A 112619-nucleotide genomic window follows, 5' to 3' on the forward strand; every position below is an offset into this window, starting at 1 on the left:
TTTGACCGTGACGTTTTCGGGAGCGACGTCTTTGCTGTCGACCTGGAGCAGGTATTTGGTGCCTGCTTTTGCCTTGATCTTATCGCCAGACTTGAGCGCAATTTTCTTCGACGCGCTCTCGGTTGCGGCGATAACACCGATATTTTCAATTGCCATTTGACCCACCTCGGGTACACGCTTTGTGAGGTGAGCAGCTTAAATTTTCGCCACAGCCCGGCAGATCAGAATGTCCTGACAAAGCACTTGGCTTTTCTGATCGGCGCCGTAGGCCGCCAGGAATGGCGAATGACGAAAGCAGGTCAGGGCGGATGAGCCACTTTCATAAAGGATCCACGACCGGGAAGTCGAAGCGAATCGATACCAAGCCGCCATGCCAATTAGTGCAATGGTGAAGAATTGAGAGCAAAAAAAAGCCCACCATCAGGTGGGCTTTTTTTGAAACGGTTTAACGCGCTTCCAGCATCTACAAGTAGACGCCTTGAATATGGTGGGTCGTGTAGGATTCGAACCTACGACCAATTGGTTAAAAGCCAACTGCTCTACCGACTGAGCTAACGACCCAAAATTTGGTCGGGGTAGGGGGATTCGAACTCCCGACATCTTGCTCCCAAAGCAAGCGCGCTACCGGACTGCGCTATACCCCGTTTGAAAGTTGGCTCCGCGACCTGGACTCGAACCAGGGACCCAATGATTAACAGTCATTTGCTCTACCGACTGAGCTATCGCGGAACGACGAACCTTTCAATCTCCTCCACTTCGCTTCCGGCTTCACCGGAATCCCGTATCAGAGGCGCGCCATTTTACGTATATCGAAACGCCTGTCAACACTCTGATCCAAAAAGTTTTTCTCTGCTTTGCAGGTGGCCGGGCTGGTTGCTATATGTGCATGGAAAAGCCCAAGTGATCCACCGCGGGTGTAAACGGAACGATCACGCACAGGATGGCCATGAGCAACAAGGACACCCCACCGCCCTCCCCTGTCGCCAGCCGGGTAATCCAGCCCCGCTTCGGTGAACTGGTACAGGGCTGCCGCCAATTGGCGATGAACCACCTCGCCGAGCTCCTGGGGAATGTCTTCGCCCAGGTGGACGACACGCTCTTCGAGTGCGCCGAGAAGGCCGAGAACAATCAGGTCCAGGCACTCTTCTTCGACGCCATGCGCGAAGTCCGCCGAGAGCGGCCAAATCTCGAGCGCTTCTATCACCAGCGCATAGCCCAGGGGCTGAGCGACTTCCTCGAGGGCAGACTGCCACTCGCAGCGCCGCTGGAAGATCTCGATATGGACCAGTTGACCTTGGTCGGCAACGATGAGTATGAAGAGACGCTGCTGGTGACCAACATGGTCAACCAGGTGCGGGCCCACTGCGCCCAGCCGCTGTTCGCCCTGGATCAGCGCCTGGCGCTGCTCAACAATGGCAGCAAGCTGGGGGAAGATCGCAACCCCTTCGGCCCCCAGGCAATTGCCCAGGCCTTCCGCGACACCCTGGCACGCAGTGACTTCCCGCTGCGGATCAAGACCATTCTTTATGTCCTGTTCGACCAGCAGGTGATGCAGCACCTGCTGCCTTTGTATGAACAGTTGAACAAGCGCCTGGCCGACGGCGGCATCCTGCCAAACCTGAAGTACCGCCCACAGGGGCAGCGTTCGGCGCCAACACCCCGCTCGGCCCCGCCCGAGAAGAACACCGTGACGACCGAGGGCGGGCCAGCGGCATCTGCGCCCTACACGGCGGGCGAATTGCCGGACATGCCCCCCGGCGACCGCAATGCCCTGTTCGGCGGACTCGCGGTGCTGCTCGCCGAGCATCGCCGACGCGGCAACAAGGCGACGCTGTTCGGCAACACCCAGAGCATCGTCAGCTTCGGCCCGAGCTCGGCCACGACAACCTACAGCGCCAACGAACTGCTGGAGGCACTGAATCGCCTGCAGCGCGAATCCGCCCAGGAGCTGGCACATCGCCTGCGCCAACCGCAACCGGTCGACGCCCTGAAGGCCAATCTGCAGCGCCAGCTGGAAGCCGGCAGCGCGCAACCGAACAACACCCGACTGACCGACCAGGAAGCCGATGTCATCGACCTGGTGGGCATGGTCTTCGACTTCATCCTTGACGACGAAAACCTGCCTGACAGCTGCAAGACCACGCTTTCCCACCTGCACACGCCCTTCCTCAAGGTGGCGCTGCTGGACAAGCAATTGTTCACCCAGCACCACCATCCCGCGCGCAAGCTGCTCAACGCCATGGCCCAGGCCGGCGTGCTTTACGGCGGAGAGGGTGAGGAGCGCGCCCTGCTGGCCAAGATGCACTGGGTGGTCGAGCGGGTGATCCAGGACTTCGTTGGCGACCTTGCACTGTTCGATAACCTGCTGGGCGACTTCAACGAGTACGTCACCAACCTGCGGCAGAAGGTCGAGTTGCGCGAACGACGCGCCATGGAAGCCGCCCGTGGCCGCGACCGTCTGCTGGCGGCACGGGAGCAGGCACTGGATGCCATCGCCAAGGTGACCCGCGACCGCGAACTGCCGGAGCTGGTACGTAACTTCCTCGAAATGAGCTGGTGCGATGCTCTCACCTTTATTGTCTTGCGCAGCGGCGAACACAGCGATGAATGGCGGCGCGCCTGCGAAGTCGGCGAGCAACTGGCGTGGAGCGTGACGCCATTGGACGCCGCCGGCCGTGAACACCTGCAGGCCATCCGTCTGGCGCTGCTGGAAGAACTGCGCAAGGGCCTGGAAGTCCTGGGCGGATACCACGAGGACGGCATTCGTCGCCTGCTGCAGGACCTGGTCGCCTGCCAGCACGCGATCCAGGCCCAGCAGCCGCAGATTGCCGCGCAGCTCAAGCAGGAGCTGCCGGAAAGCCCGCTGGGCGCCATGCTCGGTGCCGAAGGCCATACGCTCAGCAAACCCAGCGCCGAGCCCCTGTCCGAACGCGTGCGGGTACTGATGAAGGAACTGAGCCACCTGGAGTTCGGCACCTGGTTCGAGTTCAGCGACACCACACCGGCACGCCGGCTCAAGCTTTCGTGGTTCAGCCCGACCACGCGCAACTATATGTTCGTCGACCACACCGGGCAGCGGGTAGCGGTCAAACCGATAGTGCAGTTGGCCCAGGAAATGGAAGCGGGCAAGGTCCGCCTGGTACCGACGGAACAGTCCGCCCCGCTGATGGATCGTGCGCTGAACGCGATCTACCGGGTCCTGCAACGCTTTACTTCCGGGCGCAGCCCGGCACAGACCTGAAGGAGCAGTCGATGGGAGAACGTCGCCAGCACAGCCGGCAGCAGACCGGGCTGACCGTGGAAGTCTTCGACCGCCATTCCGGGCGCAGCCTGGGCCGCCTTGCCGATCTTTCCGCAGAGGGTTTCATGCTCTGCGGCGTGGAGGTTCCGGAAGCTGACTCCGTCTGGGACTGCCAGCTCGTGCCAGCACCGCCGCTGGACGAAATCGGCGAAATCCAACTCGGTGCCGACTGCCTGTGGAGCCGTGCCGGCACCGATGGCCAACTGGGCTGGGCCGGTTTCCACATCATCGATATCGCCGAAGACCAGGCCGAGCTGCTCGAGCAACTGCTGGTCATGCTCGGTGGTGCCCGCGAGACCGGCTGACGCTCAGGACTCTGCATGCAGGAGCGAGCTTGCTCGCGAACTATCGGCCCGGCAGCGGGGGGTGTTCGCGAGCAAGCTCGCCCCTACAGGGAGCCATGAAAAAGCCCGCCAATTGGCGGGCTTTTTGCTGGTTTGTCGATCAGGAGAAGACGATCTCGTCGTTCTCTACCTTGGCGCTGATCTTCGCCCCCGGGTTGAACCTGCCGGCCAGGATCAGTTGCGCCAGCGGGTTCTCGATCCAGCGCTGGATCGCGCGCTTGAGCGGTCGCGCGCCATACACCGGGTCGAAACCGACGGCGATCAGCTTGTCCATTGCCTCGTCGCTCAGCTCCAGGCTCAGCTCGCGCTCGGCCAGGCGCTTGCGCAGACGCCCCATCTGGATCTGGGCGATACCGGCGATCTGCTCGCGGGCCAGCGGCTCGAAGACCACGACTTCGTCGATCCGGTTGATGAATTCCGGACGGAAGTGCGCATTCACCGCATCCATGACCGCAGCGTGTTGCGCCTCGCGGTCACCCACCAGCTCCTGGATCTGCGCCGAACCGAGGTTGGAGGTCATCACCACCACGGTGTTGCGGAAGTCCACGGTACGCCCATGGCTGTCGGTCAGGCGGCCGTCTTCCAGCACCTGCAGCAGGACGTTGAAGACGTCCGGATGGGCCTTCTCGACCTCGTCCAGCAACACCACCGAATAAGGCTTGCGGCGCACGGCTTCGGTCAGGTAACCGCCCTCTTCGTAACCCACGTAGCCCGGCGGTGCGCCGATCAGGCGGGCCACGGAGTGCTTCTCCATGAACTCGGACATGTCGATGCGCACCAGCGCTTCCTCGGTGTCAAAGAGGAACTCGGCCAGCGCCTTGCACAGCTCGGTCTTGCCCACCCCGGTCGGGCCGAGGAAGAGGAACGAGCCGCTGGGGCGGTTCGGGTCGGCCAGGCCGGCGCGGGAACGCCGCACGGCATTGGAGACGGCAACCACGGCTTCGTGCTGGCCGATGACGCGCTTGTGCAGCTCGTCTTCCATGCGCAGCAGCTTCTCGCGTTCACCCTCGAGCATCTTGGACACCGGAATACCGGTCCACTTGGCGACGACTTCGGCGATTTCCTCGTCGGTCACCTTGTTGCGCAGCAACTGCTTCTCGGTCTGACCGTGCTGGTCGACCATCTGCAGGCTGCGCTCCAGGTCCGGAATGGTCTGGTACTGGATGCGCGCCATGGTTTCCAGGTCGCCCTTGCGCCGCGCGGCCTCCATTTCCTGCTTGGCCTGCTCGATCTTCTGCTGAATCTGCGCGGAACCCTGAACCTCGGCTTTCTCCGATTTCCAGATTTCCTCGAGGTCGGCGTACTCGCGCTCGAGCTTGGCGATGTCTTCTTCGAGCTTGGCGAGGCGCTTCTTGGTGGCCTCGTCGTCTTCCTTCTTCAGCGCCTCGCGCTCGATCTTCAGCTGGATCAGGCGGCGATCCAGGCGATCGAGCTCCTCCGGCTTGGAGTCGATCTCCATGCGGATGCGGCTGGCAGCCTCGTCGATCAGGTCGATGGCCTTGTCCGGCAACTGGCGGTCGGTGATGTAGCGGTGGCTGAGCTTGGCCGCGGCGATGATCGCGCCGTCGGTGATGGTGACACCGTGGTGCACCTCGTAGCGCTCTTTCAGGCCACGCAGGATGGCAATGGTGTCTTCCTCGCTCGGCTCATCCACCAGGACTTTCTGGAAGCGGCGCTCCAGTGCGGCGTCCTTCTCGATGTACTGGCGGTATTCGTCCAGGGTGGTGGCGCCCACACAGTGCAACTCGCCGCGGGCCAGGGCCGGCTTGAGCATGTTGCCGGCGTCCATGGCGCCCTCGGCCTTGCCTGCGCCGACCATGGTGTGCAGTTCGTCGATGAACAGGATGATCCGGCCTTCCTGCTTGGACAGCTCGTTGAGCACGGCTTTCAGGCGCTCCTCGAACTCGCCACGGAACTTGGCGCCGGCGATCAGCGAGCCCATATCCAGCGCCAGCAGGCGCTTGTCCTTCAGGCCGTCAGGCACTTCGCCGTTGACGATGCGCTGGGCCAGGCCTTCGACGATAGCGGTCTTGCCGACGCCTGGTTCGCCGATCAGCACGGGGTTGTTCTTGGTGCGGCGCTGCAGGACCTGGATGGTCCGGCGGATTTCATCGTCGCGGCCGATCACCGGGTCAAGCTTGCCGTCCTCGGCACGCTTGGTCATGTCGACGGTGTACTTGTCCAGAGCCTGGCGCGAGTCTTCGGCGTTGGGATCGTTTACCGCCTCGCCGCCGCGCAGGTTGGCCACGGCGTTCTCCAGGGCCTTCTTGGAGACACCCTGGCTGGTCAGCAGTTTGCCCAGCTTGGTGCTGTCGTCCATGGCGGCGAGCAGTACGAGTTCGCTGGAGATGAACTGATCGCCCTTCTGCTGGGCCAGGCGGTCGGCCTGGTTGAGCAGGCGCGCCAGGTCCTGCGACAGGTTCACGTCGCCAGTGGGGTTCTGGATCTTCGGCAGCGTGTCCATCTCCTTATTAAGAGAGGAGCGCAGCGCGGGAATGTCGAAGCCGACCTGCATCAGCAGGGGCTTGATGGAGCCGCCCTGCTGCTCGATGAGCGCGGACAGCAGGTGCACCGGCTCGATGGCCGGGTGGTCATGTCCAACGGCCAGGGACTGGGCGTCGGAGAGGGCAAGCTGGAGCTTGCTGGTCAAACGGTCGATTCGCATGAGGGTCGTCCTTCCTGTCTAGAGCGGGCCGGAGCGATGAGTGCCCCTGGTCACGACTAACCCGCCGGGATGCCAGATAGATAAGGACGATTTTGGTCGGTTCAAGCCATTTGGCCATGACACCCGTCAGATGATGCTCTCGAAATGATCGTAGGAGCGGACTCTGTCCGCGATAGGCCTGCATCGCGCCTGAGACCATCGCGGACAGAGTCCGCTCCTACGAATAGGGCGTCAGGCGAGCCAGATCAGGCTGGCCAGGCGGCCGGTGCGCGAGCTGCGGCGGTAGGAATAGAAGCGTTCGGCGTCTGTGAAGGTGCAGAAGTCTCCACCGTAGACCGCGGTGACGCCTTTTGCGGCGAGGCGGATGCGCGCCAGCTCATAGATGTCAGCCATGTACTTGCCGGCGTTGGCGCTGGGCAGGAAGGCGCGCTCGGCTTCGGCATGTTCGGCCAGAAATGCCTCACGCACTTCCGGACCGACTTCAAAGGCCTGCGGGCCGATGGACGGACCCAGCCAGGCCAGCAGTTCTGCCGGCGCGACGCCCATGGCATCCACGGTCGCCTCCAGCACGCCACCGGCCAGCCCGCGCCAACCGGCATGGGCCGCGGCGACGCGAGTGCCGGCGCGGTCGCAGAACAGCGCTGGCAGGCAATCGGCGGTCATGATGGTGCAGGCGATGCCAGGGGTATCGCTCCAGCTGGCATCCGCGGTGGCGACAGCGGACGGATCAGCCTCGACCACCTCGATGCCATGCACCTGGCTCAACCAGGCCGGCTGGCAGCCCAGCTCGGCGGTCAGGCGGCGACGGTTCTCGGCGACGGCGGCGGGCTCGTCGCCGACGTGCTCACCGAGGTTGAAGCTGTCGAAAGGCAAGGCGCTGACGCCGCCGGCACGGGTAGTCACGCAGGAGCGGACATTCGCCGGAGCCGGCCAGTCGGGCGTCAGCCAGGGGCTCATACGAACGACTCGTTGTCCTGCCGCAGCAGGCTCAGCAGCCAGGTGAAGTCGTCCGGCAGCGGTGATTCCCATTTCATGCGCACGTTGGTAGCCGGGTGGTCCAGCTCCAGGAAGCGCGCGTGCAGGGCCTGGCGCGGGAAGTCGCGCAGGGATTCGATGAGTGTCGGGCTGGCACCCGGCGGAATCCGGAAGCGCCCGCCGTAGGTGGGATCGCCCACCAGCGGGTGGCCGATGTGCGTCATATGGACGCGGATCTGATGGGTGCGCCCAGTCTCCAGCTTCACCCGCGTGTGGGTGTGCGCGCGGAAGCGCTCCAGTACGCGGTAATGGCTGATGGCGACCTTGCCGGTCTCGATCACTGCCATTTTCTGCCGTTGCACACCGTGGCGGCCGATGGGCGCATCGACGGTGCCGCCAGCGACGATCACGCCGGTGACGATGGCTTCATAGATGCGGCTGACGCTGCGCGCCTGCAACTGGGCGACCAGATTGGTGTGGGCTTCCAGAGTCTTGGCCACCACCATCAGGCCGGTGGTGTCCTTGTCCAGGCGATGCACGATGCCGGCGCGCGGCACGTTGGCCAGGTGCGGCACATGGTGCAGCAGCGCGTTGAGCAGGGTGCCGTCCTGGTGGCCGGCGGCGGGGTGAACCACCAGGCCGGTCGGCTTGTCGATGACCAGGATGTGCTCGTCTTCGTAGACGATGTCCAGCTCGATGTCCTGGGCGACCCATTCACCCTGGGCCTCCAGCTCGACATCCAGTTCCAGGCGCGAGCCGGCATGGACGATATCGCGCGGACGCAGCACGGCGCCGTCGACCTTGAGACGGCCGTCCTTGATCCAGCCAGCCAGGCGGGAACGGGAGTGGTCGGAGAAGAGCTGGGCGGCGACCTGGTCGAGACGCTGACCACCGAGGTCGAACGGCACTTCTGCCGCGAGTTGGATCATATTGGACATGACGGGACACGAAGGGCGCGCGGCCTTTTGGTTCAGCGGCACGCTGTGGTTAAATACGGGGCCTTTGTCCCAGGGGTACCCCTGGGGCGCCAATCATAACAGACGGTTGCGGCCGCGACAGCCGACCGTCCAGGGACGCAAGCCGCCATGCAAGTGAAACACCTGCTGCTGATCGCCATCCTAGCCTTCGTCACCGCTTGCTCCTCCAAGGGTGAGAAGGTGGATGAGAACCTGAGCGAAAGCCAGCTGTACCAGCAGGCCCAGGACGACCTCAATAACAAGAGCTATACCAACGCCGTCGCCAAGCTGAAGGCGCTGGAGTCCCGCTATCCGTTCGGCCGCTACGCCGAGCAGGCCCAGTTGGAGCTGATCTACGCCAACTACAAGAACATGGAGCCCGAGGCCGCCCGTGCCGCTGCCGAGCGCTTCATCCGCCTGCACCCGCAGCATCCGAACGTCGACTACGCCTATTACCTCAAGGGCCTGGCGTCCTTCGACCAGGACCGAGGCCTGCTGGCGCGCTTCCTGCCGCTGGACATGACCAAGCGTGACCCGGGCGCCGCCCGCGACTCCTTCAACGAGTTCGCCCAACTGGTCAGCCGCTACCCGAACAGCCGCTACGCCCCGGACGCCAAGGCGCGCATGATCTACCTGCGCAACCTGCTGGCCGCCTACGAAGTGCACGTCGGCCACTACTACCTCAAGCGCCAGGCCTACGTCGCCGCCGCCAACCGTGGTCGCTACGTGGTCGAGAACTTCCAGGAAACCCCGGCCGTCGGCGATGGCCTGGCGATCATGGTCGAGGCCTACCAACGCCTGGGCCTGAACGACCTGGCCGACTCCAGCCTGGAGACCCTGAAAGCGAACTACCCGGACAACCCCAGCCTCAAGGATGGCCAGTTCGTTCCGCGTGAAGACGAAGCCGACAATCGTTCCTGGCTGGCCAAGGCCACTCTGGGCCTGATCGAGACCAACGATGCCCCGCCGCACATGGAAACCCAGGCATCCAAGGACGTGATCAAGCAGTACGAGGACGCCGAACAGCAGATCCCCGCCGAGCTCAAGCCCGAGAATCAGAGCGACGTGGAAGAGGAACAGCACGAGTCCGAAGGCAACGCCGGCGGCAGCGACCGTTCCTGGTTCAGCTACATGACCTTCGGTATCTTCGACTGATACCGTCGGGCTCGACGAAAAAGGGAGGCTTCGGCCTCCCTTTTTTCATCCCGGCTGGCCATGGCAGCTCTTTCACCCAGGATCGAAGGGTGCGCGCGCAAGCTCACTGTCCGGCATCGCGCGGCTTGGATAAACTGCCGGTCTTTATGTTCAAGGGATTGCCATGACTCGTCTGCTGTTCTGGATCGCCCTCTTCGCCCTGGGCTGGTGGTTGTGGCGCAAGGCCACCCGGCCGGCGCGCCCCGTGGAGAAACCCAAGGGTGACGACCAGGCTGCGCCGATGGTTCGCTGCGCGCAGTGCGGCGTGCATGTGCCACAGAGCCATGCCCTCAAGGATGAGAGCAAGTGGTACTGCAGCCGGGCGCACCTCGAACAGGACCACACCGACCGTGGTCGCTGAAGGCATCTCCCTCACGGGCCAGGGCCTGCGGGTCCTGCGCCTGTACCATCTGTACCGCCTGACCATCGGGCTGGTGCTGGTGCTGCTGATCTCCAGCAGCCTGGACGATGAACTCCTCAAGCTCGCCCACCCCGAACTCTTTCACATCGGCTGCTGGGTCTACCTGGTCCTCAACATCCTGATCGCGGTGCTGATGCCAACACCGCGCCAGCTGCTGCCCATCTTCCTCCTGGCGGCACTGGATATACTCCTGCTCAGTGCGCTGTTCTATACCGCCGGCGGCATTCCCAGCGGCATCGGCAACCTGATGGTGGTCGCCGTCGCCATTGCCAATATCCTCCTGCGCGGTCGCGTCGGCCTGCTCATCGCGGCCATCGCCGCCATCGGCCTGATCTACCTGACCTTCTATCTGAGCCTCAGCCAGCCCACGGCGATCAACCACTACGTGCAGGCCGGCGGCCTGGGGGCCCTGAGCTTTGCCTCGGCCCTGCTGATCCAGGCCCTGGCCCGGCGCCAGCAGATCGTCGAGAGCATCGCCGAACAGCGAGCGACCACGGTAGCCAACCTCGAAGAGCTCAATGCGCTGATCCTCCAGCGCATGCGCACCGGCATCCTGGTACTGGGCGACCGTCACCGCGTGCTGCTGGCCAACCAGAGTGCGACGACCCTGCTGGGGGGCCACGACCTGCCCGGCCACTCGCTGGCCGAGTACAGTCCGCAACTGGTCTCCAGCCTCCAGCAATGGCAACAGAACCCCGCCCTGCGCCCGCCAAGCCTGCAACCGCTGGAATCCGGCCCTACCGTGCAGCCGAGCTTCATCCCGCTGCGCCGGGGCAATGAACAGCACATCCTGATGTTTCTCGAGGACATCTCGCAGATCGCCCAGCAGGCGCAACAGCTCAAGCTCGCCGCCCTCGGCCGGCTGACCGCCGGCATCGCCCACGAAATCCGCAATCCGCTGGGGGCGATCAGCCACGCAGCGCAACTGCTGCTGGAATCGGAAGAACTGGACAAGCCCGACAGGCGCCTGACGCAGATCATCCAGGACCAGTCGCGACGCATGAACCTGGTCATCGAGAACGTCCTCCAGCTGTCGCGCCGGCGCCAGGCCGAGCCGCAGTTGCTCGACCTGAAATACTGGCTTCACCGTTACGCCGGAGAACTGCGCGAAAGCCTGCGCGATGGCCAGCAGATCCATGTCGAAACTGGCTCGGGCACAGTGCAGACGCGCATGGACCCCCACCAGTTGACGCAGGTACTGACCAACCTCGTGCAGAATGGGTTACGGTACAGCACTCAGAAAAACGGCACCGGACAGGTCTGGCTGCGTCTGTTCCGCGACAGCGAGACCGACCTGCCGGTACTCGAAGTGCTCGATGACGGCCCCGGCATTGCCGCCGAACAGCGGGGGAAGCTGTTCGAGCCGTTCTTCACCACCGAAAGCAAGGGCACAGGCCTTGGCCTGTACATCTCCCGCGAGCTGTGCGAAAGCAACCAGGCTCGACTGGACTACAAGACGCGTGACGAAGGCGGTAGTTGCTTCCGCATCACCTTCGCCCACCCGCGCAAACAAAGCTAAGAAGACGCAAAGAACATGAGCCGTCAAAAAGCCCTGATCGTCGACGACGAACCCGATATCCGCGAACTGCTGGAAATCACCCTCGGCCGCATGAAGCTGGATACCCGCAGCGCCCGCAACGTCAAGGAAGCCCGCGACTTCCTGGCCCGCGAGCCGTTCGACTTCTGCCTCACCGACATGCGCCTGCCCGATGGCACCGGCCTGGACCTGGTGCAATACATCCAGCAGCGCCATCCGCAGATGCCGGTGGCGATGATCACCGCGTTCGGCAGCCTGGACACCGCCGTACAGGCGCTCAAGGCTGGCGCCTTCGACTTCCTGACCAAGCCGGTGGACCTCGCCCGCCTGCGCGAGCTGGTGAACTCCGCCCTGCGCCTGCGCGCGCCGGAAGCCGAGGAAGCCCCGGTGGACAGCCGCCTGCTCGGCGACTCCCCGCCCATGCGCACACTGCGCAACCAGGTGGCCAAGCTGGCCCGTAGCCAGGCACCGGTGTACATCAGCGGCGAGTCCGGCAGCGGCAAGGAGTTGGTGGCGCGGCTGATCCACGAGCAGGGCCCACGGGAGGTGCAGACCTTCGTGCCGGTCAACTGCGGCGCCATTCCCTCCGAGCTGATGGAAAGCGAGTTCTTCGGCCACAAGAAAGGCAGCTTCACCGGTGCCGTGGAAGACAAGCTCGGCCTGTTCCAGGCGGCTAACGGCGGCACCCTGTTCCTCGACGAGGTTGCCGACCTGCCGCTGCCGATGCAGGTCAAGCTGCTGCGGGTCATCCAGGAAAAGGCCGTGCGCGCCGTGGGTGGCCAGCAGGAAGTCGCGGTGGACGTGCGCATTCTCTGCGCGACCCACAAGGACCTGGCCGCTGAAGTGGCCGCCGGGCGCTTCCGCCAGGACCTCTACTATCGCCTGAACGTCATCGAGCTGCGGGTTCCGCCCCTGCGCGAGCGTCGGGAAGACATCCCGTTGCTGACCGATCGCGTACTCAAACGCCTCGCCGGGGACAGCGGGCTGGCGGCGGCCTCGGTCAGCGCCGACGCGCTGGAGAAGCTCAAGAGCTATCGCTTCCCAGGCAACGTGCGGGAGCTGGAGAACATGCTGGAGCGCGCCTACACGCTCTGCGAGGACGACGTCATCCAGCCCCACGACCTGCGACTGGCCGAGACCAGCACTGCGGACAGCGGTGGCGAAGCGAGCCTCGCGCAGATCGACAACCTCGAGGACTACCTCGAGGACATCGAGCGCAAGCTGATCATGCAGGCTCTGGAAGAGACTCGCTGGAACCGCACTGCGGCGGCGCAGCGCCTGGGCCTGACCTTCCGCTCCATGCGCTATCGCCTGAAGAAACTGGGGATCGACTGATCCCCAGCCGCCCCTAGACGATGGGCGTCGCCACCAGGCGCCCTTCTGGCGCGTACGGCGCCGCCTCGATGATCGGCGAGCGCTTCTGCATCAGATCCGCCAGCAACTGGCAGGACGCCGGCGCCAGCACCAGGCCGTTACGGTAGTGGCCGGTGTTCAGCCACAGCCCCGGATGACCGGGCACCTCGCCAATGAAGGGAATACCCTGCGGCGAGCCCGGGCGCAATCCGGCCCAGTGATTCACCGGCTCCCTGGCCGCCAGCGCGGGAATCAGTTCTTCCGCCGAGGCGCGCAGGCTGCTCAAGGCATCGCCCGTCGGAGTCTTGTCAAAACCGGCATGCTCCAGCGTGCTGCCCACCAGGATATGCCCGTCGCGGCGCGGAATCGCGTAGCGACCCTTGGCCAGCACCATGCTGGAGAGGAAATCCGCGGCGCAGCGATAGAGGATCATCTGCCCCTTCACCGGCTCGACCGGCAGCACCAGGCCCAGTTTCGCCAGCAGCTCACCGCTCCAGGCGCCAGCAGCCAGCACCACCGCATCAGCAGCGAAATCGCCCTGCTCGGTGCGCACGCCTTTCACCTGTTCACCCTCGCGGAGGAAGCCGACCACCTCGACCTGCTCGCGTACGCTGACGTTCGGCAGTCGCAGCAGCGCCTCGCGCAGCGACTTGGCCAGGCGCGGGTTACGGACGTTGGCCACGCCCGACATGTACACGGCGCGCTCGAACCCCTGCCCCAGCACCGGGACGGCTTCCCGCACGGCGCCGATGTTCACTTCCGCAAGCGGGCGGCCATTGGCCTTGGCCCATGCCAGGGCTTCGGCCTGGTCATCGAGGTCCAGCCAGTAGAGACCGGTGACATGCACTTCCGGATCAAGCCCGGTGTCGGCGAGCAGCCGTTCGCCCAGTCGCGGGTAGAAGTCCTGCGACCAGTGGGCCAGGTTGGCAACTGCCGCGCTGTAACGCCACGGATAGAGCGGCGAAACGATACCGCCGCCGGCCCAGGAGGCCTCGCGACCAGTCTCGCCTTTTTCCAGCAGCACCACTTCGGCGCCCGCCTGCCCCAGAGTCCAGGCAGTCAGCATCCCGACTACGCCACCGCCCACTACGATCATGTCCGGCATACCACGCCCCACATCACAGGAAATTCAACGGCCCATCGCCGGCCGCACACTATACCGGGCATGAGTCGCTGACGGAGCCAGACAGAAGTCGGTGCGGCATCGGACCACTCCTACACAGCGTGTCCAACTCGACGACAAGCGCCAACTGGGTCGCCGCCAATACTTCCCCCATCTCGGTCGTGCGGAAATGAACCATGCCCAGGGGAAAAGGCTTCACCCTCATCGAACTGCTTTTCACGCTCGCAATCCTTGCCATCGCCCTGTCCATCGCAGCACCGTCATTCAGCGAAATGCTGAAGAACCAGCGCGCCAGTACTGCCGCCCTGGAGCTGCGCAACGCCCTGGACTACACCCGTGAGTCCGCCGCACACAGCGGGCAAGCGACCAGCATCGCCGCAATCAGCGGCGACTGGGCCGCCGGCTGGGAGGTCTTCGCCGATTCCGGCAACCGCGGAACACGAGAGTCGTCGCTATCACCGCTCGCCGCCCACGGCCCACTGAACGGCATCAGCATCCGCACCGACAACACCTCGCGCCGCTACATTCACTTCACCCCACGCGGCAACGCCATCCAGCCCAATGGCGCGTTTCACTCGAGCACACTGACCATCTGCGGTGAGGGTCAGTCGAGCTTTCGCGTCGTGTTCAACAAGGTGGGGCGCATTCGCACGGAATCAGGAAGCACCGAGGAGTTCTGCTCCCGCTGATCGACTTCGCAGTCCCCCAGCGACACAGTTCACACAACCCTGGCGCACATGACCGGATATCGCCCTATCGCGAACGGTCATCCATAGAAAAAGGACATTTCCCACAAGACAAGGCAGCATTGCCGCTATCTAAAAAGCGAGGAATGCGCCATGTCGCGCCGTAAGGCATCGGCGGGGTTTACCGTTATCGAGCTGATGATGGTGGTGTTTGTCGCGGCGATCTTCGTCGCCGTTGCACTACCAAGCTTCAGCACCGCCATCACCAACTCCCGCCTTCAATCAGCCAGCAACGAACTGGCCAGTCTGATTCAGTACGCGCGAAGCGCCGCGGTACAGAACAATCAGAGCATGAACATCTGTGCCAGCAGCGGCGTATGGAGCGTTCGCAAGAGTTGTACCGACGCCAGTGCAACTGTCCTGCGTTCATTTACCCCACCCACCGGCGTCACGGTGTCGGCATCGGTAACCAGCCTGACTTTCCGCTCGAATGGTACCGCCAGCGGCTCCGCGGATCTCATCGCCTGCGCGAACAGCACGGCCTCGTCCGGCTACAAGCTGAGCATTCAGGCCAGCGGTTTCGTGAAACTCAACGCCCAGGGCAAGGACGGTAGCGCCGCCCTGAGCTCCTGCACCCCTTCGTGAGATCCACGATGAAGAATATTCGCGGCTTCAGCATGATCGAAGTACTCATCACGTTGGTGCTGGTCTGCATCGGCGTGCTCGGCATGGTCGCCCTGCAGGGACGGACCGTGAGCTACACCCAGGACTCAGTGCAGCGCAACACTGCCGCCGCGCTGGCCAATGATCTGGTCGAAATGATTCGTGCCAACCCGACCGGCCTGCCAGCAAGCTCGGGGTTCTACAAGGCTGCCAACAGCGCCTTCCCCGACGCCCCTACCGCCGGTTGCAGCACCCCCACCAACGTTCCGTCAGAACAGTTGGCCTGCTGGGGACAGAAGGCCGGAAAGCTGCTGCCCGGTGCCAGCTCGCTGCTCACCAGCGACTTTTACGTTTGCCGATCGCTTAACGCCAACAGCTGCGGCAACGGCTCGGCCGTAGAGATCCAGCTGGCATGGACCGTCAAGCCCGGAGAGTGCATGGATAACAGTACGGCAACCACCTGTTATTACCGCCTGCGCACCGAAATCTAGGAATTCGAGATGAACAACCGACACCTGCAGCGCGGCCTCTCGATGATCGAACTGATGGTCGCGCTGGCCATCAGCAGCTTTCTCATCGTAGGGGTTACTCAGATCTACATTGATAACAAGCGCAGCTATACCTTCCAGCAGAGCCAGTCGGAGAATCAGGAAGGGTCTCGCTATTCCCTGATCTTCCTGCAGCAGGAGCTGGCGAAGGCAGGTTACCGCCGCCGCCCGGATGAGCCGATCGATTCGGCATTCAAGGCGGAAAACCTGTCAGGCTGCAACTTCGCCGCTGGCCAGACCGTGATGCGCATCAGCGCCAGTTCGGTCTGCATCCGCTACCAGCCGCGCGATAGCAATGATCGAGACTGCCAGGGCAACGCAGTCGCAACCGCCGCCGACTTCACATCGCCCTACACCAAGTCGACCGAGAACTTCGTAGAGCGGATCTGGTTCGACAGTGCCAACAACAATCTGGTGTGCACACGCCAGGCCGGCACCACCACCAAGGACGCGATCATGATGAGCGGCCTGGCAGACCTTCGCTTCGTTTTCGGCGTCGGTAGCGCCGCCAGCCCGCGCAACATCACTCAATACACGGCGAGCCCCACTACGACCCAGCCGATTCTTGCTGTGCGATTCATCACGCTGACTCGCAGCAGCTCCAACTATGTGCGCGATGCCAGCACTGCCGACAACGCCCTGCAGAACTGGAAGGATTACAGCGGCGCTACAGCCGCCGAAGTCACCGCGCTGAAAAACGCCGACAAGAGCCAGCTTTATCAATTCAGCCAGAACACCGTCACTCTCAGGAACCTGACGCCATGATGACCGCAAAGCCCCTCAGCAAGTCTTACGGCTCGCGGAACAAGCAAACCGGCGCCTCGCTGTTCATCGCGCTGGTTATCCTGCTGCTGGTCACCTTGCTGGCTCTCTCCAGCACTCGAGAAGTGGCGCTGGAGTCGCGCATTACTGCCAACTTCGTGGAACAGCAGCGCCTGTCGAACGGTGCCGAGGCAGGTCTGCGCGATGGCGAATACTCGATGATCAACCGCTTGCGTCCGCTGGAGCCGACAGCGTCCTGCGCAACAGCCGCCGCCGGCACCGTGCCGGACCCGTGCCTGCTCAAGCTGCGCAATAACACCGCCACCTATTCGCTGCTGTTCGCAACCGCAGGTCTGTCGCGCGCGTACTACCCCAAGGACGGTACGCAAGCCGATAGCAGAATGCCCATCGTCTGGTACGCACTACCTGCGCCAGGCGGTGCGGAATCCGGCGAAGCCGAGAACCCCGAGTACGGCAACATGATGAACCAGACGGGCACGTTCCGTTACGAAGTCAATGCCAAGGCTTCGACGACCACCACGAGCAATGCCGCTTACCTGCGTTCGACCACCGCCAAACTTTTCGACAACGGTGACCGTTGATGAAACTGACGACTTTCTCTCGCAAAGCAGCGATCAGCCTGCTGACCTGCTCGGCACTGTTCGGCGGCACTCAACAAGCTCAGGCAACGTTGCTCAACGTCGCGCAGTCGCCGTTGATCCTTTCCGAATCGGTTGCCCCCAACCTCGTCCTCACCCTGGATGACTCGGGCAGTATGCGTTACGCCTTCGCGCCGGACAGCATGGGTGACAATGGCGCCTACCGGCGCTTCAAGGCAGCTGTATTCAACCCGATGTACTACAACCCGGCAGTGACCTATCTGATCCCGACCAAGGTGAACAGTGACGGTTCGCGGGCAAATCCGGGCTACTCGACTTCCTTCACGGCGGCCTATTCCAACGGCCTGAAGACCAGTACTGGCACCACGGACCTGAGCACCTCCTACTGGGTCACACGCAACTCTGACCCAGCCAGCGCCCCCGGTTCCAACTTCACCTCCACCGACCCCACTTACGGCTGGCGTCAGTATGTCCAGAACCCCGACGCCGACTTCGGCCCCAGGGTCCTGAGCCAGACCACCACGACGGGCAATCCGCAAGTCACCAACAACTACACCTACAGTACCAACCTGCGTAGCTGCCCCAGCAACAACACGGTGGACCCCGACACCTCGACGAACTCCAACTCGACCACGGGGAGCGACGGCAACATCACCAAGGTCGACACCAGCACGACCACCACCTACGCCTATGTCAGTTGCAAGAAGAACAGCGGCAGTAGCAACCGTTACACACTCATCGTCAACGCGACGACCACCACCACCACCACCACCACAGTCAGCAGCCCAGATCGTACCCAGAGCAGAGTACCGGCGTACTACTACGTCTATGACTCGACCCTGACTGGCTGTACCTCCAGCACTGCCGACGACAACTGCTATCGACTGGTTACGGTATCCGCCACCTCCGGTGTAGGAAATACGGACGAACGCCAGAACTTCGCCATCTGGTATTCGTTCTATCGTACTCGCGCCCTCGCCACCCTCAGCGCGGCAAACCTGGCCTTCAACAGCCTGCCCACCAGCATCCGCCTGACCTGGCAGACACTGAACAGCTGCACCACTCTGAACTCCAGCGGCTGCGGCACGAACTACTTCCGCAAGTTTTCCGATCAGCACCGGGGCAATTTCTTCACCTGGCTGACGGGTGTTCCCTTCGTGGACGGCACCTCGTTGCGCCTGGCCATGAGCCGTGCCGGCGAGTTCCTGAAGACCTCGGACGCCTGGGCATATGACCCCAACCCGTTCACCTCCAGTGGGGGCCGCGGCACCACGGTGCAAAGTCCGACCTACGCCTGCCGTCCCAGCTATCAGATCATGATGACTGACGGTATGTGGAACGGTGACAACGGTTCCACCAGCGCCACCCTCAAGCCTGACCAGAACAACACGACCCTGCCCGACAGCAAGACCTACAGCAAGCAGGCACCGTTCAACGACGCGACCCAGAACACCCTGGCCGACCTGGCCTTCCACTACTGGGCGACTGACGCCAATACCAGTCTCGACAACGATGTGAAGCCGCTTCTGGTCGCCCCCAACACCAGCGATGCGACCGCCGAGTACTGGGACCCGCGTAACGACCCGGCCACCTGGCAACACCTGGTGAACTACACCATCGGCCTGGGCCTGACCAGCGCCCTCGACAAGCCGGGCATTCCGTGGAGTGGCGACACCTATGGTGGCGCAGGCTATACCGCGCTGAAGAATGGCACCGCCTGGCCGGCAGCCAGTGCGGACAGCGCCAACAACGTCTACGACCTCTGGCACACCGCAATCAACTCCCGCGGCGAGTTCTTCAGCGCCGACAGCCCGGACAAGATCGTCGAAGCCTTCCGCACGATCATCAACCGCATCAGTAACCGCACCGCATCGGCCAGCGCCCCGGGCGTAACTGCCTCGGTGGTAGAGGACACCATTACTCGCGAGGTCTACGAGACCCAGTTCAACAGCGAAGACTGGTCCGGCAACCTGATCAAATACACCATCGACAGCAATGGGGCTCGCACCCAATCCTGGGACCTGGCAACGACCCTCAATGGCGTGCAGGCCTCGACCCGCAATATCAAGATGTTCAGCAGCTCGGGCACCAGCAAGCTGAAGGACTTCACCTGGGCGAACCTCAGCACAGCCCAGCAGACCTTGCTGAACCGCGACTACGACACCACCAACTCCACTGCCGATACCAAGGGTGCGCAGCGCGTCGCCTACGTACGTGGCGACCAGAGCAACGAAGGCAGTGCCTCCGGCCAGTTCCGCGAGCGCAGCAGCGTCGTTGGCGACATCATCAACTCGTCGCCGGTACTCGTCGGTACACCGAAGTATCTGGCCTACCTTGCCGACGCAATCGATGGCGCCACCACGGATGGAAGCAGCAAGTACGCGGCGTTCCGTACCGCCAATAGCGCGGAAGGCGCCAACCCGGCCCGCCGTCCGATGGTCTACGTCGGCAGTAACGACGGCATGCTGCATGGTTTCGACACCCGCACCGGCGCCGAAGTCTTCTCCTACGTGCCCAGCGCCGTGATCGAGAACCTCTACAAGCTGCCCGCCAAGAAGTACAAGGGCGGCGCTCACCAGTTCTTTGTCGACGGCACGCCTGTGGTATCGGATGTCTATTACGGCGATGCCTGGCATACCGTGCTGGTCGGCACCCTCCGCGCTGGCGGCCGCTCGATGTTCGCGCTGGACATTACCAATCCGGATGCCATCACCCTGCTCTGGGAAAAGAGCTTCGATACCAGCAGCACCTACACCAACATGGGCTACACCTTCCCCACGCCGTCCATTGCCCGCCTGCACAACGGCAAATGGGCGGTAGTCACCGGCAACGGCTACGGAAACCAGAGCGCAACCGACGCCGACAAGGCATCGCTGATGATCCTGGACGTGCAAACCGGCGACATGATCAAGGAGCTGGTCGTCACCGGCGACAATACCAAGGCCAACGGCATGTCCAGCGTGAAGCTGGCCGATAACAACAGCGATGGCGTGGCCGACTACGCCTACGCGGGCGACCTGCAAGGCAACCTCTGGCGCTTCGATCTGTTCCCCGCCAGCGCCCGCGACAACAGCGGAACCGATCCCTTCAAGCGCGGCACCGGGGGGATTGTGGACTCCACAAGCAATGCCAATGACTTTGCCGTCTCCTACGGTGGAAAGCCGCTCTACACCGCCAAGGACAGCCGCGCTACGGGCGCGACTGCACAGACCATCATGGCGGCACCGTCGCTGGTACGGCATCCGACGACCCTGGGCTACCTCGTGATCTTCGGAACCGGTAAATACTTCGAAACCACTGACGGCAACGTCGATTCGACCCGAGCCCAGAGCATCTACGGCATCTGGGACCGCAAGACCCGCGCGCAAAGCACTTCGGCCCCGAACCCGGCACTGGCGCGCAGCAATCTTGTTACCCAGACCATCACCGAGGAAGCTGCGAACAATCCGTTCGCCAGCAATACCAACGTAGAGGGTATTCGCACAGTCAGTCAGACCTCGATCCAGTGGTACACCACCAACGCCACCGACACGACGGACAGCAGCGTGAACAAGTGGGGTTGGGTCCTGGACCTGAAGATCGATGGCTCGAGCACCCTGAGCGGCGAAATGATGATCAACCCGATGTCGACTCGCGGCACGACACTACTGGTCAACACGCTGACTCCCAATGCCGACCCATGCAAGGAAGGTGTCGACTCGTGGATCTATGGTCTCGACCCGTACACAGGTGGTCGGACCAAGTACAACGTGTTCGACTTGAACAATGACAAGACCATTAATGATGGTGACACCTACGGTAGTGGTAACAGCGTGGTGTCGGGTTACAAGAAACCCGGCGCAGGCGGTTTCACTACCAACAATGGTGAGATTTACACCTCTCCAGGTCTGGGCAGCGGCATGATGTACAGCTCTGGCCCGACCTCCACCGGGCGCCAGACTTGGCGAGCCATCCCTGAGGAAGCACGATGAAAACCTCTGCAAGCATGTCCGCAGGCTTCACGCTGATGGAGTTGATGATCGTGGTCGCGGTTATCGGCGTCCTGGCGGGCATCGCCTACCCAAGCTATTCGAACTATGTTCTGCGCGCGAATCGCAGTGAAGCTCAGTCAATGCTCAATGACGCTGCCGCGCGGCAGGAGCGCTACTACGCGCAGAACTACGCCTATGTCGTCAGCGCTACCGATCTGGGCAAGCTCGGTATGCGCAACACCACGGGCACCGGTAGCTCGACAGCAGTCAAGTCGGACACCGGGAAGTACACCTTGAGCGTTGGCACCGATAACAGCGGCTACATCCTGACAGCCACTCGAGCAGGCTCCCAGGTTGCTGATACAGCCTGCGGCAACCTCACGCTCAACGGTGCTGGAGTCAAAGGCGTAAGCGCTACAGGCGCCAGCGTCACAGACTGCTGGAAGTAAGTGCCCAACAAAAAAGCCCGATCAACTGATCGGGCTTTTTTATTGCCAGGACTAATCCGCGCTCAGAGCGCCTTGACGCGCAGTTCCTTGGGCATGGAGAAGGTAATGTTCTCCTCCCGCCCGTCGAGCTCCACTTCAGGCTCCGCACCCCAGTCGCGCAGTTGCTGGATCACGCCACGCACCAGCACTTCCGGAGCCGAGGCGCCGGCGGTGATGCCGATGCGCTGCACGCCATCGAACCATTCCTTCTGCATGTCCTCGGCACCGTCGATCAGGTAGCCGGGAGTGCCCATGCGCTCGGCCAGTTCGCGCAGGCGGTTGGAGTTGGAGCTGTTCGGGCTGCCCACTACCAGCACCAGGTCGCACTGGTCAGCCAGCTCCTTTACCGCGTCCTGGCGGTTCTGGGTGGCGTAGCAGATATCGTTCTTGCGCGGGCCCTGGATGTGCGGGAATTTCGCGCGCAGTGCATCGATCACCTTGGAAGTGTCGTCCATCGACAGGGTGGTCTGGGTGACAAAATGCAGCGCTTCGGCGTTGCGCACTTCCAGCGCGGTGACGTCGTCTTCGTCTTCCACCAGGTAGATGGCACCGCCGTTGGAGGCATCGTACTGGCCCATGGTGCCTTCCACTTCCGGATGACCTTCGTGGCCGATCAGGATGCACTCGTGGCCGTCACGGCTGTAGCGCACGACTTCCATGTGCACCTTGGTCACCAGCGGACAGGTCGCGTCGAAGACCTTCAGACCACGGTTCTCGGCCTCCTTGCGCACGGCCTGGGAAACCCCGTGGGCACTGAAGATGACGATGGTGTCGTCCGGCACCTGGTCGAGCTCCTCGACGAACACGGCGCCGCGGTCGCGCAGATTCTCCACCACGAACTTGTTGTGCACCACTTCATGGCGCACGTAGATCGGCGGGCCGAAGACGTCGAGGGCGCGGTTGACGATCTCGATCGCCCGGTCGACGCCGGCGCAGAAGCCGCGGGGATTGGCGAGTTTGATTTGCATGGTGGCCTCGGGTGCTACGCAAGCCGGCCCACGAGGGGCCGGTAGGAATACATCGCCTGATGCGAAACGGCCCACTGAATCCGGGCCGGCCGCACGATCAGGCTGATTTCACATCAATGATATCGACTTCGAAGGCGAGCGTTTTGCCAGCCAGCGGATGGTTGAAGTCGATGGTGACGTGTTGCTCGTCGAACTCTTTGACGACGCCCGGCAGCTCGGTCTTGGCGGCATCGTTGAAGATCACCAGCAGGCCTTCGGCCAGTTCCATGTCCTGGAACTGGTCGCGCGGCATCACCTGCACATTGGCCGGGTTAGGCTGGCCGAAGCCCGCCTCCGGCTCGATGGTCAGGGTGCGCTTGTCGCCAGCCTTGAGGCCGAACAGCGCCTGCTCGAAGCCCGGCAGCAGGTTGCCGTCACCGACCTTGAAGGTGGCCGGTTGCTTGTCGAAGGTGCTGTCGACGACGTTGCCGTCTTCGAGTTTCAGGGCGAAATGCAGGGTGACTTGGGAATCACCACCAATACGGACATCAACCATTGGCGGTCTCTCCGGAATTTTTCGATTTGAACATGTCCAGCGCCAGCATGATGGCGCCGACGGTGATGGCGCTGTCGGCCAGGTTGAAGGCCGGGAAGCGCCAGCGGTCCTGCCAGTGGACGAGGATGAAGTCCACCACGTGGCCCAGGACCATGCGGTCGTACAGGTTGCCCAGCGCGCCGCCCAGCACCAGGGCCAGGGCGATGGCCAGCCAGGTCTCGCCGCGCTTGAGGCGTTTGAGCCAGACCACCAGCACGACGCTGACCACGATGGCGATCAGGGCAAACAGCCAGCGCTGCCAGCCGGAGCTGTCGGCGAGGAAGCTGAACGCGGCGCCGGTGTTGTAGGCCAGGGTCCAGCTGAACAGGTCGGGGATGACCACGATCTGCTGGTACATGGTCAGCTCAGCCTGGAAGAAGGCCTTGGAGACCTGATCCAGGACGAACACCAGCACGGTGATCCACAGCCAGGGCAGGCGACCGAAGCGATCGGCGTTAGGCATAGTGACGCACCTCGCCCGCGCCTTCGATGTTCTCGACGCAGCGACCGCACAGTTCCGGATGAGCGGCATTGCTGCCGACATCCGCGCGGAAGTGCCAGCAACGGCCGCACTTGGCGTGGGAGGACTTCACCACCTGCAGCTTCAGGCCCGGCAGTTCACTCGCTACCGCATCGGCGGGCGCGGCGGACAGCGGCGCGACGGTGGCGGCGGAGGTAATCAGCACGAAGCGCAGCTCGTTGCCCAGCTTCTCCAGGCGCTTGGCCAGGGAGTCTTCGGCGTAGAGGGTGATCTCGGCCTGCAGGTTGCCGCCGATGGTCTTGGCGCTGCGCAGGTTCTCCAGTTCCTTGTTCACGGCGGCCTTGGCAGCCATGACTTCGTCCCAGTAGGCGCGATCCAGCTCGGCGTCGGCCGGCAGTTCCGCGAGACCGTCGTACCAGGTGGTCAGCATCACCGACTCGGCGCGCTCGCCCGGCATGAAGCTCCAGATTTCCTCGGCCGTGAAGGCCATGATCGGCGCGATCCAGCGCACCAGGGCCTCGGCGATGTGGAACAGCGCGGTCTGGCAGGAACGGCGGGCAACGCTGTTGGCCTGGGTGGTGTACTGGCGGTCCTTGATGATGTCCAGGTAGAAGCCGCCCAGCTCCTGCACGCAGAAGTTGTGCACCTTGGAGTAGACGTTCCAGAAGCGGTAGTCGCGGTAGGCCTCTTCCAGCTCGCGCTGCAGCTGCAGCGCGCGGTCGATGGCCCAGCGGTCCAGGGCCAGCAGCTGGTCGTTGGGCAGCAGGTCCTTGGCCGGGTCGAAGCCGGACAGGTTGGACAGCAGGAAGCGCGTGGTATTGCGGATACGACGGTAGGCGTCGGCGCTGCGCTGGAGGATCTGCTGGGAAACGGCGATCTCACCGGAGTAGTCGGTGGACGCAACCCACAGGCGCAGGATGTCGGCGCCCATGCTGTCGATCACGGTCTGCGGCACCACGGTGTTGCCCAGGGACTTGGACATCTTGCGGCCGGACTCGTCCACGGTGAAGCCGTGGGTCAGCAGTTGGCGGTACGGCGCATGGCCGTCGATCGCGCAGCCGGTCAGCAGCGACGAGTGGAACCAGCCGCGGTGCTGGTCGGAACCTTCCAGGTAGAGATCGGCGGCCGGACCGCTGGCATGGCCCAGCTCGGCGTGGGAGCCGCGCAGCACGTGCCAGTGGGTGGTGCCGGAGTCGAACCAGACGTCCAAGGTGTCGTTGATCTTGTCGTACTGCGCGGCTTCATCGCCCAGCAGTTCGGCGGCGTCGAGCTTGAACCAGGCTTCGATGCCCTCTTTCTCGACGCGCAGGGCCACTTCTTCCATCAGCTCGACGGTGCGCGGGTGCAGCTCGCCGGTGGCCTTGTGCAGGAAGAACGGAATCGGTACGCCCCAGTTGCGCTGGCGCGAGATGCACCAGTCCGGACGGCCGGCGATCATGCCGTGCAGGCGCGCCTGGCCCCAGTTGGGCACGAATTCGGTCTGCGTGATGGCCTCCAGCGCGCGCTCGCGCAGGGTTGCGCCGGTCTGCGGCTGCTTGTCCATGCCGACGAACCACTGCGCGGTGGCGCGGTAGATCAGCGGGGTCTTGTGGCGCCAGCAGTGCATGTAGCTGTGGTTGATGGCCGCGTGCTTGAGCAGCGCGCCAACTTCGTCGAGCTTGTCGACGATATTCGGGTTGGCCTTCCAGATGAACTGGCCGCCGAAGAACGGCAGGTCGGCCACGTACACGCCGTTGCTCTGCACCGGGCTGAGGATGTCGTCGTTGACCATGCCGTACTGCTTGCAGGTACGGAAGTCGTCCTCACCGTAGGCCGGGGCGGAGTGAACCACGCCGGTGCCGGCGCCCAGTTCGACGTACTCGGCCAGGTAGACCGGCGACAGGCGCTCGTAGAACGGATGACGGAAACGGATCAGGTCCAGCGCTTCGCCTTGTGCGGTAGCGATGACCTTGCCTTCCAGGCCATAACGCTGCAGGCAGGACTCGACCAGCTCCTCGGCCAGCACCAGCAGGCGCTCGCCGGTATCGACCAGGGCGTAGGTGAATTCAGGGTGAACGTTCAGCGCCTGGTTGGCCGGAATGGTCCAGGGGGTGGTGGTCCAGATGACGATGGCGGCCGGCTTGGGCAGGCTGGCCAGGCCGAAGGCGGCAGCCAGCTTGCCTTCGTCTTCCACCGGGAAGGCGACGTCGATGGCGTCGGACTTCTTGTCGGCATACTCGACTTCCGCCTCGGCCAGGGCCGAACCGCAGTCGAAGCACCAGTTCACCGGCTTCAGGCCCTTGAACACGAAGCCCTGCTTGACCATCTCGGCGAGGGCGCGGATTTCGCCAGCCTCGTTGGAGAAGTTCATGGTCTTGTAGGGGTTGTCCCAGTCACCCAGCACACCCAGACGGATGAAGTCGGCCTTCTGCCCTTCGATCTGCTCGGCGGCGTATTCACGGCACAGTTCGCGGGTCTTGTCCGCCGGCAGGTTCTTGCCGTGGGTGGTCTCGACCTTGTGCTCGATCGGCAGGCCGTGGCAGTCCCAACCCGGCACATAAGGGGCGTCGTAGCCGGCCAGGGTCTTGGAGCGGACGATGATGTCCTTGAGGATCTTGTTGACCGCGTGACCGATATGGATGCTGCCGTTGGCGTAGGGCGGGCCATCGTGCAGGATGAATTTCGGGCGACCTTCGCCAATCTTCCGCAGCTTCTGGTACAGGCCAATGTCGTTCCAGAGCTTCAGGGTCTGCGGCTCGCGCTGCGGCAGGCCGGCTTTCATCGGGAAGTCGGTTTCGGGAAGGTTCAGAGTGGCTTTGTAATCGGTCATCTCAGGGCCTGTTCAGGATCTTCAATCAAGCGGTTGGCCCAGCCAGTAGGCTCGGGCGGCGGCGATGTCGGCGAGGATGGCCGCCTTGAGTGCCTCGAGCGAGGCAAAACGCTGCTCATCACGCAGCTTCTGGTGGAACGTGATATCCAGGTGCTGGCCGTACAGATCGCCGGCGAAATCCAGCAGATGCACTTCCAGATGGGGCCGACCGTCGCCATTCACGGACGGCCGGGTGCCGATGTTGGCAACCCCGTTCTGGCGCTGGCCAGCCACCATCGTGCTGACCAGGTAAACGCCATTGAGCGGCGCCTTGCGGCGCTTGAGCTGGATGTTCGCGGTGGGCGAACCCAGCGTGCGCCCCAGCTTCTGCCCGTGCAGCACGCGGCCGCTCAGGCGATACGGGCGCCCCAGCAGGCGTTCGACCATGTGCAGGTCGCCGTCGGCCAGGTCCTTGCGGATACGCGAGCTGCTCACACGCATGCCGTCGACTTCCACGGTGGTCGCGGCTTCGACGGTGAAGCCCTGCTCCGCACTGGCGTTGACCAGGAAAGCGAAGTCGCCGGAACGGTCGCAGCCGAAGCGAAAATCATCGCCCACTTCCAGATGGCGAACGCGCAGGCCCTCCACCAGCACCTGGCGAACGAACTCGGCGGCCGACAGCTCGCGCAGACGGCGGTTGAACGCCAGGCAGAGGACAAAGTCGACGCCGTACTGGCGCAGCAGTTCGAGCTTCTCGCGCAGGCGGCTCAGGCGCACCGGCGCGGCATCGGGCGCGAAATATTCGCGCGGCTGCGGCTCGAAGATCACCACGCAGCTGGGCACGCCCAGCTCCAGCGAACGCTCGCGCAGACGCCCCAGGATCGCCTGGTGGCCGAGATGGACGCCGTCGAAATTACCGATGGTGGCGACACAGCCCCCGGACAGGGGCCGCAGGTTGTGAAGGCCTCGAAGCAGCTGCATAGCGCGCGTATTGCTCAGAAAGTGGTCGATTATACCCACACCCGCCGCCGCGCGACAGGCAAAATGCCGTCGCCGCAAACGGATGCAATGCTTTGCCCGGCGAAGGCTACAGCACCGCGCGGCGGGAGAAGTCCCGCAGGCGGAAGCCGAGAAGCGCCAGCATACCGAAATAGGCGACCACACCGGCCACCACCAGCGCACCCAGGCGCACCAGGCGAATCGGCATGCCGCCCTGATCCCAGGCCGGCATGAAGTGCATCATGCCAATCAGCACCGCGCACATCACCAGTACAGCTACGACTAATTTGCCGATGAACTTGCCCCAGCCCGACTGCGGCTCGAACAGTTGCTGCTTGCGCAACTGCCAGAACAGCAAGCCCGCGTTCAGGCAGGCCGCCAGGCTGATGGCCAGGGCCAGGCCCGCGTGCTTGAGCGAGCCAATGAACACCAGGTTCATCAGTTGGGTGGAAACCAGGGTGAACAGCGCGATTTTCACCGGTGTCTTGATGTTCTGCCGCGCATAAAAGCCCGGCGCCAGCACCTTCACCAGGATGATGCCGAGCAGGCCGACCGCATAAGCGATCAGCGCGTGCTGGGTCATCAGGGCGTCGTGGGCGCTGAACTTGCCGTACTGGAACAGCGCGACGGTCAGCGGCTCGGCGATCACGGCCAGCGCCAGGGAGCACGGCAACACCAGCAGGAAGCACAGGCGCAAGCCCCAGTCCATCAGCCGCGAATACTCGTGGCGGTCATCGCTGGCGTAGGTCTTGGCCAGCGACGGCAGCAGGATGGTGCCCAGCGCCACGCCGAGCACGCCGGACGGCAGCTCCATCAGACGATCCGCGTAGTACATCCAGGACACGGAACCGGCAACCAGGAACGAGGCGAAGATAGTGTTGATGATCAGCGAAATCTGGCTGACCGAGACACCGAGGATCGCCGGCCCCATCTGTTTCATCACGCGCCAGACGCCGGAATCGCGCAGGTTGATGCGCGGCAGCACCAGCATGCCGATCTTCTTCAGGTGCGGCAGCTGATAAAGAAGCTGCGCCAGACCGCCAGCCAGTACCGCCCAGCCCAGCGCCATGATCGGCGGGTCGAAGTACGGCGTCAGGAACAGCGCGAAGAGGATCATGCTGACGTTCAGCAGGGTCGGCACGAAGGCCGGCACCGAGAAGCGGTTCCAGGTATTGAGGATCGCCCCCGCCAGGGAGGCCAGCGAGATCAGCAGGATATAAGGGAAGGTCACCCGCAGCAGGGAGCTGGTGAGTTCGAACTTCTCCGGCGAATCGACAAAGCCGGGCGCCGTCACCCAGATCACCCAGGGTGCAGCCAGCATTCCCAGTGCGGTGACCAGCGCCAGGATCAGCGTCAGCAGACCGGACACATAGGCGATGAAGGTGCGCGTCGCCTCCTCGCCCTGCTGGGTTTTGTACTCCGCCAGGATCGGCACGAAAGCCTGGGAGAAGGCGCCCTCGGCGAATATGCGGCGCAGCAGGTTGGGCAGCTTGAAGGCGACGAAGAAGGCGTCGGTGGCCATGCCGGCGCCGAACATGCGCGCGACGATCGTGTCACGCACGAAGCCGAGCACCCGCGAGATCATGGTCATCGAGCTGACCGCGGCCAGCGATTTGAGTAGGTTCATAGCGTCCAAAACAGGTAGAATGGCCGCCCCTGCCGGGCGCGGCACTGGCTTCGAGCGACTGCTCGAGCGCCAGGCGAAGCGCAGCAGTGTAGGGCCGCGGTGCGAATAAATCACCCCGTCCACCGGCCAGTGTGCGCCCGTCGCACCACTCGTCGGAGGTTGCCCATACCCTTGACAAGGCCTTGATGCAACGGCATTATTCGCGGCCTTAATTTATTCGCAACATCCCAAGTTTTTTTCGAGGAGCTCGACGGTGGCCAACACACCTTCCGCCAAAAAACGCGCCAAACAGGCTGAGAAGCGTCGCAGCCACAACGCCAGCCTGCGTTCCATGGTTCGTACCTACATCAAGAACGTAGTCAAAGCAGTCGACGCCAAGGACCTGCCGAAGGCCCAGGCCGCTCTGGTTGCTGCCGTACCGGTCATCGACCGCATGGCTGACAAAGGCATCATCCACAAGAACAAGGCCGCTCGCCACAAGAGCCGCCTGAACGCCCACGTGAAGGCCCTGGCCACCGCGTAAGCGTTCCGTTCTTGAAAAACCGGCCCCAGGGCCGGTTTTTTATTGCCTGCGATTTGCTTGCCGGACACTTATCCATAGGGCTGTTTTTCTGCAGGCAAAAAGAAAGGGCGGTCAACCCGCCCTTTTCTTTCTTACTTCTCAGGCCACGGCATGATCGGGATCGCCGTCACCGCATTCTGCGGACTGCCCTCGATCACCCGGTCGCTGTAGACCAGATAGACCAGCGCATTGCGCTTCTTGTCGAAGAAACGCACCACCTGCATGGTCTTGAACACCAGAGAGGTACGCTGCTGGAACACCACCTCGCCGTCCTTGAGCTCACCTGCAAAGCGGATCGGCCCCACCTGGCGACAGGAGATCGATGCCTCGGCACGATCTTCCGCCAGCCCCAGACCACCCTTCACACCGCCAGTCTTGGCTCGCGACAGGTAGCAACTGACACCCTCCACCTTGGGATCATCGAAAGCCTCAACGACGATCTTGTCGTTAGGCCCGACCCATTTGAAAACAGTGGACACCTCACCGACCACATCGGCGCGGGCCAATGCCGGCAGCAACAGCAGTGCAGCGATCAATCCCTTGCGCATGCGAACGCTCCTCAGACCAGAACCAGGTTGTCGCGGTGCACCAGCTCCGGACCATCGACATAACCCAACAGACCTTCGATCGCGTCGGTCGGCTGGCCGATGATCTTTTGCGCCTCGAGCGCACTGTAGTTGGCCAGCCCACGGGCGATCTCGCGACCCTGCTGATCCACACAGACCACCATCTCACCGCGCCGGAAGCTGCCCTGCACAGCCTTCACACCGACCGGCAGCAGGCTCTTGTGATCCTGCGACAGCGCCTTCACCGCACCATCGTCGAGCACCAGGGTGCCGCGCATCTGCAGGTGGCCGGCCAGCCACTGCTTGCGCGCGGCCTTGCGGCTCCGCTCGGGAGTCAGCAGCGTACCGAGACGCTCACCCACACGCAGACGATCCAGCACGCGCTCGATACGACCACCAACGATGACCGTATGCGCACCGGAACGCGCCGCGAGACGGGCCGCGCGCAGCTTGGTCTGCATGCCGCCGCGCCCCAGCGCGCCGCCCGTACCGCCAGCCACGGCATCCAGCGCCGCATCATCGGCACGAGCCTCGAAGATCAGTTGGGCATCGGGGTTATTGCGCGGATCGGCATCGAACATGCCGTCGCGATCGGTGAGGATCACCAGCAGGTCAGCCTCGACCAGGTTGGCCACCAGCGCCGCCAGGGTGTCGTTGTCGCCGAAGCGGATCTCGTCGGTGACCACGGTGTCGTTCTCGTTGATCACCGGGATCACGCCGAGATCCACCAGCGTGCGCAAGGTGTTGCGCCCGTTCAGGTAGCGCTTGCGATCGGACAGGTCGTCATGGGTCAACAGCACCTGAGCGGTCTGCAAGCCGTGCACGCCGAAGCTCGACTCCCAGGCCTGCACCAGGCCCATCTGCCCCACCGCGGCGGCCGCCTGCAGCTCGTGCATGTCACTAGGTCGAGCAACCCAACCCAGGCGACTCATGCCCGCCGCCACAGCACCGGAAGACACCAGCACCAGCTCGACGCCCGCGCAATGCAGCGCGACCATCTGCTCGACCCAGACCGCCATGGCGTCGCGATCCAGACCGCGACCATCGGCGGTCAGCAACGCACTGCCAATCTTGACTACCCAGCGCTTGGCGCCAGTTACCTTCTCACGCATACCCTCAACCTTAGAACCTGTCCAATGTCTGCCTGCGCTTGCCCATGCTGCGTTAAAAGCAGGCTCAAAATGCTCATTTACCACTCGTAAACTGCGCTTTTTCACCTGCTTTTGCCTTGCCTGAGCTGCGCTCGGCGAGACTTTGAACAGGCTCTAGAAGTCAGGCTTCACACGTTTCATCCGGACCGGCGGGCGCAGCTCCGATCAAGGCACGTAGAAGATTTCCGGCCCATCGCCGTCGTCTTCGTCATCCTCGAAATCATCGTCATCCACATCGTCGACATTCTTCAGACCAGAGCGACGCAGTGCACGGGCGTCGTCCAGAGCCTGCAGACGGGCGCGAGCCTCGTCTTCGATGCGCTGATCCAGGGCCGCCAGGGCTTCGCCATAGGCCGGCTCTTCCTCGATCCGCAGAGTGCGCTCGTCGAGGTACTTCATGATGTCCTGGCTCAGCTTCTCGGTGCCTTCGCGCTCCAGAGCAGAAATCACGTAGACCGGCCCCTCCCAACCGAGGCGCTCGACCACAGCCTGCTTGCGACGCTCCTGCTCCTCGGGCTCGAGGATCTGGTCCATCTTGTTCAGCACCAGCCAGCGATCACGCTCGGTCAGCGCCGGGCTGAATTTTTCCAGCTCGTGGACGATGGTTTCCGCAGCATCGGCCGGGTCACTCTCATCCAGCGGCGCCATGTCGACGATATGCAGCAGCAGGCGAGTACGCGCCAGGTGCTTGAGGAAGCGGATACCCAGGCCGGCACCTTCGGCGGCACCTTCGATCAGGCCGGGAATGTCGGCGACCACGAAGCTCTTGAAGCGACCGACGCTGACCACGCCCAGGTTTGGCACCAGGGTGGTGAAGGGATAGTCGGCAACCTTCGGCTTGGCGGCAGACACCGCACGGATAAAGGTGCTCTTGCCGGCGTTGGGCAGGCCGAGCAGACCGACGTCCGCCAGCACCTTCAGCTCCAGCTTGAGATCACGTGCATCGCCAGGCTTGCCTGGAGTGGTCTGGCGCGGCGCACGGTTGGTGCTGGACTTGAAGCGGGTATTGCCCAGACCGTGCCAACCACCCTGCGCAACCATGATGCGCTGACCGGCAACGGTCAGGTCGCCGATGATCTCCTGGGTATTGGCATCGATGATGGTGGTGCCGACCGGCACGGGCAGGACGAGATCGTCGCCCTTGGCGCCCGTGCAGTCCTTGCTGCCGCCGTTCTCGCCGCGCTGGGCGTCGAAACGACGGGTGTAGCGGTAGTCCACCAGGGTATTCAGGTTCTCGTCGGCCTCGAGATACACCGAGCCGCCGTCGCCACCGTCACCGCCGTTGGGACCGCCTTTCTCGATGAACTTCTCGCGGCGGAAGCTCATGAGGCCGTTGCCGCCGTCACCGGCTTTCACGTGGATGGATACTTCGTCGACGAATTTCATTGCGAACGCCTCCCGCCGAGCCGGCGGGTTGAAAATAAGAAAAGGAGCATAGGATACAGCCAAGTCCGCGCAAACGCCCGAACCGACAGCACCTCGCCTGGAAACGCCAGAAACAAAAAAGCCCCGTCGCGAGACAGGGCTTTTTCAGTGAGAGCTCGCTTAGGCAGCGACGACGCTTACATAGCGACGGCCAAAGGCGCCTTTCACTTCGAACTTGATCACGCCGTCGACTTTAGCGAACAGGGTGTGATCCTTGCCCATGCCAACGCCGTAGCCAGCGTGGAACTGGGTACCGCGCTGACGCACGATGATGTTGCCTGCTTTCACAGCCTGGCTACCGAACAGCTTCACGCCAAGGCGTTTGCTTTCTGAGTCGCGGCCGTTGCGGGTACTACCGCCAGCTTTTTTGTGTGCCATGAGTCAATTCTCCTGAAGAGGAATTAGGCCTGGATGCCGGTGATCTTGATTTCAGTGAACCACTGGCGGTGGCCCTGACGCTTCATGTGGTGCTTGCGGCGGCGGAACTTGATGATGCGCACTTTGTCGTGACGACCGTGGGAAACCACTTCTGCGGTCACTTTCGCGCCTTCTACCACCGGCAGGCCGATCTTGACGTCATCGCCGTTGGCGACCAGCAGGATGCGATCCAGGTTGATCGCTTCGCCGGTGGCAACGTCGAGTTTCTCGACCTTGAGGAATTCGCCTTCGGTGACTTTGTATTGCTTGCCACCAGTAACAATTACTGCGTACATCTGGATGTCTCCGTTAGACCTGCTCACCCGACGCTTTATAGAAAGAGGAATCGGTCGGCATGGCTGCATGGGGCCGGAAAGGACGCCCGTGCAATTGCGTAAGGCAGGATATGCCAGGGAAGTTCGGGGCCGCGATTCTACGCAAACACTCGGCGCGGATCAAGCCCCATGGGGCCTTGCCTTGACAGGCCTTCCCCCCGCCACCTAGCATGCCGCGCAATCTACGAGGAGCGCTGTCTTTAATGCAACCCCAGGCTTTCTATCGCGTGGTGGCGGACGACTTCACCGCCGTCGACGGCATCATCCGTCGCCAACTCACTTCCCGCGTTCCCCTGGTGGAAAAGATCGGCGACTACATCATCTCCGCCGGCGGCAAGCGCCTTCGCCCGCTGCTGGTGCTTCTCTCGGGCAAGGCCCTGGGCTATTCGGGCGATGACCTGAAGCTGCTGGCCGCCACCATCGAATTCCTGCACACCTCCACCCTGCTGCACGACGACGTGGTCGACGCTTCCGGCCTGCGCCGCGGCCGCGCCACTGCCAATGCCCAATGGGGCAACGCGCCGAGCGTGCTGGTGGGCGACTTCCTTTATGCGCGCTCCTTCGAAATGATGGTCGAGCTGGGCTCCATGCCGGTCATGCGCATCATTTCCCAGGCCACCCGCGTGATCGCCGAGGGCGAAGTACTGCAGCTGTCCAAGGTTCGCGACGCCAGTACTACCGAAGAAACCTACATGGAAGTCATCCGCGGCAAGACCGCGATGCTCTTCGAAGCGTCCACCCACAGCGCCGCTGCGCTGGCCGAAGCGCCGGCCGAGCAGGCCGAGGCGCTGCGCCTGTTCGGCGACGCCCTGGGCATCGCCTTCCAGTTGGTGGACGACCTGCTCGACTACCGCGGCGACGCTGCCAGCCTGGGCAAGAACGTCGGCGATGACCTCGCCGAAGGCAAGCCTACCCTGCCGCTGATCGCCACCATGCGCGACGGCACCCCGGAACAGGCCGCGCTGGTGCGCAAGGCCATCCAGCAGGGCGGCAGCCAGGATCTGGAAGGCATCCGCGCCGCCGTCGAGGCTGCCGGCGCCCTGGACTACACCGCCAACCTGGCTCGTGACTATGCCGCCCGCGCCATCGAGCACCTCAAGTCACTGCCGGACAACGAATACCGCGCCGCGCTGATCGAACTGGCCGAGTTCTCGGTCGCCCGCACACACTGATCCGCCGCTTCGCCAAAGCCCGCCCCGGTTCGCCGCGGCGGGCTTTTTATTGCCTAGCCGTTGACCGGGAACAACAGATCGTCGCCTGCGTGAAAATTTTTCCAATTCAGGCTTGCTATTGAGATAATAAGAATTATTCTCATTAAACGGTCTGCACGGAGGAACACGCCATGACCTACATGATCGACGCCTGGCTGGATCGCCCACATCCCTACCTGCGCATCCTGCATCGGGACACCGGGGAAGTCTGCGCGGTACTCGAAGAAGAAGCCCTGGATGAACTGCGTGAACAGGGTGGCCTGGAGCTGTCCGAACTGAGCACCAGCGAGCCACTGGTACTCAAGGAGCTGGTGCGCAACCTGTTCCTGTTCTGTTATGCCCGCGCACTGCGCTAGTCGACCACAACCACGGCTGCAAACAACCCTTGCAGCGGTGCCGAGAGGTTCGCGAGCAATGGCTGGGCGCCCCCCCTCGGTCCTACAAAAAGCGGGTGCAGTGTGAAGATTGCGGCGGTGCAGGACGCGCCGCCGGTGCTCCGCCGCCCGGGAGGCGGATGCACAAAGGGGCGCCGAAGCGCCCCTTTTCCTGCGGAGCGGCCAGGGATGGCGCTCCGCAGCGAACCCTCGGGAATCAGAGGATTTCCAGCAGCTCGACATCGAACACCAGCACACTGTGCGGCGGGATGCTGCCGACGGCCTGGCCGCCGTAGGCCAGCTCGCTCGGCACGTGCAGACGCCATTTGCTGCCAGCGTTCATCAGTTGCAGGGCCTCGACCCAACCGGCGATTACACCACCCACCGGGAATTCTGCCGGCTGGCCGCGCTCGTAGGAGCTGTCGAAGACGGTGCCGTCGACCAGGGTGCCGTGGTAGTGGGTACGCACGGTGTCTTCGCGGGACGGCTTGGCACCTTCGCCGCTGACCAGTACTTCGTACTGCAGACCGGACGGCAGGACAGTCACGCCTTCGCGCTTGGCGTTGTCCACCAGGTACTCGCGGCCAACGGCGGCGGCAGCTTCGGCTTTGGCCTGGGCTTCAGCCTGCATGCGCTCGCGGATCACCTGGAAGCTGGCGGACAGGGCCTCGCCCGGAACGCGGCTTTCGGCGCCGGCGTAGGCGTCGGACAGGCCAGCCAGGATGGCGTCGAGGGTCATGCCCGGAACCGGGTTCTCGCGCAGCTGGTCGCCCAGCTGACGGCCAATGCCGTAGCTGACGCGGGCTTCGTCGGTGGAAAGGTTGAGTTCGCTCATGGCGGCGCTCCGCTGGGGGTTCAAAAAAGGGCCGCCAGCCTAGCACAGATGCACCGCCGCCCCCACCGCGCGAGCCTCGCGCAGCGGGACGGGCCCAGCGCCCGGAACCTAATGCAACGGGATGGTCACGCCCGCGCCGATGTCGCGCTCATCGTCCATGCCGCACATCTCGTCGTGCACCACGGCATGTACCAGATGGAAGGGAACATTGGGCAACGCACGGAGCACTTCTCGCGCATGGGCAACGGAGCGCACGCTGATGACATGCCCGGCCTCGTCCTGGACTGGATAGAAGCGCGCGCCCATGCGTGCCTCCAACACGTAGATATCACCCTCCAGCGACACCAGGTTGATCTCGTCGATGTCGCCGGCGACGGAGCGGCTGGTCAGTTCCTGCAGATTCATGTGCTGCACCTCCTGCGGATTGATCCCCGCGGAAAGTCTTGACCAGCAGGCGCTCACCGCAAGCCGAAAACGCAACCGCCCGTCCGTTTTGCAACGGCCGGGCGGTTCGGATGACGCGGAATACCGTCAGTGATCGTGGCGCGTGGCCTTGTCCAGATAGCCCATGGCGAAGGCCGAGAGGACGAAGGTCAGGTGCATGATCACGTACCACATCAGCTTGTTGTCTTCGATGTTCTTGGCGTCCATGAAGATGCGCAGCAGATGGATCGAAGAGATCGCCACGATGGAAGCCGCCACCTTGTTCTTCAGCGAACTGGCGTCCATCTTGCCGAGCCAGCTGAGCTTTTCCTTGCCTTCGTCGATATCCAGCTGCGACACGAAGTTTTCGTAGCCGGAGAACATCACCATCACCAGCAGCCCGCCGACCAGGGCCATGTCGATCAGCGACAGCAGCACCAGGATCAGGTCCGCCTCGGCGATGCTGAAGATGCTGGGCAGGATGTGGAAGATTTCCTGGAAGAATTTGATGGTCAGCGCCAGCAGGGCCAGCGACAGGCCGATGTAGATCGGCGCCAGCAGCCAGCGCGCGGCGTACAGGGAGTTTTCGACGAATCGTTCCATGGTGCTCGCAGGGAGGTCGTGGGAAAAGGGCGGCCGCAGTATAGCGGATGACCTTTGCGAGTTATCCCGGCTTTCTATAGATAAATATGTCTGTGGATAAATAGGTGGGCGGCCACGGTATGAAACCGTAGCAGCCAAGCGCCCCGCGGCCTTCAGCGGATCGTGCAGGGACTGCCCAATCGCTCTCTGAGCCTTGAGAGCCTCAACCTTCGGGGCGGAACTGGAAGTTGCCGACATGGCGCGAGCGTTCGCCGTTCAGGCGGCGCAGTTCGCCTTGCAGGTGCAACTGCCAGATGGGGGGATCGTCTGCCACGATGTAGCCCTGCTGGGCCAGGCAGTCGGAGATCGCCTCGAGCACGCCTTCGGCCACGAAAGGCCCGCAGAACGGGCCCTGCGCCTTGATGGCGGTGGGCTGCGCACCGGACATGCCGGCGGCGCACAACAAGGTCCAGAGTCCATTCTCTCCGGCCAGCGGCCTGATCTCGCACTCGATGCGCGTGGTCAGCCCCAGACAGGGGCGGATAAGGCAGAGGTTACGCGGCATGGCGGCACCCTCGCGGTTGTCCTGGGATTGAGACTACACCCAGGTTCTGACACGCGAAAGTGCGGATTTATCCGGCCATCTTGCGGGCAACGGCATGAAAATGGCGCCGGTGGAATGTCCCCACCGGCGCCCTGCCCTGGCCGCACTCAGTCGGCGTCTTTCTTCTTGCGGGCACGTTCCTTTTTCACTGGAGCCTGGTCGACAGGAGCTTTGTCCACAGGGGCCTTTTCCACCGGCGCCTTCGGCTTGCTGGCGGGCTTGGCTGCGGCTGGCTCCTTGGCCGGCTTTTCCTTTTCCTCTTCGTCCATGCCCAGTTCGGAGATTTCCTTCAGGCGCTCGACGACACGGGCATTGACGCTGCCCTTGGGGAAATGACCCTTGGCATCCGGCGCACCGGCCGGTTCGCCGACCAGCAGGCTCAGCGCCTCGTCGGCCTGGCGCACGGCGTAGATATGGAACTCGCCGTTGCGCACCGCCTGCAGCACGCGCTCGTCGAGCATCAGGGTGGCAACGTTGGCGCGCGGGATAATCACACCCTGCTCCCCGGTCAGGCCACGCGCCTCGCAGAGACGGAAGAAGCCCTCGATCTTCTCGTTGACCCCGCCGACTGCCTGCACCTCGCCGAACTGGTTGATCGAGCCGGTGATGGCGAAGCATTGCCGCAGCGGCGTGCGCGACAGGGCGGAGATCAGCGTGCAGACCTCGCCCAGCGAAGCACTGTCGCCGTCCACGTAGCCGTAGGACTGCTCCAGGGCGATGCTCGCGGAAATTTCCAGGGGGAATTCCTGGGCATAGCGGCTGCCGAGGTAGCCGGTGAGGATCATCACACCCTTGGAGTGGATCGGCTGGCCGAGGTTGACCTCGCGCTCGATGTCGACGATGCCGCTGCCACCGGGATAGACCGTCGCGGAAATGCGCGCCGGCATGCCGAACGCCGAGTCGCCGACTTCCAGCACGGTCAGGCCGTTGCACTTGCCCACGGCGGCGCCTTCGCTGTCGATCAGGATGATGCCGGCGAGAATGTCGTCGAGGATTCGCGCCGACACGCGGCCGGTGCGGGTTTCCTTGGCCTTCAGGGCGCGCTCGATGTGACCCAGGTCGGTCACTTCCTGGCCGGCAAGCTGGCGGATGAAGTCCGCTTCGCTGACCAGTTGGAACAGGTCGCCGATGCGCGCCGAGAGCCGCCCCTGGTGCTCTGCCAGGCGGGCGCTGTAGGTGGCCAGGCGCGCGACGGCCTCGCGGGTCAGCGGCGCCAGTCCCTCTTCCGAGGTGCGGGTCTTGAGCAACTGGGCGAACTGTTCGAGGCTGTCTTCGGCGAGCGGGATGTCCTCGTCGAAGTCCACCAGCACGCGGAACATCTCCTGGAAGTCCGGGTCCAGGTCCTGCAGCGTGTAGTAGATCTGCCGCGAGCCGATGATGATCACCTTGATGTTCAGCGGGATCACCTGGGGCGTCAGGCTCATCGCGGTCAGGCGGCCGAGTTCGGCCAGTGGCGATTCCATCTTCAATTGACGCGACTGCAGCGCACGCTTGAGGGCGTCCCAGACGAACGGCTCGCTGAGCAGCTTCTCCGCTTCCAATACCAGGAAGCCGCCGTTGGCACGGTGCAGCGCACCGGGGCGCAGCTGGCGGTAGCTGGTGTACAGCGCGCCCTGATCGGAGGCGTACTCGATGCGGCCGAACAGGTTGTCATAGGTCGGGTGCGATTCGAACACTACCGGCGCGCCGCTGGTGGCGTGGTGGGCAATCGCCTGGTTCGGCGCGTACTGCTCCTCCAGGCTCTGCTTGCGCTGCGGATCGGTGCGCTCGGCGTCGACCAGCTGATCGACCACGGTCTTCAGCAGGTTGAGCTGCATGGCCTGCAGGTAGGCGCTGACCCCGGAGTTGTTGTTGTACTTCTCCACCAGCGGCGCCAGCAGCGGCTGCAGCGCCAGGGTGATGGTTTCCTCATTGAGCTGACGCAGCTGGTTGCTGGACTCGCGCTTCCATTGCGGCAGGCTGGAAAGCTCCTCGTTGAGATGCTCCTCGAGGTCGGCGATGTCGGCGTGGAAGCGCTCGCGCTCCTCTTCCGGCAGTTGGGCGAACTCGGCTTCATCCAGCGCCTTGCCGTCCTTCATCGGGGTGAAGGCGATGTTGGCGCTGTCGCGGTAGAGGGCGACTTCCTTCTCCAGCGCCAGGCGCTCGACGGTATCCAGGGCCTTGTCATAGCGCTGGTTGAAGGCGCGGTCGATGGCGCTCTTCTTCTGCTGGTACGCCGGGTTCTCGAACACCGAGGGGAAGGTGGAGAGCAGGTTGTCGATCAGATGGTCGATGTCGGTGCCGAACTCGGCGGCGCTGCCCGGCGGCAGCTCGATCACCCGCGGCTCGCGCGAGTCATCGAAATTGTTGACGTAGACCCAGTCGGCCGGCGTCGGCAGGCGCTTGCCCTCGGCCTTCAGGTAACGCTGCACGAAGGAAAAACGGCCGGTGCCCGGCTCGCCCATGACGAACACGTTGTACCCCGGACGCGGCATCGCCACGCCGAACTGCAGCGCCTCGACCGCACGCTCCTGTCCGAGCACGCCCAGGAAAGGCTCCAGTTCTTCGGTGGTCTTGAAGGGAAACTGTTCGGGGGTGAAGGGGCGGGTCAGTTCATCGGGCGCCAGGCGCAGGCCGGCAGCAACGGAATCGGGCATTGGAGGTCCTTGCTTCGGGCGGCGCGAGGCCGCGGAGATTCGTCCGCATTCTCGCGCCGCCCGCGCGCCACTGGCAAGGCAGTATTGGTGACAGTTTCAGTCCACTGCATCGGCGCAGCGCAGACAGTGCTCGGCGGCCGGCAAGGCATGCAACCGGCGCTCCTCGATGGCTTCGCCACAGCGTGCGCATTCACCATAGGTGCCGTCGGCCAAACGCAGCCGCGCCAGCCCCACCAGGCGCATGCCAGCCTCGGCTTCGGCCAGCAGGGCGCGCAACACATCGTCGTTCTGCCGCTGCTGGGCCTGTTCGGCGAAGTCCGGCGAATGGCTGCGGCCCAGGTCGCGGCGGATGGCCTCGGCGCGTTTGGAATATTCGGCTGCCAACTGGTCCAGCGCTGGCCGTGGATCGAAATCGACCATGACTACTTCCTCGCAAGGGAACTGATTCAAGTGTGGTCGGTTCCAAGCCTTCCGCCGCTGATACCGATCAACTGCCGGTCATCCGAGCCTTTCCAGTCGAGTCCGGCCATACTCGCTGCGGCAGCGGTTGCCTTGACACCTGCAAGGCATTGGAGAAAAGCTCTGGCCAGGCGCTGTTTCGCTGTCAGCGACTGATCAACGGTCCCCGACCTCAAAAAGAGAGAAAAAAGATGAAAAGGATTCTGCTCGGTACCCTCCTCGCCACCGCGTCCCTCAGTGCCCTCGCCGATGCTCCAGGCAGCGACGGCTGCGGCTGGGGCAACATGCTGTTCAAGGGCCAGCGCGGCACCGCTACCCACGTCCTGGCCGCCACCACCAACGGCACCAGCGGCAACAACACCTTCGGCATGACCACCGGCACCAACGGCTGCCACACCAATGGCGCGCTGACCTACGGCGGCAAGCCGATGATCGTGCTCAGCAGCATGATGGACGAGCTGTCCGAAGACATGGCCAAGGGTGACGGCGAAGCGCTGACCACCTACGCCGTGGTGCTGGGCGTCAAGCCCGAGGATCGCGCGCACTTCGCCCAGGTCACCCACGAGCACTTCGCTCAGATCTTCAACAAGTCCGACGTGACTGCCGAGGACGTCTACGCCAACACCCAGGCCGTCCTGAAACAGGACAGCACCCTGGCCAAGTACGCCGAACAGGCCTGACGGCCAACGCGAGCCCGCCCGCTCCGGGCGGGCTCACCTTTCCCTTCCAGTAGCCCACTCGATGCCCAAACGCCTGTTGCCCTGGATGGCGCTGTGCGCCTGCACCCCACTGCTGGCTTCGCCGGCGATCGATCCACAACGTCTGCAGACACTGGCCGACGAACCCTACTGGCTGGCCCTGGGTCACTATGAACACGCCAAGCTCGGCGGCTGGCGCAGCTTCGTCGACGACCCGAAGTTCTTCCTCGCCAAGGACGGAGAGCGCCATCCGCAATCCGAACTGGCCGCCACCGTGAAGGCCCTGTACGCCCCCGCGAGCCTTGGTGACAAGCATGCCCAGTGCGCCTACCCGGCGCGCACCCGCTGGCTGCGCCAGCAGTTGCAGCTCGACGACCTGCCGGCGGTCGAGTGCAAGGAATTCACCACCTGGTACCAGGACATCAACCCGCACAGCGCCGTGCTGGTGTTCCCGGCCGCCTACCTGAACAGCCCGTCCTCGATGTTCGGCCACACCCTGCTGCGCATCGACCAGGCCGACGTCGACTCCGACAACACCGCCCTGCTCAGCTACGCGCTCAACTTCGGCGCCTACATCGAGGGAATGGACAACAGCATCCTCTACGCCTGGAAGGGCCTGATGGGCGGCTACCCCGGCCTGTTCGCCCTGGTGCCCTACCGCGAGAAGCTCGCCGAATACAGCCGCCTGGAGAACCGAGACCTCTGGGAATACCGCCTGAACCTGACGCCGGAAGAAACCGCGCGCATGGTCGAGCACGTCTGGGAGCTGAAGCAGATCCGCTTCAAGTACTACTTCTTCGACGAGAACTGCTCCTTCCGCCTGCTGGAGCTGCTGGAGATCGCCCGCCCAGGCACCGAACTCACCGACCACTTCCCGCTCACCGCCATCCCCACCGACACGGTGCGCGCGGTGAAGGACGCCGGGCTGATCGACCGGGTGGACTACCGGCCATCCCGCGAGCGCGAGCTGCTGGCCCGTGGCCAGCCGCTGAGCCACGACGAGAAAGTGCTGGCACGGCGCATCGCCGATGACGACGGCCAGTTGCAGAGCCCCGAGTTCGCCGCCCTGCCTGCCGACCGCCAGGCCCTGGTGCAGGACACCGCTTTCCGCCTGGTACGCTACCGCGCCACCGGCCAGGAGCGCGACCAATCCACCGCCTCACGCAGCTACAACCTGCTCAAGGCGATCAACCAGAACCCGCCGCCGACACTGGACGTGGAGCGCCCCGGCCAACCGGAGAACGGCCACGAATCGCGTACCTGGCAGGTCGGCGCCGGCAGCCGCGACGGCGAAGCCTTTGCCCAGTACGGGCTGCGCATGGCCTACCACGACCTCGACGACAACGCCTACGGCTTCCCGCTGGGCGCACAGATCGAGATCGGCCAGCTCAAGCTGCGCCAGTACGAGGGCAACCGCTGGCAACTGCAGCAACTGGACCTGGTCACCATCCGCTCCATGACACCGCGCAACGAGCTGCTCAAGCCATTGTCCTGGCAGGTCGCCGGCGGCTGGGAGCGGGTAATCGGCAAACACAGCGACAACGACCACGACACCCTGGTCGGCCACCTCAATGGCGGCGCCGGCGGCAGCTGGAAGCTGACCGACGACCTGCAGGCCTACGCCCTGGGTACCGCGCGCATCGAGAACAACCAGGACTTCGCCGCCACCATCGCCCCGGCCATGGGCTTCGACACCGGCGTGCTATGGAGCAACCCACTGGGCAATCTAAGCCTCGAAGGCAAGGGCGACTACTTCCACAACGGCGAAGTACGCCGCACCCTGAGCTTCGGCCAGCAGGTGGAACTGGGCCGCAACCTCGGCCTGCGCCTGTCGGCCCAGCGTGAGTTCAGCCATGAGGCCAGCCCCCGCAGCGAAGTGATGCTGGAGCTGCGCTGGTACCACTACTGATCCAGTTGGCGCTCCGCGATGCCCTGCTCGGCAAACCACCGCACCAGGGCTTCGCGCTGCATCACCCGCGCGTGCACCGGCGCATTTCCACCGCCGGTCAACAGCCGGCCAAGGTCGCAACCCTGGTCGCGCAGCTGTTCCAGCAACGCGATATCGTTGCTGCGCACCGCGTGCATCAGGGCCAGGCGCTGCAGCTCCGCTTCCCCGGCGATGTGCCCCCGCTCAAGCGCCGCGCGCCAGTCGCGCAGCAGCAGCCGCAGCGAATCCTGCAGCCGTTGCGCCAGCGCTTCACCCTCGGCGCCCGAGGCGGCCAGCTCATCCAGTGCCTCGAGCAGTTCCTGCCCGCAGTCCGCGCCCTCGACGAACGGGTCCTCATCGAAGCCCAGCAGCGCAAACAGACCGGTTAGATCGTCGGCCACCCGGGTCAGCGCATCCTCGTGCAGGCGCAGCGGCCAGGCTGGCGGCAATGCGCGGCTCCAGGCGTAGACAGCACCGAACTCTTCCGCCTCGACGCAAACGTAGACCCGCTCCAGGTACTCGAAACCGCCGATGGGCAGGAAGCCCACGCGCCCATCCCATTGCTGGCCATTCTCGTCGGCGACTTCCGCCGCGCATTCCTGTTCATGCTCCAGCCAGCCCCACAGGTCGTGGTAGCCGTCGCTGTCCGGATAGAACAACTCGTTGAAGGAATAGGGATGCAGATGACCGCCGTAGTCCACGCACAGCTCGTAGTCCAGGCGACCACCGAAGGCGCAGCGCCACAGGGCGACCAGCTCGGGCGGCAGCGAGCTGCCCAGGCGTCGTTCGATTTCGGCCAACTGGGCAGCACTGATCGGCGGCTGCGCGTCGTGGATGATGCGCCCGGCGAACCAGGCCAGGCCAGGCGATGCTCGCGCAGCAGTTGCTGCTGCGCCGGTGTGAACTCAGGCATCTCGCCCTTCCTCGCGCAGTGTGGCGCGCGCGCCCATCAAGGCGAAGCCCAGCAGGTTCAGCCCGCGCCAGCGTCTCGGATTGCCCGCATCAGGGTGATCGGCCGCCAGGCCAATGCCCCAGATCGCATCCACCGGGCTGGCCTCGACCAGCACGCGATCGCCCGTGCCCAGCAGGAACTCGCGCAAGGCAGGGTTCTGCCCGAACTTCGCGACGTTGGCGCGGGTCACGATATCCAGGCGTACAGCGTTCCAGGCTACGTCGTCGAAGCCGAGGATCTCGCGGCCGATGGACTTCGCCTCGGCCGGCGTACGTGCCGCGAGAATCCGCGCCAGCGCCGCCTCGTCGCCGAACAGCCGGGCCTTGCCGGCCATCATGTAGTGCTCGGCGCTGCTGTAGGTCACGCCGTCGATCTCGAAGTCTGCCTCGAACCACTGGCTGAAGCAGCTCTTGTCGACTTCCACGGAGCGCTTGGGACGATGCCCCCAGAAGCACAGGTACTTGAACGCTTCGCCCGCCTCGATGCGCCGGCACAGCTGCTCGACATTCATCGGCTCATCCATGATCGGCTCCTTGCCGTCAGCGCAAAACGCCGATTCTAGCGCACCCCGCCGGTGATTCCGGGCCAATCCAGGCCGAAGCGCGCCAGGTACTTGCGCAGGCGGTCGGCGTCGTTGGGATTCTGCTTTTCCTGGCGCGAGACGGCGAACAGCTGGCGACCGGCGTCGGACAGGCTGCGCGCCTGCCGGCAGACATCGATCACCGCTTCCAGTTGCAGGCGGTCGAACAGGTCCAGCGCTGCGCCGCGCTCTCCCAGCAGGCCGTCCAGCGGGCTCTGCGCCTGGGCAGCACCCCAGGAGCGGCGTAGTCGACCGATCTCTTCTTCCACCAGCGTCTCGTCGATGCGCCCGCTGTCGGCCAGGGTCGCCATGCGTGTGACGGACGCCGACAGCTCGCGGAAGTTGCCGCTCCACAAGGCCTGCGCCGAGTTGGCGAAGGCCAGGTAACGCGTGCGTGCCTCGCGGTTGAAACGCACCAGGCGACCCTGCTCGCGGGCGTGGCGCTCCAGTTCGAAGTCGATGTTCGGCTCGATGTCCTCACGACGTCCGGCCAGCCCCGGCAGATCGAAGGTCCAGAGGTTGATACGGGCGAACAGGTCCTCGCGGAAAAGCCCCTGCGCCACCCTCTCGCGCAGATCCCGGTGGGTCCCGGCGATCAGTTGGAAGTCGCTGCCCACCTCGCGATCCGAACCCAGCGGGAAGAAGCGCTTCTCTTCAATCGCCTTGAGCAGCATGGCCTGCTCGTCGAGACCCAGCTCGCCGATTTCGTCAAGGAACAGCATGCCGCCATCCGCCGCGCGCAGCAGGCCTTCACGGGCGTTCTGCGCGCCGGTGAAGGCCCCCTTGATATGGCCGAACAACGCCGACATGGCACCGTCGCCGCGCAATGTCGCGCAGTTCACTTCGACGAAGCGTCCCTGGAACTGGTGACGTGCGCGCTTGAGTTCGTACACCCGGCGGGCAAGGAACGACTTGCCCGCACCGGTCGGACCGATCAGCAGCATCGGCGCGCGGGAGCGCCCGGCAACCCGCTCGATCTGTTCGATGGAACGGTTGAATTCGGCGTTGCGCGTGGCAATGCCGGACTTCAGGAAAGCCAGGCTCTCCTCCTGCTCACGACGGAAGCGCGTGGCGATGCGGTCATAGCGCGACAGGTCGAGATCAATGATCGCGACTGTCCCTTCCGGCTGCCGCGCCTCGTCCTTGCGCCGCGACGGCGAGGCCTGCACCAGCCGCGCCGGCAGGTAACGCGCTTCAGTCAGGAGGAACCAGCAGATTTGCGCGACGTGAGTCCCGGTGGTGATGTGCACCAGGTAATCCTCGCGTTCGGTGTCGAAGCTGTAGCCAGCGACGAAATCGTGCAACGCGCCGTATACCTCCTCGAAATCCCACGGATTGCGCAGCGCCATGGGCTGCAGGCGCACCTCGGTTTCCGGGGAGATGTGCCGCACGTCAGCGGCGATGCGTTCGGCCAGGCTGGCATCCCGTGCATCCACGCCGTGGATCAGCTCCAGGCGGTCGATCAGCAAGTCCTGCTGCTGGCACAACCCGACCGTCGGCCGCCACTTCTGCCAGCGCGCGGCACCCTTGCCGACGCGATCCAGGGTCGAACCGAGGAAGCCGATGGCGACGGTTTTCTTGGCTTTCATCTTTTATCCATCAAGATAAACAACGATTCCAGAGTATCCATAAATAGCCACTTCAGCCAATCGACGAAATCGAAAAGTCGCCCGATAAAAACAATTAAATGCTTATTTATCAAATAGTTATAAATATTTCGCAGCCATCGAAAACAAACCTGGCACGCCCCTCGCTATATCTCCCTCGACCGCATCACTGATGCAGCCCACGGGCAGGGACTTCAACTCCCGCCGGTGCCCGAGCCCACCCCTGGTGTCGGCTTCGTGCATGCCGCTGCAGCAGTCACGGTCGATGGCGCGGTAGCTCAGCCCGGTAGAGCACTCCCCTTCGAGGGAGCCGTCGCAGGTTCGAATCCTGCCCGCGCCGTTCGATAGCTCAGTCCGGTAGAGCAGCCATTTTCGGATGGCCTGTCGCGGGTTCGACTCCCGCTCGAACACTGCCCTGTCAAGGCAGCTATTCATGAAAGCAACACCCCGCCGTTGGGCGACGGGATAGGCGCAAAGAGGCCAGGAAGGCCAGATACGCCAGGGACCCGAAGCCACCGCCGGCCCGCCCGGTACGAGGACCGGGCCCGCGACAAGGCAGGTGCTGGCCGATGGATTCGGCGCAATGGACAGGACGTCCGCAGTACCTGGCTCTCGCAGGCCCCCGCCTCGCCACCCGACGGGCCGGCGAACACCGGCACCCAAGGACAAAGAGAAGAAGGAAGACAACGAGATGAAACTGCTGAAGCGCTTTACCGTGAAGAAGAACGAACGCGGCCTGCTGTACTCCGAGGGCGATTTCCTGGCGATCCTCGAGCCGGGCATCCACCGCCACCTGGACCTGTACAACCGCCTGAGCGTGGAAACCTTCAGCCTGAACACCCCGCTGTTCGAACACCGCCTGGCCGGCTACCTGCGCCAGTCGGAGCCTGCGCTGGTCGAACGCTACTTCAGCCGCATGGACCTGGCCGAGAACGAGGTCGGCCTGCGCTTCGAGGACGGTGTACTGGCGGAAATCCTCGCGCCGGGCAGCCGCCGGCTGTACTGGAAAGGCCAGACCGAGCAGCGCCTGGAGCGCATCGACCTGAGCCAGGAGTACCGCGTCGCTGCGTCGCTGTTGCAGCAGCTGCAAGGCAACCTGCGCGGCCGCAGCGTGATCGGTGTCGAGGCACTGCTGGTAACCCTGGTGCCGGCCTACCAGGTCGGTGTGCTGAAGGTCGATGGCGCGGTGGTCGAGCTGCTGCCGGCGGGCCAGTACGGCTTCTGGCGCTATAACCGCCAGGTCAGCGTGGAACTGATCGATACGCGGATCCAGGCGCTGGAGGTCAGCGGCCAGGAAATCCTCACCCGCGACAAGGTGAGCCTGCGCCTGAATCTGGCCGCCAACTGGCGTTACAGCGACGTGCTGACGGCGTTTTCCAGCCTGTCCAAGCCACTGGAGCACCTCTACCGCGAACTGCAGTTCGGCCTGCGCGCAGCGGTGGGCACCCGCTCGCTGGATGAGCTGCTGGAGAACAAGCAGTTCATCGACGACTCGGTCAGCGCCTACCTGAAGGAGCGGCTGCCGGGCACCGGCATCGAGGTCAGCGGCCTGGGCGTTCGCGACATCATCCTGCCGGGCGAGATGAAGACCCTGCTGGCCCAGGTGGTGGAGGCGGAGAAGGCCGCGCAGGCGAACGTGATCCGTCGTCGTGAAGAAACCTCGGCGACCCGCTCGCTGCTGAACACGGCCAAGGTGATGGAAGACAACCCCACCGCCCTGCGCCTGAAGGAACTGGAAACCCTGGAACGGGTGGCCGAACGAATCGACCGCATCTCGGTATTCGGCGGCCTGGATCAGGTATTGAATGGACTGGTTACGCTGAAGCAGGCCTGACGAGGGCCTGCCAGGCGCAGGAGTCGGCACCGTGAAAAGCAACAAGCAGCGCCGCCAGGAAATCCGCCAGAAGCGCGAGCGACGCAAGGCCTGGAAGGCCGAGCACGCCAGGCACCCCGAAAGCCGCCTGGCACCGCCCGGCAGCCTGCCGGTCACGCGTTCGAACCTGGCGCCCTATAACAGCTACGGCGACCCGTTATTCGTGCGCCGCGGCTGGTACGAGGACCAACACTTCATCTGCCACGACTGCGGCGCCGAACAGACCTGGACCGCCGCCCAGCAGAAGTGGTGGTACGAAGACTGTCAGGGACAGGTGTTTGCCACGGCGATACGCTGCCGCGCCTGCCGACTGAACAAACGAATTCGCGATGGCCGGGCACAACCCGCTTCCGGCCTCAACAAACAGAGAATCGAAGCATGAGCAACAAGACCTTCCAACTGCTGGAAGTCGCCAACGGCAAACCGATCAAGCTCTGGACCCAGGGCGTACCGGTGGAAGAAGACGCCAAGCAGCAACTGATGAACACCGCAAGGATGCCTTTCATCTTCAAGCACCTGGCCGTGATGCCGGACGTACACCTGGGCAAGGGCTCGACCATCGGCAGCGTGATCCCCACTAAAGGCGCCATCATCCCGGCCGCCGTTGGCGTGGACATCGGCTGCGGGATGATCGCGGCGCGCACCTCGCTGGTGGCCTCGGACCTGCCGGACAACCTGCACGGCCTGCGCACTGCCATCGAGAAGGCCGTGCCCCACGGCAAGACCTTCGGCCGCCGCGACCAGGGCGCCTGGGAGGACGTGCCCGAGCACGCCGATGGTGCCTGGAAGGCGCTGGCCGGGCGCTTCAAGGTGATCACCGACAAGCACCCGAAGCTGGAGAAAACCAACAACCGCAAGCACCTGGGAACCCTCGGCACCGGCAACCACTTCATCGAAGTCTGCCTCGACGAGGCCAACCGTGTCTGGTTCATGCTGCACAGCGGATCGCGCGGCGTAGGTAACGCCATCGGCAACCTGTTCATCGAACTGGCCCAGGCCGATATGCGCCAGCACATCGCCAACCTGCCGGACCGCGACCTGGCCTACTTCGAGGAAGGCAGCCAGCACTTCGACGACTACGTGGAAGCCGTGGGCTGGGCCCAGGACTTCGCCCGGCAGAACCGCGAGCTGATGATGCGCGCAGTGATCGCAGCGGCGCGGCAAGTCATTCGCAAGCCGTTCGAGGCCAGCCTGGAAGCGGTGAACTGCCACCACAACTATGTGCAGAAGGAACGCCACTTCGGTGAAGAGGTATTGGTAACGCGTAAAGGCGCGGTGTCCGCGCAGAAGGGCCAGCTCGGCATAATTCCGGGGTCGATGGGCGCCAAGAGCTTCATCGTCCGCGGCCTGGGTAACGAGGAAGCCTTCTGCTCGTGCAGCCACGGCGCCGGGCGGACCATGAGCCGCACCAAGGCCAAGAAGCTGTTCAGCGTCGAGGACCAGGTGCGCGCCACCGCCCACGTCGAATGCCGCAAGGACAAAGACGTGATCGATGAGATCCCGATGGCTTACAAGGACATCGATGCCGTGATGGACGCCCAGCGCGAGCTGGTGGAAGTGCTGCATACCCTGCGTCAGGTGGTGTGTGTGAAGGGATAAAGCGAGTCGGGCGCAAACCGCCCGCCTCCACTGCAAGACAAGGAACAAGGACATGAACAGGGAAGACCGCCATCCACTACCCGCCGCCATGCGTGAGCGCGTCCTGGAGGAACTGGAAAGACTGGAACAGGAGCACAACGTCACCGTGCTCTACGCCTGCGAATCGGGCAGCCGCGCCTGGGGCTTCGCCTCTCCGGACAGCGACTACGACGTACGCTTCGTCTATGTGCAGCAACCGGACTGGTACCTGTGTGTGGACGAGCCGCGCGACGTTCTGGAGCGCCCGCTGACCGACGAGCTGGACCTCAGCGGTTGGGAATTGCGCAAGGCGCTGCGCCTGCTGCGCAAATCCAACCCGACGCTGCTGGAATGGCTGGACTCGCCGCTGGTGTATCGCAGCGAATCCGCGGCAACCCAAGGCCTGCGCCAACTCGCACGGGACTTTTACTCGCCCGCTGCCGCACGGGCGCACTACCTGTCGATGGCGAAGAAGAACTTCCGTGGCTACCTGCAGGGCGAGGAGGTTCGCTACAAGAAGTACCTCTACGTGTTGCGCCCGCTGCTGGCAGTGCGCTGGATCGACCAGGGCCTGGGCATGCCGCCCATGGTCTTCGAGACACTGATGGAGGCAACTCTCGACGATGTCGCGCAGCGCGCCGAAGTCGAGGAACTGCTGGCGCTCAAGCGCCAGGCGGTCGAGGCCGAATACGGCCCGGCGCGCGCGGCCCTGCATCGGCTGATCGAGGACGAGCTGCAACGCGCGGAAAATCTTGGCGCGCCCCGAGGCGGTTGCCACGACACGGAGCGCCTGGATCGCTTCCTGCGCGAACAAGTTAGGGAACACGCAAGATGAAAACGGACCTGATCGAACTCGACGGCGCCGACGGCGGCGGGCAGATACTGCGCAGCGCGCTGAGCCTGTCGATGATCACCGGCAAGCCGCTGCGCATCGTCAATATCCGCGGCCGGCGCTCGCGGCCGGGGTTGCTGCGCCAGCACCTGACGGCGGTGCGCGCGGCGGCGGAAATCTGTGGCGCGGCGGTGCAAGGCGACGAGCTGGGCTCGCGCAGCCTGACCTTCCGCCCCGGCGCGATTCGCGGCGGTGACTACCGCTTCGCCATCGGCAGCGCGGGTAGCGCCGTGCTGGTGCTGCAGACGCTGCTGCCGGCCCTGCTGTTCGCCGATGAGCCGAGCAGCCTGGCGATCAGCGGCGGTACGCACAACCCGCTGGCTCCGCCGGCGGACTTCATCGAGCGCAGCTGGCTGCCGCTGCTGCGGCGCATGGGCGCGAAGGTCGACTTCGAGCTGCTGCGCCATGGCTTCATGCCCGCTGGAGGCGGTGAGCTGCGAGTGCGAATGGAGCCAGCCGAGTTGCAGCCGCTGCACCTGCCGGAAGCCGGTGCCGAACGCTCACGCTCGGCCCGTGCCCTGCTGGCCGCCATCCCCGGTCATGTGGCGGATCGCGAACTGGAGAAAGTGAAGCGACATAAGGATTGGCACGCCGCTTCCGTTCAGGTCGTCCGCCTGCCGGAGGACCAGGGCCCGGGCAATGCCCTGCTGCTGGAGATTGAGTGCGAGCAACTGAGCCTGGTGTTCTGCGCCTTCGGCCAAGCCGGCGTCAGCGCCGAGCGCGTCGCCAGCCAGGCGTTGCGCCAGGCCGAAGACTGGCGCAGCAGCGGCACCAGCGTAGAGGAACACCTCGCCGACCAGTTGCTGCTACCGATGGCACTGGCCGGCGGCGGCAGCTTCACCACGCCAGCATTGAGCGATCATCTGCTGAGCAGCCGCGCAGTAGTCGAAGCCTTCCTGCCGGTGCGCATCGAGTGCCAGGCACGCGTGGCAGGCGGCCAGCACATCCGTATCACGCCCGCTTGACGCTTTCCTCACCAAACGCTGGATAGAGTGCCGTCCAGTCACCCTATCCGGCGCGTGTGCCCGCCTACCCGGCACACGGGAGTCTCCATGGCGCCGCGCGCCACCCTCATCCTGCTTTGCGCCGCGCTGCTCGGCGGCTGCGCAACGACCCATGAAACCCTCATCGCCCAAGGCTACCCACCCGCCTACGCCGACGGCTATGACGACGGCTGCGGCAGCGGGCGCCAGGCAGCCGGTGCCATCACCGGCGAGTTCCGCAAGGACGTGCCGCGCTACCTGGACGAACCGAAGTACGCGCTGGGCTGGAACGACGGCTTCCAGCAATGCCAGGCCATGCGCGTGAGCCAGGAGCGCCAGCAGTACGAGGAACAGCGCAACAGCGACCGGGACCGCGACTGGGAGGAACAGAAGGACCGCGCGCTGGGACGGGCCCTGCGCGGCAACTGACCGCTGCGGCAACCGTCCGCACCCGCTCAGGGACGCCCGCTTGACTTCGGTCAAGCCGGGCCTTGCCCGCCTGGCCTCTCCTTGAACTCAGAAGAAATCAAAAGCCTGAGACAAGGAGACTCCACATGCAGCCCCTCAAACTGGCCCTGGGCAGCTTGCTGCTGGCCGTGAGCACGGCAGCGGCACAAGCACATGCCGACACCCTGCGCGACAGCGCCAACAGCATCTTCAAACCCATCCCGGAGCAGGCCAGCGACAAGCTCGATCCCAACCAGATCGAACTGGGGCGGCAACTGTTCTTCGAGCCACGCCTGTCCTCCAGCCATGTGATCAGCTGCAACACCTGCCACAACATCGGCACCGGCGGCGCCGACAACGTGCCCGCCTCCAGCGGCCACGCCTGGCAGAAAGGTGCACGCAACTCGCCTACCGTGTTCAACGCGGTATTCAACGTCGCGCAGTTCTGGGACGGCCGCGCCAAGGACCTGGAGGAACAGGCCAAGGGCCCGGTGCAGAACCCGGTGGAGATGCACAACACACCGAAGAACGTCGAGGCCACCCTGCGCAGCATGCCGGAATATGTCGCCTCCTTCGAAAAGGCCTTCCCCGGCGACAAGCAAGCGGTCAGCTTCGACAACATGGCCCGCGCACTGCAGGCTTTCGAGTCGACCCTGATCACTCCGGACTCGCGTTTCGACCTCTATCTCAAGGGCGATGACAACGCCCTCGACGCCAAGGAGAAGAAAGGCCTGCAGACCTTCATGAGCGCCGGCTGCATCAGTTGCCACAACGGCGTGAACCTGGGCGGCCAGGCCTACTTCCCGTTCGGGCTGGTGAAGAAGCCCGATGGCAGGATCCTCCCCACCGGCGACAAGGGTCGCTTCGAAGTGACCAAGACGCAGAATGACCAGTACGTGTTCCGCGCCGCGCCGCTGCGCAACATCGCCCTGACCGCACCGTATTTCCATAGCGGACAGGTGTGGGATCTGGAAGAAGCGGTAGCGATCATGGGCACCGCGCAACTGGGCAAGCAGCTCAACACGGAAGAAGTCGGCGACATCGTCGCCTTCCTCAAGACCGCCACCGGCAAGCAGCCGAAGGTGGAGTACCCGCTGCTGCCGCCAAGCACGGCAACTACGCCGAAGCCGGTGGATTGATCGGTTCGACGCCGAACCTGTAGGAGCGAGCTTGCTCGCGAACAGCCCCACGCCGGCGTCGAGAGGTTCGCGAGCAAGCTCGCTCCTGCAAGTACGTTCTGCGCTCTGGTCGGCCCTCTCCCCAAGGGAGAGGGAACTATTCGGTGCGGGAGGTAACCATGCGTCAGCCGGCACGGGCAGCTCCCTCTCCCTATGGGAGAGGGCTGGGGTGAGGGGAAGTATCGGCACAGATTTCCCGGATCGCGCCGGGGACTGTTCGCGAGCAAGCTCGCTCCTACAAGTACGCTCTGCGCTCTGGTCGGCCTTCACCCCAGCTCTCAGATAGACCGCAAAAAAAACGGGCCCTTCGGGCCCGTTTTTCATAGCCGGGGAACGGTCAGACCACGCCCTGGGCCAGCATCGCGTCGGCAACCTTGACGAAGCCGGCGATGTTGGCGCCCTTCACGTAGTTGATCCGGCCATTCTCCTCGCCGTAGGCGACGCAGGCATGGTGGATATTCTGCATGATGCCATGCAGGCGCTGGTCCACTTCACCGGCGGTCCACAGCAGGCGCATGGCGTTCTGGCTCATCTCCAGGCCGCTGGTGGCGACGCCGCCGGCGTTGGAAGCCTTGCCCGGCGCGTAGAGGATGCCGGCCTCGAGGAAGATATCCACAGCCTCCAGGGTCGACGGCATGTTCGCGCCTTCGGCCACACAGATGCAGCCGTTGGCCAGCAAGGTGCGCGCGTCGTTGGCGTCCAGCTCGTTCTGGGTGGCGCAGGGCAGCGCGATATCGCAGGCCAGCGACCAGGGGCGTTCGCCGGCAATGAAGCGCAGGCCGGGGCCAGCCATCTCGCTGAGGCGGCCGCGACGGACGTTCTTCAGCTCCATGACTTCCTCCCACTGCTCCAGGGTCAGGCCAGCTTCAAAGAACAGCGTGCCTTCGGAGTCGGACAGGGAAATCACCTTGCCGCCCAGTTCCATGACCTTCTGCGCAGCGTACTGAGCCACGTTGCCGGAACCGGAGATTGCCACGCGCTGGCCGTCGAAGCCGCTCTCGCGGGCCTTGAGCATCTCCTGGGCGAAGTACACGCAGCCGTAGCCGGTGGCTTCCGGACGGATCAGGCTGCCGCCGTAGGACATGCCCTTGCCGGTCAGCACCGAGGTGAACTCGTTGGACAGGCGCTTGTACTGGCCGAATAGATAGCCGATCTCGCGGGCGCCCACACCAATGTCGCCGGCCGGCACGTCGAGGTCCGCGCCGACGTGGCGGAACAGCTCGCTCATGAACGACTGGCAGAAGCGCATGACTTCGGCGTCACTCTTGCCCTTCGGATCGAAGTCCGAGCCGCCCTTGCCGCCGCCCATGGGCAGGGAGGTCAGGGAGTTCTTGAACACCTGCTCGAAGGCCAGGAACTTCAGCACCCCCAGGTTCACCGAGGGATGGAAGCGCAGGCCGCCCTTGTACGGGCCGATGGCGCTGCTCATCTGGATGCGGAAACCACGGTTGACCCGCACTCGCCCGGCGTCATCCACCCACGGTACGCGGAACAGGATCGCCCGTTCGGGCTCGACAATGCGTTCGACGATGCCGGCTTGCAGGTAGTGCGGATTGGCTTCGAGGAAGGGCCAGAGGGAGCGCAGCACCTCTTCCACCGCCTGGTGGAACTCGGGCTGATCGGGGTCGCGCCGCTTGAGGCGCTCGAGGAACGAGTCAACGGATTGCGTCATGTCTACACCGGTACTTTTCTGGTTATGTGATGCTTTTTGCCGGCAGACTCTAGCAATCCACGCCGCCCCGAGATAGTGCAGCGTGACGCTTTTATGAATCTTTATGGTGCAAAAATATAAATCCCACTTCTGCCGGACCCGCAGAAAAACAGATTCTTGTATACAAAATCAATAGACAGTTGCACTCAAACAACCTCCCATCAGGATGCTTCCGATGCCCGCACGCCCGCTCGCGCTTCTCGTCGCTCTCACCTGTGCCTTCGCCCTGCCCGCCCAGGCGGCCATGAAACTGGGCAACTTCACCGAGTCCGGCGCCCTGGTGGTAGCGGATACATTCGACAGCGAAGTGATCCACAAGTCGAACTTCAGCACCGACGACCTGCAACGCATGTCGCGGCAGCTGGAAGAGCAGCAGCGCACGCTGCAGGACCAGGCGCGGCAAATCGACACACTGCAGCGCCAGCTGGAGGAGCAGCGGCGCACCCTGGACGATCTCAAGCGCAGTCGCTGACCCGCTCCGGAAAAGACGCAAAAAAAACGGGGCCCGAAGGCCCCGTTTTCATGGCGAAGTGGCTTACGCCAGCTTCTTGTAGCGCACGCGGTGCGGCTGCGAGGCCGCGTCGCCCAGGCGCTTCTTGCGATCGGCTTCGAACTCGGTGTAGTTGCCTTCGAAGAAGACCACCTTGCCGTCGTCCTCGTAGGAGAGGATGTGGGTCGCGATGCGGTCCAGGAACCAGCGATCGTGGGAAATCACGATGGCGGCGCCGGGGAAGTCCAGCAGCGCTTCTTCCAGCGCACGCAGGGTTTCCACGTCGAGGTCGTTGGACGGTTCGTCGAGCAGCAGCACGTTGCCGCCCTGCTTCAGGGTCAGGGCCAGGTGCAGACGGCCACGCTCACCACCGGAGAGGTCCTTGACGAACTTCTGCTGGTCGCCGCCCTTGAAGTTGAAGCGACCGACGTAGCTGCGCGACGGGACTTCATAGTTGCCGATCTTGATCTGCTCGAAGCCGTCGGACACCTGTTCCCATACGGTCTTGTTGCCGTCGAGGATTTCGCGGCTCTGGTCAACGCTGGCGATCTGCACGGTTTCACCGATCTCGATGGTGCCCGAGTCTGGTTGCTCCTTGCCGGTCAGCATGCGGAACAGGGTCGATTTACCCGCGCCGTTGCCGCCGATCACGCCGACGATGGCGCCCTTGGGAATGCTCAGCGACAGATCATCGATCAGCTGGCGATCACCGTAGCCCTTGCTGACGTTGTGCAGCTCGATGACCTTGTCGCCCAGGCGCGGACCGGCCGGGATATAGATCTCGTTGGTCTCGCTGCGCTTCTGGAATTCCTGCGATTGCATTTCCTCGAAGCGCTGCAGACGGGCCTTGGACTTCGACTGGCGAGCCTTGGCGCCCTGGCGCACCCACTCCAGTTCGGCCTTCATGGCCTTGGCGTGGGAAGCCTCCTGCTTGGCTTCCTGAGCCAGGCGGTTGGCCTTGGATTCCAGCCAGCCGGAGTAGTTGCCTTCGAACGGAATGCCCTGGCCACGGTCCAGCTCGAGGATCCAGCCAGCGACGTTGTCGAGGAAGTAACGGTCGTGGGTGATCGCTACCACAGTGCCCGGGAAGTCGTGGAGGAAGTGTTCCAGCCAGGCGACCGAGTCGGCGTCCAGGTGGTTGGTCGGTTCGTCCAGCAGCAGCATGTCCGGGGCGGACAGCAGCAGGCGGCACAGGGCCACACGGCGCTTCTCACCACCGGAGAGGTGTTCGATCTTGGCGTCCCACGGCGGCAGACGCAGGGCGTCGGCGGCGACTTCCAGCTGGCGCTCGAGGTTGTGGCCGTCGGAAGCCTGGAGGATGGCCTCCAGCTTGGCCTGCTCGGCGGCCAGGGCGTCGAAGTCGGCGTCCGGCTCGGCGTAGGCGGCGTAGACCTCGTCCAGGCGGGCCTGGGCCTGCTTGATCTGGCCAACGGCCTCTTCGACGATCTCGCGCACGGTAGCCTGCGGGTCGAGCTTGGGCTCCTGCGGCAGGTAACCGACGTTGATACCGGGCATCGGACGGGCTTCACCTTCGATCTCGGTGTCGACGCCGGCCATGATGCGCAGCAGGGTGGATTTACCCGCGCCGTTCAGGCCGAGCACGCCGATCTTGGCGCCGGGGAAGAACGACAGGGAAATGTTCTTGAGGATTTCACGCTTGGGCGGCACGACCTTGCCGACCCGGTGCATGGTGTAGACGTATTGAGCCATGGATACCTGACTTCTGGGATGAATTGTGATCGGGATGGCCGGAACTGACGACGGCACCGCCGGCACTTGGGGCCGGAACGGCGGCACTGCGGGCCACCGAAGGGCGCGAACGGCCGATGGACGGCCCTTCGCGCGAGACTCTGCGGGGATGTACTTTATGCCCCGAACTTTGGCCGTACATCACGCGCGCGTGCGGCAAAGCTACCGGAATGAATCGGGAAGGGCAAACGACGCTCGTCGGCCATACTGGCACTTCGCCGCCTTTCCGGGCATCCTAGCCTGCGCCGAATTCAGCCGTATCGCCCCGGGTCCTTAAGTCCTTGTCTATTTTCCCCCGTCTTCCTCCGGACGCCCTGGCCAGGCCTGGCCGCGTGGCGACCCGGACCGCGCTGGTGCTGCTGGTGCTGTTCATGCTCGGCCTGCTGGGCTGGCAACTGCATCAGGAGTTCCGCAGCCAGGAACGCTTCGAGCGTGAGCGGGTGGTGCTGCACGGCGAACAGATGGCCCAGCGGATTTCCCTGACCCTGGAGCTCAAGGCGGTGGCGGCCCAGGCCCTGCTGCAGCAGGAACAGGACCGCGAACACGGTGATCGCCACGCACCGCTGATCGCCGGCCTCAAGCACATCTACCCGTCCTTCCACAGCCTGGTGCGGCTGGACGCCAACGGCGTATCCGTGCAGGACTCCGCCAGCGGTCTCAAGGACGGCGCGTTCATCGAGGCCCTGCGCCAGCGCAGCGCACGGCAGGCCTATCACTATGCGTTCAGCGAGGAAAACGGCGGCCACTTCTATGTCTGGCTGAAGGCCACCGAACCGGGCGAAGGCGACAGCATCATCCGTCTCGACGAAAAGGTCGCCCGGCGCGGCTGGGCGGAACAGATCCGCCCCGAGTCGCCGGACTGGATTCTGCTGGACGATGTCCAGCAGAAGGTCCTCGGCCGCTCCAGTGGCCTGCGCCCCGGCCCGCTGTCCGCGGCTTCGCCGCTGGAGCAGGCGCAGAGCCTGGATGGCCTGGAGATCCAGAACACCGACTGGCGATTGCTCCCGCAATTCGACGACCGGCAGATCCGCGCCACCCTGCTCCCGCGTCTGGGCGGCGAGCTGGCGCTGTTGCTGGTGCTGGCGGGCATTGCCGGCGCCGCCCTGCTGCGCCTGCAACGCGAGCAGCAGAACCTGCGGGCGCTGACGGTGGAGTCGCAGCAGAGCCTGCGCCAGGCCGCGCAAGCCCTCGGCGCCATCGACGAGCGCGTGCTGGTGACCCGCGCCGACGGCCGCCTCGCCTACCTCAATCCGCAGGCCGAGCAACTGTTCGGCATCAGCGCCGACAAGGCCGGCGAGCATCACCTGCTGGAGCTGCTGCCCGGCCTGGGCGGTCTGCTGCATGGCAGCGATACCTCCGCGGACAGCAGCTCCGAACTGGTCCGCGTCAACGATACCGGTCAGGCTCGCTTGTTCGCCGTCAGCCACCATTCGCTGGACGACAGCCCGCTGGCGCCGGAGCAGACCTGGGTGCTGCGCGGCAACCTGCCCCAGGGCGGACAGGTCTGGGTGCTGCGCGACGTCACCGAGGAGCAGCAGGCGCTGCACATCCTCGAGGAGACCCGCCGGCGCTACCAGGACATCTTCGATGGCGTTGGCGTCGCACTCTGTGTGCTCGACCTCTCCGCCCTGCGCCAGAGCCTGGTGGACCTCAACCTGCGCCGGCAGAGCGACCTGCGCGAGTGGATCGCCTCGCAGCCCGAGCGCCTGCCCTGGCTGCTGCGCCAGGTGCGCATCACCGAGATCAACAACGTTGCCAAGCGCCTGATGGGCGTGAGCACCACCGAGCAGGCCTGGCAGATCCTCGTCGGCAGTGCCGGCATGCGCCCCGACGGCGTGCGCAGCAAGGTGCTCGAAGCCGTGCTGCACGGCCAGGGCATGGTCGAGCTGGAAGCCTGCATCCACACCCGCCAGGGCGAGCAGCGCCACCTGTGGCTGCAGTTGCGCGTGCCGGAGATGATCCAGGACTTCCACGCCGTGACCCTGAGCCTGTCGGACATCACCAGCCGCAAACAGGTCGAGCTGTCGCTGATCGAACGCGAGAAGTTCTGGTCCGACGCGGTGCGCGCGGTACCCGACACACTCTATATCCACGACATCGCCGCGCGCCGGGTGATTTTCAGCAACCACAACCTTGGCCACCAGCTCGGCTACAGCGGCGACGAACTGCGCGAGATGGGCGAGCGCTTCTGGGAGAAGGTGCTGCACCCGGACGACGTCGAGTACTACTGGCGCGTGCGCAACCTGCAGCAGGTGGTGGGCGACGGCCTGTTGCTGGACAGCCAGTTGCGCTGGCGCCACCGCGACGGCAACTGGCACTGGTTCGATATCCGCGAGCAGGCCTTCACCCGCGACGTTTCCGGCCGTGTGGCGCGGCTCATCGGCGTGGCCAAGGACATCACCGACACGGTCGAGGCGCACAACTCCCTGCGCGAGAGCGGCCGCCGCTACCGCATGCTCGCCGAGAGCATCAGCGACGTGATCCTCTCCACCGACGCCCAGGTCAAGCTCAATTACATCAGCCCGTCGATCCAGCAAGTGTTCGGCTACAGCCCCGAGTGGGTGCTGGCCAACGGCTTCCAGCCGATAGCCGCCAACCCGGCGCAGCTGGAGCGCCTGGAGGAACTGCTGAACCGTGTGCAGGGCGCCATCGGCGAGCCCAAGCGCCTGGCCGAACTGCGCGAGAGCGCCGAGCCGCAGCTGTTCAGCCTCGACTGCCTGCACGCCGACGGCCACAAGATTCCCGTGGAGCTGCGCATTGCCCTGATGTGGGACGACCACGGCCGCTTCGAAGGCCTGCTCGGCGTCGCCCGCGACGTCAGCCAGCAACGCCGCGCCGAGCGCGAAATGCGCATGGCCGCAACGGTGTTCGAGCACTCCACGGCGGCGATCATGGTCACCGACCCCGCCGGCTACATCGTGCAGATCAATGACTCCTTCAGCCGTCTCACCGGTTATTCCGCCGAGGAAGTGCTCGACCAGCTGCCGCGCCTGCTCACCGCCGACCGCCAGGAAGCCAACCAGCTCAAGCACGTGTTGGAAAGCCTGCGCAAGAGCGGCAGCTGGGAAGGCGAGATCCTGCAGAAGCGCAAGAGCGGCGAGCTGTACCCGAGCTGGGTCGGCATCACCGCGGTGCACGACGAGGAAGGCGACCTGGTCAGCTTCGTCTGCTTCTTCAGCGACATCAGCGAACGCAAGGCCAGTGAGCGACGCATCCACCGCCTGGCCTACTACGACGCCCTGACCCACCTGCCCAACCGCACGCTGTTCCAGGACCGCCTGCACACCGCCCTGCTGCAGGCCGAACGGCACCAGCAGTGGGTCGTGCTGATGTTCCTCGACCTCGACCGCTTCAAGCCGATCAACGACTCCCTCGGCCACGCCGCGGGGGACCGCATGCTCAAGGAAGTGGCCGAGCGCCTGAGCCATTGCGTCAGCGATGACGACACCGTGGCGCGCATGGGCGGCGACGAGTTCACCCTGCTGCTGCCAGGCCAGAAGGACCGCGAGAAGGCGCTCCGCCAGGCCATCCAGGTGGCCGAGCAGATTCTCTCCAGCCTCGCCCGCCCATTCACCCTGGAAGGCCGCGAGTTCTTCGTCACCGCCAGCATCGGCGTGGCGCTCTCCCCGCAGGACGGCGCCGAGCTCAGCCAACTGATGAAGAACGCCGACACGGCGATGTACCACGCCAAGGAAATGGGCAAGAACAACTTCCAGTTCTACCAGGCCGAGATGAACGCCCGCGCCCTGGAGCGCCTGGAACTGGAAAGCGACCTGCGCCGCGCCATCGAACTGCACGAATTCGTCCTGCACTACCAGCCGCAGTTCACCGGCGACGGCCGCCGCCTGACCGGCGCCGAGGCGCTGCTGCGCTGGCAGCATCCCAAGCGCGGGCTGATCCCACCGGCGGAATTCATTCCGGTGCTGGAAGAGCTCGGCCTGGTTGCCCAGGTCGGCGACTGGCTGCTGGAGCAGGCCTGCCTGCAACTGCGCGCCTGGCACCGCGACAAGGTGCGGGTGCCGAAGATTTCCGTGAACCTCTCGGCCCGGCAGTTCGCCGACGGCCAGTTGGGCGAGCGCATCGCCGGCATCCTCGAAGACACCGGGATCGCCCCGGCGTGCCTGGAACTGGAACTGACCGAAAGCATCCTGATGAGCGACGTTTCCCAGGCGATGCAGATACTTTCCGGGCTGAAACGCTTGGGCCTGGCGATTGCGGTGGACGACTTCGGCACCGGCTACTCCTCGCTCAACTACCTCAAGCAGTTCCCCATCGATGTGCTGAAGATCGACCGCAGCTTCGTCGACGGCCTGCCCCACGGCGAGCAGGACGCGCAGATCGCCCGCGCCATCATCGCCATGGCCCACAGCCTGAACCTGATGGTGATCGCCGAGGGCGTGGAGAGCCACGAACAGCTGGAGTTCCTGCGCGAGCACGGCTGCGACGAGGTGCAGGGCTTCCTCTTCGGCCGCCCGGTGCCTGCCGACCAGTTCGCCGCGCTGTTCGCCAGCAACGCGTTGTTCCTGTTGGGCTGATCCATCGACTCGATGTTCGGCTTTGCGTAGGAGCGGACTCCGTCCGCGATGTGCCACCGGCCGGTTCGGAGCTGCCGGGAAGCGATCGCGGACGAAGTCCGCTCCTACATCCAACCCACCATCGGCGTTACACCCATTTCCGCACGCCAGTTGGCCTTGAACCCCGCTTGTCAGCCACATGACCGCCTTTCATGTGCCAGCACCAGCGCCTTGGGTTAGAATGCGCGCCTTTCCCCCAGCACCCGATCCTTAAGAGGACCGCCATGTTCAGCCGTGATTTGACCCTCGCCCGCTACGATGCAGAACTCTTCGCCGCGATGGAGCAGGAAGCCCAGCGCCAGGAAGAGCACATCGAGCTCATCGCCTCCGAGAACTACACCAGCCCGGCGGTGATGGAAGCCCAGGGTTCGGTGCTGACCAACAAGTACGCCGAAGGCTACCCGGGCAAGCGCTACTACGGTGGTTGCGAGTACGTCGACGTCGTCGAGCAACTGGCCATCGACCGTGCCAAGGAGCTGTTCGGTGCCGACTACGCCAACGTCCAGCCGCACGCCGGTTCCCAGGCCAACGCCGCTGTCTACCTGGCCCTGCTGTCGGCCGGTGACACCATCCTGGGCATGAGCCTGGCCCACGGCGGTCACCTGACCCACGGCGCCAGCGTTTCCTCCTCCGGCAAGCTGTACAACGCCGTGCAGTACGGCATCACCGACGCCGGCCTGATCGACTACGACGAAGTCGAGCGCCTGGCCGTCGAGCACAAGCCGAAGATGATCGTCGCCGGCTTCTCCGCCTACTCCCAGGTCCTGGACTTCGCCCGCTTCCGCGCCATCGCGGACAAGGTCGGTGCCTACCTGTTCGTCGACATGGCCCACGTGGCCGGTCTGGTCGCCGCTGGCGTCTACCCGAACCCGGTACCGTTCGCCGACGTGGTCACCACCACCACCCACAAGACCCTGCGCGGCCCGCGCGGCGGCCTGATCCTCGCTCGCAAGAACGAAGAGATCGAGAAGAAGCTGAACTCCGCTGTCTTCCCGGGTGCCCAGGGTGGCCCGCTGGAGCACGTGATCGCCGCCAAGGCCGTGTGCTTCAAGGAAGCCCTGCAGCCCGAGTTCAAGGCCTACCAGCAGCAGGTTCTGAAGAACGCCCAGACCATGGCCAGCGTGTTCATCGAGCGCGGCTTCGACGTGGTTTCCGGCGGCACCCAGAACCACCTGTTCCTGCTCTCCCTGATCAAGCAGGACATCACCGGTAAGGACGCCGACGCCGCCCTGGGTCGCGCCTTCATTACCGTGAACAAGAACAGCGTGCCGAACGACCCGCGCTCCCCGTTCGTTACCTCCGGCCTGCGTATCGGCACCCCGGCCGTCACCACCCGCGGCTTCAAGGAAGCCGAGTGCCGCGAACTGGCCGGCTGGATCTGCGACATCCTCACCAACATGGGCGATGAGTCCGTGGTGGACGGCGTGCGCGAGAAGGTCAAGGCCATCTGCGCCAAGTTCCCGGTCTACGGCGCCTAAGCCCAAACCGCGAACCGCGATTAAAAAAGCCCGGCAGATGCCGGGCTTTTTCATGTCTGTCGCTCGCGGAACGCAGGCTGAACCTGTAGGAGCGAGCTTGCTCGCGAACAGGCTCCAGTCTGGCCCCCGCGTTGTGCGGTTCGCGAGCAAGCTCGCTCCTACGAAAAATCCGCTGCGCGCCGGTAGCACCAATAAAGATTCGTAGGGCGCATGACGCGCCAGCGTTATCAGCCTCCGGGCCGACGGCGGATAACCTGTTCCAGGTTATTCGCCCTGCACTGGGATACGCCCCATAAAGGACGGGCTATGGCTGCCCGCCTGATTTCTGCTCCGGCTGCACCGGCACATCGCGCAGTTCATTGAGCCGGCGCACCAGCGTCTCCGCCTCGGCCTGGCTGGCAAATCCCTTGAGCATCACCTGCCCATCCGTCACCACACGCGTCACCTTGGGTAGCAGGCGCAGTTGCCCATCGATCACCACCGCCAGGGCCTTGCCTTGCTCTTCCTCGGTCAGCTTCGCCAGGCGCTGGCTGGCTTCGGGCGTGAAGCGCACTCGCACTGCCGGCTTGCCGTCGGCGACGCTGGCCAGCTCGGCTCGCTGCACGTCGTGCTGGGTCAGCACCGGGTGGGTTTCCAGTAGCACGGCCTTGCCCTGCGGGTCAGCCAGGGTGCGGGTGCTGGCCGTGGGCTTCTCGGCCACCGCATGGACGTCGAATGTGTGTTGCGGGGCCGACGGCAGCGCACCGGCGCAGGCGCCCAACAATGAGGCGAGGAGGATCGGAATAGAGCGTTTCATCGAGTACGAATCGGACAGGACGACCCGGTCGGGCCAGGGTTATGGAGAGTCAGACCACAGCAGTTGCACAAGTTGCACTCCCTTGGTCGGCACCCGCGACTAAGCTTGCAGACGAACGGATGCTGGCGGTCCGGTCAGAAATTCTCCGGCTCAGGGCAAGCTGGTATCATGCGCGCCTTTTGCCGGTCACAAGAAAAGGCGCACGGCCCACCTGGGCACGCACCTTGCTTTTCCCGGCCAGAACGATAACGGCGCAAGAGCGTCACGGGGAGCCAAACATGCTGGAAAAGCTGTTCCAACTCAAGGCGCACAATACCAATGTGCGCACCGAGATCCTGGCGGGTATCACTACCTTCCTGACCATGGCCTACATCCTCTTCGTCAACCCGAGCATCCTCGGCGAGACGGGCATGGACAAGGGCGCGATCTTCGTCGCTACCTGCCTGGCCGCAGCCATTGGTTCGGCCATCATGGGCCTGATCGCCAACTACCCGATTGCCCTGGCTCCCGGCATGGGCCTGAACGCCTTCTTCACCTACACCGTGGTCCTGCACATGGGCCACACCTGGCAAGTGGCGCTCGGTGCGGTGTTCCTCTCCGCATGCATGTTCTTCATCATTTCGATCTTCCGCATCCGCGAGTGGATCATCAACAGCATCCCGCTGGCCCTGCGCTCGGCGATCGCCGCCGGCATCGGCCTGTTCCTCGCGCTGATCGCGCTGAAGGAATCGGGCATCGTCGTCGCCAACCAGGCCACCCTGGTGGGCATGGGTGACCTGGCCAAGCCCGCGCCGCTGCTGGCGATCCTCGGCTTCATCCTGATCGTCGCCCTGGAAGCCCGCCGCGTGACCGGCGCGGTGATGATCGGCATTCTGGTCGTCACCTTCATCTCCATCGCCATCGGCGTCTCCCAGTTCGGCGGCGTGGTATCGATGCCGCCGTCGCTGGCGCCGACCTTCCTGCAGCTGGATATCAAGGGCGCGCTGGACATCGGCCTGTTCAGCGTGATCTTCGCCTTCCTCTTCGTCGACCTGTTCGACAACTCCGGCACCCTGATCGGCGTGGCCAAGCGCGCCGGCCTGATGGGCAAGGACGGGCACATGCCGAAGATGGGCCGCGCGCTGATCGCCGACAGCTCCGCCGCCATGGTCGGCTCGCTGCTGGGCACCTCTACCACCACCAGCTACATCGAGTCGGCGGCGGGCGTTTCCGCTGGCGGCCGCACCGGCCTGACCGCCATCGTGGTCGCCCTGCTGTTCCTGCTGGCGCTGTTCTTCGCGCCGCTGGCGGGCAACGTCCCGGCCTTCGCCACCGCGCCGGCCCTGTTCTTCGTCGCCGTGCTGATGGCCTCGGGCCTGGCCGAGATCGACTGGGACGACCTGACCGTCGCCGCCCCGGTGGTAGTGACCGCCCTGGCCATGCCGCTGACCTTCTCCATCGCCAACGGCATTGCCTTCGGCTTCATCACCTGGACCGCCTGCAAGCTGCTGTCCGGCCGCTTCCGCGAGCTGAATCCGGCGCTGGTGATCCTGTCGATTCTGTTCGTGATCAAGCTGGGCTGGTTCAACGCCTGATTTTACTTTCGCGGCATGGGTATCGCTGCGCTCCACCCATCCTACAAATGGCAACAACGTAGGATGGCGTGGAGCGCAGCGATACCCATCAAATGCCGCCGACTACACGAGTTACCCGTCCCATGAGCAGTCCGCGTTTCGATCCCTCCCAATACGACAGTCAACTGGCCGACAAGGCCGCGCGCCTGCGCGAGCTGCTGGCGCCATTCGCCGCGCCGGAACCGGAGGTGTTCGATTCGCCCCGCGAGCATTACCGCCTGCGCGCCGAGTTCCGCCTGTGGCGCGAGGGCGAGGCGCGTCACTACGCAATGTTCGAGCAGGGCGACAAGCACACGCCGATCCTGATCGAGGAATTCCCCATCGCCAGCCAGCGCATCAACGAGCTGATGCCGCGCCTGAAGGCCGCCTGGGCCGAGCCGACGCTGGGCCACAAGCTGTTCCAGGTGGAATTCCTTACCACCCTGGCGGGCGATGCGCTGATCACCCTGTGCTACCACCGCCCGGTGGATGCAGCCTGGCAAGTCGCCGCCGAGAAGCTGGCGGCCGAACTGGGTGTAAGCATCGTTGGCCGCTCCCGCGGCAAGCGCCTGGTGGTGGGCCGTGACTATGTGAGTGAGGAACTGACCGTTGCTGGCCGCACCTTCCGCTACCGCCAACCGGAGGGCGCCTTCACCCAGCCCAACGGCGAGGTCTGCCAGAAGATGCTCAACTGGGCTTACCAAGCCCTGGGCCAGCGTGACGACGACCTGCTGGAGCTGTACTGCGGCAATGGCAACTTCACCCTGCCGCTGGCCACCCGCGTGCGCAAGGTGCTGGCCACCGAGATCAGCAAGACCTCGGTGAACGCCGCCCTGGCCAATCTGGCCGACAATGCTGTGGATAACGTTACCCTGGTGCGACTCTCCGCCGAGGAGCTGACCCAGGCGCTCAACGACGTACGCCCGTTCCGCCGCCTGGCCGATGTCGATCTGAAGTCCTACGAGTTCGGCAGCGTGTTCGTCGATCCGCCGCGCGCCGGCATGGACCCGGACACCTGCGAGCTGACCCGGCGCTTCGACAACATCCTCTATATCTCCTGCAACCCGGAGACCCTGGCGCAGAACATCGCCCAGTTGCACGACACCCACCAGGTGAGCCGCTGCGCCCTGTTCGACCAGTTCCCCTACACCCACCACATGGAAGCCGGCGTGCTGCTGACCCGCCGCTGAGCACCGACCTCGAGCACGGGCCGCCCAACCTAGGGTTGGGCGGCGCCTCGGTTTTCTGCAGCTAGGCTTGCGGAACAACGACAAGAGGCACGCCCATGTCCCGCCTGATCCTTCCCCTGCTGTTCCTGCTGCTGAGTGCCTGCGCCGGTAGCGACCCTGCCGATATCAGCGTCTCCCCCGCCGCCAATGGCCGGCAAAGCACCTTCTTCATCCAGGCCGTGCGCGCGCAGGGCCACCGCGAAGACCTCGAAGATCGCTTCGATCTCGCCGTGCGCCGCGCGCTGGAAGCCAAGGGCTACCACTACCAGGAAAACTCGGCAGAGCTGCGGGTGATCTATGCCGTCGGCCTGGACAGCCAGACCGGCATCGTCCAGCGGCCGGTGGCGACCAGTGCAGGCGTGATGACCCAGACCCAGTTCACCGATCAGGAACAGGCGCGCCTGGCGCTGAGGATTCTCGACGAGGCTACCGGCCAGGTGCTGTACCAGGCGCAAGTGGCGCGTCAGCTGCACGACCCGAAGATCACCCAGCAGGCCGTGGACGAAGGCATCGCCCGCCTGCTGAAGGATTTCCCCGCGCACCAATGAATGGGCCGGGGAACTGAGGATCAGCTGAAGTTCGACGGCGACTTGCGCACGAACTTGATGCTGTACTTGAAGTCGGCCTTGCGCGTGACACTGATGGCACGGCGGGTGACGGTGTCGATGGTGATGTTCCAGTTGCCGGTGCTGGGCACCTTGATCTTGGCCGGGAACCGGTCGAACGCGCCGCCGTGGTAGGAGTGACGGCCGCCATTCTTGAAGCTGCGGAAGTTCGCGTCGGTCATCAGGCGGATGTTGCAGGTCATGGAGCACTCGATGACGACTAGGTCGCCTTCGTTGAGGTGTTCACGCTGATGGACGAACTTCATGCTGACTCCGCTGCTACTACCGCAAAATCAATACGATAGCACGGAGCGGGGGCGGCCCGGCAGCGGCGCTGCATCTGGGCGTCGCCACTCATCCGAAGCTCAGAGCCCTTCGAAGTCCGCCTTGCGTTCCTCCGGCTCCTGCTCCTCACGCACCACCACCTGGCGATTGCGCGACTGCCGCTCGAGCCAATAGAGGGCGAAGATCGCCAGCACCGAGATCACCCCGCGGTAGACCACGCCGGCCAGTTGCGCGTCCCATTCCATGCCGCCTTCGGTCCAGGCGATGAGCAGGCGCGACAGGGTCAGGGTGAGTTGCACCAGGATCACCAGGATCAGCGCCGGCCGCACCAGCAGGCGCCGACGCAGGGCGAAGACCAGGAACAGCGCGAGGGCGAACTGGTGGCCGCCGTAGAAGACTCGGGCATCGCTCACCGAGGACGGCTCCATCAGCAGCATGCCGCTGAGGTTGGCCATTTCGTAGGGGCGAATCCAGTAGAGCAGTCCCAGGCCACCCCAGACCAGAGCCTGGACCAGCAGGACGAGACGGGCGAAGAGCATCCGATTTCTCCTTGGCCATGCAGCCATTGCCGAGCGTCCGTACCTGCGACCGGGAGTCGCGGACGCACCACCGATCAGCTAGAGACCCCGCACGGCACGGCAAGTTCGACGCCCGCGTCATATGGGGAAACAAACCGCGGGTGGGGCCGCGACACCCGCGGGAGTATGCTCGGTCGCGTTCGAATTTCGAGGTTCCAACCATGCGCACCCTGCTTCTGCTCACTGCCCTTGTCGCCGGCGCCGCCCAGGCCGCCGAGCCGCTGAGCATCGACGTGCACCGCGATGCCAATTGCGGCTGCTGCAAGGACTGGATCAAGCATCTGGAAAGCAACGGCTTCACCGTCAACGACCACGTCGAGGCGGACATGAGTGCAGTGAAGACCAAACTCGGCGTCCCGCACAGCATGGGCTCGTGCCACACCGGCGTGATCGACGGCAAATTCGTCGAAGGCCACGTGCCGGCGGCCGACGTCCTCAAGCTGCGCGAGCGAGCCGACCTGATCGGCGCCGCCGTACCGGGCATGCCGATGGGCTCGCCGGGCATGGAAATGGGCGACCGGCATGACGCCTACCAGGTCGTGGGCCTGAACAAGGCCGGTCAGCGCGAAGTGATCGCCGACTACCCGGCACACTGACGCCAGGGCTATCCCTCACCCCTGAGCGCTGGTGCGCCGGCGCGCGGGGCACTCTCCAGGTTCCCGCGCGGCAATGCTCCGCGAGCACGAAGGGGTGAGGGACTCCAAATGAAAAGGGCGACCGTCGGGTCGCCCTTTTCATTCATGCGGCTTTCACTCGGCCTTGGCCGGCAACAGGCCGTCGGCGCGGAACATCGCCTTGATCCCACGCACGGCCTGACGCAGGCGGTCGCGGTTCTCGATCAGGGCAAAGCGCACGTGGTCGTCGCCGTAGTCACCAAAGCCGATGCCGGGCGACACCGAGACCTTGGCATCCTTGAGCAGCTTCTTGGCGAACTCCAGCGAGCCCAGGTGGGCGTAGGGCTCGGGGATCTTTGCCCAGATATACATCGAGGCCTTGGGGTTCTCCACCATCCAGCCAGCCTCGTGCAGCCCTTTGACCAGCACATCGCGGCGCTTCTGGTACTGCTCGGCGATGTCGCGCACGCACTGCTGGTCGCCTTCCAGCGCGGCAATGGCAGCTACCTGCAGCGGGGTGAAGGTGCCGTAGTCGTGGTAGCTCTTGATCCGCGCCAGGGCCGAGACCAGTTCCGGGTTGCCGACCATGAAGCCGATGCGCCAGCCCGCCATGTTGTAGCTCTTGGACAGGGTGAAGAACTCCACCGCGATGTCCTTGGCGCCGGGCACCTGCATGATCGACGGGGCTTTCCAGCCGTCGAAGGTGATGTCCGCGTAGGCCAGGTCGTGCACCACCAGCACGTCGTAGCGCTTGGCGAGATCGACCACGCGCTCGAAGAAGTCCAGCTCCACGCACTGCGCGGTGGGGTTGGAGGGGAAGCCGAGGATCATCATCTTCGGCTTGGGAATCGACTCGCGGATCGCCCGCTCCAGCTCGTTGAAGAAGTCGATTCCCGGCACCAGCGGCACCGAGCGCACCTGGGCGCCGGCGATCACCGCGCCGTAGATGTGGATCGGGTAGCTGGGGTTGGGCACAAGAATGGTGTCGCCGTGGTCCAGGGTCGCCAGCATCAGGTGCGCCAGGCCCTCCTTGGAGCCAATGGTCACGATGGCTTCGGACTCCGGGTCGATCTCGACCTCGTAGCGGTCGCGGTACCAGTGCGAGATGGCGCGACGCAGGCGCGGAATGCCACGGGAGGTGGAGTAGCCGTGGGTGTCTTCGCGCTGGGCGACCTGGCAGAGTTTCTCGACGATGTGCGGCGGCGTGGCCCCGTCCGGGTTGCCCATGGACAGGTCGATGATGTCCTCGCCACGGCGGCGGGCGGCCATCTTCAGCTCGGCGGTGATGTTGAAAACGTAGGGGGGCAGGCGATCGATGCGCGCAAAGCGACGAGCTGAACGGGGTTCAGTCATGGTGTCCTCTGATTAACGTAGGCGCCCGGAACCGTCCGAGCGACGCCGGCCACTGCGGTGGCCTGGAAAGCGCGGCGCTGTGACCTGCGCTTTCTTGTCGGCGAACATATAGCTCGCTAGGCTGGCTGTCGAGTTTTTCTTTGCGCCGCTCAAGGGCGGCATCTGGAGGCCCATGTCCGCGCAACAGTACTGGCAACTCGACGTCTTCGCCGACCAGCCGCTCACCGGCAATGGCCTGGCGGTGTTCCCCGACGCCCGCGGCATCCCCGCCCAGACCCTGCTGGCGCTGACCCAGGAGCTGCGCCAGTTCGAGTCGATCTTCCTATTCCCCTCGGCCACGCTGGACACCTATTCGGCGCGCATCTTCACCGTCGACGAGGAACTGCCCTTCGCCGGCCATCCGGTACTGGGCGCCGCGGCGCTGCTGCACCACCTGCACCAGCGCGGCGAAGAGGAACACTGGACACTGGAGCTGCCGGCAAAGGCGGTGAAGGTGGTCACGCGCCGCCGCGGAACGGGCTTCCACGCCGAGATGAATCAGGGCCCTGCCGACTTCGGCACTGTGCTGGACGATGACGCGCGCCGCTGGTTCGCCGAGGCCTTCTCGCTGTCTGCTGCCGACCTTGCCGACTATCCGGCCGCGGTGGTCAGTACCGGCCTGCCCTATCTGCTGCTGCCGGTCCGCGCAGAAGCCCTGGGACGCGTGCGCCAGTGCACAGATCTGACGGCCGAACTGGCCAGACTCAATGCCGCCTTCGTTTTCGTCCTGGATGTGGATAATCGCGAAGGCCGTACCTGGGACGGCGCCGGGATCATCGAGGATATCGCCACCGGCAGTGCCGCCGGCCCCGTCGCCGCCTACCTGGTGGAGCTGGGCAAGGCACGCCGCGGTGAGCTGTTCCACCTCACCCAGGGGCGCTTTGTCGGCCGCCCGAGCCGACTCGACGTACAGGTCGGCCAGGACGATGACGTCCGCGTCGGCGGCGACGTCCAGCTACTGGCCCGCGCAGAGCTGCTGCACCGTTTCGCCTGACGACCGGGCTGGCGGCCTGCCCCACCCGAGACAACACTGAACCCACCTGTTCGATGGAGATGCCGCCATGCAATGGCGCAAAGGACGACGCAGCGACAACGTAGTGGATGCCCGCGATGAAACCGGTGGCGGCATGGGCGGCGGCGGAGGCATGCGCATCGGCGGCCGCGGCCTGAGCCTGGGTGGCGTGGCCATCGTGGTGGTGATCGGCCTGCTTTCCGGGCAAGACCCGATGACCATACTCGGCTCTCTGCTGGGGCAGATGGACGTTTCCCAGCAGCAGGCACCGAGCCGTCCGACCCAGGGCAAGCCAGCCACTGGCAGCGACCCGCAGGTCGAGTTCGTCCAGTCGATCCTCGGCGACACCGAGGACACCTGGGGCGAGATCTTCGCCCGCAGCAACCAGCAGTACGAACAGCCCAAGCTGATCCTCTTCAACGGTGGGGTGAACTCCGCGTGCGGCTTCGCCTCCTCGGCCGTGGGCCCGTTCTACTGCCCCGGCGACCACCGCGTGTACCTCGACCTGGGCTTCTTCCGCGAGATGGAACAGAAGTTCTCCGCCGCTGGCGACTTCGCCCAGGCCTACGTGATCGCCCACGAAGTCGGCCACCACGTACAGAACCTGCTGGGCATCTCCGCCAAGATCAACGCCGCACGCCAGCGCGGTGCGCGCATGGAGGGCGCCAACGGGCTTTCGGTGCGCCAGGAATTGCAGGCCGACTGCTTCGCCGGTGTCTGGGCCAACCACGCCCAGCAGCGCCTGAACTGGCTGGAGCCGGGCGACGTGGAAGAGGCGCTGAACGCCGCCAACGCCATTGGCGATGACCACCTGCAACGCCAGGCGCGCGGTACGGTGATGCCGGACTCCTTCACCCATGGCTCGTCCGCACAGCGTGTGCGCTGGTTCAAGCTCGGCTTCGAAAGCGGCTCACCGGGCAAGTGCGACACCTTCAAGGCACAGACGCTGTAGCGCACCGCTCCGGCGCCATCGCCGCTGGATCAACCTCTTGCAGTAGCACGCCATGCACGCACCGCGGGCATGGCGCGCTCCTACAGGCTATGGCTGAGCGCATGCAGGAAACTGGCTGGATCAACGGGTTTCGACAGGAAACTCAGCACGTTCAGCGGTGTATCGCAGAGAGAGTCCCCAAGATCGCTGCGCGCGGACAGCACGATGATCGGCAGGAAGGTGCCGGCCCTGTTCAGCTCGCGGATGAACGCCAGCCCCGGCCCGTCGCTCTCCAGCGCCAGGCCGCTGACCAGCAGGTCGATGGTCGCTTCTTCCCGATGGATACGCCGCAACGCCAATGCTGCGCTGCTGGCGGTGAGACACCGCAGGTTGGCCCCTTCGATCAACCGGCGTGTGCGGGCCAGCACGACGCGGTCATCGTCCACCAGCAGCACCACGGGCCGCCTGGGTGCGCGCGCAGTGATCTCGCGCAGAGCCTGGAGCTCCTCGTCATCGAGGACAACGCGCTTGGACATGGGCGCAATACTACCGATAGAGGCCAGATGACATCATTCTAGATGGCAAACGTCTGGCATTCCTGCCGGACCAAGGTTTGGCGATAGACGGAATAAAAAAGGGCCGCAACGAGTGCGGCCCTGGAAATACGCCGGCCAGGCCGGCGTCGTGGGATATCAGCCAGCCTTGGCCAGACCTGCCTGGCCAAGGCGCTCGGCGATCTCGCCGAGAATAGCCGGATCGTCGATGGTGGACGGCGGCGCGTAAGCCTCGCCATCGGCAATCTTGCGCAGCACGGCGCGGAGGATCTTGCCGGAGCGTGTCTTGGGCAGGCGCTTCACCACCAGCGCCCGCTGGAAGCAGGCCAGTGCGCCGATACGCTCGCGCACCAGCGCCACCAGTTCGCGCTGCAGGTTGCCTTCGGTCACCTGCGTACCATCCTTGAGCACCACCAGCCCCAGCGGCACATGTCCCTTGAGGTCGTCCTGCACGGCGATCACCGCGCATTCGGCGACGGCTTCGTGCAGCGCCAGCAGCTCCTCCATCTCGCCAGTGGAAAGGCGGTGGCCGGAGACGTTTATCACGTCATCGGTACGCCCCATGATGTAGACGAAGCCCTCCTCGTCCAGGTAGCCGCCGTCACCGGTGTGGTAGTAGCCGGGATAGGTCTTCAGGTAGGCCTGTAGGTAGCGCGGATGATCGTTCCAAAGCGTCTGCGCACAACCGGGGGGCAACGGCAGGGCGATGACGATGGAGCCCTGTTCGTTCGGCCCCAGCAGCCGGCCTTCGCCATCCACTACCCTCACGTCATAACCGGGTACCGCGCGGTTGGTGGAGCCGGCGCGCAGGTCATGGCCGCCCAGGCCGGTGCAAGGCGCGGTCACCGGCCAGCCGGTCTCGGTCTGCCACCAGTGATCGTGCACAGGCTTGCCGGTGAGTTCCTCGAGCCAGTGCTGCGTGCTGCTGTCGAGCTTCTCGCCGGCCAGGAACAGGTGCCGCAGCGAACTCAGGTCGTAACGTTTGAGCAGATCACCCTGGGGATCTTCCTTGCGAATAGCGCGGATCGCCGTGGGCGCACAGAACAGGCTGTTGACCCGGTGCTCCTCGATCACCCGCCAGTAGCTGCCGGCATCCGGTGTACGCACCGGCTTGCCCTCGTAGAACACCGTGGTGCAGCCGTGCATCAACGGACCGTAGACGATCAGCGAGTGACCGACCACCCAGCCAACGTCGGAAACGCCCCACCAGACGTCCCCCGGCTGCAGTCCGAAGATGCTCGGCAGCGCGTAACTCAGCGCCACCGCATGGCCACCGTTGTCACGCACGATGCCCTTGGGTTTCCCGGTCGTGCCGGAGGTATACATGATGTACAGCGGGTCGCCGCTGGCGACTTCCACCGGGTCGACCGGTTGCGCGTGGGCCAGGGTTTCACGCCAGTCCAGGTCGCGACCGGCGCACAGCTCAGCCATCGCCTGCGGACGTTGCAACAGCAGTACGTGAGCCGGCTGGTGGCTGGCCAGCTCCAGGGCCTTGTCCACCAGCGGCTTGTATTCGATCACCCGTTCGAACTCCAGGCCGCAGGAGGCGGTGAGCACCAGCTTGGGCTTGGCATCGTCGATGCGCAGCGCCAGCTCGTGGGGCGCGAAGCCGCCGAAGACCACCGAGTGCACGGCGCCAAGGCGCGCGCAGGCCAGCATGGCCATGGCCGCCTGGGGCACCATCGGCATGTAGATGATCACTCCGTCGCCCTTCTCCACCCCCAGCGCTCGCAGGGCGCCAGCCAGACGCGCCACTTCATCGCGCAGTTCCAGGTAGCTGAAGCGCTGCTGGGTGTTGGTCACGGGGGAGTCGTAGATCAGTGCGGCCTGGTTGCCACGGCCGAGCTCGATCTGCCGGTCGAGGGCCAAGTAGCAAGTGTTCAGGCGGCCATCGGCGAACCAGCGATGGCTGCCATCAGGCAAGGCTTGCAGGGTGTCCTGCGGGGCGCGGTACCAGGCCACGCGGCCGGCCTGCTCGGCCCAGAAGGCGGAAGGCTCGGCGATGGAGCGCTCATGGGACTGCCGGTAACTCATCGTCACTGCCTCTTATTGTTGTTATCGAGGTCGAACAACGAGTATGGACGGGGATCGCCACCCCACCATCAACCTTTGGTCGTAGTCCTCCCGCACGATGCGCAGGCGGCCGGGCACTATTGCTTTGCAGGATTTTTCAGCGAAGCGGCGCGACAATCGACGCAGCGCTCTGGAACGGAGGTTGGAGGGCTTTCCAGCGGAGCCGCCACCGCATGTCGGCGACCACGGGTCGCACCCGCTACCGCCATCTGGCGGGACTACACTGAGAGTCCCTTTTCACCTGACAGCACAGGGGTGCGCACCGTGAACATCCTCGTCCGTCCGTCCAGCCTCCGCAAAGACCAGCCGTGGGAAGTCTGCCTCGATCAGCAGGCCGTGCGCTTCCGCAGCGAGCGGGAGGCGCGCAGTTTCGTCGCTACCCTCGAAGCCCGCCTGAAAGCGCCGCACCGACTGCCAGAACTGGTGCAACGCGCCGCCAGTTGATCAGGCCGCGCGCTCGCTGATCTGCCCGCTCAGCCAGCCGAGCACCGCGGCCACCAGGCCGCAGACAGTAATGACCACGGCCATCGGCAGCGCCGAGCCGTCGTGCAAGGCACCGACCAGCGCAGAAGCACCGGCCGCGACGGTGAACTGCAGGCTGCCCATCAGCGCCGATGCGCTCCCGGCGTGCCGGCCCTGGCTGGCCATCGCGCAAGCCGATGAGTTGGGCATCAGGAAGCCAAGGCTGGCGATGGCGCCGAACAGCGGTACCAGCAGCGGCCACAGGTGCTCGGGCTTGGCCAGGGTGATGGCTAGCAGCGCCACGCCGCAGCCGAAGTACACCCATACCGCCCGGCGCAGCCAGAACCCGGGCCCGCGATAGCGCAGCAGCCGCGCGTTGACCTGCGCCATCAGGATGAAGCCTGCCGCGTTGCTGCCGAAGATCCAGCCGTAGTGCTCCGCCGGCACCCCGTAGAGTTCGATGAACACGAAGGGCGAGCCGGCGATGTAGGAGAACATCCCGGCAATGGCAACCCCGCCGGTGAGTGCATAGGTGATGAAGGAGCGGTCGCGGAACAGCGCACGGTACTGCTTCAGCGCCCCTCGCAGTGGCGCGCGCGGCCCGGCCGGAATGGTCTCCGGCAACCACAGCGCGATGGCCCCGCCCGCCAGTGCGCTGAACAGCGTCAGGCAATAGAAGATCGATTGCCAGCCGGACAGGCTGAGCAGCAACCCGCCTCCCAGCGGAGCGAGGATCGGCGCCAGCCCCATCACCAGCATCAGTTGCGAGAAAGCCTTGGCGGCTGCGATGGGATCGCACAGGTCACGCACCACTGCCCGCGAAATCACCATCCCCGCACAGCCCCCGAGCGCCTGCACGAAACGCGCACCAATCAGCCATTCCAGGCTCGGCGCAAAGGCACAGGCCAGGGATGCCGCGGTGAAGATACTCACACCCAGCAGCAACGGAATACGCCGCCCGATTCGATCGGCCAATGGGCCATAGAGCAATTGGCCAATGGCGAGGCCAGCGAAGTAGGCCGAGAGACTCAACTGCACATGTTCGACATCGGTGCCGAACGCCAGCGCCAGCGCCGGGAAGCTGGGCAGGTAGAAATCGATGGCCATGGGCCCGAAGGCGCTGAGGGCGCCGAGGATCAGCAGGATGCGGAGGTTCATGGATCACCTGGTCACACGCGACCGCCGAAAAGCGGTGGGGACCGCGGGCAGGCAGATGTGGATATCTTGTTGGCCCGCACGGGTGGCGCGGCGAAGCCATGCATTGTGGCTTGGCCCGAAAAATTAGCAAGCTCCCTAAGCACTTCCCGAGGCAACTCCCAAAATAGTGGGAGAGTCAGGTCCGGCCGCGCAGGCCGGACCTGTCGCAATATCAGACCTCGTGCGTCCCCTCTGCGCCGGGCTTGGCCTTGTTCTTGCGCCCGCTGAGCTTGTCGGCCGCCGACTCCACCAGCATGTAGAACATCGGGATGAGGAAGGTCGCCAGCAGGGTCGCGGCGAGCATGCCGCCGATCACGCCGGTACCGATCGAGTGCCGGCTGGCGGAGCCGGCGCCGGTGCTGATGGCCAAGGGCACGCAACCCAGGATGAAGGCCAGCGAGGTCATCACGATGGGGCGGAAACGCAGCTTGGCCGCCTCGAGTGCCGCTTCCACCGGCCCCATGCCCTGCTCTTCGCGGCACAGCACGGCGAATTCGATGATCAGGATGGCGTTCTTTGCCGCCAGGCCGATCAGGGTTACCAGGCCGACCTGGAAGTACACGTCGTTATCCAGCCCGCGCAGCCAGATCGCCAGGATCGCGCCGAAAACCGCGAACGGCACGGCGGTAACCACCGCCAGCGGCAAGGTCCAGCGCTCGTACTGCGCAGCGAGGATGAGGAACACCAGGATCAGGCCGAAGATGAATGCGGTGCTGCCCGAACCCTGGGTCGCCAGTTCCTGGTACGCCGAGCCGATCCAGGCCAGGGTGTAGTTCTCCCCCAGCACCTGGTTGGCCACTTCCTGCATCGCCGCCAGCGACTGCCCGGAGCTGTAGCCCGGCGCCGGGCCACCGAGCAGCTTGGCCGCCGGGAAGACGTTGAAGCGTGCATAGGAGTCGGGGCCAAGGATGCGCTTGACCGAGATCAGCGTGGAAAGCGGCACCAGATCACCGGTGGATGAGCGCACGAAGACCTGGCTCAGGTCATCCGGTTTGCGGCGGAACTCCGGCTCCGATTCCAGGGTGACCTGCCAGGTCCGGCCATAGAGGGTGAAGTCGTTGACGTAGTAGCTGCCAAAGGTCGACTGCATGGCGGTGAACACGTCGTTGATCGCCACCCCCAGCGAGCGCGCCTTGGTACGGTCCAGGTCTATGTAGTACTGCGGCACGTTGGCGTTGAAGGTGGTGTTGACCCCCGCCAGTTCCGGGCGCTTGGCCGCGGCTGCGAGAAACTTCATGGTCACCTCTTCCAACTGCTCGGAGGTGCCGCCGCTACGATCCTGGATATACGCCTCGAAGCCGCCGGTGGTACTCATGCCGGTGATCGGTGGGGGGTTGAAGGACATCACCACGCCATCTTCCTGACCCGCGCCCATCTTCATGAATTCATGGGTCAGGTTGCGCGCGTCCAGTTCGGGCGTGGTGCGCTCCTTCCAATCCTTCAGCGGCACGAAGGACACCCCGGCGTTGCTGCGGGTGCCGAAGGTGAGAATGTCGAAGCCGGCGAAGGTCACCACGTCCTGCACCGCGGGGTGCTTCATCAGCTGATGGGTGACGTCGCTGGTGAGCTTCTCGGTCCGCGTCAGCGACGCCGCCGGCGGCAGGAAGTAGGCGTTGAGCACGTAGCCCTGGTCCTCGTCCGGCACCAGCGAGCCCGGTACCCGGCCGAAGAGGATGACCAGCAAGGCGATCATCCCGCCGAACAGCAGCAGGCCGAGCGCAGCGCGCTTGAGGAAGAACTGCACGCCGGCGCCGTAGCCATTGGTGGCCTTCTCGAACATGCGGTTGAACCAGCGGAACGGTGCCGCCGGCTCCTTGTGTTCGGGCTTGAGAATCAGTGCGCAGAGCGCTGGTGACAATGTCAGCGCGACGATGCCGGAGATCACCACCGACACCGCGATGGTGATCGCGAACTGCTTGTACATCTGCCCGGCCAGGCCACCGAGGAAACCGACAGGGATGAACACCGCGCACAGCACCAGCACGATGGCAACGATCGGCCCGGTCACCTCCTCCATGGCCTTGATCGCCGCTTCCTTGGGCCCGAGCTTCTCGGTGCGCATCACCCGCTCGACGTTTTCCAGCACCACGATGGCGTCGTCCACCACGATGCCGATTGCCAGCACCATGCCGAACAATGACAGCAGGTTGATGGAGAACCCCATCAGGTACATGCCGGCGAAGGTGCCGACCAGCGAGACGGGAATCGCCAGGACCGGGATCAGCGTGGCGCGGATGCTCTGCAGGAACACGAAGACCACGATCATCACCAGGATCAGTGCCTCGATGAAGGTATGGATCACCTCCTCGATGGAGACCTGCACGAAGATGGTCGTGTCGTAGGGAATCTTGTAGGTGATGCCCTCGGGGAAGCGCTTTGCCATGGCGTCCATGTGGTCGCGCACGGCCTGGGCGGTATCCAGTGCGTTGGCGCCCGGCTGCAGGTAGATACCGAAGGCGGCGTTCTGCTGGCCGTTGAGCGAGGTCACCAGGGAGTAGTCCTGGGCCCCCAGCTCGACTCGCGCCACATCCTTGAGCAACAGGCTGGCACCTGTTGGATCGCTGCGCAGGATGATGCTCTCGAACTCCTTGGGATCGGTGAACCGCCCCTGGGCGGTCGCCATGTAGGTGAAATCCTGCGGCTCCTTCATGGGCTGCTGGCCGAAGCTGCCGGCGGCGAACTGCGAGTTCTGCTCGCGGATCGCGCTGGCGACGTCCGAGGGAGTCATGTTGTATTGCGCCAGCTTGTCCGGCCGCAGCCAGATGCGCATGGAGTAATCCTTGGAGCCGAACTGGCTGACGTCACCCACCCCGGGAATCCGCTTGAGGTCGTCGATCACGTTGATCAGCGCGTAGTTGCTGATGAAGATCGGGTCGCGGGAGTTGTCCGGCGAGAACAGGGTCACCACCTGCAGGATGTCGGAGGATTTCTTCTCCACCTGCACCCCCTGCCGACGAACTTCTTCAGGCAGCTTGGCGAGCGCAGCCTGCACCTTGTTGTTGACGTCGATGGTGGCCTGGTCCGGGTCGGTGCCTACCTCGAAGTACACGGTCAGGCTCATGGCACCGCTGCTGTCGGAGTTCGACAGCTGGTAGATCATGCCCTCTACGCCGTTGATTTCCTGTTCAAGAGGCGCCGCCACGGTTTCGGCGATCACCTGCGAGCTGGCGCCGGGATAGGAGGCCGACACCGACACCTGCGGCGGCACGATCTCGGGGTACTGGGCGATGGGCAGTGCGCGCATGGCAACGAGGCCGGCGAGCAGGATCACGATGGATATCACCATCGCGAACACGGGACGTTCGATGAAGAAGCGCGAGATCACGATGGGCGCTCCTTAGGACTTGGCCTGGGCGGGTTGCGTCGCGGGGGGCTGCGGTGGTGCCTCGCTGGCCTTGACCGGCTGGTCCGGCCTTACCTTGGGAATGCCCTCGACGATGACGTGGTCGCCATCGTCTACGCCGGCATCGATGATCCAGCGACCGTCCACGGTCTTGGACGTGGTGACCTGGCGCACGCGGGCGAAGCCGTCCTTGTCCACCACGTAGACGAAGGTGCCACGCGGCCCCTGGGCCAGCGCACGCTCGGGCAGGGTGACCGCATTGTTCTGGGTAATGCCGGTGATCAGGATGCGCACGAACTGGCCGGGGATCAGCTGGTTGTGCGGATTGGGCACCACCGCACGGGCATTCACGGTGCCGGTGCCGGTGTTGACGAAGCTGTCGGTGAAGTCGACGACACCCTCGATCGGGTACTTGCTGCCGTCGCCGAAGCGCAACTCGGCGGTCAGCTTGCCGTCCTTGGGCAGGATATAACGACCACTCTTCACCCCGTCGTTCATCTGCGCGGCCTGGGTGTCCGGGTAGGCGAAGTTGACGTACACCGGGTCGAGCTGGGTGAGTTTGGTCAACAGGCTGGAGTTGGGGTCGCTGGCCACTACCAGGCTACCCTCGGAGCGCACTTCCTTGCTCGCCATGCCGGAGATCGGCGCGGTCACCGTGGTGTAGTTGAGGTCGATCTGCTTGGCCTGGACGTTGGCGCGGGCGGCCTCGACGTCGGCCTTGGCCTGTTCGAAATCGGAGGTGTAGCGGTCCAGTTCGCTTTCGCTGGCGAAGCCCTTGGCCTGGAGCTCACGGATGCGCTTGAGGTCACGCTCGGTCTGGCGATAGCGCGCCTGGGTCTGCGCCAGCGAACCCTTGGCCTGGCCCAGCGCGGCCTGGTAGGGGCGCGGGTCGATACGGAACAGCACCTGGCCTTCCTTCACCGGCCGGCCTTCCTCATAGGTGCGACGCTGGAGGATACCGCTGACCTGGGCGCGCACTTCCACTTCGCGGTAGCCGGCAGTACGTGCGGCGTACTCGAAGGTCAGCGGCACCGGGGCGCTCCTGGCCACTTCGACCGTCACCGCCGGGGGCGGAGGCGCTGGCGCCGCTGCTTTGTCCTCGGCCTGGGCCCAGGCAACGAACAGGGCTGGCAACCCAACGACAGCAAGCGCGACGGGCAAACGACGGGCAAACGGCATGTAACCTCTCCATGGAAATGACTGACGGCGAAACCCGAGGGACGAAGACAGTGCGACTTTTACCTACGCCAGTGTCTGTAAAGCACTGTTAGCGCAATAAAATCAGTAAACTGCCTGTCACTCAGTGATCCTAGCCTGTATACCAACAAGCGCCATGCGAAGAACTAAAGAAGATTCGGAACGTACACGTCAGACGATTCTTGACTCGGCTGAAGGCCTTTTTTTTGCCAAAGGCGTCTCCAATACCAGCCTGGAAGAGATCGCCCGCGCGGCCGGCGTCACCCGTGGAGCGGTCTACTGGCACTTCCAGAACAAGGCCCATCTGTTCAACGACATGCTCAACCAGGTTCGCCTGCCACCCGAGCAACTGGCGCAGCGCTTGTCTGGCTGCGACGGCCACGATCCGATCGAATCGCTGTTCCAGCTCAGCGTGGAGGTGGTCGAGAACCTCGCCCGCGACGAGCAGCGGCGGCGCATCCTCACCATCCTCCTGCAACGCTGCGAATTCACCGATGAACTGCGCGACGCCGAGGAGCGCCACAACCAGTTCGTCCGGCAGTTCATCGAACTTTGCGAGCAGCTGTTCAACCGCGCGGATTGCCTCACGCGGCTCATGCCAGGCGTGACGCCCAAGGTGGCCTCGCGCGCCGTGCATGCAATGATTTTCGGCCTGCTCAGCGACTGGCTGCGCGACCCGGCCCTGTTCGATCCGCTGCAGGAAACCCGCGAGCTGTTCGATGCGGTGTTCCGCGGCCTGGTGCGCGACTGGCACCCCGCGCAGGCATGAGGGCCGGCAGGGCGCCGGCCCGCAAGGGATGAAGCGTCAGGCCGCCTCGGCCTCGTAGCCTTCCTCGCGAATCGCCGCGAGGATCGCTGAATCGTCCAGCCGGCTGGCGACGCGGACTTCGCCGGCGCCCAGGTCGACCTGCACGTCCGCCGCGGCGTCCAGCGCCTGTACCGCCTGGGTGATGGCCCGCACGCAGTGGCCGCAGCTCATGCCTTTGACAGTGAAGGTATGCATGGAATGTCTCCTCAGATGGGTTGAAACACTGGGTGCAGTCTCGACCTTGCCACCATGGCAAGGTCAAGCCTCTCGCGTTGCCATCGCCTTGCACTTGTCCTACGTCAGCCTCTCAGCCAAGCTGCGGAAACAGCTGACTCATCGGAGAAGGCCCATGCGCCGTTCCCTTCTGCTCGCCGCCAGCCTCGCCGCCGCCCTGCCCTTCCATGCCTGGGCCGACGGCATGCCCGAAGAACCCTCGGCGCCGCCGGCGCCCAGCATGCCAGCGGCTCCGCCCCCGAGCACGCCCGGTTCCTGGCCGGTGCCCGACGCGCAGCCGGTGACCTACGCCGTGCTGATCGTCAGCCGCGAACGCGTGGATACCGGCACCGCCTGCGACATCGACCTCTACGTGCAGGACCAGAAGGTCTCGCGCCTGCAACCCGAAGGTGAAATCGCCCTCAACCTGCCGCCGGGCGAAGTCTCCCTGCGCCTGCAGGCCGCCAATTCCGGCCTCTGCCGCAGCGGCATGCAGCCGCTGCGCGCCCAGTCCGTGCAGTTGCACGCGGGTGAAGTCCGCAAGTTCCGCATCGCCAACAGCGAAAGCGGCCTCTACCTGATGCCCGTTTCGAGCGGCAGCTGACGGTCCCTCCGCCCAGCGGTTTGACCTGCGACAAGATGGCAACAGACGAGGGTTGACCTTACCCTCGTGTCAAGGTTGATGCTACCGGGGAACTTCAGGGAGAAAGCCCCATGAGCAGCGCCAACCCCATTGAACTCGACCTGCCCGTCTCCGGGATGACCTGCGCCAGCTGCGCCGGCCGGGTCGAGCGCGCCCTGCGCAAAGTGCCCGGTGTGCAGGATGCCAGCGTCAACCTCGCCAGCGAACAGGCTCGCGTACAGCTCGCCGCCCCCTCAACCGGCGAGACCCTGCCGGCACTGGTCGCCGCCGTCGAGCAGGCCGGTTACCAGGTGCCGGCCCACAGTCTGGAACTGGCCATCGAGGGCATGACCTGCGCCAGCTGCGTCGGCCGCGTCGAGCGCGCCTTGCACAAGGTTCCCGGCGTGCGCTCGGCCAGCGTCAACCTGGCCAGCGAGCGCGCCCACGTCGAACTGCTCGGCGCGGTGGATGCCGCCACGCTGATCGCCGCAATCGACAAGGCTGGCTACAAGGCCCGGCCGATCGAACCCGACCAGCCCACCGTGGACCCGGCGGTGGCGCGCCTGGCGCGCGAGCGCTGGTGGCTGGCCGCTGCCATCCTGCTGTCGCTGCCGCTGGTGCTGCCGATGGTCGGTGACTGGTTCGGCCAGCACTGGATGCTGCCGGCCTGGGCGCAATTCCTCCTCGCCACACCCGTGCAGTTCATCATCGGCGCGCGCTTCTACGTGTCGGCCTACAAGGCCGTGCGCGCCCGCAGTGGCAATATGGACCTGCTGGTCGCCCTCGGCACCAGCGCCGGCTACGGCCTGAGCCTGTACCTCTGGTACGCCGCCCTGCCGGGGCAGATGCCGCACCTGTACTTCGAAGCCAGCGCCGTGGTCATCACCCTGATCCTGCTCGGCAAGTACCTGGAAAGCCGCGCCAAGCGCCAGACCGCCGCCGCCATCCGGGCGCTGGAAGCCCTGCGCCCCGAGCGCGCCACCCGCGTGCGCGATGGCGTGGAAGAAAACGTCGCCATCGCCGAACTGCGCCTGGGTGACGAAGTGCTGGTGCGCCCCGGCGAGCGCTTCCCGGTGGACGGCGAAGTCCTTTCCGGGCAGAGCCACGCCGACGAGGCACTGATCACTGGCGAGAGCCTGCCGGTGCCCAAGGACATTGGCGACCCGGTCACCGGCGGCGCCATCAACGGCGAAGGCGTGCTGCGCGTGAAAACCACCGCGCTCGGCGGCGAAACCGTGCTGGCACGGATCATCCGCCTGGTGGAAGACGCCCAGGCCGCCAAGGCGCCGATCCAGAAGCTGGTGGACAAGGTCAGCAATGTCTTCGTCCCGGTGGTGATCGGCGTTGCGCTGGTCACCCTGGTCGGCTGGCTGATCGCTGGCGCCGGCTGGGAACAGGCGCTGATCAACGCCGTGGCCGTGCTGGTCATCGCCTGCCCCTGCGCCCTCGGCCTTGCCACACCGACCGCGATCATGGCCGGCACCGGCGTGGCGGCCAAGCACGGCATCCTGATCAAGGATGCCGAGGCCCTGGAAATCGCCCACGCTGTGACTGCAGTGGCCTTCGACAAGACCGGCACTCTCACCTCCGGTCAGCCGCGCATCACCAACCTCGCGGCCACCGAAGACGAAGCGCAGGCACTGGCACTGGCCGGAGCACTGCAACGCGGCAGCGAGCATCCATTGGCTAAAGCCGTGCTGGATGAATGCGCCGAACGCGGGTTCAACCCGGCCGCCGCCGAGGCTACCCAAGCACTTACCGGACGAGGTATCCAAGGCCGCATCGGTGACCGCCTGTTTGCCCTGGGCAACCGGCGGATGCTCGACGAAGCGCAGTTGCCACCCGGCGCGCTGGCCGACTCCGCCGCGCAATGGGAAGCAGAGGGCCGCACCTTGTCCTGGCTCATCGAACGCGAGCCGCAGGCTCGCGTGATCGCCCTGTTCGCCTTCGGCGACAGCCTCAAGGAAGGCGCGAAGACCGCCATCGACGCCCTGCGCGAACGCGGTATCGGCAGCCACCTGATCACCGGCGACAACCGTGGCAGCGCCAAGGTCGTGGCCGACGCGCTGGGCCTGGACGACGTGCACGCCGAGGTACTGCCCGGCGACAAGTCCGCCGTGGTTGGCGCGCTGCGCCAGGAAGGCAAAGTCGTGGCGATGGTCGGCGACGGCATCAACGACGCCCCGGCGCTGGCCGCGGCGGACGTCGGCATCGCCATGGGCGGCGGCACCGACGTGGCCATGCACGCCGCCGGCATCACCCTGATGCGCGGCGACCCGCGCCTGGTCCCCGCAGCGCTGGATATCTCGCGGCGCACCTACGCGAAAATCCGCCAGAACCTGTTCTGGGCCTTCATCTACAACCTGGTGGGCATCCCGCTGGCCGCCTTCGGCCTGCTCAACCCCATGGTCGCCGGCGCGGCAATGGCCGCCTCCAGCGTCAGCGTGGTGAGCAACGCCCTGCTGCTCAAGCGCTGGAAGCCACAGGATCACCAATAAGACACGCGCCCTCACGCTGAAGGCGGGGGCGTTCGCTCAGGAGAAATCGGCATGAACATCGGCGAAGCGGCGAAGAAGAGCGGCCTGACCGCGAAGATGATCCGCTACTACGAATCCACCGGCCTGCTCGCCCCCGCCGGTCGCAGCGCCAGCGGCTACCGCCACTACAGCGAGCAGGATCTGCACACCCTGGCCTTCATCCGCCGCTCGCGGGATTTCGGCTTCTCACTGGAAGAAGTCGGCCAACTGCTCGCCCTCTGGCAGGACCGCCAGCGCGCCAGCGCCGACGTCAAGGCCCTGGCCGCCCGGCATATCGACGAACTGAACCGCAAGATCGCCGAGCTCAGCAGCCTGCGCGACACCCTGCAGGAGTTGAGCGACCACTGCCAGGGCGACCACCGCCCGGACTGCCCGATCCTCAAGGACCTGGAGTCGGGGACGTGCTGTCACTGAGGACAATTCAGGCGGCGCTCGGCGATCTGTCCGACATCTGGCTCACGACGTTAATTGGTAGCATAATCTGATACCAATTGGCGGAGCACGGGATGAATGCCCGGCAACGCAGGACACTGGAGCTGATCTACTCCCTCCCCGTCCCGGCATCACTGGAATGGCTGCGCATCGAGTCGCTGCTGATCGCGCTCGGCGCCCAGATGATCGAGGGCAATGGCGCACGGGTGCGTTTCGAACTGAACGGCATAGTCGCCACCTTCCATCGCCCGCATCCAGCCAAGGAAGCCAAGCCCTATCAGGTCCGTGATACACGCACCTTGCTCGAACAGGCAGGAATCCATCCATGACTCCCATGAAGTACCAAGGCTACGCGGCGCGCATCGAATACAGCGACGATGACGGGCTGTTCATTGGTCATGTTGCCGGGATCCGCGACGTGATCGGATTCCATGGTGAATCGGTCAACGAATTGCGCGAAGCGTTCGAAGAAGCGATAGATGACTATCTGGCGACCTGCGAGAAACTCGGCCGCGAACCGCAGCGGCCGTTCTCCGGCAAGCTCAGCCTGCGCCTGGACCCACAACTGCACGCACAGGTGGCGATCAAGGCTGAATTGAGCAACCAGAGCATCAATCAGTGGGTAGTCGACCGTCTCGGCGAGGCAGTCTGACAACCCAACCGTACGCGTTCCGTTTTATCCACCCTACGCACTGGCTTTTCGTAGGAGCGAGCTTGCTCGCGAACAGGTCGGTTCCCGATGTCGACCAGTGTTCGCGAGCGAGCTCGCTCCTACAGGTAAGGCATGATCCCTAGGCGCTGGCCACCGCACGGCGGCGCCAGATCGACGCCGGCAGTACGGTCACGGCGAGCCCGACGAAGACCAGCACGCAGGCCATCCAGTCCTGGGTGGTGAGGTCTTCACCCAGGAACAACCAGCCCGACAGCAACCCGGACACCGGCACGGCCAGCGCGAAGGGCGTTACCTGGCTGGCCGGGTAACGGCGCAGCAGGAAGCTCCACAGACCGAAGCCCACGGTGGTGGCGAGGAAGGCGATGTAGAGCAGCGCGCCAGCGCCGGTCCAGTTGATATTGAGCACGGCGCGCTCGATGGCTTCCGGACCTTCGAAGATCCACGAAAGCACCAGCAGCGGCAATGGCGGGATCAGGCTGACCCAACTGATCAGGCGCAGCATGTCGCTGGCACCGGAGCGCTTGGTGGCGATGTTGGAGAAGGCCCAGGCCAGTGCTGCGGCGATCACCAGCAGGAAGGCCACCAGGCTGTCGCCCATGGGACGCTCCAGGCCGATCAGCAGCAGCCCGCCGGCAGCCAGCGCCAGCCCCAGCAGGGCGCGAGCGCTGGGACGCTCGCCGAGGAAGGCAGCGGCGATCAGCACGGTGAAGAACACCTGGCTCTGCAGCACCAGAGACGACAGGCCGGCAGGCATGCCGATGTGCATGCCGACAAACAGCAGGCCGAACTTGACCACCCCCAGTAGCACGCCGATCTGCACGATACGCCAGAACGGCGCCGGCAGCGGGCCGCGCAGGAAGATCAGTGGCAGCGCCGCCAGGGCGAAGCGCAAGGCGCAGAACAGCAGCGGCGGAAAGTCATGCAGACCGACCTTGATCACGACGAAGTTGACGCCCCAGATCAGCGTGACCAGCAGGGCGAGGAGAATGTGGCGGAGGGGCATGGCAGAGCGCTCGGGGTGGGATAGGGAAAAATTACCAGTCCACGCCTGAAATGTATGGATACAGTTGCGGGCTTACAGTTTTTTCACATGACCGGGCGGGAACCCAGATAGCCCACGCCCAAGCCACAGTGGGAACTGTTTGTAGGATGGCGTGGAGCGCAGCGATACCCATCGAGTCCGGCGAACGGCAGCATGGGTATCGCTGCGCTCCACCCATCCTACGCCGAGGGGGTCGGCGAGAAGGATTTCAGAGTGGTTCGATGCGCAGTTTCGGCCAGCGCGCCGGCCAGTGCTTGGCGGCGATTCGTTCGCGGTAGAGGTGCGGCTTGCCGCGGAAGTGTTCGGTCGGCCGGACGCGCAGTTCCCAGAGGTCGTCGGTGCCCAATGGCGCCAGCAACTCCAGGGCTTCACCACACAGGCGCACAGCAGCTGCCGTGCAGACTTCCGGCCAGTGGCGCATGGCGTCAGCGCAATCACGGTAGGCTGAATCGCCATTGCGCAGGTGCATCCGTGCCTGGTTGCGGACGGACCACGGCACGTCCGGGCAAACGTCCAGCAGCCGGCGCTCCCAGGCGTAATCCGCCTCGGGCTCCAGGCTGTCGGCCGCGAAATGCAGCACGTCGATATCACTGAGTGGCGTGGGCTCGCCGTAGCCATGCAAGGCATCCCACACTGCGTTGCGCACGAAACCGGCGGCGACCCAGGCACCTGGCGGGCCGTGATCGCGCACGCCCCGCAGCAGGTGCATGCGTTGAGGCTGCCCGGCGATCAGCGCGAGAAGCGCTGCCTCGCCAGGCATCTGGCTCAGGCTTGTTCCCACGGTGGGGGGGGCGGCTCGTCGCGCTGCTGCGGGCCGTCCTGGGCGGCGCGGCCGGCCTCACGGCGTTCCTGCTCGCGCATCGCCTCGGCGATTTCGCGCAGCACGGAGTCCACGTCCGCCTCGTCTTCCGGATCATCGAAGTGCCCGGTCAGCGGGGTGTCCGGCTGCAGCTTGCCGTCCTCGTAGAGCGCCCACATTTCCTTGGCGTAGTGGGTGTACTTGAGCTCCGGGGCGAAGCGGCCGAAGTAGGCAGCCATGTTGCCCACGTCGCGCTCCAACATGCGGAAAGCGTGGTTGTTGCCGGCGGCGTCAACGGCTTGCGGCAGGTCGATGATCACCGGGCCATCCGGGCCGACCAGCACGTTGAACTCCGACAGGTCACCGTGCACAAGGCCCGCGCAGAGCATCATGACGATCTGGCGGATGAGGAATTCGTGGAAGTCACGAGCCAGCTCCGGCTCCATCACCACGTCGTTCAGCCGCGGTGCGGCGTCGCCGTCTTCGTCGGCGACCATCTCCATCAGCAGCACACCGTCGAGGAAGTCGTACGGCTTGGGCACACGCACACCGGCGCTGGCCAGGCGGAACAGCGCGGCCACCTCGGCATTCTGCCAGGCCTCTTCCTGCTCCTTGCGGCCATACTTGGTGCCCTTGGCCATGGCACGGGCCTGGCGGCTGTTGCGCACCTTGCGGCCTTCCTGGTACTCGGCGGCCTGGCGGAAGCTGCGTTTGTTGGCTTCCTTGTAGACTTTGGCGCAGCGCAGCTCTTCGCCGCAGCGCACCACGTAGACCGCTGCTTCCTTGCCGCTCATCAGCGGCCGCAATACTTCATCGATCAGGCCGTCTTCGATCAACGGCTCTAGGCGTTTCGGGGTCTTCATCGGGCTTCCTGGCGTACCTCTCTGGGGCGCTGCGCTCCTTATACGGCAATCGTCGACAACCGCCCAGCGCGATCAGGGTTCCGGGGGCATCAGCTCGATGCTTTCGGTCACCGCATCTTCCAGCCGCTGCAGCTCCAGGCCCAGCGCCGCATCGCTGTCGGCGTAGCGCTGGGCAATGCTGGCGAAGCCTTCGGCGACCTCGACGAAGGCTTCCACCACCCGCGGGTCGAACTGGCTGCCAGCGGCGGCCTTGATGCGTTCGGCGGCTTCATCGGTGGTCAGCGAGGTGCGGTAGGCGTGGCGGCAGGTGAGCTCGTCATAGCAGTCGATCAGCGAGAGCATCCGCGCGCCCAGGGGAATCTGCTCGCCAGCCAGGCCCTCGGGGAAGCCGTTGCCGTCCCAGTGTTCGTGGTGGCTGTAGGCGATTTCCTTGGCGAAACGCAGGAAATCCACCGGCGAGCCCAATTTGCGCTCGGCCGCCGCCAGGGCGTCACGCCCCACGGTGGTGTGGCCTTCGAGGATCAGCCGATCGGCTTCCTCGAGCTGCCCGGGGCTGTGCAGGATGCGATCAGGCACGGCAACCTTGCCGATGTCGTGCAACTGCGCCGAGCGCACCAGCAGCTCGATGTTCTCTACCGACAGCTCGGCGGCGAACTCGTCGTGCAGCGACAGCGAACTGCCCAGCAGGCGCATGTAGTGTTCGATGCGCACCAGGTGGTTGCTGTGCGGGTTGTCGCGCAGGTCGCAGAGCGTCGCCATGGCTTCCAGGGTGGCGTCCTGGATGGCCTGCAACTCGCGGGCGCGTCGGCGCACCTCGAGTTCCAGGTACTCGCTCTTGTCGCGCAGGAAGTCGGCGTTGGCCTTGAGATTGAGGTGAGCACGGATGCGCGCCAGGGTCACCGGCGGGCTGATCGGCTTGGTCAGATAGTCCACCGCGCCCAGGTCCAGGCCCTTCTGCTCGTCGGCGGAACTGACCATGCCGGTGAGGAAGATCACCGGGATGTCGCGGGTCAGCGGATCGGCCTTGAGCTGGCGGCAGACCTCGTAGCCGTCCATCTCCGGCATCATGATGTCGAGCAGCACCAGGTCCGGGCGCGGGTCGCTCTGCATCAGGCGCAGCGCCTTCGGCCCGCTGGAGGCGACACGCACCTGGTAACGGTCCATGAGCAGCTCGCTCATGAGCATCAGGTTGTCGGGCTGATCGTCCACCACCAGGATCATTTCCTGTTCCGGCCGGTCCAGCATGCTGTCCATCGCAACTCCTCGCATCGGTCAGATTCGTGACATGCCATGGGTGATCGGACCACGGCCCTGTCCGCGTGTTCATAGCCCGCTTCTCTATATGCGGATGTCGCGCTCCCTCGCGAGGTTCACCAGACTTTCCAGGGCCCGTTCGAACTCGAAGCGTCGCACGCTGGTAGCGATACCTTCGTAGCCCTCATTGAAGACGCTGCGCAGCAGGCTTGCACGCTCGCCAAGCAACCGTCCGGCGCGCGGATCGTCTGCCGCCAGCAGGTGCGCCAGTCGTCGGCAGACCTGTTCGACCTCGGCAACGTTGCCGCTCTCCAGCATCGCTGGTGCGGCTGCGGCGGCCGGCAGCATGGGCACCGGCAGCGGTTCGTGGCTGATGTTCTGCAGGCTCAGGCTGACCGAGTCGTCCACTCGCCCCAGTGGCAGCCGGCACCAGAACAGGCTGCCGCGGTTGGGCTCGCTCTCCACGCCGACGCTGCCGCCCATCGCCTCCGCCAGCTTCTTGCAGATCGCCAGCCCCAGGCCGGAGCCGCCGTAGCGGCGCGTGATGGAGCTGTCCGCCTGCTGGAAGGACTCGAACAGGCGCTCCTGTTGCGGCTCGGAGATACCGATACCGGTGTCGCGGAAGGCGAAGTAGAGCTGCAGGCTGTCTTCGTCCTCGTCCTCGAGGCGAACGACCAGCACCACCTCGCCCTGTTCGGTGAACTTCAGCGCGTTGTTGCCGTAGTTCATCAGAATCTGCCGCAGGCGCAGCGAGTCCCCCACCACCTGGGCGGGCACTCGCGGGTCGATCTCGCAGCGCACCGCCAGGCCCTTGCTCGCCGCGCGGATGTTGAACAGGTCGAACAGCTCGCCGAGCAGGCGCTCCAGATCGAAGCCGATATGCTCGAACTCCAGCTTGCCGGCCTCGACACGGGACAGGTCGAGGATGTCGCTGATCAGCTCCAGCAGGTACTGGCCCGAGCCCTGGATCTTGCCCAGGTAGTCCACCTGTTGCGGGTCCAGGGTGGTCTCCTGGAGCAGGTGTGCCAGGCCGATGATGATGTTCAGCGGCGTGCGGATCTCATGGCTCATGTTGGCCAGGAAGTCGCTCTTGAGTTGCGCCGCCTCCTCCGCCAGGTCGCGAGCCTGGGCCAGCGCCAGCTCGGTGGATTTGCGCGCGGTGACGTCGCGACTGACGCCGACCAGGCCGAGCAGCCGGCCGTGATCATCGTGGAAGGCACTGCGCAGGGTATCGAAGAGCACCCGCCGGCCATCGGGATAGACCACCCAGCCCTCGCTGGCATAGGGCTCGCTCTCGTTGAGCGCCTGGCGGTCGCGCTCCTGCCGGCCGGCACCGGCGGCGCGGCTGAACATCTGCTGGTCGCTGCGCCCGACGATGTCCTCCGGCGGCCGCCCCAGGCAGTCGGCGAAAGCCTGGTTGACCCCCAGGTAGCGGCCCTGGGTGTCCTTGAACCAGATCGGGTCGGGGATCGAGTTGATCAGCGCCAGCAGCGTACTGCGCTGGCGCCGCTCCTCCGCCTCGGCGCGGGCGCGCTCGGCCACCTGGATCGACAACCGGCGGTTCCACACCAGCACGAAGGTCAGCAGGGCGAGCACGCCCACTACCCAGGGCCAGGCGATCTGCAGCAGATGCATCCAGTCGAACACATCCAGCGACGGCAGCCAGCGCGCCTGGATCGCCTCCTGCTCATGCCGGGTGATGTTGCCCAGCGCGCGGTCCAGCAGCGGCACCAGCGGTTCCAGCGCCTTGCGCGTGGCGAAACGCACCTGGCTGTTGCCCAGCCCGCTGTCGCCCCGCACTTCCATATTGGAAAGGCCGAGCTGCTCGATCAGGAAGGTGGTGGTGATGAGGTTGCCTACGTAGGCATCGGCGCGCCCGGTGGAGACCGCCTTGAGCGCGCTGGGAGAATCCTCCACCAGCACGAAGTCGATGCCCGGCACCGCCTTGTTGAGCAGTTCATGGACGGCATAGTCCTGCTCCACCGCGACGCGGCGGCCGGACAAATCGTCCAGCGTGCGGATGGTGCTGTCGCGCCGGGCGAAGATCAGGCTGCTGGTGGTCACGTAGGGCTGGGTGAAACTCAGGAAACGCTGGCGTTCCTCGGTGGCGGCCATGGACGGCACCAGGTCCACCTCGCCGGCCTTGACCGCCGCCAGCACCTCCTCCCAGGTGTTGTAGAGCACCGGCTGGACCTTCATGCCCAGGCGTTCGGAGAGCAACTGCAGGTAGTCGGCGCTGATGCCGTGGAACTGGTCGAACTCGTCGATCACCTCGAACGGCGGCCAGCCGGCGCGGAACAGCCCGACCCGAATCGGCTCATGGGCCGAGATGAAGGCTCGCTCCTGCTCGCTCAGCTCCAGGCTCGCGGCACGGGCCTGGGCGCTCAGCGCGAGCAGCAGCAGAAGGCAGCACAGGCAGAATCGGCGCAAGGGCATGGAGTCTTCTTCAGGGAATACCCAGCAAGCGTAGTCCCTGCCGCCACGCTTCGAGTTTGAAAACGCGATGCGGATTGCTGCACGCCGTGTCGGGACGGAGAATCTGCCCAACAGCCATTACCCCGGAGAGCTGCCATGACGACCACCCAGCTTGACCCCGAGCGCTGCTGGCAGGCGGTCTGTGAGCGCGATGCGCGCTACGAGGGGCGTTTCGTCTTCAGCGTGCGCTCCACCGGTGTCTATTGCCGGCCGAACTGCCCGGCGCGCCGGCCGTCGCGGGAAAACGTGGCCTTCCACGCCGCCCCCGAAGCGGCTGAAGCGGCCGGCTTCCGCCCGTGCAAACGCTGCTCGCCGCGCGGCCCGAGCCCTCGTGAACAGCTGGATGCGCTGGTTGCCGCAGCCTGCGAACTGCTCGACCAGGCCGAGAAGCCGCTGACCCTGGATGAGCTCGCCGGGCGCATCGGCTTGTCCGCCTCGCACCTGGCCCGCGCCTTCAAGGCGCGCACCGGCCTCACGCCGCGCGCCTGGGCGGAATCCCGCCGCGAACAGCGACTGGCCGCCGTCTTGCCGCAAGCGCGCTCGGTGCTCGATGCCGCACTGGAAGCCGGCTACTCCGGAACCCGCGCCCTGTATGAAGGCAGTACCTCGCTGAGCCCCGCGCAGCGACGGCAGAAAGGCGCCGGCGAGCGCCTGCGCTATGCCATCGCGCCCTGCCCGCTCGGACTGGTGTTGCTGGCCGCCACCGACAAGGGCGTCTGCGCCCTGCTCTTCGCCGACGACGCCAGCGAGCTGGAACGCCAGTTGGCCGAACGCTTCGCCGCCGCCGAGCGTACCCGCGACGACGCCGGGCTGGGCGACTGGCTGCGTGCCGTGATCACCCAGCTGGAAGAACCCGAGCAAGCGGCACACCTGCCGCTGGACCTGCACGGCAGCGCCTTCCAGCTACGCGTCTGGCGCGCCCTCACGCGCATTCCCAGCGGCGCGACACTGCGCTACGGCGAGTTGGCCGAGCAACTGGGCAGCCATCCGCGCGCCATCGCCCGCGCCTGCGCCAGCAACACTGTCGGTCTGCTGGTGCCCTGCCACCGCGTGGTCGGCGCCGGCGGCGAAGGCGGCTATCGCTGGGGCCTGCCGCGCAAGCGTGAATTGCTGCGGCGCGAGGAGCATGCCGCTGGTCAGGCCGCCGAGGCGGATTGACCTCGGTCACGCACGGGGCGCGGGAGCGTCGTGCTAAGGTTCCGGCCTCTCCCCGCCCCTCCTCGGAACCGCATGGATTTCTGGCCCCTGATCACCCGCCTCGGCGACAGCTCCCTGCTGGCGCCAGCCGCCGTGCTGGTCTTCTGCTGGCTGCTGTATCGCCGCGAGACCGCGAAGGCCGGGCTGTGGCTGCTGCTGTTCGGATTCTCGACCACGCTGGTGGTGGGTTCGAAGCTGGCGTTCATGGGCTGGGGAGTCGGTATTCCGAACCTCAACTTCACCGGCATCTCCGGCCACAGCATGCTGGCTGGTGCCGTGCTGCCGACGCTGGCCGCGCAGCTCTTCAGCAGTCGGCGCAGCGGCCTGATCGCTGCCGCGCTGGCAGCGATGATCGCCGTGCTGGTCGGCCTGTCGCGACTGGCGATCAACGTGCACTCGCCCGCCGAGGTCTGCGCCGGGCTGGCGCTGGGCCTGGGCACCAGCGCAGCCTTCCTCGCCGCCAGTCGCGCGCATCTGCCGGGTTTCCATCCTGTCGCCCTGATGCTGGTCGTCGTGCTCGCTCTCGGGCAGACGGTCACTGGCGTACGGGCCCCGACGCACCAGCTACTGGAGCGCATCGCCGCGCACCTGGCCGGTCGCGACCAGCCCTATCAGCGTGGCCAGTGGGCCGCCCAGCCGGACGTTTGAGCCGGCGCCACGTTCGGATTTCCGAACGACAATTGCACGAATATCCGGCTGGCCGAACACCGCGCGCACCAATCAGCGCCGAAAGGAACTAATTAGTCGTTTAAATTCAACAAGTTAAATAAATGCACGAGCTTTGGCACGGAGCCTGCTGTGCTCTACCTCGAACATGCGACCGGCCTGGAGTGAGCCTCGTCGGCGCAGGACTGAATAACAAACACAACCAGTCGAGGTAGTCTCCATGCGTTTCGCACCCCGTGCGTTGGGTGTCGCCATTGTCGCGGCCCTGCTCGCCACTCCCGTCGTCGCCGAAGAACTGACCGGTACCCTGAAGAAGATCAAGGACTCCGGCACCATCGTCCTCGGCCACCGTGACGCCTCCATCCCCTTCTCCTACCTCGGCAGCGATCCGCGCCAGCCGGAAGGTTACTCCCACGACCTGCAGATCAAGGTCGTCGAAGCCCTGAAGAAAGAGCTGAACGCTCCCGACCTGAAGGTCCGCTACAACCTGGTGACCTCGCAGACCCGTATCCCGCTGGTGCAGAACGGCACCGTGGACATCGAGTGCGGCTCCACCACCAACAACCTCGAGCGCCAGAAGCAGGTCGACTTCTCCGTCGGCATCTTCGAGGTCGGTACCCGCCTGCTGACCAAGACCAGCTCGGGCATCAACGACTTCCCGGACCTCAAGGGCAAGAACGTGGTGACCACCGCCGGCACCACCTCCGAGCGCCTGCTCAAGCAGATGAACGCCGACCAGAAGATGGGCATGAACATCATCTCGGCCAAGGACCATGGCGAGTCCTTCCTGATGCTCGAGTCCGGCCGTGCCGTGGCCTTCATGATGGATGACGCGCTGCTCTACGGCGAAATGGCCAAGGCCAAGAAGCCGGACGACTGGCACGTGGTCGGCAAGCCGCAGTCCTACGAGATCTACGCGTGCATGGTGCGCAAGGGCGACGCGCCGTTCAAGAAGGTGGTCGACAAGGCCATCTCCGACACCTTCGCCTCGGGCGAGGTGAACAAGATCTACGACAAGTGGTTCATGCAGCCCATCCCGCCGAAGAACCTGAACCTCAACTTCCCGATGAGTGATGAGCTCAAGAAGCTGATCGCCAATCCGACCGACAAGTCTGCCGAGCAGATGTAACGGTCGCGCGTAGCTGCGCCCACAAGGCGTAGCCACGCGGGGGATCGGGAGCGCACGCCATGCGCTCCCGGCCCACTACTCCTGATGACGATGCCGGAACACCCGCTACCCGCGGGTGGCGGGCGACCTTGTGCCCGCATCCGGCCCCGTACCGAACAAAGCCACCGTGCAAAGCAATCGAGGGGAAACCCGTCATGGATTACAACTGGGACTGGGGCGTGTTCTTCAAGTCCACCGGGATCGGCGACGAACGCTACCTGGACTGGTACATCACCGGCCTGGGCTGGACCATCGCCGTCTCGCTCGCGGCCTGGGTCATCGCCCTGGCGCTCGGCTCGCTGCTGGGCGTGATGCGCACCCTGCCCAACCGCTGGCTGTCGGGCATCGCCACGGCCTACGTGGAGCTGTTCCGCAACGTGCCGCTGCTGGTGCAGCTGTTCCTCTGGTACTTCTTCGTGCCGGACTACCTGCCACAGCCGATCCAGGACTGGTTCAAACTGGGCATCGCCCCGGAAACCTCGGCCTTCATCAGCGTCGTCGTGTGCCTGGGCCTGTTCACCGCCGCGCGGGTCTGCGAGCAGGTGCGCACCGGCATCCAGGCGCTGCCCAAGGGCCAGCTCGCCGCCGCCAGCGCCGTGGGCTTCCGCCTGCCCTCGATCTACCGCCACGTGCTGCTGCCACAGGCCTTCCGGATCATCATTCCGCCGCTGACCTCGGAGTTCCTCAACGTCTTCAAGAACTCCTCGGTGGCCTCGCTGATCGGCCTGATGGAGCTGCTGGCGCAGACCAAGCAGACCGCCGAATTCAGCGCCAACCTGTTCGAGGCCTTCACCCTCGCCACCGCGATCTACTTCACCCTGAACATGAGCCTGATGCTGATCATGCGCATGGTCGAGAAGAAAGTCGCCGTGCCGGGCCTGATCTCCGTGGGAGGTAAATGATGGACTTCAGCCAGATCGTCCCCGCCCTCCCCGGCCTCTGGGAAGGCATGCTCACCACCCTGCAGCTGATGATCCTCGGCGTGCTCGGCGGCGTGGTGCTGGGCACCATCCTCGCGCTGATGCGCCTGTCCAACAGCAAGCTGCTGTCGAACATCGCCGGCTTCTACGTGAACTACTTCCGCTCGATCCCGCTGCTGCTGGTGATCACCTGGTTCTACTTCGCGGTGCCGTTCATCCTGCGCTGGATCACCGGCCAGGACACTCCCGTGGGCGCGTTCACCTCGTGCCTGGTGGCCTTCATGATGTTCGAGGCGGCGTACTACTGCGAGATCGTCCGCGCCGGCATCCAGGCCATCCCGAAGGGCCAGATCGGCGCGTCCTACGCGCTGGGCATGACCTACGGCCAGTCCATGCGCCTGATCATCCTGCCCCAGGCGTTCCGCAAGATGACCCCGCTGCTGCTGCAGCAGAGCATCATCCTGTTCCAGGACACCTCGCTGGTGTACTCGGTCGGCCTGATGGACTTCCTCAATGCCGCCCGCTCGCGTGGCGACATCATCGGCCAGCCCCATGAATTCCTGATCTTCGCCGGTCTCGTCTACTTCGTCATCAGCTTCGCCGCGTCCCTCGGCGTGAAGCGCCTGCAGAAAAGGTTAACCGTATGATCTCCATCGATAACGTCAGCAAGTGGTACGGCGACTTCCAGGTTCTCACCGACTGCAACACCAAGGTCGCCAAGGGTGAAGTGGTGGTGGTCTGCGGGCCGTCCGGCTCGGGCAAGTCGACCCTGATCAAGTGCGTCAATGCGCTGGAGCCCTTCCAGAAGGGCGATATCACCGTCGACGGCACCTCCATCGCCAACCCCAAGACCGACCTGCCCAAGCTGCGTTCGCGGGTCGGCATGGTGTTCCAGCACTTCGAACTGTTCCCGCACCTGACCATCACCGAAAACCTCACCATCGCCCAGCGCAAGGTGCTGGGGCGGAGCAAGGAAGAGGCGATGGAAAAGGGCATGAAGCTGCTCGACCGCGTCGGTCTGCAGGCTCACGCCCACAAGCACCCCGGCCAGCTTTCCGGCGGCCAGCAGCAGCGCGTGGCGATTGCCCGCGCACTGGCCATGGACCCGATCGTCATGCTGTTCGACGAACCGACCTCGGCACTCGACCCGGAGATGGTCAACGAGGTGCTCGACGTGATGGTCCAGCTCGCCCAGGAAGGCATGACCATGATGTGCGTGACCCACGAGATGGGCTTCGCCCGCAAGGTCGCCGACCGGGTGATCTTCATGGACCGCGGGCAGATCGTCGAGGACTGCCCGAAGGAGGAATTCTTCGGTGACCTGCAGAACCGCGCCGAGCGCACCCAGCAGTTCCTCGCCAAGATCCTGCCGCACTGATCCCGCTGTTGTTCTACCCGAGTGCCCTGGCTCGCCGGGGCACTCAACCTCACCGCAAGCACAAGAATAAATAAGGAAGTCCCATGCGCGTGTTCCACTTCAGCAAGCTGCCCCTGGGCGTCGCGATCCTCGCGGCGAGTTCGTCGGTATTCGCCGTCACCCTCGACGGCGGTGCGGTTGCCGCACCGGACCAGTACGGCGCGAAAGTCGCCGCCGAGGTCCTCAGGAAGGGCGGTAACGCCGTCGACGCCGCGGTCGCCACCGCCTTCACCCTCGCGGTCACCTACCCCGAGGCCGGCAACATCGGCGGCGGCGGTTTCATGACCCTGTACGTCGACGGCAAGCCGTATTTCCTCGACTACCGCGAGATCGCGCCCAAGGCCGCGACCAAGACCATGTACCTGAACGAGAAGGGCGAGGTGATCGAGAACCTCAGCCTGGTCGGCGCCAAGGCCGCCGGCGTGCCGGGTACCGTGATGGGCCTGTGGGAAGCGCACCAGCGCTTCGGCAAGCTGAAGTGGAGCGAGCTGCTGACCCCGGCCATCGGCTACGCGCAGAGCGGCTTCAAGGTCGCCGACCAGCAGTACCAGTACCGCCAGGACGCCATCGCGCTGTTCAACGGCAAGACCAACTTCGGCGACTACTTCGGCACCATGAAGCCGGGTGAAGTGTTCAAGCAGCCGGAACTGGCCAAGACCCTGGAACGCATCGCAGGCAACGGCCCGGACGATTTCTACAAGGGCGAGACCGCCAAGCTGCTGGTCGCGCAGATGAAGCAGGATGGCGGCCTGATCACTGCCGACGACCTGGTCGACTACAAGGCCCAGTGGCGCGAGCCGATGCGCATCGACTGGCAGGGCAACACCCTCTACACCGCGCCGCTTCCCAGCTCCGGCGGCATCGCCCTGGCCCAGCTGATCGGCATCAAGGAACAGCGCGCCGCCGACTTCAAAGGCGTGGAGCTGAACTCCGCGAAGTACATCCACTTGCTCTCGGAGATCGAGAAGCGCGTGTTCGCCGACCGTGCCGACTACCTGGGCGACCCACAGTTCTCCAAGGTGCCGGTGGCCCAGCTGACCGACCCGAAATACATCGCCAAGCGCGCCACGGAAGTGAACCCGGACGCCATCTCGGCCACCGAAAAAGTCCGCCCGGGGCTGGAACCGCACCAGACCACGCACTTCTCCATCGTCGACAAGGACGGCAATGCCGTCAGCAACACCTACACCCTCAACTGGGACTTCGGCAGCGGCGTGGTGGTCAAGGGCGCCGGCTTCCTGCTCAACGACGAGATGGATGACTTCAGCTCCAAGCCGGGCGTGGCCAATGCCTTCGGCGTCGTGGGCAGCGATGCCAACGCCATCGAGCCGGGCAAGCGCATGCTCTCCTCCATGAGCCCGAGCATCGTCACCCGCGACGGTCACGTCAGCCTGGTGCTCGGCACCCCGGGTGGCTCGCGGATCTTCACTTCGATCTTCCAGGTGCTGAACAACGTCTACGACTTCCACCTGCCGCTGGAGAAGGCCGTGGCCGCGCAGCGTGTGCATCATCAGCTGCTGCCGAAAGACACCATCTATTACGACGCGTACGCACCGCTCACCGGCAAGGTCGCCGACGAGCTCAAGGCCATGGGCTACACCCTGGAAGACCAGGGCTGGAACATGGGTGACATCCAGGCCATCCGTGTGAACGGCAAGGCCCTGGAAACCGCCTCCGATCCGCGCGGCCGCGGCGTCGGTCTGGTGGTTACTCCGTAATCCGCGCGAGCGCGCACCGTGTGGTACCCGAGCCAGTCCATCGCCGCCCCCCGGCGTTGGGCTGGCTCGGCCCCGACGACTGTGCTGCAATGCGCTTCCAGCCCATTGCCGCCGCCGCTCACCGTGAAGCCACGCCTCGTGCGCAACTACCTGCTGCCCTTCCTGCTGCTCCTGCTCACCCTGGGCTTCGGCTACGGCGGCTACCTGATCAGCGAAGGCGCCGGCACCCGCAGCCTGATCGAATCCGGCGAACGCCAGCTGGAACTGCACGCCCGCGGCGTGGAAAGCGAGATCAGCCGCTACACCTACCTGCCCAGCCTGCTCGAACTCGAAGGCAGCGTCAGCCGCCTGCTGGTGGACCCGACGCCGTTGCACCGCGACCGTGTCAACCACTACCTCGAAGGCCTCAACCGCCGCGCCGGCAGCCGCGCGGTGTACCTGCTGGACACCTCCGGCCGCGTACTGGCCACCAGCAACTGGCAGGACACCGACAGCTACCTGGGCGAAGACCTGTCCTTCCGCGCCTATTTCCAGGAAGCCGTGCAAGGCCGCCCCGGCCGCTTCTACGGCATCGGCAGCACTACCGGCGAACCCGGCTACTACCTCGCCCATGGCCTGGTCCACGGCGGCAGGATCGTCGGCGTGGCCGTGGTGAAAGTGCGCATGGAATCCCTTGAAGAGCGCTGGGAAAAGGCCCGCCTGCAAGCCTTCGTCAGCGACGAGAACGGCATCATCATCCTCTCCAGCGACCCGACCCTGCGCCTGAAGGCCGTGCGCCCGCTCAGCGATACGGACAAGGAGCGCCTGGCCCGCAGCCTGCAGTACTACTGGTGGGCCCTGAACGAATGGCAGCCACTGGCGCGCCAACCGCTCGGCGCCGGCGTCGAGGAAATCAGCTTCCCGCCGGGCGAACACGCCGACAGCCACAAGCCACTCAGCTACCTGATGCAGACGCGCCAGTTGAGCGATACGCAGTGGAACTTCACCCTGCTCACGCCGCTGGCCGACCTGCGCCGTGAAGCGCTGATCCACGGCATGCTCGCCGCCGCCGGCTTCGCCCTGTTCGCCTTCCTGCTGATCGCCTGGAACGAGCGGCGCAAGGTCATCGCCACCCGCCTTGCCGCCCGCGAGGCGCTGGAGCAGGCCAACAACGCCCTGGAGCGGCGCATCGCCGAGCGCACCGCCGACCTGCGCGCTAGCAACCAGCACCTGCGCGAGCAGATCCGCGAGCGCCGCCAGGCCGAGGACACCCTGCGCAAGGCCCAGGACCGCCTGGTACAGGCCGGCAAGCTGGCGGTGATCGGGCAGATGTCCACCAGCATCGCCCACGAACTCAACCAGCCGCTGGCGGCACTGCGTACCCTGTCGAGCAACAGCGTGCGCTTCCTCGAACGCGGCAAGCTCGACGTTGCCAGCAGCAACCTCGAGGCCATCGCCGAGATGGTCGACCGCATGGGCCGCATCACCGCCAGCCTGCGCGCCTTCGCCCGACGCGCCGACGACCACGGCCAGGCCACGCTGAGCAAGGCAGTGGATGCCGCCGTGATGGTGCTGCAGGTGCGCCTTTCGCAAGTGCCGGTGACGCTGCATCGCGACTACCCCGATGCCCAGCTGGCCATCGACCAGACGCGTCTGGAACAGATACTGGTCAACCTGATCGCCAACGCCCTCGACGCCATGAGCAACCAGAGCGACCGCCAGCTCTGGCTGGAGGGACGCAGCGAAGGTGGCGACCACTATCGCCTCGTGGTGCGCGACAACGGCCCCGGTATCCCGCCGGACGCCCGCGTGCACCTGTTCGAGCCGTTCTTCACCACCAAGCCCGGCGAACTCGGCCTGGGCCTGGGCCTGACCCTTTCCGCCAGCCTCGCCACCGCCGCCGGCGGTTCCCTGGGCGTGGCCTACCCGGAAACCGGCGGCACCGCGTTCGAGCTGCACCTGCCGCTGCTGCCCGCCCTGGAGACACCCGCATGAGCGATCCATCCCTGCGCGTCCTGATCGTCGAGGACGACCCGCACGTACGGCTCGGCTGCCAGCAGGCGCTGGCCCTGGAAGACATCGAGACCGACAGCGTGGGCAGCGCCGAGGAAGCGCTGAAGAAAGTCGGCGCCGACTTCCCCGGCATCGTCGTCAGCGACATCCGCATGCCCGGCATGGACGGCCTGCAATTGCTGGAAAAGCTCAAGGAACGCGACCCCAGCCTGCCAGTGGTGCTGATCACCGGCCACGGTGATATCGCCATGGCGGTCAAGGCCATGCGCGACGGCGCCTACGACTTCATGGAGAAACCCTTCTCTCCGGAAAAGCTGGTGGACACCGCGCGCCGCGCCCTCGCCCAGCGCGCACTGACCCGCGAAGTCAGCCAGCTGCGCCGGCAGCTCGCCGGCAAGCAGGCCCTGGACAGCCGGCTGATCGGCCGCTCGCCGGCCATGCAGGCGCTGCGCGAGCTGATCGCCAACGTCGCCGACACTTCCGCCAACGTGCTGATCGAGGGCGAGACCGGCACCGGCAAGGAACTGGTCGCGCGCTGCCTGCACGACTACAGCCGGCGCCAGGCCAAGCCCTTCGTCGCACTCAACTGCGGCGGCCTGCCGGAAAGCCTGATCGACAGCGAAATCTTCGGTCACGAGGCCCACGCCTTCACCGGCGCCGGCAAGCGGCGGATCGGCAAGATCGAGCACGCCGATGGCGGCAGCCTGTTCCTCGACGAGATCGAGAGCATGCCGCTGAACCTGCAGATCAAGCTGCTGCGCGTGCTGCAGGAACAGCAGCTGGAGCGCCTGGGTTCCAACGAGCTGATCCGCGTAGATTGCCGGGTAATCGCCGCAACCAAGTCCGACCTCGCCGCCATGGGCCGCGACGGCAGCTTCCGCAGCGACCTCTACTACCGCCTCAACGTCATCACCCTGAACCTGCCGCCGCTGCGCGAGCGCCGCGAAGACATCCTGATGCTCTTCGAGCACTTCCTGCAGCAATCCTCGCTGCGCTTCGACCGCCCGACGCCGGACATCGACAATGCCACCGCGGCCACCCTGATGGCCCACGACTGGCCGGGCAACGTGCGCGAGCTGCGCAACGTCGCCGAACGCTTCGCCCTCGGCCTGCCGGTGCTGGCCGGCGGCAACCTCGGCCCGGACGCCGGCGAGCCACGCTTCGCCGAAGCCGTGGAGGCCTTCGAGAAGAGCCTGCTGTCCACCGCCCTGGAACGCCACGCCGGCAACCTCAGCCAGGCCGCCCACGCGCTGGGCATGGCCAAGACCACGCTGTTCGACAAGGTGAAGAAGTACGGCCTCAAGGGCGAATGACCCACGCCCGCGAAGCTGCAGGCTAGCCCCGTGATGCCACGTCGCGCAGGAGCAGCTGTCTTCTCTGAATTGTCCGTCGCTGCGTCTTCCCCCTCACCCCAACCCTGGCTGCGCGCCCCGCGCCTCAGGGAGAGGGGTAGCCCGAGCCGGCTGACACTGAGGTTTCATCCTGCACCGAACGGTCCCCTCTCCCCTTGGGAGAGGGCCAGGGTGAGGGATGGCCCAAGCGCAGAGGTATCTCGTAGGAGCGGGCTCTGTCCGCGATGATTTTCCGCCCGCTGAGCGGCCTTGGACCAATCGCGGACGGAGTCCGCTCCTACATGCCCGTTGGGGCCGGCATCAGCTGCAAGAGCCGCTCCCATTGATCTGCGCCGTCCGGTCCCGGACACTACCCACCTTTGAACCGGCCGCACGAGCGAGAGCCCTCATGTCCACCCAAGCCGAAATCCTCTGGAACCAGCTCTGCGCCGACGCCGGCGTCGACCCGCAGCAGCGCATGGCCGCGCGCCGCTCCATTCTCGCCGATAGCAGCGCGCTGGACGCCACCGTCTACCGCCCGGACGACAACGATCCGGACGCCGAAGAGCTGGACATGGGCGACGCCAAGGTCCTCTTCCTCGGCCCCTTCGAAGCGCCCACCGAGTGGGACGCCGCCGAGCGCGAGGACTTCTTCGACGACGCCGACCCGGCGCTGTTCTTCAGCGTACGCATCGAATGCGAAGCCGAGCCGGGCACCTCGGGCTTCTTCGTCCCGGAAGTGGGCGACTACCTGGCGGTGATGGACGCCGGCAAGATCCAGATGTACTTCCTCCACGACTGGCGCGAAGACGAGCACGGCTGCACCTGCGTGCTGATCCGCGACGATATCCAGCTCTGATCCGCTGGCGCGTCACGCAGGGCGCATGACGCGCCAGCGTTATCCGCACCGTGAAACCAACGGCGGATAACCTGCCGCAGATTATTCGCCCTGCCGATGTGCAAAGCCCTGCGCCGAGCGCCGCACGCTTCCCGGTGAAACGCCGATACAGCGTTTGAACGCTCGACTGAACGCCGCTTCCGACTGATAGCCAAGCCGCTCGGCCAGCTCTGCCACCGTGATCTCCCGCTCCTGCAGCCAGCCCAGTGCCACGTGCATGCGCCAGCGGGTCACGTAGTGCATCGCCGGCATGCCGACCTTTTCGGCGAAGCGCGCGGCGAAGGCCGAGCGCGACATGGCCGCCGCGCCGGCCAGGGCTGCGAGGCTCCAATCCCGCTCAGGCTCGCGATGGATCAGGCTCAGCGCACGGCCCAACTGCCGGTCCTGCAGGGCGCCGAGCCAGCCGGTCTGCGCCGCCGGGTCCTGCGCGATCCAGGCGCGAATGGCCTGGATCACCAGGATGTCGGCCAGCCGGGTGATCACCGTTTCGCCGCCGGGGCGCATGGCCCGCGCCTCGCTCTCCATCAGTTGCAGGGTACTCATCAGCCAGTCGTGCTGCGCGGGGTCGCGCACCTGGGCTTGCAGCACCCGTGGCAGCAGGCGCACCAGTTGCAGCGCGGCGGGATGGTCGAAGCGCACCGCGCCACAGAGCATCGCCGTCGGCTCGCCAGCGCCGCCCTGGCGCAGCACTTCGTAGCGGTCACTGGCGTAGGCGCGTGGCAGGTCGAACAACCCCGTCGCAGGCTCGCCCGGCGCACTCACCAAGCGGTGGCCCTCACCGTGGGGCACCAGCACCAGATCGCCCGGCGCCAACCGGCGCGGCTCATTACCTTCGGCTTCCAGCCAGCATTCGCCCACCGTCAGCACATGGAACATCAGACACTGCGGCATGGCCGGCAGGTCGAGCCCCCAGGGTGCGCTGAACTCCGAACGACAGTAGAAGGTGCCGCTCATGCGCAGGAAATGCAGGGCCTCGCCCAGGGGATCGGTGGAAACCCAGGCGTCGCTCAGGTCCGCAATGGCGTCGAGTGCGTTCATCGCCTGGAGACTGGCCCGGCAATTGGGCGGCGTCCAGCATTCCTGGACGAATGAGCATAAAGGACCGACTTTCAGGCATTAACCGTCCAGTCGTTCAGCAGGAAACTGAGCCCAGGCCAACGAATCTGCGGCGGGCGCCGCGGGGCGGCCAGCAACGAGGACAGCATCATGATCAGCGTAATGGGAGCCACCGGGCGCACCGGTTCGAGAATCTGCCAGACCCTGCTGGAGGCCGGCGTGCCCGTCCGTGCGCTCGGCCGCAACGCCGAGCGCCTGGCGCCGCTGGCGGCTGCCGGCGCGCAGATCGCCGTGGGCGAACCGCATGATGCCGCCTTCCTCAGCCAGGCCTTCCGTGGCGCCGAGGCGGTCTACACCCTGCTCGCCTACGGCCCGGACACCGAGGACTACCGCCATCAGCAGGCGGCCCAGGGCGAGGCGATCCTCGCCGCCATCCGCAGCAGCGGCGTGCGCCGGGTGGTATTCCTGAGCAGCGTGGGCGCCGAGGTGCCCTCCGGCACGGGGCCGATCATCAGCATGCACGACCAGGAACAGCGTCTGCTGCAGTTGCCGCCGGCGGTGAGCGTGCTGATGCTGCGCTCCGGCGCGCTGTTCGAGAACCTGTATGGCGCGCTGGAGATCGTCCGTGCCTACGCCTGCTACAGCGACGCCGTAGCGCCGGATGTAGCGGTGCCGATGGTCGCCACGCAGGATGTCGCCGATGCCGCCAGCCGCGCCCTGCTCGACCATGACTGGCAGGGCCGCGTGACCCGTGAAGTGCTCGGCCAGCGTGATATCAGCTACGCCGAGGCGACCCGGCTGCTGGGCACGGCCATCGGCCGGCCGGACCTGCCTTACGTGCCGGTGTCGTCGCAGGAGTTGGCCGTGGCGCTGCAGGAGGCGGGTTGCTCTGCCAGCGTCGCCGCCTGCTACGCCGAACTGGCCGAGGCAATCAGCAGCGGGCGGGTTCGGGCGCAGGAGGCGCGCACGCCGGCCAATACCACGGCGACGCGCTTCGAGGAGTTCGCCCTCGCCTGGGCCGAGGCCTATCGAGCCTTGCCGTAAGACAGCGCCGCCAGTCTGGCAACATAATTTCCTACAAATATCTCGGAAGGCTCCGATGAATTTGGCGCTGGTCCGCTGTCTAGAGTACTCGCCCATTTGCAAACGGCCGGACCACCGCCATGAACCACGCTTCCGACAGTCTCTGGGTCGATGTGGAGACCTGGTCTCCCTATCGTCCGCAACGCATCCTCCACGGCCGCATCAGCCGCGAGGACTACCTCGCCCTGCGCGATGGCCGCGCGCCCTTCGAGGTGCGCCTGGGCGACTGCCAGAGCCGCCACTGCCCCACCGGCCCGGTGCAGGACCTGTTCCTCAGCGGCACGCACATCCTCAATGTCACCCCGGCCGAGCGGGTGGCCTGAAGTACCGGGGATAGTCCCACAGGCCATTCAGAGGAACCTGACAGAGGCCGTACAGGACCGACGTTAAGGTCTGCCACCTCTTCTCACTTTCGGTGGAGCGACGTGGCAATGAACGAGCATCTCAAGGTCGAAGTCGTGGTTCGCGCGCATAACCGCGAGTCCTCTGTGCTTCAGGGCTGGATCAGCCAGGGCGACTACCGCGCGTTGTGTAGCGGCCACGCTCCCGGCGTCGTGCGCCTGAACGACTGCCAGTCGGACTCGGGCTTCGTCCAGCGGCCGGAAGATCTGTTCCTGCGCAGCGCCTATATCCTCAGCATCGAGGTCCTCGACCGCCTGCCGCCGCCTCAGTCGGCCATGCCGCGATAGACGTAGGTCATTGGGCGCGGCCCCGGCAGGTAGTCCTGGATCAGTTCGCGCAGGTTGAAACCGCCGGACTCGATCAGCGCCGGCATGTCGCGGTCCAGGTGACAGCCGCCCGCCAGCGGCTTCCATACCGGCGTCAGCCGCTGCTGCCAGGCGCGCACACCGGCATCCGGCGCCAGGCCGTGCTCGCAGAAGAGGAATTCGCCGCCGGGCTTGAGCACCCGGCGCATTTCCTTCAGTGCTGCCTCCGCGTCGGGAATGCTGCAGAGGGTGAAAGTACAGACGATGCTGTCGAAGCTGCCGGCGTCGGCGCGGATCTGCCCCAGCTCCAGTGCCACCATCTCCACGGGAATGGCGATCGCCTCGGCGCGATGGCGGGCGAGCTTCTGCATCTGTGCCGCCGGGTCGACGCCGACGATTGTCGACACTTTCGCCGGATCGTAGAACGACAGGTTCAGCCCGGTGCCCATGCCGATCTCCAACACCCGCCCGTGCGCACGGGGCACCAACAGCGAACGCTGCTTCATCACATCGCCCATGCCGCAGGCGAAGTCGATCAAGCGCGGCAATGCGTGGCGGTCATACCAGCTTCTGATCACGCGTCTTCCTCCAGGCCAGCAGGCCCCATCCCCCCAGATAGAAAGCAGCCGCGAGCAGCAACGGTCGATGACACAGCTCGGCCACTTCCAGTGCCAGCTCGGCAAGCGTGTAAGTACTCCAGCTCGCCACGCGGCTGTCATACACACAAAGATCGACCCAGAACCAACCGACCAGGGCAAAACCGGACGACAGGCCGACGCGCCAGCCGCGGCGCCAGCTCATCGGCCACGCCAGCAGCCCGATGAACACCGCCCAGAACAGCAGCAACGGCATCATTTCAGCGGAAATGCTTCGGTCAGCCATGTCGGCAGGCAGGTTTTCCCCATAGGCACGCAATGCCCAGAAGCCCTGCAGCCATCCCAACGCCAGAAACCCGAGGGTGCTGGCAGCGACTCGTCCAACGCGTTCCTTCACCTGAATTGCCTTCCCTGAGCCAGCCAGCGCAAACGCATACTCGCAGAACCCGGGCGCTGCGTCTTGCGGCGATGAACCCGCACGCATAAGCCGGGTAGCTCATTAGACGATTGTCGACAATTCATCAGATCTTCATTGACCGAAGGCTTTTCCAGGGGTAGCTTTCGCCGCACACCAAGAAGATTGTCGACACCATGAGCGATAGCCTGATTCTGCCCACCCCCGCCAGCGACGACGGCGAGACCCTCTCGGAACACGTGTTCCGCAAGATCCAGTCGGCCATCGTCAAGGGTGACATCGCCCCCGGCAGCAAGATTTCCGAGCCGGAGCTGGCGCGCACCTATGGCATCAGCCGCGGCCCACTGCGCGAGGCGATCCACCGCCTGGAAGGCCAGAAGCTGCTGGTGCGCGTACCGCACGTCGGTGCACGGGTCGTCTCGCTCAGCCATGAGGAGCTGCTGGAGCTCTACGAGATCCGCGAGTCCCTCGAAGGCATGGCCTGCCGCCTGGCGGCCGAGCGCATGACGCCGGCCGAGATCGATGAACTGCGCCGGGTGCTCGACACCCACGAGCGCGACGAAGCCTTCCAGGCCGGCCGTGGCTACTACCAGCAGGAAGGCGACTACGACTTCCACTACCGGATCATCCAGGGCAGCGGCAACCGCACCCTCACCCGCATGCTCTGCGGCGAGCTGTACCAGTTGGTACGCATGTATCGCCTGCAGTTCTCGGCGACGCCCAACCGGCCGCGCCAGGCCTTCGCCGAACACCACCGGATTCTCGATGCCATCGCCGATCGTGACGGCGAACTGGCCGAGTTGCTGATGCGCCGTCACATCGGCGCCTCGAAACGCAATATGGAGCGCCATTACCTGGACGCCCAAGCCAAGACAGCCAACGAACGAGGTGAACAATGAGCTACAAGACCGCCGGCCAACGTTTCCGCGACGCCCTTGCCGAAGAAAAGCCGCTGCAGGTGATCGGCGCGATCAACGCCAACCACGCGCTGCTGGCCAAGCGCGCCGGCTTCAAGGCTATCTACCTCTCCGGTGGCGGCGTGGCAGCGGGTTCCCTCGGCCTGCCGGACCTGGGCATCAACACCCTGGATGACGTGCTCACCGACGTACGCCGCATCACCGACGTCTGCGACCTGCCGCTGCTGGTGGACATCGACACCGGCTTCGGCCCCAGCGCCTTCAACATCGAGCGCACGGTGAAGGCCCTGATCAAGGCCGGCGCTGCTGCCGCGCACATCGAGGACCAGGTCGGCGCCAAGCGTTGCGGCCACCGTCCGGGCAAGGAAATCGTCTCCACCCAGGAGATGGTCGACCGCGTGAAGTCTGCCGCCAACGCCAAGACCGACCCGAACTTCTTCCTGATCGCCCGCACCGACGCCATCCAGGCCGAAGGCGTGGACGCCGCCATCGAGCGCTGCCAGCGCTACGTCGAGGCCGGCGCCGATGCGATCTTCGCCGAAGCCGCCTACGACCTGCCGACCTACAAGCGCTTCGTCGACGCGCTGAACGTGCCGATCCTGGCCAACATCACCGAATTCGGCGCCACCCCGCTGTTCACCCGCGACGAGCTGGCCTCGGTCGGCGTGGCCATCCAGCTCTACCCACTGTCGGCCTTCCGCGCCGCCAACAAGGCCGCCGAAGCCGTGTACACCGCGATCCGCGAGGAAGGCCACCAGCAGAACGTGATCGAGCTGATGCAGACCCGCGCCGAGCTGTACGACCGCATCGGTTACCACGCCTTCGAGCAGAAGCTCGACGCGCTGTTCGCCGCCGGCAAGAAGTAAGCGAGCCTGTACAAACCGTAGGGTGCATAACGCCATCGGCGTTATCCACCCTTGGCGGTGACGGCGGATAACGCTTCGCGTTATTCGCCCTACGCCAGAACCTGAACCACCGTAGGGCGGATAACGCCACAGGCGTTATCCGCCAAACCAGATTCGAACCGACCGCACGGCCAATGCCGGCGGAACAAGAACAAGCAACCGGATTTGATGAGGAGACACGCGATGAGCGCTACCGCAGAAACCACCACCGCCTTCAAACCCAAGAAGTCCGTGGCCCTGAGTGGCACCGCCGCTGGCAACACCGCCCTGTGCACCGTCGGCCGCACCGGCAACGACCTGCACTACCGTGGCTATGACGTCCTGGATTTCGCCAACCGCTGCGACTTCGAGGAAATCGCCCACCTGCTGGTCCACGGCAAGCTGCCCAACGTTGCCGAGCTGGCCGGCTACAAGGCCAAGCTGAAAGCCCTGCGCGGCCTGCCGGCCGGCGTCAAGGCCGCCCTGGAGACCCTGCCGCCGTCGGCGCACCCGATGGATGTGATGCGCACCGCCGTGTCCGTGCTCGGCTGCCTGTCGCCGGAGAAGGACGACCACAACCATCCGGGCGCCCGTGACATCGCCGACAAGCTGATGGCTTCGCTGGGCTCGGCGCTGCTCTACTGGTACCACTTCAGCCACAACGGCAAGCGCATCGACGTCGAGACCGACGACGACTCCATCGGCGGCCACTTCCTGCACCTGCTGCACGGGCAGAAGCCGCGCGAGTCCTGGGTGCGCGCCATGCACACCTCGCTGAACCTGTACGCCGAGCACGAATTCAACGCTTCGACCTTCACCTCCCGGGTGATCGCCGGCACCGGTTCGGACATCTACTCCTGCATCGCCGGCGCCATCGGCGCGCTGCGCGGCCCGAAACACGGCGGCGCCAACGAGGTGGCCTTCGAGATCCAGAAGCGCTACGACAACCCGGATGAAGCCGAGGCCGACATCCGTGCCCGCGTCGAGCGCAAGGAAGTGGTGATCGGCTTCGGCCACCCGGTCTACACCGTGTCCGACCCGCGCAACAAGGTGATCAAGGAAGTCGCCCAGCAGCTGTCGAACGAGCAGTCGAACACCAAGATGTATGACATCGCCGAGCGCCTGGAAACCATCATGTGGGACATCAAGAAGATGTTCCCCAACCTCGATTGGTTCAGCGCCGTGAGCTACCACATGATGGGCGTGCCCACCGCGATGTTCACCCCGCTGTTCGTCATCGCCCGCACCGCCGGCTGGTCCGCCCACGTCATCGAGCAACGCATCGACGGCAAGATCATCCGCCCGAGCGCCAACTACACAGGCCCTGAAGACCTGAAGTTCGTGCCGCTCAAGGACCGCAAATAGCCTTCCTGGATAACAACATGACTACTTCCGTGAACAGCCAATTCCGCAAGCGCCTGCCCGGCACCGCGCTGGATTACTTCGACGCCCGCGAGGCGGTCGAGGCGATCCAGGCCGGCGCCTGGGACAAGCTCCCCTACACCTCCCGCGTGCTGGCCGAACAGCTGGTGCGCCGCTGCGAGCCGGCGGACCTCACCGCCTCGCTGGAGCAGCTGGTCTACCGCAAGCGCGACCTCGACTTCCCCTGGTACCCGGCGCGCGTGGTCTGCCACGACATCCTCGGCCAGACCGCGCTGGTCGACCTCGCCGGCCTGCGTGACGCCATCGCCGAGAAAGGCGGCGACCCATCCAAGGTCAACCCGGTGGTGCCGACCCAGCTGATCGTCGACCACTCGCTGGCCGTGGAAGCCGCCGGCTTCGACCCCGACGCATTCGAGAAGAACCGCGCCATCGAGGATCGCCGCAACGAGGATCGCTTCCACTTCATCGACTGGACCAGGACCGCGTTCAAGAACGTCGACGTGATCCCGGCCGGCAACGGCATCATGCACCAGATCAACCTGGAGAAAATGAGCCCGGTGATCCAGGCACGTGGCGGCATCGCGTTCCCCGACACCTGCGTCGGCACCGACTCGCACACCCCCCACGTGGATGCCCTGGGCGTAATCGCCATCGGCGTCGGCGGCCTCGAGGCCGAGACCGTGATGCTTGGCCACCCGTCGATGATGCGCCTGCCCGACATCGTCGGCGTGAAGCTGACCGGCAAGCGCCAGCCGGGCATCACCGCCACCGATATCGTCCTGGCGATCACCGAGTTCCTGCGCAAGGAGCGCGTGGTCGGCGCCTATGTCGAGTTCTTCGGCGAGGGTGCGGACAGCCTGTCCATCGGCGACCGCGCGACCATCTCCAACATGTGCCCGGAATACGGCGCCACCGCCTCGATGTTCTACATCGACGGCCAGACCATCGACTACCTCAAGCTCACCGGCCGCGAGCCCGAGCAGGTGGAGCTGGTGGAGAACTACGCGAAGACCCTCGGCCTGTGGAGCACCGCCCTGGAAACCGCCGAGTACGAGCGCGTGCTCGAATTCGACCTGGGCAGCGTAGTGCGCAACATGGCCGGCCCGTCCAACCCGCACCGCCGCCTGCCGACCTCGGCACTGGCCGAGCGCGGCATCGCCGACGAAGCCAAGCTGGAGTCCGGCCGGGTCGAGGAAGCCGAAGGCCTGATGCCCGATGGCGCCGTGATCATCGCCGCCATCACCAGCTGCACCAACACCTCCAACCCGCGCAACGTCATCGCCGCCGGCCTGGTGGCGAAGAAGGCCAACGCG

Annotated in this window: 102 protein-coding genes and 4 tRNA genes (1 of these 106 running past the window's edge); 59 read left to right on the forward strand and 47 right to left on the reverse strand. The window is 65.0% G+C overall.

Annotated elements, in window-relative coordinates:
* Window positions 1-485: 485 nt before the first annotated feature.
* The 3 genes from N5C91_RS10905 to N5C91_RS10915 form a co-directional block, all read right to left on the reverse strand.
* Window positions 486-561: transfer RNA gene (locus N5C91_RS10905), tRNA-Lys, on the reverse strand.
* A 6-nt stretch (window positions 562-567) separates the two neighbouring features.
* Window positions 568-644, reverse strand: a tRNA-Pro gene (locus N5C91_RS10910).
* Window positions 645-653: 9 nt separating this feature from the next.
* Window positions 654-729: transfer RNA gene (locus N5C91_RS10915), tRNA-Asn, on the reverse strand.
* A 217-nt stretch (window positions 730-946) separates the two neighbouring features.
* On the opposite strand from N5C91_RS10915, the gene N5C91_RS10920 reads away from it, so the two are divergent.
* Window positions 947-3241 carry a DUF1631 domain-containing protein gene (locus N5C91_RS10920; protein WP_279829578.1) on the forward strand — a complete coding sequence of 765 codons (2295 nt, stop codon included), beginning with the start codon at window positions 947-949 and terminating at the stop codon, window positions 3239-3241.
* An 11-nt stretch (window positions 3242-3252) separates the two neighbouring features.
* Window positions 3253-3606 carry a PilZ domain-containing protein gene (locus N5C91_RS10925; protein ID WP_236175531.1) on the forward strand — a complete coding sequence of 118 codons (354 nt, stop codon included), beginning with the start codon at window positions 3253-3255 and terminating at the stop codon, window positions 3604-3606.
* Between the two features lie 139 nt (window positions 3607-3745).
* On the opposite strand, the gene clpB is transcribed toward N5C91_RS10925, so the two are convergent.
* From clpB to rluD, 3 genes are all read right to left on the reverse strand, one after another.
* The gene (clpB, locus tag N5C91_RS10930; protein ID WP_236175530.1) at window positions 3746-6310 is read right to left on the reverse strand and encodes an ATP-dependent chaperone ClpB; all 2565 of its coding nucleotides are present in this window, start codon (window positions 6308-6310) and stop codon (window positions 3746-3748) included.
* A 231-nt stretch (window positions 6311-6541) separates the two neighbouring features.
* Complete coding sequence (gene pgeF, locus N5C91_RS10935; RefSeq protein WP_279829581.1) at window positions 6542-7267, reverse strand: peptidoglycan editing factor PgeF; 726 nt, start codon at window positions 7265-7267, stop codon at window positions 6542-6544.
* Window positions 7264-8223, reverse strand: coding sequence for a 23S rRNA pseudouridine(1911/1915/1917) synthase RluD (gene rluD, locus N5C91_RS10940; RefSeq protein WP_236175528.1), 960 nt, complete (start codon window positions 8221-8223; stop codon window positions 7264-7266). Before rluD ends, pgeF begins: the two co-directional genes overlap by 4 nt.
* Window positions 8224-8370: 147 nt before the next feature.
* Here rluD and N5C91_RS10945 point away from each other — a divergent pair, with 147 nt between their 5' ends.
* From N5C91_RS10945 to N5C91_RS10960, 4 genes are all read left to right on the forward strand, one after another.
* Window positions 8371-9396 (forward strand): outer membrane protein assembly factor BamD, encoded by a 1026-nt coding sequence (locus N5C91_RS10945; protein WP_236175527.1) that lies wholly within the window; start codon window positions 8371-8373, stop codon window positions 9394-9396.
* Between the two features lie 163 nt (window positions 9397-9559).
* Window positions 9560-9796 (forward strand): PP0621 family protein, encoded by a 237-nt coding sequence (locus N5C91_RS10950; RefSeq protein WP_275094733.1) that lies wholly within the window; start codon window positions 9560-9562, stop codon window positions 9794-9796.
* Window positions 9786-11375 carry an ATP-binding protein gene (locus tag N5C91_RS10955; protein ID WP_236175526.1) on the forward strand — a complete coding sequence of 530 codons (1590 nt, stop codon included), beginning with the start codon at window positions 9786-9788 and terminating at the stop codon, window positions 11373-11375. The genes N5C91_RS10950 and N5C91_RS10955 overlap by 11 nt, the downstream gene beginning before the upstream one ends.
* Window positions 11376-11390: 15 nt before the next feature.
* Complete coding sequence (locus N5C91_RS10960) at window positions 11391-12728, forward strand: sigma-54 dependent transcriptional regulator (protein WP_236200418.1); 1338 nt, start codon at window positions 11391-11393, stop codon at window positions 12726-12728.
* A 13-nt stretch (window positions 12729-12741) separates the two neighbouring features.
* Here the strand turns inward: N5C91_RS10960 and thiO are convergent, their stop codons facing one another.
* Window positions 12742-13851 carry a glycine oxidase ThiO gene (gene thiO / locus N5C91_RS10965; RefSeq protein ID WP_279829586.1) on the reverse strand — a complete coding sequence of 370 codons (1110 nt, stop codon included), beginning with the start codon at window positions 13849-13851 and terminating at the stop codon, window positions 12742-12744.
* Between the two features lie 194 nt (window positions 13852-14045).
* On the opposite strand from thiO, the gene N5C91_RS10970 reads away from it, so the two are divergent.
* From N5C91_RS10970 to N5C91_RS11000, 7 genes are all read left to right on the forward strand, one after another.
* Complete coding sequence (locus tag N5C91_RS10970) at window positions 14046-14558, forward strand: GspH/FimT family pseudopilin (RefSeq protein WP_279829588.1); 513 nt, start codon at window positions 14046-14048, stop codon at window positions 14556-14558.
* Window positions 14559-14708: 150 nt separating this feature from the next.
* A complete protein-coding gene (locus N5C91_RS10975) occupies window positions 14709-15200 on the forward strand; it encodes a GspH/FimT family pseudopilin (RefSeq protein WP_236200421.1) in 492 nt (163 codons plus the stop codon).
* Between the two features lie 8 nt (window positions 15201-15208).
* The gene (gene pilV, locus N5C91_RS10980) at window positions 15209-15709 is read left to right on the forward strand and encodes a type IV pilus modification protein PilV (RefSeq protein ID WP_279829591.1); all 501 of its coding nucleotides are present in this window, start codon (window positions 15209-15211) and stop codon (window positions 15707-15709) included.
* A 9-nt stretch (window positions 15710-15718) separates the two neighbouring features.
* Complete coding sequence (locus tag N5C91_RS10985; protein ID WP_276574805.1) at window positions 15719-16531, forward strand: PilW family protein; 813 nt, start codon at window positions 15719-15721, stop codon at window positions 16529-16531.
* The gene (locus tag N5C91_RS10990) at window positions 16528-17130 is read left to right on the forward strand and encodes a PilX N-terminal domain-containing pilus assembly protein (RefSeq protein WP_236200424.1); all 603 of its coding nucleotides are present in this window, start codon (window positions 16528-16530) and stop codon (window positions 17128-17130) included. Before N5C91_RS10985 ends, N5C91_RS10990 begins: the two co-directional genes overlap by 4 nt.
* A complete protein-coding gene (locus tag N5C91_RS10995; protein WP_279829595.1) occupies window positions 17130-21119 on the forward strand; it encodes a PilC/PilY family type IV pilus protein in 3990 nt (1329 codons plus the stop codon). Before N5C91_RS10990 ends, N5C91_RS10995 begins: the two co-directional genes overlap by 1 nt.
* Window positions 21116-21568, forward strand: coding sequence for a type IV pilin protein (locus tag N5C91_RS11000; protein WP_279829597.1), 453 nt, complete (start codon window positions 21116-21118; stop codon window positions 21566-21568). Before N5C91_RS10995 ends, N5C91_RS11000 begins: the two co-directional genes overlap by 4 nt.
* Before the next feature lie 62 nt (window positions 21569-21630).
* Here N5C91_RS11000 and ispH read toward each other — a convergent pair whose 3' ends face one another.
* The 6 genes from ispH to murJ all read right to left on the reverse strand — a co-directional run bounded on the left by ispH (window position 21631) and on the right by murJ (window position 29044).
* Window positions 21631-22575, reverse strand: coding sequence for a 4-hydroxy-3-methylbut-2-enyl diphosphate reductase (ispH, locus tag N5C91_RS11005; protein WP_279829599.1), 945 nt, complete (start codon window positions 22573-22575; stop codon window positions 21631-21633).
* A 97-nt stretch (window positions 22576-22672) separates the two neighbouring features.
* Window positions 22673-23110: an FKBP-type peptidyl-prolyl cis-trans isomerase gene (fkpB, locus tag N5C91_RS11010; protein WP_279829601.1), complete on the reverse strand. Its 438-nt coding sequence runs from the start codon at window positions 23108-23110 to the stop codon at window positions 22673-22675.
* Complete coding sequence (gene lspA / locus N5C91_RS11015) at window positions 23103-23612, reverse strand: signal peptidase II (protein ID WP_226045990.1); 510 nt, start codon at window positions 23610-23612, stop codon at window positions 23103-23105. The genes fkpB and lspA overlap by 8 nt, the downstream gene beginning before the upstream one ends.
* Complete coding sequence (gene ileS, locus N5C91_RS11020; protein ID WP_279829606.1) at window positions 23605-26439, reverse strand: isoleucine--tRNA ligase; 2835 nt, start codon at window positions 26437-26439, stop codon at window positions 23605-23607. The genes lspA and ileS overlap by 8 nt, the downstream gene beginning before the upstream one ends.
* Window positions 26440-26460: 21 nt before the next feature.
* Window positions 26461-27399, reverse strand: coding sequence for a bifunctional riboflavin kinase/FAD synthetase (ribF, locus tag N5C91_RS11025; protein WP_205339098.1), 939 nt, complete (start codon window positions 27397-27399; stop codon window positions 26461-26463).
* A gap of 106 nt (window positions 27400-27505) precedes the next feature.
* Window positions 27506-29044, reverse strand: a complete 1539-nt coding sequence (murJ, locus tag N5C91_RS11030) for a murein biosynthesis integral membrane protein MurJ (protein WP_279829608.1) — start codon at window positions 29042-29044, stop codon at window positions 27506-27508.
* A gap of 253 nt (window positions 29045-29297) precedes the next feature.
* Between murJ and rpsT the strand changes: the two genes are divergently transcribed.
* Window positions 29298-29567 carry a 30S ribosomal protein S20 gene (gene rpsT / locus N5C91_RS11035; RefSeq protein WP_009617555.1) on the forward strand — a complete coding sequence of 90 codons (270 nt, stop codon included), beginning with the start codon at window positions 29298-29300 and terminating at the stop codon, window positions 29565-29567.
* Window positions 29568-29698: 131 nt separating this feature from the next.
* Here the strand turns inward: rpsT and N5C91_RS11040 are convergent, their stop codons facing one another.
* From N5C91_RS11040 to rplU, 5 genes are all read right to left on the reverse strand, one after another.
* Complete coding sequence (locus N5C91_RS11040) at window positions 29699-30154, reverse strand: CreA family protein (RefSeq protein ID WP_226045986.1); 456 nt, start codon at window positions 30152-30154, stop codon at window positions 29699-29701.
* 11 nt (window positions 30155-30165) lie between these two features.
* Window positions 30166-31284 (reverse strand): glutamate 5-kinase, encoded by a 1119-nt coding sequence (gene proB / locus N5C91_RS11045; RefSeq protein ID WP_279829611.1) that lies wholly within the window; start codon window positions 31282-31284, stop codon window positions 30166-30168.
* A 204-nt stretch (window positions 31285-31488) separates the two neighbouring features.
* A complete protein-coding gene (gene cgtA / locus N5C91_RS11050) occupies window positions 31489-32709 on the reverse strand; it encodes an Obg family GTPase CgtA (protein ID WP_024763079.1) in 1221 nt (406 codons plus the stop codon).
* Window positions 32710-32868: 159 nt separating this feature from the next.
* Window positions 32869-33126, reverse strand: a complete 258-nt coding sequence (gene rpmA, locus N5C91_RS11055) for a 50S ribosomal protein L27 (RefSeq protein WP_017521622.1) — start codon at window positions 33124-33126, stop codon at window positions 32869-32871.
* A 23-nt stretch (window positions 33127-33149) separates the two neighbouring features.
* Entirely contained in the window at window positions 33150-33461 is a 312-nt protein-coding gene (rplU, locus tag N5C91_RS11060) for a 50S ribosomal protein L21 (protein WP_015475683.1), read from the reverse strand.
* Window positions 33462-33703: 242 nt separating this feature from the next.
* Between rplU and N5C91_RS11065 the strand changes: the two genes are divergently transcribed.
* Together N5C91_RS11065 and N5C91_RS11070 are read left to right on the forward strand one after the other, a co-directional pair.
* Window positions 33704-34672: a polyprenyl synthetase family protein gene (locus tag N5C91_RS11065; protein WP_279829617.1), complete on the forward strand. Its 969-nt coding sequence runs from the start codon at window positions 33704-33706 to the stop codon at window positions 34670-34672.
* A gap of 170 nt (window positions 34673-34842) precedes the next feature.
* A complete protein-coding gene (locus tag N5C91_RS11070) occupies window positions 34843-35067 on the forward strand; it encodes a hypothetical protein (protein WP_024763077.1) in 225 nt (74 codons plus the stop codon).
* Between the two features lie 235 nt (window positions 35068-35302).
* On the opposite strand, the gene N5C91_RS11075 is transcribed toward N5C91_RS11070, so the two are convergent.
* The 6 genes from N5C91_RS11075 to N5C91_RS11100 all read right to left on the reverse strand — a co-directional run bounded on the left by N5C91_RS11075 (window position 35303) and on the right by N5C91_RS11100 (window position 40585).
* Complete coding sequence (locus N5C91_RS11075) at window positions 35303-35920, reverse strand: FKBP-type peptidyl-prolyl cis-trans isomerase (protein ID WP_236200430.1); 618 nt, start codon at window positions 35918-35920, stop codon at window positions 35303-35305.
* 108 nt (window positions 35921-36028) lie between these two features.
* Complete coding sequence (locus N5C91_RS11080; protein ID WP_037014909.1) at window positions 36029-36325, reverse strand: DUF6482 family protein; 297 nt, start codon at window positions 36323-36325, stop codon at window positions 36029-36031.
* A 126-nt stretch (window positions 36326-36451) separates the two neighbouring features.
* Window positions 36452-36946: a TIGR00645 family protein gene (locus N5C91_RS11085; RefSeq protein WP_017521628.1), complete on the reverse strand. Its 495-nt coding sequence runs from the start codon at window positions 36944-36946 to the stop codon at window positions 36452-36454.
* Window positions 36947-37148: 202 nt separating this feature from the next.
* Window positions 37149-37490: a hypothetical protein gene (locus tag N5C91_RS11090; protein WP_024763074.1), complete on the reverse strand. Its 342-nt coding sequence runs from the start codon at window positions 37488-37490 to the stop codon at window positions 37149-37151.
* Window positions 37491-37636: 146 nt separating this feature from the next.
* The gene (locus N5C91_RS11095) at window positions 37637-40165 is read right to left on the reverse strand and encodes an ATP-binding protein (protein WP_236200431.1); all 2529 of its coding nucleotides are present in this window, start codon (window positions 40163-40165) and stop codon (window positions 37637-37639) included.
* Window positions 40166-40261: 96 nt separating this feature from the next.
* The gene (locus N5C91_RS11100) at window positions 40262-40585 is read right to left on the reverse strand and encodes a TraR/DksA family transcriptional regulator (RefSeq protein WP_236200432.1); all 324 of its coding nucleotides are present in this window, start codon (window positions 40583-40585) and stop codon (window positions 40262-40264) included.
* 230 nt (window positions 40586-40815) lie between these two features.
* Here N5C91_RS11100 and N5C91_RS11105 point away from each other — a divergent pair, with 230 nt between their 5' ends.
* Together N5C91_RS11105 and N5C91_RS11110 are read left to right on the forward strand one after the other, a co-directional pair.
* Complete coding sequence (locus tag N5C91_RS11105) at window positions 40816-41304, forward strand: DUF3015 domain-containing protein (RefSeq protein WP_038803701.1); 489 nt, start codon at window positions 40816-40818, stop codon at window positions 41302-41304.
* Window positions 41305-41365: 61 nt separating this feature from the next.
* Window positions 41366-43231 carry a DUF4105 domain-containing protein gene (locus tag N5C91_RS11110; RefSeq protein ID WP_279829624.1) on the forward strand — a complete coding sequence of 622 codons (1866 nt, stop codon included), beginning with the start codon at window positions 41366-41368 and terminating at the stop codon, window positions 43229-43231.
* On the opposite strand, the gene N5C91_RS11115 is transcribed toward N5C91_RS11110, so the two are convergent.
* Genes N5C91_RS11115 through rtcR form a run of 3 tightly spaced genes read right to left on the reverse strand, consistent with a single transcriptional unit; the run spans window position 43225 to window position 46370 of the window.
* Complete coding sequence (locus N5C91_RS11115) at window positions 43225-44109, reverse strand: SMI1/KNR4 family protein (protein WP_347815396.1); 885 nt, start codon at window positions 44107-44109, stop codon at window positions 43225-43227. The genes N5C91_RS11110 and N5C91_RS11115 overlap by 7 nt on opposite strands.
* Before the next feature lie 45 nt (window positions 44110-44154).
* Window positions 44155-44724 (reverse strand): NADAR family protein, encoded by a 570-nt coding sequence (locus N5C91_RS11120; RefSeq protein WP_279829626.1) that lies wholly within the window; start codon window positions 44722-44724, stop codon window positions 44155-44157.
* 35 nt (window positions 44725-44759) lie between these two features.
* On the reverse strand, window positions 44760-46370 hold the full coding sequence (rtcR, locus tag N5C91_RS11125) for an RNA repair transcriptional activator RtcR (RefSeq protein WP_236200436.1): 1611 nt from the start codon (window positions 46368-46370) through the stop codon (window positions 44760-44762).
* A gap of 285 nt (window positions 46371-46655) precedes the next feature.
* Between rtcR and N5C91_RS11130 the strand changes: the two genes are divergently transcribed.
* From N5C91_RS11130 to N5C91_RS11165, 8 genes are all read left to right on the forward strand, one after another.
* Window positions 46656-46728, forward strand: a tRNA-OTHER gene (locus tag N5C91_RS11130).
* A 351-nt stretch (window positions 46729-47079) separates the two neighbouring features.
* Window positions 47080-48222 carry a slipin family protein gene (locus N5C91_RS11135; RefSeq protein ID WP_279829629.1) on the forward strand — a complete coding sequence of 381 codons (1143 nt, stop codon included), beginning with the start codon at window positions 47080-47082 and terminating at the stop codon, window positions 48220-48222.
* A 31-nt stretch (window positions 48223-48253) separates the two neighbouring features.
* Window positions 48254-48643 (forward strand): zinc-ribbon domain-containing protein, encoded by a 390-nt coding sequence (locus tag N5C91_RS11140; RefSeq protein WP_236200438.1) that lies wholly within the window; start codon window positions 48254-48256, stop codon window positions 48641-48643.
* Entirely contained in the window at window positions 48640-49860 is a 1221-nt protein-coding gene (locus N5C91_RS11145; protein WP_236200439.1) for an RtcB family protein, read from the forward strand. The genes N5C91_RS11140 and N5C91_RS11145 overlap by 4 nt, the downstream gene beginning before the upstream one ends.
* Before the next feature lie 52 nt (window positions 49861-49912).
* A complete protein-coding gene (locus N5C91_RS11150) occupies window positions 49913-50713 on the forward strand; it encodes a nucleotidyltransferase domain-containing protein (protein WP_279829631.1) in 801 nt (266 codons plus the stop codon).
* Window positions 50710-51735 carry an RNA 3'-terminal phosphate cyclase gene (rtcA, locus tag N5C91_RS11155; protein ID WP_279829632.1) on the forward strand — a complete coding sequence of 342 codons (1026 nt, stop codon included), beginning with the start codon at window positions 50710-50712 and terminating at the stop codon, window positions 51733-51735. The genes N5C91_RS11150 and rtcA overlap by 4 nt, the downstream gene beginning before the upstream one ends.
* 87 nt (window positions 51736-51822) lie before the next feature.
* Window positions 51823-52182, forward strand: a complete 360-nt coding sequence (locus N5C91_RS11160; RefSeq protein WP_236200442.1) for a hypothetical protein — start codon at window positions 51823-51825, stop codon at window positions 52180-52182.
* A gap of 125 nt (window positions 52183-52307) precedes the next feature.
* Window positions 52308-53339 carry a cytochrome-c peroxidase gene (locus N5C91_RS11165; RefSeq protein ID WP_279829633.1) on the forward strand — a complete coding sequence of 344 codons (1032 nt, stop codon included), beginning with the start codon at window positions 52308-52310 and terminating at the stop codon, window positions 53337-53339.
* Window positions 53340-53715: 376 nt separating this feature from the next.
* Here the strand turns inward: N5C91_RS11165 and gdhA are convergent, their stop codons facing one another.
* Window positions 53716-55050, reverse strand: coding sequence for an NADP-specific glutamate dehydrogenase (gene gdhA / locus N5C91_RS11170; RefSeq protein ID WP_279829635.1), 1335 nt, complete (start codon window positions 55048-55050; stop codon window positions 53716-53718).
* Between the two features lie 214 nt (window positions 55051-55264).
* Here gdhA and N5C91_RS11175 point away from each other — a divergent pair, with 214 nt between their 5' ends.
* Window positions 55265-55561: a hypothetical protein gene (locus N5C91_RS11175; protein ID WP_236200444.1), complete on the forward strand. Its 297-nt coding sequence runs from the start codon at window positions 55265-55267 to the stop codon at window positions 55559-55561.
* Window positions 55562-55624: 63 nt separating this feature from the next.
* Here N5C91_RS11175 and ettA read toward each other — a convergent pair whose 3' ends face one another.
* Window positions 55625-57289 (reverse strand): energy-dependent translational throttle protein EttA, encoded by a 1665-nt coding sequence (ettA, locus tag N5C91_RS11180; RefSeq protein WP_236200445.1) that lies wholly within the window; start codon window positions 57287-57289, stop codon window positions 55625-55627.
* Window positions 57290-57699: 410 nt separating this feature from the next.
* Between ettA and N5C91_RS11185 the strand changes: the two genes are divergently transcribed.
* Window positions 57700-61863, forward strand: coding sequence for an EAL domain-containing protein (locus N5C91_RS11185; RefSeq protein WP_279830023.1), 4164 nt, complete (start codon window positions 57700-57702; stop codon window positions 61861-61863).
* Window positions 61864-62126: 263 nt separating this feature from the next.
* Window positions 62127-63380 carry a serine hydroxymethyltransferase gene (gene glyA, locus N5C91_RS11190; protein WP_024763060.1) on the forward strand — a complete coding sequence of 418 codons (1254 nt, stop codon included), beginning with the start codon at window positions 62127-62129 and terminating at the stop codon, window positions 63378-63380.
* A gap of 304 nt (window positions 63381-63684) precedes the next feature.
* Here the strand turns inward: glyA and N5C91_RS11195 are convergent, their stop codons facing one another.
* A complete protein-coding gene (locus N5C91_RS11195; protein WP_279829639.1) occupies window positions 63685-64176 on the reverse strand; it encodes a hypothetical protein in 492 nt (163 codons plus the stop codon).
* 278 nt (window positions 64177-64454) lie between these two features.
* Between N5C91_RS11195 and N5C91_RS11200 the strand changes: the two genes are divergently transcribed.
* The 3 genes from N5C91_RS11200 (at window position 64455) to N5C91_RS11210 (ending at window position 67545) form a co-directional block, all read left to right on the forward strand.
* Complete coding sequence (locus N5C91_RS11200) at window positions 64455-65750, forward strand: NCS2 family permease (RefSeq protein ID WP_236200447.1); 1296 nt, start codon at window positions 64455-64457, stop codon at window positions 65748-65750.
* A gap of 122 nt (window positions 65751-65872) precedes the next feature.
* On the forward strand, window positions 65873-66958 hold the full coding sequence (trmA, locus tag N5C91_RS11205; RefSeq protein ID WP_279829643.1) for a tRNA (uridine(54)-C5)-methyltransferase TrmA: 1086 nt from the start codon (window positions 65873-65875) through the stop codon (window positions 66956-66958).
* Window positions 66959-67053: 95 nt separating this feature from the next.
* On the forward strand, window positions 67054-67545 hold the full coding sequence (locus N5C91_RS11210; protein WP_236200449.1) for a DUF4136 domain-containing protein: 492 nt from the start codon (window positions 67054-67056) through the stop codon (window positions 67543-67545).
* Window positions 67546-67565: 20 nt separating this feature from the next.
* On the opposite strand, the gene N5C91_RS11215 is transcribed toward N5C91_RS11210, so the two are convergent.
* Together N5C91_RS11215 and N5C91_RS11220 are read right to left on the reverse strand one after the other, a co-directional pair.
* Window positions 67566-67868, reverse strand: a complete 303-nt coding sequence (locus N5C91_RS11215; RefSeq protein WP_024763056.1) for a DUF1883 domain-containing protein — start codon at window positions 67866-67868, stop codon at window positions 67566-67568.
* 99 nt (window positions 67869-67967) lie between these two features.
* Window positions 67968-68426, reverse strand: coding sequence for a DUF4345 family protein (locus tag N5C91_RS11220; RefSeq protein WP_279829646.1), 459 nt, complete (start codon window positions 68424-68426; stop codon window positions 67968-67970).
* Between the two features lie 200 nt (window positions 68427-68626).
* Between N5C91_RS11220 and N5C91_RS11225 the strand changes: the two genes are divergently transcribed.
* Entirely contained in the window at window positions 68627-69061 is a 435-nt protein-coding gene (locus N5C91_RS11225) for a DUF411 domain-containing protein (protein ID WP_279829648.1), read from the forward strand.
* A gap of 153 nt (window positions 69062-69214) precedes the next feature.
* Here the strand turns inward: N5C91_RS11225 and alaC are convergent, their stop codons facing one another.
* Window positions 69215-70432, reverse strand: coding sequence for an alanine transaminase (gene alaC, locus N5C91_RS11230; protein ID WP_236200453.1), 1218 nt, complete (start codon window positions 70430-70432; stop codon window positions 69215-69217).
* Between the two features lie 172 nt (window positions 70433-70604).
* Here alaC and N5C91_RS11235 point away from each other — a divergent pair, with 172 nt between their 5' ends.
* On the forward strand, window positions 70605-71465 hold the full coding sequence (locus N5C91_RS11235) for a PhzF family phenazine biosynthesis protein (RefSeq protein WP_236200454.1): 861 nt from the start codon (window positions 70605-70607) through the stop codon (window positions 71463-71465).
* 67 nt (window positions 71466-71532) lie between these two features.
* Entirely contained in the window at window positions 71533-72435 is a 903-nt protein-coding gene (locus N5C91_RS11240; RefSeq protein ID WP_236200455.1) for a neutral zinc metallopeptidase, read from the forward strand.
* Between the two features lie 80 nt (window positions 72436-72515).
* Here N5C91_RS11240 and N5C91_RS11245 read toward each other — a convergent pair whose 3' ends face one another.
* Together N5C91_RS11245 and N5C91_RS11250 are read right to left on the reverse strand one after the other, a co-directional pair.
* The gene (locus N5C91_RS11245) at window positions 72516-72950 is read right to left on the reverse strand and encodes a response regulator (RefSeq protein ID WP_279829651.1); all 435 of its coding nucleotides are present in this window, start codon (window positions 72948-72950) and stop codon (window positions 72516-72518) included.
* A 156-nt stretch (window positions 72951-73106) separates the two neighbouring features.
* Complete coding sequence (locus tag N5C91_RS11250) at window positions 73107-75002, reverse strand: propionyl-CoA synthetase (protein ID WP_279829653.1); 1896 nt, start codon at window positions 75000-75002, stop codon at window positions 73107-73109.
* A gap of 303 nt (window positions 75003-75305) precedes the next feature.
* Between N5C91_RS11250 and N5C91_RS11255 the strand changes: the two genes are divergently transcribed.
* Window positions 75306-75485 carry a hypothetical protein gene (locus N5C91_RS11255; RefSeq protein ID WP_236200458.1) on the forward strand — a complete coding sequence of 60 codons (180 nt, stop codon included), beginning with the start codon at window positions 75306-75308 and terminating at the stop codon, window positions 75483-75485.
* Here N5C91_RS11255 and N5C91_RS11260 read toward each other — a convergent pair whose 3' ends face one another.
* The 3 genes from N5C91_RS11260 to N5C91_RS11270 form a co-directional block, all read right to left on the reverse strand.
* Window positions 75486-76661, reverse strand: coding sequence for a multidrug effflux MFS transporter (locus N5C91_RS11260; RefSeq protein ID WP_279829655.1), 1176 nt, complete (start codon window positions 76659-76661; stop codon window positions 75486-75488).
* Between the two features lie 211 nt (window positions 76662-76872).
* Window positions 76873-80025, reverse strand: a complete 3153-nt coding sequence (locus tag N5C91_RS11265; RefSeq protein ID WP_279829656.1) for an efflux RND transporter permease subunit — start codon at window positions 80023-80025, stop codon at window positions 76873-76875.
* A gap of 12 nt (window positions 80026-80037) precedes the next feature.
* Window positions 80038-81222, reverse strand: coding sequence for an efflux RND transporter periplasmic adaptor subunit (locus tag N5C91_RS11270; RefSeq protein WP_279829658.1), 1185 nt, complete (start codon window positions 81220-81222; stop codon window positions 80038-80040).
* A gap of 154 nt (window positions 81223-81376) precedes the next feature.
* Here N5C91_RS11270 and N5C91_RS11275 point away from each other — a divergent pair, with 154 nt between their 5' ends.
* Entirely contained in the window at window positions 81377-82009 is a 633-nt protein-coding gene (locus N5C91_RS11275; protein WP_236200462.1) for a TetR family transcriptional regulator, read from the forward strand.
* 36 nt (window positions 82010-82045) lie between these two features.
* On the opposite strand, the gene N5C91_RS11280 is transcribed toward N5C91_RS11275, so the two are convergent.
* Complete coding sequence (locus N5C91_RS11280) at window positions 82046-82243, reverse strand: cation transporter (RefSeq protein ID WP_024763044.1); 198 nt, start codon at window positions 82241-82243, stop codon at window positions 82046-82048.
* Window positions 82244-82397: 154 nt separating this feature from the next.
* On the opposite strand from N5C91_RS11280, the gene N5C91_RS11285 reads away from it, so the two are divergent.
* The 5 genes from N5C91_RS11285 to N5C91_RS11305 all read left to right on the forward strand — a co-directional run bounded on the left by N5C91_RS11285 (window position 82398) and on the right by N5C91_RS11305 (window position 86504).
* Complete coding sequence (locus N5C91_RS11285) at window positions 82398-82865, forward strand: hypothetical protein (protein ID WP_236200463.1); 468 nt, start codon at window positions 82398-82400, stop codon at window positions 82863-82865.
* 110 nt (window positions 82866-82975) lie between these two features.
* Entirely contained in the window at window positions 82976-85381 is a 2406-nt protein-coding gene (locus N5C91_RS11290) for a heavy metal translocating P-type ATPase (RefSeq protein WP_279829662.1), read from the forward strand.
* Between the two features lie 51 nt (window positions 85382-85432).
* Entirely contained in the window at window positions 85433-85834 is a 402-nt protein-coding gene (cueR, locus tag N5C91_RS11295; RefSeq protein WP_236200465.1) for a Cu(I)-responsive transcriptional regulator, read from the forward strand.
* 92 nt (window positions 85835-85926) lie between these two features.
* Complete coding sequence (locus N5C91_RS11300) at window positions 85927-86181, forward strand: type II toxin-antitoxin system HicA family toxin (protein WP_236200466.1); 255 nt, start codon at window positions 85927-85929, stop codon at window positions 86179-86181.
* Window positions 86178-86504, forward strand: coding sequence for a type II toxin-antitoxin system HicB family antitoxin (locus N5C91_RS11305; protein WP_279829664.1), 327 nt, complete (start codon window positions 86178-86180; stop codon window positions 86502-86504). The genes N5C91_RS11300 and N5C91_RS11305 overlap by 4 nt, the downstream gene beginning before the upstream one ends.
* 139 nt (window positions 86505-86643) lie before the next feature.
* On the opposite strand, the gene N5C91_RS11310 is transcribed toward N5C91_RS11305, so the two are convergent.
* The 5 genes from N5C91_RS11310 to N5C91_RS11330 form a co-directional block, all read right to left on the reverse strand.
* Window positions 86644-87528 carry an EamA family transporter gene (locus N5C91_RS11310; protein ID WP_279829665.1) on the reverse strand — a complete coding sequence of 295 codons (885 nt, stop codon included), beginning with the start codon at window positions 87526-87528 and terminating at the stop codon, window positions 86644-86646.
* Between the two features lie 247 nt (window positions 87529-87775).
* Complete coding sequence (locus N5C91_RS11315; protein WP_279829668.1) at window positions 87776-88327, reverse strand: nucleotidyltransferase family protein; 552 nt, start codon at window positions 88325-88327, stop codon at window positions 87776-87778.
* A 5-nt stretch (window positions 88328-88332) separates the two neighbouring features.
* The gene (locus N5C91_RS11320; RefSeq protein WP_279829669.1) at window positions 88333-89229 is read right to left on the reverse strand and encodes a PA4780 family RIO1-like protein kinase; all 897 of its coding nucleotides are present in this window, start codon (window positions 89227-89229) and stop codon (window positions 88333-88335) included.
* 72 nt (window positions 89230-89301) lie between these two features.
* Window positions 89302-90483: a two-component system response regulator gene (locus N5C91_RS11325; RefSeq protein WP_279829671.1), complete on the reverse strand. Its 1182-nt coding sequence runs from the start codon at window positions 90481-90483 to the stop codon at window positions 89302-89304.
* An 84-nt stretch (window positions 90484-90567) separates the two neighbouring features.
* Window positions 90568-92919, reverse strand: coding sequence for a transporter substrate-binding domain-containing protein (locus N5C91_RS11330; protein WP_279829673.1), 2352 nt, complete (start codon window positions 92917-92919; stop codon window positions 90568-90570).
* A gap of 135 nt (window positions 92920-93054) precedes the next feature.
* On the opposite strand from N5C91_RS11330, the gene ada reads away from it, so the two are divergent.
* The 10 genes from ada to N5C91_RS11380 all read left to right on the forward strand — a co-directional run bounded on the left by ada (window position 93055) and on the right by N5C91_RS11380 (window position 104226).
* Entirely contained in the window at window positions 93055-94116 is a 1062-nt protein-coding gene (ada, locus tag N5C91_RS11335; RefSeq protein WP_236200472.1) for a bifunctional DNA-binding transcriptional regulator/O6-methylguanine-DNA methyltransferase Ada, read from the forward strand.
* A gap of 72 nt (window positions 94117-94188) precedes the next feature.
* On the forward strand, window positions 94189-94803 hold the full coding sequence (locus N5C91_RS11340) for a phosphatase PAP2 family protein (RefSeq protein WP_279829674.1): 615 nt from the start codon (window positions 94189-94191) through the stop codon (window positions 94801-94803).
* A gap of 238 nt (window positions 94804-95041) precedes the next feature.
* A complete protein-coding gene (locus tag N5C91_RS11345; RefSeq protein WP_065084484.1) occupies window positions 95042-95950 on the forward strand; it encodes a glutamate/aspartate ABC transporter substrate-binding protein in 909 nt (302 codons plus the stop codon).
* 194 nt (window positions 95951-96144) lie between these two features.
* On the forward strand, window positions 96145-96891 hold the full coding sequence (locus N5C91_RS11350) for an amino acid ABC transporter permease (protein WP_138520249.1): 747 nt from the start codon (window positions 96145-96147) through the stop codon (window positions 96889-96891).
* Window positions 96888-97556, forward strand: coding sequence for an ABC transporter permease subunit (locus N5C91_RS11355; RefSeq protein WP_236200474.1), 669 nt, complete (start codon window positions 96888-96890; stop codon window positions 97554-97556). Before N5C91_RS11350 ends, N5C91_RS11355 begins: the two co-directional genes overlap by 4 nt.
* Window positions 97553-98287, forward strand: a complete 735-nt coding sequence (locus N5C91_RS11360) for an amino acid ABC transporter ATP-binding protein (RefSeq protein ID WP_236200475.1) — start codon at window positions 97553-97555, stop codon at window positions 98285-98287. The genes N5C91_RS11355 and N5C91_RS11360 overlap by 4 nt, the downstream gene beginning before the upstream one ends.
* 83 nt (window positions 98288-98370) lie before the next feature.
* Window positions 98371-100044 carry a gamma-glutamyltransferase gene (ggt, locus tag N5C91_RS11365; RefSeq protein WP_279829680.1) on the forward strand — a complete coding sequence of 558 codons (1674 nt, stop codon included), beginning with the start codon at window positions 98371-98373 and terminating at the stop codon, window positions 100042-100044.
* Between the two features lie 81 nt (window positions 100045-100125).
* Window positions 100126-102018, forward strand: a complete 1893-nt coding sequence (locus tag N5C91_RS11370; RefSeq protein WP_279830025.1) for an ATP-binding protein — start codon at window positions 100126-100128, stop codon at window positions 102016-102018.
* Window positions 102015-103349 (forward strand): sigma-54 dependent transcriptional regulator, encoded by a 1335-nt coding sequence (locus N5C91_RS11375; protein ID WP_279829681.1) that lies wholly within the window; start codon window positions 102015-102017, stop codon window positions 103347-103349. Before N5C91_RS11370 ends, N5C91_RS11375 begins: the two co-directional genes overlap by 4 nt.
* Before the next feature lie 427 nt (window positions 103350-103776).
* Window positions 103777-104226 carry a hypothetical protein gene (locus N5C91_RS11380; RefSeq protein ID WP_279829682.1) on the forward strand — a complete coding sequence of 150 codons (450 nt, stop codon included), beginning with the start codon at window positions 103777-103779 and terminating at the stop codon, window positions 104224-104226.
* 81 nt (window positions 104227-104307) lie between these two features.
* Here N5C91_RS11380 and N5C91_RS11385 read toward each other — a convergent pair whose 3' ends face one another.
* A complete protein-coding gene (locus N5C91_RS11385; protein ID WP_279829684.1) occupies window positions 104308-105303 on the reverse strand; it encodes an AraC family transcriptional regulator in 996 nt (331 codons plus the stop codon).
* A 168-nt stretch (window positions 105304-105471) separates the two neighbouring features.
* Between N5C91_RS11385 and N5C91_RS11390 the strand changes: the two genes are divergently transcribed.
* From N5C91_RS11390 to N5C91_RS11400, 3 genes are all read left to right on the forward strand, one after another.
* Window positions 105472-106365, forward strand: coding sequence for an NAD(P)H-binding protein (locus N5C91_RS11390; RefSeq protein WP_279829686.1), 894 nt, complete (start codon window positions 105472-105474; stop codon window positions 106363-106365).
* Window positions 106366-106484: 119 nt separating this feature from the next.
* Entirely contained in the window at window positions 106485-106727 is a 243-nt protein-coding gene (locus N5C91_RS11395) for a hypothetical protein (protein ID WP_236200481.1), read from the forward strand.
* A 108-nt stretch (window positions 106728-106835) separates the two neighbouring features.
* Window positions 106836-107093 (forward strand): hypothetical protein, encoded by a 258-nt coding sequence (locus N5C91_RS11400; RefSeq protein ID WP_279829688.1) that lies wholly within the window; start codon window positions 106836-106838, stop codon window positions 107091-107093.
* On the opposite strand, the gene N5C91_RS11405 is transcribed toward N5C91_RS11400, so the two are convergent.
* A complete protein-coding gene (locus N5C91_RS11405) occupies window positions 107072-107689 on the reverse strand; it encodes a class I SAM-dependent methyltransferase (protein WP_276574806.1) in 618 nt (205 codons plus the stop codon). The genes N5C91_RS11400 and N5C91_RS11405 overlap by 22 nt on opposite strands.
* Entirely contained in the window at window positions 107670-108104 is a 435-nt protein-coding gene (locus N5C91_RS11410) for a hypothetical protein (RefSeq protein WP_236200483.1), read from the reverse strand. Before N5C91_RS11410 ends, N5C91_RS11405 begins: the two co-directional genes overlap by 20 nt.
* 194 nt (window positions 108105-108298) lie before the next feature.
* Here N5C91_RS11410 and N5C91_RS11415 point away from each other — a divergent pair, with 194 nt between their 5' ends.
* The 4 genes from N5C91_RS11415 to acnD all read left to right on the forward strand — a co-directional run.
* Window positions 108299-109021: a GntR family transcriptional regulator gene (locus N5C91_RS11415; RefSeq protein WP_054908359.1), complete on the forward strand. Its 723-nt coding sequence runs from the start codon at window positions 108299-108301 to the stop codon at window positions 109019-109021.
* Window positions 109018-109905 carry a methylisocitrate lyase gene (gene prpB / locus N5C91_RS11420; protein ID WP_236200484.1) on the forward strand — a complete coding sequence of 296 codons (888 nt, stop codon included), beginning with the start codon at window positions 109018-109020 and terminating at the stop codon, window positions 109903-109905. Before N5C91_RS11415 ends, prpB begins: the two co-directional genes overlap by 4 nt.
* A 222-nt stretch (window positions 109906-110127) precedes the next feature.
* A complete protein-coding gene (prpC, locus tag N5C91_RS11425) occupies window positions 110128-111288 on the forward strand; it encodes a 2-methylcitrate synthase (protein WP_236200485.1) in 1161 nt (386 codons plus the stop codon).
* Window positions 111289-111317: 29 nt separating this feature from the next.
* A protein-coding gene (acnD, locus tag N5C91_RS11430) for a Fe/S-dependent 2-methylisocitrate dehydratase AcnD (RefSeq protein ID WP_279830026.1) crosses the window boundary here: on the forward strand, window positions 111318-112619 show its start. Its footprint extends 1308 nt past the window's final position; the window shows 1302 of its 2610 coding nt (coding positions 1-1302); its start codon is at window positions 111318-111320; the stop codon falls past the right edge of the window.

This window comes from Pseudomonas sp. GD03903 (genome assembly GCF_029840045.1).
Lineage (GTDB): Bacteria > Pseudomonadota > Gammaproteobacteria > Pseudomonadales > Pseudomonadaceae > Pseudomonas > Pseudomonas pseudonitroreducens.

What these genes read in the sequence shown, in the direction of transcription:
- N5C91_RS10920 (WP_279829578.1), top strand. Translation starts at nt 947, where the DNA reads ATGAGCAACAAGGACACCCCACCGCCCTCCCCTGTCGCCAGCCGGGTA.
- N5C91_RS10925 (WP_236175531.1), top strand. Translation starts at nt 3,253, where the DNA reads ATGGGAGAACGTCGCCAGCACAGCCGGCAGCAGACCGGGCTGACCGTG.
- clpB (WP_236175530.1), bottom strand. Translation starts at nt 6,310, where the DNA reads ATGCGAATCGACCGTTTGACCAGCAAGCTCCAGCTTGCCCTCTCCGAC.
- pgeF (WP_279829581.1), bottom strand. Translation starts at nt 7,267, where the DNA reads ATGAGCCCCTGGCTGACGCCCGACTGGCCGGCTCCGGCGAATGTCCGC.
- rluD (WP_236175528.1), bottom strand. Translation starts at nt 8,223, where the DNA reads ATGTCCAATATGATCCAACTCGCGGCAGAAGTGCCGTTCGACCTCGGT.
- N5C91_RS10945 (WP_236175527.1), top strand. Translation starts at nt 8,371, where the DNA reads ATGCAAGTGAAACACCTGCTGCTGATCGCCATCCTAGCCTTCGTCACC.
- N5C91_RS10950 (WP_275094733.1), top strand. Translation starts at nt 9,560, where the DNA reads ATGACTCGTCTGCTGTTCTGGATCGCCCTCTTCGCCCTGGGCTGGTGG.
- N5C91_RS10960 (WP_236200418.1), top strand. Translation starts at nt 11,391, where the DNA reads ATGAGCCGTCAAAAAGCCCTGATCGTCGACGACGAACCCGATATCCGC.
- thiO (WP_279829586.1), bottom strand. Translation starts at nt 13,851, where the DNA reads ATGCCGGACATGATCGTAGTGGGCGGTGGCGTAGTCGGGATGCTGACT.
- N5C91_RS10970 (WP_279829588.1), top strand. Translation starts at nt 14,046, where the DNA reads ATGCCCAGGGGAAAAGGCTTCACCCTCATCGAACTGCTTTTCACGCTC.
- N5C91_RS10975 (WP_236200421.1), top strand. Translation starts at nt 14,709, where the DNA reads ATGTCGCGCCGTAAGGCATCGGCGGGGTTTACCGTTATCGAGCTGATG.
- pilV (WP_279829591.1), top strand. Translation starts at nt 15,209, where the DNA reads ATGAAGAATATTCGCGGCTTCAGCATGATCGAAGTACTCATCACGTTG.
- N5C91_RS10985 (WP_276574805.1), top strand. Translation starts at nt 15,719, where the DNA reads ATGAACAACCGACACCTGCAGCGCGGCCTCTCGATGATCGAACTGATG.
- N5C91_RS10990 (WP_236200424.1), top strand. Translation starts at nt 16,528, where the DNA reads ATGATGACCGCAAAGCCCCTCAGCAAGTCTTACGGCTCGCGGAACAAG.
- N5C91_RS10995 (WP_279829595.1), top strand. Translation starts at nt 17,130, where the DNA reads ATGAAACTGACGACTTTCTCTCGCAAAGCAGCGATCAGCCTGCTGACC.
- N5C91_RS11000 (WP_279829597.1), top strand. Translation starts at nt 21,116, where the DNA reads ATGAAAACCTCTGCAAGCATGTCCGCAGGCTTCACGCTGATGGAGTTG.
- ispH (WP_279829599.1), bottom strand. Translation starts at nt 22,575, where the DNA reads ATGCAAATCAAACTCGCCAATCCCCGCGGCTTCTGCGCCGGCGTCGAC.
- fkpB (WP_279829601.1), bottom strand. Translation starts at nt 23,110, where the DNA reads ATGGTTGATGTCCGTATTGGTGGTGATTCCCAAGTCACCCTGCATTTC.
- lspA (WP_226045990.1), bottom strand. Translation starts at nt 23,612, where the DNA reads ATGCCTAACGCCGATCGCTTCGGTCGCCTGCCCTGGCTGTGGATCACC.
- ileS (WP_279829606.1), bottom strand. Translation starts at nt 26,439, where the DNA reads ATGACCGATTACAAAGCCACTCTGAACCTTCCCGAAACCGACTTCCCG.
- ribF (WP_205339098.1), bottom strand. Translation starts at nt 27,399, where the DNA reads ATGCAGCTGCTTCGAGGCCTTCACAACCTGCGGCCCCTGTCCGGGGGC.
- murJ (WP_279829608.1), bottom strand. Translation starts at nt 29,044, where the DNA reads ATGAACCTACTCAAATCGCTGGCCGCGGTCAGCTCGATGACCATGATC.
- N5C91_RS11040 (WP_226045986.1), bottom strand. Translation starts at nt 30,154, where the DNA reads ATGCGCAAGGGATTGATCGCTGCACTGCTGTTGCTGCCGGCATTGGCC.
- proB (WP_279829611.1), bottom strand. Translation starts at nt 31,284, where the DNA reads ATGCGTGAGAAGGTAACTGGCGCCAAGCGCTGGGTAGTCAAGATTGGC.
- cgtA (WP_024763079.1), bottom strand. Translation starts at nt 32,709, where the DNA reads ATGAAATTCGTCGACGAAGTATCCATCCACGTGAAAGCCGGTGACGGC.
- rpmA (WP_017521622.1), bottom strand. Translation starts at nt 33,126, where the DNA reads ATGGCACACAAAAAAGCTGGCGGTAGTACCCGCAACGGCCGCGACTCA.
- rplU (WP_015475683.1), bottom strand. Translation starts at nt 33,461, where the DNA reads ATGTACGCAGTAATTGTTACTGGTGGCAAGCAATACAAAGTCACCGAA.
- N5C91_RS11065 (WP_279829617.1), top strand. Translation starts at nt 33,704, where the DNA reads ATGCAACCCCAGGCTTTCTATCGCGTGGTGGCGGACGACTTCACCGCC.
- N5C91_RS11070 (WP_024763077.1), top strand. Translation starts at nt 34,843, where the DNA reads ATGACCTACATGATCGACGCCTGGCTGGATCGCCCACATCCCTACCTG.
- N5C91_RS11075 (WP_236200430.1), bottom strand. Translation starts at nt 35,920, where the DNA reads ATGAGCGAACTCAACCTTTCCACCGACGAAGCCCGCGTCAGCTACGGC.
- N5C91_RS11080 (WP_037014909.1), bottom strand. Translation starts at nt 36,325, where the DNA reads ATGAATCTGCAGGAACTGACCAGCCGCTCCGTCGCCGGCGACATCGAC.
- N5C91_RS11085 (WP_017521628.1), bottom strand. Translation starts at nt 36,946, where the DNA reads ATGGAACGATTCGTCGAAAACTCCCTGTACGCCGCGCGCTGGCTGCTG.
- N5C91_RS11090 (WP_024763074.1), bottom strand. Translation starts at nt 37,490, where the DNA reads ATGCCGCGTAACCTCTGCCTTATCCGCCCCTGTCTGGGGCTGACCACG.
- N5C91_RS11095 (WP_236200431.1), bottom strand. Translation starts at nt 40,165, where the DNA reads ATGCCCGATTCCGTTGCTGCCGGCCTGCGCCTGGCGCCCGATGAACTG.
- N5C91_RS11100 (WP_236200432.1), bottom strand. Translation starts at nt 40,585, where the DNA reads ATGGTCGATTTCGATCCACGGCCAGCGCTGGACCAGTTGGCAGCCGAA.
- N5C91_RS11105 (WP_038803701.1), top strand. Translation starts at nt 40,816, where the DNA reads ATGAAAAGGATTCTGCTCGGTACCCTCCTCGCCACCGCGTCCCTCAGT.
- N5C91_RS11110 (WP_279829624.1), top strand. Translation starts at nt 41,366, where the DNA reads ATGCCCAAACGCCTGTTGCCCTGGATGGCGCTGTGCGCCTGCACCCCA.
- N5C91_RS11120 (WP_279829626.1), bottom strand. Translation starts at nt 44,724, where the DNA reads ATGGATGAGCCGATGAATGTCGAGCAGCTGTGCCGGCGCATCGAGGCG.
- rtcR (WP_236200436.1), bottom strand. Translation starts at nt 46,370, where the DNA reads ATGAAAGCCAAGAAAACCGTCGCCATCGGCTTCCTCGGTTCGACCCTG.
- N5C91_RS11135 (WP_279829629.1), top strand. Translation starts at nt 47,080, where the DNA reads ATGAAACTGCTGAAGCGCTTTACCGTGAAGAAGAACGAACGCGGCCTG.
- N5C91_RS11145 (WP_236200439.1), top strand. Translation starts at nt 48,640, where the DNA reads ATGAGCAACAAGACCTTCCAACTGCTGGAAGTCGCCAACGGCAAACCG.
- N5C91_RS11150 (WP_279829631.1), top strand. Translation starts at nt 49,913, where the DNA reads ATGAACAGGGAAGACCGCCATCCACTACCCGCCGCCATGCGTGAGCGC.
- rtcA (WP_279829632.1), top strand. Translation starts at nt 50,710, where the DNA reads ATGAAAACGGACCTGATCGAACTCGACGGCGCCGACGGCGGCGGGCAG.
- N5C91_RS11160 (WP_236200442.1), top strand. Translation starts at nt 51,823, where the DNA reads ATGGCGCCGCGCGCCACCCTCATCCTGCTTTGCGCCGCGCTGCTCGGC.
- N5C91_RS11165 (WP_279829633.1), top strand. Translation starts at nt 52,308, where the DNA reads ATGCAGCCCCTCAAACTGGCCCTGGGCAGCTTGCTGCTGGCCGTGAGC.
- gdhA (WP_279829635.1), bottom strand. Translation starts at nt 55,050, where the DNA reads ATGACGCAATCCGTTGACTCGTTCCTCGAGCGCCTCAAGCGGCGCGAC.
- N5C91_RS11175 (WP_236200444.1), top strand. Translation starts at nt 55,265, where the DNA reads ATGCCCGCACGCCCGCTCGCGCTTCTCGTCGCTCTCACCTGTGCCTTC.
- ettA (WP_236200445.1), bottom strand. Translation starts at nt 57,289, where the DNA reads ATGGCTCAATACGTCTACACCATGCACCGGGTCGGCAAGGTCGTGCCG.
- N5C91_RS11185 (WP_279830023.1), top strand. Translation starts at nt 57,700, where the DNA reads ATGCTCGGCCTGCTGGGCTGGCAACTGCATCAGGAGTTCCGCAGCCAG.
- glyA (WP_024763060.1), top strand. Translation starts at nt 62,127, where the DNA reads ATGTTCAGCCGTGATTTGACCCTCGCCCGCTACGATGCAGAACTCTTC.
- N5C91_RS11195 (WP_279829639.1), bottom strand. Translation starts at nt 64,176, where the DNA reads ATGAAACGCTCTATTCCGATCCTCCTCGCCTCATTGTTGGGCGCCTGC.
- N5C91_RS11200 (WP_236200447.1), top strand. Translation starts at nt 64,455, where the DNA reads ATGCTGGAAAAGCTGTTCCAACTCAAGGCGCACAATACCAATGTGCGC.
- trmA (WP_279829643.1), top strand. Translation starts at nt 65,873, where the DNA reads ATGAGCAGTCCGCGTTTCGATCCCTCCCAATACGACAGTCAACTGGCC.
- N5C91_RS11210 (WP_236200449.1), top strand. Translation starts at nt 67,054, where the DNA reads ATGTCCCGCCTGATCCTTCCCCTGCTGTTCCTGCTGCTGAGTGCCTGC.
- N5C91_RS11215 (WP_024763056.1), bottom strand. Translation starts at nt 67,868, where the DNA reads ATGAAGTTCGTCCATCAGCGTGAACACCTCAACGAAGGCGACCTAGTC.
- N5C91_RS11220 (WP_279829646.1), bottom strand. Translation starts at nt 68,426, where the DNA reads ATGCTCTTCGCCCGTCTCGTCCTGCTGGTCCAGGCTCTGGTCTGGGGT.
- N5C91_RS11225 (WP_279829648.1), top strand. Translation starts at nt 68,627, where the DNA reads ATGCGCACCCTGCTTCTGCTCACTGCCCTTGTCGCCGGCGCCGCCCAG.
- alaC (WP_236200453.1), bottom strand. Translation starts at nt 70,432, where the DNA reads ATGACTGAACCCCGTTCAGCTCGTCGCTTTGCGCGCATCGATCGCCTG.
- N5C91_RS11235 (WP_236200454.1), top strand. Translation starts at nt 70,605, where the DNA reads ATGTCCGCGCAACAGTACTGGCAACTCGACGTCTTCGCCGACCAGCCG.
- N5C91_RS11240 (WP_236200455.1), top strand. Translation starts at nt 71,533, where the DNA reads ATGCAATGGCGCAAAGGACGACGCAGCGACAACGTAGTGGATGCCCGC.
- N5C91_RS11245 (WP_279829651.1), bottom strand. Translation starts at nt 72,950, where the DNA reads ATGTCCAAGCGCGTTGTCCTCGATGACGAGGAGCTCCAGGCTCTGCGC.
- N5C91_RS11250 (WP_279829653.1), bottom strand. Translation starts at nt 75,002, where the DNA reads ATGAGTTACCGGCAGTCCCATGAGCGCTCCATCGCCGAGCCTTCCGCC.
- N5C91_RS11260 (WP_279829655.1), bottom strand. Translation starts at nt 76,661, where the DNA reads ATGAACCTCCGCATCCTGCTGATCCTCGGCGCCCTCAGCGCCTTCGGG.
- N5C91_RS11270 (WP_279829658.1), bottom strand. Translation starts at nt 81,222, where the DNA reads ATGCCGTTTGCCCGTCGTTTGCCCGTCGCGCTTGCTGTCGTTGGGTTG.
- N5C91_RS11275 (WP_236200462.1), top strand. Translation starts at nt 81,377, where the DNA reads ATGCGAAGAACTAAAGAAGATTCGGAACGTACACGTCAGACGATTCTT.
- N5C91_RS11280 (WP_024763044.1), bottom strand. Translation starts at nt 82,243, where the DNA reads ATGCATACCTTCACTGTCAAAGGCATGAGCTGCGGCCACTGCGTGCGG.
- N5C91_RS11285 (WP_236200463.1), top strand. Translation starts at nt 82,398, where the DNA reads ATGCGCCGTTCCCTTCTGCTCGCCGCCAGCCTCGCCGCCGCCCTGCCC.
- N5C91_RS11290 (WP_279829662.1), top strand. Translation starts at nt 82,976, where the DNA reads ATGAGCAGCGCCAACCCCATTGAACTCGACCTGCCCGTCTCCGGGATG.
- cueR (WP_236200465.1), top strand. Translation starts at nt 85,433, where the DNA reads ATGAACATCGGCGAAGCGGCGAAGAAGAGCGGCCTGACCGCGAAGATG.
- N5C91_RS11300 (WP_236200466.1), top strand. Translation starts at nt 85,927, where the DNA reads ATGAATGCCCGGCAACGCAGGACACTGGAGCTGATCTACTCCCTCCCC.
- N5C91_RS11305 (WP_279829664.1), top strand. Translation starts at nt 86,178, where the DNA reads ATGACTCCCATGAAGTACCAAGGCTACGCGGCGCGCATCGAATACAGC.
- N5C91_RS11310 (WP_279829665.1), bottom strand. Translation starts at nt 87,528, where the DNA reads ATGCCCCTCCGCCACATTCTCCTCGCCCTGCTGGTCACGCTGATCTGG.
- N5C91_RS11315 (WP_279829668.1), bottom strand. Translation starts at nt 88,327, where the DNA reads ATGCCTGGCGAGGCAGCGCTTCTCGCGCTGATCGCCGGGCAGCCTCAA.
- N5C91_RS11320 (WP_279829669.1), bottom strand. Translation starts at nt 89,229, where the DNA reads ATGAAGACCCCGAAACGCCTAGAGCCGTTGATCGAAGACGGCCTGATC.
- N5C91_RS11325 (WP_279829671.1), bottom strand. Translation starts at nt 90,483, where the DNA reads ATGGACAGCATGCTGGACCGGCCGGAACAGGAAATGATCCTGGTGGTG.
- N5C91_RS11330 (WP_279829673.1), bottom strand. Translation starts at nt 92,919, where the DNA reads ATGCCCTTGCGCCGATTCTGCCTGTGCTGCCTTCTGCTGCTGCTCGCG.
- ada (WP_236200472.1), top strand. Translation starts at nt 93,055, where the DNA reads ATGACGACCACCCAGCTTGACCCCGAGCGCTGCTGGCAGGCGGTCTGT.
- N5C91_RS11340 (WP_279829674.1), top strand. Translation starts at nt 94,189, where the DNA reads ATGGATTTCTGGCCCCTGATCACCCGCCTCGGCGACAGCTCCCTGCTG.
- N5C91_RS11345 (WP_065084484.1), top strand. Translation starts at nt 95,042, where the DNA reads ATGCGTTTCGCACCCCGTGCGTTGGGTGTCGCCATTGTCGCGGCCCTG.
- N5C91_RS11350 (WP_138520249.1), top strand. Translation starts at nt 96,145, where the DNA reads ATGGATTACAACTGGGACTGGGGCGTGTTCTTCAAGTCCACCGGGATC.
- N5C91_RS11355 (WP_236200474.1), top strand. Translation starts at nt 96,888, where the DNA reads ATGATGGACTTCAGCCAGATCGTCCCCGCCCTCCCCGGCCTCTGGGAA.
- N5C91_RS11360 (WP_236200475.1), top strand. Translation starts at nt 97,553, where the DNA reads ATGATCTCCATCGATAACGTCAGCAAGTGGTACGGCGACTTCCAGGTT.
- ggt (WP_279829680.1), top strand. Translation starts at nt 98,371, where the DNA reads ATGCGCGTGTTCCACTTCAGCAAGCTGCCCCTGGGCGTCGCGATCCTC.
- N5C91_RS11375 (WP_279829681.1), top strand. Translation starts at nt 102,015, where the DNA reads ATGAGCGATCCATCCCTGCGCGTCCTGATCGTCGAGGACGACCCGCAC.
- N5C91_RS11380 (WP_279829682.1), top strand. Translation starts at nt 103,777, where the DNA reads ATGTCCACCCAAGCCGAAATCCTCTGGAACCAGCTCTGCGCCGACGCC.
- N5C91_RS11385 (WP_279829684.1), bottom strand. Translation starts at nt 105,303, where the DNA reads ATGAACGCACTCGACGCCATTGCGGACCTGAGCGACGCCTGGGTTTCC.
- N5C91_RS11390 (WP_279829686.1), top strand. Translation starts at nt 105,472, where the DNA reads ATGATCAGCGTAATGGGAGCCACCGGGCGCACCGGTTCGAGAATCTGC.
- N5C91_RS11395 (WP_236200481.1), top strand. Translation starts at nt 106,485, where the DNA reads ATGAACCACGCTTCCGACAGTCTCTGGGTCGATGTGGAGACCTGGTCT.
- N5C91_RS11400 (WP_279829688.1), top strand. Translation starts at nt 106,836, where the DNA reads ATGAACGAGCATCTCAAGGTCGAAGTCGTGGTTCGCGCGCATAACCGC.
- N5C91_RS11415 (WP_054908359.1), top strand. Translation starts at nt 108,299, where the DNA reads ATGAGCGATAGCCTGATTCTGCCCACCCCCGCCAGCGACGACGGCGAG.
- prpB (WP_236200484.1), top strand. Translation starts at nt 109,018, where the DNA reads ATGAGCTACAAGACCGCCGGCCAACGTTTCCGCGACGCCCTTGCCGAA.
- prpC (WP_236200485.1), top strand. Translation starts at nt 110,128, where the DNA reads ATGAGCGCTACCGCAGAAACCACCACCGCCTTCAAACCCAAGAAGTCC.